This is a genomic window from Bradyrhizobium sp. Pha-3, from assembly GCF_042258615.1.
GTDB lineage: Bacteria > Pseudomonadota > Alphaproteobacteria > Rhizobiales > Xanthobacteraceae > Bradyrhizobium.
Window position 1 is genome coordinate 2631009 of the sequence record NZ_CP170152.1, and the last position, 110186, is coordinate 2741194.

General features: G+C 65.0%; 111 protein-coding genes, 2 pseudogenes and 1 riboswitch (2 of these 114 cut by a window edge). Of the genes and pseudogenes, 59 read left to right on the forward strand and 54 right to left on the reverse strand.

Going from position 1 to position 110186, the window contains the following annotated elements:
- Positions 1-42, reverse strand: partial view of a hypothetical protein gene (locus ACE10Z_RS12260; protein WP_375788146.1) — the start only. It extends 630 nt beyond the left edge of the window; the window shows 42 of its 672 coding nt (coding positions 1-42); the start codon lies at positions 40-42; the stop codon falls past the left edge of the window.
- A gap of 195 nt (positions 43-237) precedes the next feature.
- Between ACE10Z_RS12260 and ACE10Z_RS12265 the strand changes: the two genes are divergently transcribed.
- The 3 genes from ACE10Z_RS12265 to ACE10Z_RS12275 are packed head-to-tail and all read left to right on the forward strand — an operon-like array spanning position 238 to position 5345.
- A complete protein-coding gene (locus ACE10Z_RS12265; RefSeq protein WP_375788147.1) occupies positions 238-2556 on the forward strand; it encodes a caspase family protein in 2319 nt (772 codons plus the stop codon).
- 35 nt (positions 2557-2591) lie between these two features.
- Positions 2592-4136 carry a DUF1800 domain-containing protein gene (locus tag ACE10Z_RS12270; RefSeq protein ID WP_375788148.1) on the forward strand — a complete coding sequence of 515 codons (1545 nt, stop codon included), beginning with the start codon at positions 2592-2594 and terminating at the stop codon, positions 4134-4136.
- Positions 4137-4151: 15 nt separating this feature from the next.
- Entirely contained in the window at positions 4152-5345 is a 1194-nt protein-coding gene (locus ACE10Z_RS12275; RefSeq protein ID WP_375788149.1) for a DUF1501 domain-containing protein, read from the forward strand.
- 406 nt (positions 5346-5751) lie between these two features.
- Here the strand turns inward: ACE10Z_RS12275 and pip are convergent, their stop codons facing one another.
- The 6 genes from pip to pqqA all read right to left on the reverse strand — a co-directional run bounded on the left by pip (position 5752) and on the right by pqqA (position 10196).
- Complete coding sequence (gene pip, locus ACE10Z_RS12280) at positions 5752-6726, reverse strand: prolyl aminopeptidase (RefSeq protein ID WP_375788150.1); 975 nt, start codon at positions 6724-6726, stop codon at positions 5752-5754.
- Entirely contained in the window at positions 6716-7936 is a 1221-nt protein-coding gene (pqqE, locus tag ACE10Z_RS12285) for a pyrroloquinoline quinone biosynthesis protein PqqE (protein ID WP_375788151.1), read from the reverse strand. The genes pip and pqqE overlap by 11 nt, the downstream gene beginning before the upstream one ends.
- Complete coding sequence (gene pqqD, locus ACE10Z_RS12290) at positions 7933-8241, reverse strand: pyrroloquinoline quinone biosynthesis peptide chaperone PqqD (RefSeq protein WP_173638120.1); 309 nt, start codon at positions 8239-8241, stop codon at positions 7933-7935. Before pqqD ends, pqqE begins: the two co-directional genes overlap by 4 nt.
- Positions 8242-8249: 8 nt before the next feature.
- Complete coding sequence (gene pqqC, locus ACE10Z_RS12295) at positions 8250-9005, reverse strand: pyrroloquinoline-quinone synthase PqqC (RefSeq protein WP_375788152.1); 756 nt, start codon at positions 9003-9005, stop codon at positions 8250-8252.
- A 20-nt stretch (positions 9006-9025) separates the two neighbouring features.
- Positions 9026-9955, reverse strand: a complete 930-nt coding sequence (pqqB, locus tag ACE10Z_RS12300; RefSeq protein WP_375788154.1) for a pyrroloquinoline quinone biosynthesis protein PqqB — start codon at positions 9953-9955, stop codon at positions 9026-9028.
- Between the two features lie 160 nt (positions 9956-10115).
- Positions 10116-10196 carry a pyrroloquinoline quinone precursor peptide PqqA gene (gene pqqA / locus ACE10Z_RS12305; RefSeq protein WP_035635412.1) on the reverse strand — a complete coding sequence of 27 codons (81 nt, stop codon included), beginning with the start codon at positions 10194-10196 and terminating at the stop codon, positions 10116-10118.
- Positions 10197-10521: 325 nt separating this feature from the next.
- Between pqqA and ACE10Z_RS12310 the strand changes: the two genes are divergently transcribed.
- From ACE10Z_RS12310 to ACE10Z_RS12345, 8 genes are all read left to right on the forward strand, one after another.
- The gene (locus ACE10Z_RS12310; RefSeq protein ID WP_021080047.1) at positions 10522-10779 is read left to right on the forward strand and encodes a DUF6894 family protein; all 258 of its coding nucleotides are present in this window, start codon (positions 10522-10524) and stop codon (positions 10777-10779) included.
- Positions 10780-10963: 184 nt separating this feature from the next.
- Positions 10964-12238 carry a PQQ-dependent sugar dehydrogenase gene (locus ACE10Z_RS12315; RefSeq protein ID WP_375788155.1) on the forward strand — a complete coding sequence of 425 codons (1275 nt, stop codon included), beginning with the start codon at positions 10964-10966 and terminating at the stop codon, positions 12236-12238.
- Positions 12239-12385: 147 nt separating this feature from the next.
- Entirely contained in the window at positions 12386-12955 is a 570-nt protein-coding gene (locus ACE10Z_RS12320) for a c-type cytochrome (RefSeq protein ID WP_375788156.1), read from the forward strand.
- A 72-nt stretch (positions 12956-13027) separates the two neighbouring features.
- Positions 13028-14419 (forward strand): amidase family protein, encoded by a 1392-nt coding sequence (locus ACE10Z_RS12325; protein WP_375788157.1) that lies wholly within the window; start codon positions 13028-13030, stop codon positions 14417-14419.
- Between the two features lies 1 nt (position 14420).
- The gene (locus ACE10Z_RS12330; protein WP_375788158.1) at positions 14421-14897 is read left to right on the forward strand and encodes a glutathione peroxidase; all 477 of its coding nucleotides are present in this window, start codon (positions 14421-14423) and stop codon (positions 14895-14897) included.
- The gene (locus tag ACE10Z_RS12335) at positions 14894-15154 is read left to right on the forward strand and encodes a DUF3297 family protein (protein WP_092116110.1); all 261 of its coding nucleotides are present in this window, start codon (positions 14894-14896) and stop codon (positions 15152-15154) included. The genes ACE10Z_RS12330 and ACE10Z_RS12335 overlap by 4 nt, the downstream gene beginning before the upstream one ends.
- 142 nt (positions 15155-15296) lie before the next feature.
- Positions 15297-16466: a mandelate racemase/muconate lactonizing enzyme family protein gene (locus ACE10Z_RS12340; RefSeq protein WP_375788159.1), complete on the forward strand. Its 1170-nt coding sequence runs from the start codon at positions 15297-15299 to the stop codon at positions 16464-16466.
- A gap of 165 nt (positions 16467-16631) precedes the next feature.
- On the forward strand, positions 16632-17693 hold the full coding sequence (locus ACE10Z_RS12345; RefSeq protein ID WP_375788160.1) for a hypothetical protein: 1062 nt from the start codon (positions 16632-16634) through the stop codon (positions 17691-17693).
- A gap of 75 nt (positions 17694-17768) precedes the next feature.
- Here ACE10Z_RS12345 and ACE10Z_RS12350 read toward each other — a convergent pair whose 3' ends face one another.
- Together ACE10Z_RS12350 and ACE10Z_RS12355 are read right to left on the reverse strand one after the other, a co-directional pair.
- Positions 17769-19121: a malonyl-CoA decarboxylase gene (locus ACE10Z_RS12350; protein WP_375788161.1), complete on the reverse strand. Its 1353-nt coding sequence runs from the start codon at positions 19119-19121 to the stop codon at positions 17769-17771.
- 158 nt (positions 19122-19279) lie between these two features.
- Positions 19280-20080 carry a helix-turn-helix domain-containing protein gene (locus ACE10Z_RS12355; protein WP_375788162.1) on the reverse strand — a complete coding sequence of 267 codons (801 nt, stop codon included), beginning with the start codon at positions 20078-20080 and terminating at the stop codon, positions 19280-19282.
- Positions 20081-20155: 75 nt separating this feature from the next.
- Between ACE10Z_RS12355 and ACE10Z_RS12360 the strand changes: the two genes are divergently transcribed.
- From ACE10Z_RS12360 to ACE10Z_RS12385, 6 genes are all read left to right on the forward strand, one after another.
- Positions 20156-21346, forward strand: a complete 1191-nt coding sequence (locus ACE10Z_RS12360; RefSeq protein ID WP_375788163.1) for an MFS transporter — start codon at positions 20156-20158, stop codon at positions 21344-21346.
- Positions 21347-21555: 209 nt separating this feature from the next.
- Positions 21556-23109, forward strand: a complete 1554-nt coding sequence (locus ACE10Z_RS12365) for an SUMF1/EgtB/PvdO family nonheme iron enzyme (RefSeq protein WP_375788164.1) — start codon at positions 21556-21558, stop codon at positions 23107-23109.
- 24 nt (positions 23110-23133) lie between these two features.
- Positions 23134-23559 carry a DUF4399 domain-containing protein gene (locus tag ACE10Z_RS12370; RefSeq protein WP_375788165.1) on the forward strand — a complete coding sequence of 142 codons (426 nt, stop codon included), beginning with the start codon at positions 23134-23136 and terminating at the stop codon, positions 23557-23559.
- Positions 23560-23714: 155 nt separating this feature from the next.
- Complete coding sequence (locus ACE10Z_RS12375) at positions 23715-24461, forward strand: transporter substrate-binding domain-containing protein (RefSeq protein WP_375788166.1); 747 nt, start codon at positions 23715-23717, stop codon at positions 24459-24461.
- A 488-nt stretch (positions 24462-24949) separates the two neighbouring features.
- The gene (locus ACE10Z_RS12380) at positions 24950-25768 is read left to right on the forward strand and encodes a formate/nitrite transporter family protein (protein WP_050629990.1); all 819 of its coding nucleotides are present in this window, start codon (positions 24950-24952) and stop codon (positions 25766-25768) included.
- Positions 25769-25826: 58 nt separating this feature from the next.
- A complete protein-coding gene (locus ACE10Z_RS12385) occupies positions 25827-27563 on the forward strand; it encodes a protein kinase (protein WP_375788167.1) in 1737 nt (578 codons plus the stop codon).
- 156 nt (positions 27564-27719) lie between these two features.
- On the opposite strand, the gene ACE10Z_RS12390 is transcribed toward ACE10Z_RS12385, so the two are convergent.
- Together ACE10Z_RS12390 and ACE10Z_RS12395 are read right to left on the reverse strand one after the other, a co-directional pair.
- On the reverse strand, positions 27720-28514 hold the full coding sequence (locus tag ACE10Z_RS12390) for an extracellular solute-binding protein (RefSeq protein WP_375788168.1): 795 nt from the start codon (positions 28512-28514) through the stop codon (positions 27720-27722).
- 272 nt (positions 28515-28786) lie between these two features.
- Positions 28787-30010 (reverse strand): polyhydroxyalkanoate depolymerase, encoded by a 1224-nt coding sequence (locus ACE10Z_RS12395; protein ID WP_375789816.1) that lies wholly within the window; start codon positions 30008-30010, stop codon positions 28787-28789.
- A gap of 174 nt (positions 30011-30184) precedes the next feature.
- On the opposite strand from ACE10Z_RS12395, the gene ACE10Z_RS12400 reads away from it, so the two are divergent.
- Together ACE10Z_RS12400 and ACE10Z_RS12405 are read left to right on the forward strand one after the other, a co-directional pair.
- Positions 30185-30841: a glutathione S-transferase gene (locus tag ACE10Z_RS12400; protein ID WP_375788169.1), complete on the forward strand. Its 657-nt coding sequence runs from the start codon at positions 30185-30187 to the stop codon at positions 30839-30841.
- Positions 30842-31160: 319 nt separating this feature from the next.
- Positions 31161-31595 (forward strand): cupin domain-containing protein, encoded by a 435-nt coding sequence (locus tag ACE10Z_RS12405; protein WP_173638102.1) that lies wholly within the window; start codon positions 31161-31163, stop codon positions 31593-31595.
- Between the two features lie 261 nt (positions 31596-31856).
- Here ACE10Z_RS12405 and ACE10Z_RS12410 read toward each other — a convergent pair whose 3' ends face one another.
- The gene (locus tag ACE10Z_RS12410) at positions 31857-32081 is read right to left on the reverse strand and encodes a hypothetical protein (protein ID WP_029079022.1); all 225 of its coding nucleotides are present in this window, start codon (positions 32079-32081) and stop codon (positions 31857-31859) included.
- A 194-nt stretch (positions 32082-32275) separates the two neighbouring features.
- Between ACE10Z_RS12410 and ACE10Z_RS12415 the strand changes: the two genes are divergently transcribed.
- Complete coding sequence (locus ACE10Z_RS12415) at positions 32276-32647, forward strand: hypothetical protein (protein ID WP_375788170.1); 372 nt, start codon at positions 32276-32278, stop codon at positions 32645-32647.
- A gap of 142 nt (positions 32648-32789) precedes the next feature.
- On the opposite strand, the gene ACE10Z_RS12420 is transcribed toward ACE10Z_RS12415, so the two are convergent.
- Entirely contained in the window at positions 32790-33893 is a 1104-nt protein-coding gene (locus tag ACE10Z_RS12420) for a mandelate racemase/muconate lactonizing enzyme family protein (RefSeq protein WP_375788171.1), read from the reverse strand.
- Between the two features lie 242 nt (positions 33894-34135).
- Complete coding sequence (locus ACE10Z_RS12425) at positions 34136-35377, reverse strand: ABC transporter substrate-binding protein (RefSeq protein ID WP_375789817.1); 1242 nt, start codon at positions 35375-35377, stop codon at positions 34136-34138.
- A gap of 237 nt (positions 35378-35614) precedes the next feature.
- Here ACE10Z_RS12425 and ACE10Z_RS12430 point away from each other — a divergent pair.
- Positions 35615-36436: pseudogene (locus ACE10Z_RS12430) on the forward strand (GyrI-like domain-containing protein); the annotation flags it as partial.
- Positions 36437-36589: 153 nt separating this feature from the next.
- Here the strand turns inward: ACE10Z_RS12430 and ACE10Z_RS12435 are convergent.
- A complete protein-coding gene (locus tag ACE10Z_RS12435; protein WP_375788172.1) occupies positions 36590-36805 on the reverse strand; it encodes a LuxR C-terminal-related transcriptional regulator in 216 nt (71 codons plus the stop codon).
- Positions 36806-37179: 374 nt separating this feature from the next.
- Here ACE10Z_RS12435 and ACE10Z_RS12440 point away from each other — a divergent pair, with 374 nt between their 5' ends.
- Positions 37180-37842: a VIT1/CCC1 transporter family protein gene (locus ACE10Z_RS12440; RefSeq protein ID WP_375788173.1), complete on the forward strand. Its 663-nt coding sequence runs from the start codon at positions 37180-37182 to the stop codon at positions 37840-37842.
- A gap of 71 nt (positions 37843-37913) precedes the next feature.
- The gene (locus ACE10Z_RS12445) at positions 37914-38789 is read left to right on the forward strand and encodes a TorF family putative porin (RefSeq protein WP_375788174.1); all 876 of its coding nucleotides are present in this window, start codon (positions 37914-37916) and stop codon (positions 38787-38789) included.
- Between the two features lie 728 nt (positions 38790-39517).
- Here ACE10Z_RS12445 and ACE10Z_RS12450 read toward each other — a convergent pair.
- Positions 39518-40528, reverse strand: a complete 1011-nt coding sequence (locus ACE10Z_RS12450; RefSeq protein WP_375788175.1) for a polyprenyl synthetase family protein — start codon at positions 40526-40528, stop codon at positions 39518-39520.
- 134 nt (positions 40529-40662) lie between these two features.
- Between ACE10Z_RS12450 and ACE10Z_RS12455 the strand changes: the two genes are divergently transcribed.
- The 8 genes from ACE10Z_RS12455 (at position 40663) to ACE10Z_RS12490 (ending at position 48300) form a co-directional block, all read left to right on the forward strand.
- A complete protein-coding gene (locus tag ACE10Z_RS12455; protein WP_092116072.1) occupies positions 40663-40890 on the forward strand; it encodes a DUF2007 domain-containing protein in 228 nt (75 codons plus the stop codon).
- Positions 40883-41710, forward strand: a complete 828-nt coding sequence (locus ACE10Z_RS12460) for a tRNA1(Val) (adenine(37)-N6)-methyltransferase (RefSeq protein ID WP_375788176.1) — start codon at positions 40883-40885, stop codon at positions 41708-41710. The genes ACE10Z_RS12455 and ACE10Z_RS12460 overlap by 8 nt, the downstream gene beginning before the upstream one ends.
- Positions 41711-41955: 245 nt before the next feature.
- Entirely contained in the window at positions 41956-42879 is a 924-nt protein-coding gene (locus ACE10Z_RS12465; protein WP_375788177.1) for a S49 family peptidase, read from the forward strand.
- A 116-nt stretch (positions 42880-42995) separates the two neighbouring features.
- On the forward strand, positions 42996-43187 hold the full coding sequence (locus tag ACE10Z_RS12470; protein WP_050403245.1) for a hypothetical protein: 192 nt from the start codon (positions 42996-42998) through the stop codon (positions 43185-43187).
- Positions 43188-43306: 119 nt separating this feature from the next.
- Positions 43307-44242, forward strand: a complete 936-nt coding sequence (locus tag ACE10Z_RS12475) for a glycine--tRNA ligase subunit alpha (RefSeq protein ID WP_375788178.1) — start codon at positions 43307-43309, stop codon at positions 44240-44242.
- A complete protein-coding gene (glyS, locus tag ACE10Z_RS12480) occupies positions 44242-46482 on the forward strand; it encodes a glycine--tRNA ligase subunit beta (RefSeq protein ID WP_375788179.1) in 2241 nt (746 codons plus the stop codon). The genes ACE10Z_RS12475 and glyS overlap by 1 nt, the downstream gene beginning before the upstream one ends.
- Before the next feature lie 3 nt (positions 46483-46485).
- Positions 46486-47079 (forward strand): class I SAM-dependent methyltransferase, encoded by a 594-nt coding sequence (locus tag ACE10Z_RS12485; RefSeq protein WP_375788180.1) that lies wholly within the window; start codon positions 46486-46488, stop codon positions 47077-47079.
- A gap of 120 nt (positions 47080-47199) precedes the next feature.
- A complete protein-coding gene (locus ACE10Z_RS12490; RefSeq protein WP_375788181.1) occupies positions 47200-48300 on the forward strand; it encodes a hypothetical protein in 1101 nt (366 codons plus the stop codon).
- 144 nt (positions 48301-48444) lie between these two features.
- Here ACE10Z_RS12490 and ACE10Z_RS12495 read toward each other — a convergent pair whose 3' ends face one another.
- Entirely contained in the window at positions 48445-48804 is a 360-nt protein-coding gene (locus ACE10Z_RS12495; protein ID WP_173638089.1) for a DUF1236 domain-containing protein, read from the reverse strand.
- Positions 48805-49040: 236 nt separating this feature from the next.
- Between ACE10Z_RS12495 and ACE10Z_RS12500 the strand changes: the two genes are divergently transcribed.
- The 7 genes from ACE10Z_RS12500 (at position 49041) to ACE10Z_RS12530 (ending at position 58095) form a co-directional block, all read left to right on the forward strand.
- On the forward strand, positions 49041-49196 hold the full coding sequence (locus ACE10Z_RS12500; protein WP_080891118.1) for a DUF3096 domain-containing protein: 156 nt from the start codon (positions 49041-49043) through the stop codon (positions 49194-49196).
- A gap of 91 nt (positions 49197-49287) precedes the next feature.
- Positions 49288-52203, forward strand: coding sequence for a pyruvate, phosphate dikinase (ppdK, locus tag ACE10Z_RS12505; RefSeq protein ID WP_375788182.1), 2916 nt, complete (start codon positions 49288-49290; stop codon positions 52201-52203).
- 599 nt (positions 52204-52802) lie between these two features.
- Positions 52803-54284, forward strand: coding sequence for a cell wall hydrolase (locus tag ACE10Z_RS12510; protein WP_375788183.1), 1482 nt, complete (start codon positions 52803-52805; stop codon positions 54282-54284).
- Between the two features lie 190 nt (positions 54285-54474).
- Entirely contained in the window at positions 54475-55719 is a 1245-nt protein-coding gene (locus ACE10Z_RS12515) for an MFS transporter (RefSeq protein ID WP_375788184.1), read from the forward strand.
- Positions 55720-55848: 129 nt separating this feature from the next.
- Positions 55849-56835: an MDR family oxidoreductase gene (locus tag ACE10Z_RS12520; RefSeq protein WP_375788185.1), complete on the forward strand. Its 987-nt coding sequence runs from the start codon at positions 55849-55851 to the stop codon at positions 56833-56835.
- A 187-nt stretch (positions 56836-57022) separates the two neighbouring features.
- Positions 57023-57601 (forward strand): hypothetical protein, encoded by a 579-nt coding sequence (locus tag ACE10Z_RS12525; RefSeq protein WP_375788186.1) that lies wholly within the window; start codon positions 57023-57025, stop codon positions 57599-57601.
- A 260-nt stretch (positions 57602-57861) separates the two neighbouring features.
- A complete protein-coding gene (locus ACE10Z_RS12530; protein WP_050403167.1) occupies positions 57862-58095 on the forward strand; it encodes a DUF6894 family protein in 234 nt (77 codons plus the stop codon).
- Between the two features lie 27 nt (positions 58096-58122).
- On the opposite strand, the gene ACE10Z_RS12535 is transcribed toward ACE10Z_RS12530, so the two are convergent.
- The 5 genes from ACE10Z_RS12535 to ACE10Z_RS12555 all read right to left on the reverse strand — a co-directional run bounded on the left by ACE10Z_RS12535 (position 58123) and on the right by ACE10Z_RS12555 (position 63772).
- On the reverse strand, positions 58123-60828 hold the full coding sequence (locus ACE10Z_RS12535; RefSeq protein ID WP_375788187.1) for a DUF2339 domain-containing protein: 2706 nt from the start codon (positions 60826-60828) through the stop codon (positions 58123-58125).
- Positions 60829-61039: 211 nt separating this feature from the next.
- The gene (locus ACE10Z_RS12540) at positions 61040-61546 is read right to left on the reverse strand and encodes a tyrosine phosphatase family protein (RefSeq protein WP_223975315.1); all 507 of its coding nucleotides are present in this window, start codon (positions 61544-61546) and stop codon (positions 61040-61042) included.
- A 113-nt stretch (positions 61547-61659) separates the two neighbouring features.
- Entirely contained in the window at positions 61660-62271 is a 612-nt protein-coding gene (locus ACE10Z_RS12545) for a YfbR-like 5'-deoxynucleotidase (protein ID WP_375788188.1), read from the reverse strand.
- Positions 62268-62894, reverse strand: a complete 627-nt coding sequence (locus ACE10Z_RS12550) for a DNA-3-methyladenine glycosylase I (RefSeq protein ID WP_092116040.1) — start codon at positions 62892-62894, stop codon at positions 62268-62270. The genes ACE10Z_RS12545 and ACE10Z_RS12550 overlap by 4 nt, the downstream gene beginning before the upstream one ends.
- Positions 62891-63772 carry a YgfZ/GcvT domain-containing protein gene (locus ACE10Z_RS12555; protein WP_375788189.1) on the reverse strand — a complete coding sequence of 294 codons (882 nt, stop codon included), beginning with the start codon at positions 63770-63772 and terminating at the stop codon, positions 62891-62893. Before ACE10Z_RS12555 ends, ACE10Z_RS12550 begins: the two co-directional genes overlap by 4 nt.
- A 129-nt stretch (positions 63773-63901) precedes the next feature.
- On the opposite strand from ACE10Z_RS12555, the gene ACE10Z_RS12560 reads away from it, so the two are divergent.
- Positions 63902-65236: a dihydroorotase gene (locus ACE10Z_RS12560; RefSeq protein WP_375788190.1), complete on the forward strand. Its 1335-nt coding sequence runs from the start codon at positions 63902-63904 to the stop codon at positions 65234-65236.
- Positions 65237-65323: 87 nt separating this feature from the next.
- On the opposite strand, the gene ACE10Z_RS12565 is transcribed toward ACE10Z_RS12560, so the two are convergent.
- The 5 genes from ACE10Z_RS12565 to ACE10Z_RS12585 form a co-directional block, all read right to left on the reverse strand.
- A complete protein-coding gene (locus ACE10Z_RS12565) occupies positions 65324-65590 on the reverse strand; it encodes a hypothetical protein (RefSeq protein ID WP_028332620.1) in 267 nt (88 codons plus the stop codon).
- 155 nt (positions 65591-65745) lie between these two features.
- Positions 65746-66402 (reverse strand): HAD family hydrolase, encoded by a 657-nt coding sequence (locus tag ACE10Z_RS12570; protein ID WP_375788191.1) that lies wholly within the window; start codon positions 66400-66402, stop codon positions 65746-65748.
- On the reverse strand, positions 66392-66769 hold the full coding sequence (locus ACE10Z_RS12575) for a TIGR02301 family protein (RefSeq protein ID WP_342727539.1): 378 nt from the start codon (positions 66767-66769) through the stop codon (positions 66392-66394). Before ACE10Z_RS12575 ends, ACE10Z_RS12570 begins: the two co-directional genes overlap by 11 nt.
- Positions 66770-66854: 85 nt before the next feature.
- The gene (locus ACE10Z_RS12580) at positions 66855-67274 is read right to left on the reverse strand and encodes an NUDIX hydrolase (protein WP_375788192.1); all 420 of its coding nucleotides are present in this window, start codon (positions 67272-67274) and stop codon (positions 66855-66857) included.
- A 42-nt stretch (positions 67275-67316) separates the two neighbouring features.
- On the reverse strand, positions 67317-67817 hold the full coding sequence (locus ACE10Z_RS12585) for a hypothetical protein (protein WP_375788193.1): 501 nt from the start codon (positions 67815-67817) through the stop codon (positions 67317-67319).
- 62 nt (positions 67818-67879) lie between these two features.
- Here ACE10Z_RS12585 and ACE10Z_RS12590 point away from each other — a divergent pair, with 62 nt between their 5' ends.
- Positions 67880-68641 (forward strand): SOS response-associated peptidase, encoded by a 762-nt coding sequence (locus ACE10Z_RS12590; RefSeq protein ID WP_375788194.1) that lies wholly within the window; start codon positions 67880-67882, stop codon positions 68639-68641.
- 227 nt (positions 68642-68868) lie between these two features.
- Here ACE10Z_RS12590 and ACE10Z_RS12595 read toward each other — a convergent pair whose 3' ends face one another.
- Genes ACE10Z_RS12595 through ACE10Z_RS12605 form a run of 3 tightly spaced genes read right to left on the reverse strand, consistent with a single transcriptional unit; the run spans position 68869 to position 70188 of the window.
- Positions 68869-69255 (reverse strand): RidA family protein, encoded by a 387-nt coding sequence (locus ACE10Z_RS12595; RefSeq protein ID WP_375788195.1) that lies wholly within the window; start codon positions 69253-69255, stop codon positions 68869-68871.
- 4 nt (positions 69256-69259) lie between these two features.
- A complete protein-coding gene (locus tag ACE10Z_RS12600; RefSeq protein ID WP_375788196.1) occupies positions 69260-69736 on the reverse strand; it encodes a DUF6691 family protein in 477 nt (158 codons plus the stop codon).
- 2 nt (positions 69737-69738) lie between these two features.
- Positions 69739-70188 carry a YeeE/YedE family protein gene (locus ACE10Z_RS12605; RefSeq protein ID WP_375788197.1) on the reverse strand — a complete coding sequence of 150 codons (450 nt, stop codon included), beginning with the start codon at positions 70186-70188 and terminating at the stop codon, positions 69739-69741.
- Between the two features lie 203 nt (positions 70189-70391).
- On the opposite strand from ACE10Z_RS12605, the gene ACE10Z_RS12610 reads away from it, so the two are divergent.
- Positions 70392-70826 (forward strand): hypothetical protein, encoded by a 435-nt coding sequence (locus tag ACE10Z_RS12610; protein ID WP_092116023.1) that lies wholly within the window; start codon positions 70392-70394, stop codon positions 70824-70826.
- Between the two features lie 96 nt (positions 70827-70922).
- Here ACE10Z_RS12610 and ACE10Z_RS12615 read toward each other — a convergent pair whose 3' ends face one another.
- The 3 genes from ACE10Z_RS12615 to ACE10Z_RS12625 are packed head-to-tail and all read right to left on the reverse strand — an operon-like array spanning position 70923 to position 72380.
- Positions 70923-71438, reverse strand: a complete 516-nt coding sequence (locus tag ACE10Z_RS12615; protein WP_375788198.1) for a mismatch-specific DNA-glycosylase — start codon at positions 71436-71438, stop codon at positions 70923-70925.
- A 37-nt stretch (positions 71439-71475) separates the two neighbouring features.
- Positions 71476-71955, reverse strand: coding sequence for an NUDIX domain-containing protein (locus ACE10Z_RS12620; protein WP_375788199.1), 480 nt, complete (start codon positions 71953-71955; stop codon positions 71476-71478).
- Between the two features lie 29 nt (positions 71956-71984).
- On the reverse strand, positions 71985-72380 hold the full coding sequence (locus tag ACE10Z_RS12625) for a hypothetical protein (RefSeq protein WP_375788200.1): 396 nt from the start codon (positions 72378-72380) through the stop codon (positions 71985-71987).
- Between the two features lie 167 nt (positions 72381-72547).
- On the opposite strand from ACE10Z_RS12625, the gene ACE10Z_RS12630 reads away from it, so the two are divergent.
- Together ACE10Z_RS12630 and ACE10Z_RS12635 are read left to right on the forward strand one after the other, a co-directional pair.
- The gene (locus tag ACE10Z_RS12630) at positions 72548-74221 is read left to right on the forward strand and encodes a flavin-containing monooxygenase (RefSeq protein ID WP_375788201.1); all 1674 of its coding nucleotides are present in this window, start codon (positions 72548-72550) and stop codon (positions 74219-74221) included.
- A gap of 129 nt (positions 74222-74350) precedes the next feature.
- Positions 74351-74779, forward strand: coding sequence for a VOC family protein (locus tag ACE10Z_RS12635; RefSeq protein WP_375788202.1), 429 nt, complete (start codon positions 74351-74353; stop codon positions 74777-74779).
- 116 nt (positions 74780-74895) lie between these two features.
- Here the strand turns inward: ACE10Z_RS12635 and ACE10Z_RS12640 are convergent, their stop codons facing one another.
- The 7 genes from ACE10Z_RS12640 to ACE10Z_RS12670 all read right to left on the reverse strand — a co-directional run bounded on the left by ACE10Z_RS12640 (position 74896) and on the right by ACE10Z_RS12670 (position 81395).
- Positions 74896-75675, reverse strand: a complete 780-nt coding sequence (locus ACE10Z_RS12640; protein WP_375788203.1) for a hypothetical protein — start codon at positions 75673-75675, stop codon at positions 74896-74898.
- Between the two features lie 6 nt (positions 75676-75681).
- A complete protein-coding gene (thiC, locus tag ACE10Z_RS12645; RefSeq protein ID WP_375788204.1) occupies positions 75682-77580 on the reverse strand; it encodes a phosphomethylpyrimidine synthase ThiC in 1899 nt (632 codons plus the stop codon).
- A 162-nt stretch (positions 77581-77742) separates the two neighbouring features.
- Positions 77743-78351: a thiamine phosphate synthase gene (locus ACE10Z_RS12650; protein WP_375788205.1), complete on the reverse strand. Its 609-nt coding sequence runs from the start codon at positions 78349-78351 to the stop codon at positions 77743-77745.
- Complete coding sequence (locus ACE10Z_RS12655) at positions 78338-79120, reverse strand: thiazole synthase (protein WP_375788206.1); 783 nt, start codon at positions 79118-79120, stop codon at positions 78338-78340. Before ACE10Z_RS12655 ends, ACE10Z_RS12650 begins: the two co-directional genes overlap by 14 nt.
- Before the next feature lie 188 nt (positions 79121-79308).
- Positions 79309-79506, reverse strand: a complete 198-nt coding sequence (gene thiS, locus ACE10Z_RS12660) for a sulfur carrier protein ThiS (protein WP_375788207.1) — start codon at positions 79504-79506, stop codon at positions 79309-79311.
- A 7-nt stretch (positions 79507-79513) separates the two neighbouring features.
- Positions 79514-80527, reverse strand: coding sequence for an FAD-dependent oxidoreductase (locus tag ACE10Z_RS12665; RefSeq protein WP_375788208.1), 1014 nt, complete (start codon positions 80525-80527; stop codon positions 79514-79516).
- Positions 80515-80658, reverse strand: a riboswitch (TPP riboswitch). (Overlaps the previous gene by 13 nt.)
- A gap of 197 nt (positions 80659-80855) precedes the next feature.
- The gene (locus ACE10Z_RS12670) at positions 80856-81395 is read right to left on the reverse strand and encodes a transglycosylase SLT domain-containing protein (protein ID WP_375788209.1); all 540 of its coding nucleotides are present in this window, start codon (positions 81393-81395) and stop codon (positions 80856-80858) included.
- Between the two features lie 68 nt (positions 81396-81463).
- Between ACE10Z_RS12670 and ACE10Z_RS12675 the strand changes: the two genes are divergently transcribed.
- On the forward strand, positions 81464-81679 hold the full coding sequence (locus tag ACE10Z_RS12675) for a hypothetical protein (RefSeq protein ID WP_375788210.1): 216 nt from the start codon (positions 81464-81466) through the stop codon (positions 81677-81679).
- 91 nt (positions 81680-81770) lie between these two features.
- Positions 81771-81965, forward strand: a complete 195-nt coding sequence (locus ACE10Z_RS12680; RefSeq protein WP_050403193.1) for a hypothetical protein — start codon at positions 81771-81773, stop codon at positions 81963-81965.
- A 45-nt stretch (positions 81966-82010) separates the two neighbouring features.
- Here the strand turns inward: ACE10Z_RS12680 and ACE10Z_RS12685 are convergent, their stop codons facing one another.
- Positions 82011-83369, reverse strand: a complete 1359-nt coding sequence (locus ACE10Z_RS12685; RefSeq protein ID WP_375788211.1) for an ATP-binding protein — start codon at positions 83367-83369, stop codon at positions 82011-82013.
- A 2-nt stretch (positions 83370-83371) separates the two neighbouring features.
- A complete protein-coding gene (locus ACE10Z_RS12690; protein ID WP_021079973.1) occupies positions 83372-84109 on the reverse strand; it encodes a response regulator in 738 nt (245 codons plus the stop codon).
- Between the two features lie 287 nt (positions 84110-84396).
- On the opposite strand from ACE10Z_RS12690, the gene ACE10Z_RS12695 reads away from it, so the two are divergent.
- Both ACE10Z_RS12695 and ACE10Z_RS12700 read left to right on the forward strand, forming a co-directional pair.
- Positions 84397-84774 (forward strand): PRC-barrel domain-containing protein, encoded by a 378-nt coding sequence (locus ACE10Z_RS12695; protein ID WP_375788212.1) that lies wholly within the window; start codon positions 84397-84399, stop codon positions 84772-84774.
- 377 nt (positions 84775-85151) lie between these two features.
- A complete protein-coding gene (locus tag ACE10Z_RS12700) occupies positions 85152-85673 on the forward strand; it encodes a PRC-barrel domain-containing protein (RefSeq protein ID WP_375788213.1) in 522 nt (173 codons plus the stop codon).
- Positions 85674-85764: 91 nt separating this feature from the next.
- Here the strand turns inward: ACE10Z_RS12700 and ACE10Z_RS12705 are convergent, their stop codons facing one another.
- From ACE10Z_RS12705 to ACE10Z_RS12720, 4 genes are all read right to left on the reverse strand, one after another.
- Positions 85765-87162 (reverse strand): glycerophosphodiester phosphodiesterase family protein, encoded by a 1398-nt coding sequence (locus ACE10Z_RS12705; protein WP_375788214.1) that lies wholly within the window; start codon positions 87160-87162, stop codon positions 85765-85767.
- A gap of 191 nt (positions 87163-87353) precedes the next feature.
- Complete coding sequence (locus tag ACE10Z_RS12710; protein WP_375788215.1) at positions 87354-88322, reverse strand: HlyD family secretion protein; 969 nt, start codon at positions 88320-88322, stop codon at positions 87354-87356.
- On the reverse strand, positions 88309-90639 hold the full coding sequence (locus tag ACE10Z_RS12715) for an ABC transporter permease (RefSeq protein WP_375788216.1): 2331 nt from the start codon (positions 90637-90639) through the stop codon (positions 88309-88311). Before ACE10Z_RS12715 ends, ACE10Z_RS12710 begins: the two co-directional genes overlap by 14 nt.
- Positions 90636-91607 (reverse strand): HlyD family secretion protein, encoded by a 972-nt coding sequence (locus ACE10Z_RS12720; RefSeq protein WP_375788217.1) that lies wholly within the window; start codon positions 91605-91607, stop codon positions 90636-90638. The genes ACE10Z_RS12715 and ACE10Z_RS12720 overlap by 4 nt, the downstream gene beginning before the upstream one ends.
- Before the next feature lie 560 nt (positions 91608-92167).
- Between ACE10Z_RS12720 and ACE10Z_RS12725 the strand changes: the two genes are divergently transcribed.
- Together ACE10Z_RS12725 and ACE10Z_RS12730 are read left to right on the forward strand one after the other, a co-directional pair.
- On the forward strand, positions 92168-92542 hold the full coding sequence (locus ACE10Z_RS12725; RefSeq protein ID WP_375788218.1) for a hypothetical protein: 375 nt from the start codon (positions 92168-92170) through the stop codon (positions 92540-92542).
- 87 nt (positions 92543-92629) lie between these two features.
- Positions 92630-92782 (forward strand): hypothetical protein, encoded by a 153-nt coding sequence (locus ACE10Z_RS12730; RefSeq protein WP_375788219.1) that lies wholly within the window; start codon positions 92630-92632, stop codon positions 92780-92782.
- Between the two features lie 137 nt (positions 92783-92919).
- Here the strand turns inward: ACE10Z_RS12730 and ACE10Z_RS12735 are convergent, their stop codons facing one another.
- From ACE10Z_RS12735 to ACE10Z_RS12745, 3 genes are all read right to left on the reverse strand, one after another.
- Entirely contained in the window at positions 92920-94134 is a 1215-nt protein-coding gene (locus ACE10Z_RS12735; RefSeq protein WP_375788220.1) for an ABC transporter substrate-binding protein, read from the reverse strand.
- Between the two features lie 133 nt (positions 94135-94267).
- Positions 94268-95836 carry a DUF4403 family protein gene (locus ACE10Z_RS12740; RefSeq protein WP_375788221.1) on the reverse strand — a complete coding sequence of 523 codons (1569 nt, stop codon included), beginning with the start codon at positions 95834-95836 and terminating at the stop codon, positions 94268-94270.
- 208 nt (positions 95837-96044) lie between these two features.
- Positions 96045-96734, reverse strand: a complete 690-nt coding sequence (locus ACE10Z_RS12745) for a L,D-transpeptidase (protein WP_375788222.1) — start codon at positions 96732-96734, stop codon at positions 96045-96047.
- A gap of 250 nt (positions 96735-96984) precedes the next feature.
- On the opposite strand from ACE10Z_RS12745, the gene ACE10Z_RS12750 reads away from it, so the two are divergent.
- Positions 96985-98205 (forward strand): acyltransferase family protein, encoded by a 1221-nt coding sequence (locus ACE10Z_RS12750; protein WP_375788223.1) that lies wholly within the window; start codon positions 96985-96987, stop codon positions 98203-98205.
- A gap of 24 nt (positions 98206-98229) precedes the next feature.
- On the opposite strand, the gene ACE10Z_RS12755 is transcribed toward ACE10Z_RS12750, so the two are convergent.
- Both ACE10Z_RS12755 and ACE10Z_RS12760 read right to left on the reverse strand, forming a co-directional pair.
- On the reverse strand, positions 98230-99012 hold the full coding sequence (locus tag ACE10Z_RS12755) for a sulfite exporter TauE/SafE family protein (RefSeq protein WP_375788224.1): 783 nt from the start codon (positions 99010-99012) through the stop codon (positions 98230-98232).
- Positions 99013-99123: 111 nt separating this feature from the next.
- Positions 99124-100509: a TAXI family TRAP transporter solute-binding subunit gene (locus ACE10Z_RS12760; RefSeq protein WP_375788225.1), complete on the reverse strand. Its 1386-nt coding sequence runs from the start codon at positions 100507-100509 to the stop codon at positions 99124-99126.
- A gap of 138 nt (positions 100510-100647) precedes the next feature.
- On the opposite strand from ACE10Z_RS12760, the gene ACE10Z_RS12765 reads away from it, so the two are divergent.
- The 3 genes from ACE10Z_RS12765 to ACE10Z_RS12775 all read left to right on the forward strand — a co-directional run bounded on the left by ACE10Z_RS12765 (position 100648) and on the right by ACE10Z_RS12775 (position 103299).
- Positions 100648-101703 (forward strand): glycosyltransferase family 1 protein, encoded by a 1056-nt coding sequence (locus tag ACE10Z_RS12765; protein WP_298371986.1) that lies wholly within the window; start codon positions 100648-100650, stop codon positions 101701-101703.
- A gap of 34 nt (positions 101704-101737) precedes the next feature.
- Positions 101738-102427, forward strand: coding sequence for a methyltransferase domain-containing protein (locus tag ACE10Z_RS12770; protein WP_375788226.1), 690 nt, complete (start codon positions 101738-101740; stop codon positions 102425-102427).
- A gap of 254 nt (positions 102428-102681) precedes the next feature.
- Positions 102682-103299 (forward strand): hypothetical protein, encoded by a 618-nt coding sequence (locus ACE10Z_RS12775; RefSeq protein ID WP_375788227.1) that lies wholly within the window; start codon positions 102682-102684, stop codon positions 103297-103299.
- Between the two features lie 317 nt (positions 103300-103616).
- Here ACE10Z_RS12775 and ACE10Z_RS12780 read toward each other — a convergent pair whose 3' ends face one another.
- Positions 103617-105281 carry an aminotransferase class III-fold pyridoxal phosphate-dependent enzyme gene (locus ACE10Z_RS12780; protein WP_375788228.1) on the reverse strand — a complete coding sequence of 555 codons (1665 nt, stop codon included), beginning with the start codon at positions 105279-105281 and terminating at the stop codon, positions 103617-103619.
- Positions 105282-105315: 34 nt separating this feature from the next.
- On the opposite strand from ACE10Z_RS12780, the gene asd reads away from it, so the two are divergent.
- Complete coding sequence (gene asd / locus ACE10Z_RS12785) at positions 105316-106185, forward strand: archaetidylserine decarboxylase (protein ID WP_375789818.1); 870 nt, start codon at positions 105316-105318, stop codon at positions 106183-106185.
- Positions 106186-106318: 133 nt separating this feature from the next.
- Positions 106319-107116: an NUDIX domain-containing protein gene (locus ACE10Z_RS12790; RefSeq protein WP_375788229.1), complete on the forward strand. Its 798-nt coding sequence runs from the start codon at positions 106319-106321 to the stop codon at positions 107114-107116.
- Here ACE10Z_RS12790 and ACE10Z_RS12795 read toward each other — a convergent pair whose 3' ends face one another.
- Positions 107117-108175: a hypothetical protein gene (locus ACE10Z_RS12795; protein ID WP_375790128.1), complete on the reverse strand. Its 1059-nt coding sequence runs from the start codon at positions 108173-108175 to the stop codon at positions 107117-107119.
- Positions 108176-108328: 153 nt separating this feature from the next.
- Between ACE10Z_RS12795 and ACE10Z_RS12800 the strand changes: the two genes are divergently transcribed.
- A complete protein-coding gene (locus ACE10Z_RS12800; protein ID WP_375790129.1) occupies positions 108329-108538 on the forward strand; it encodes a hypothetical protein in 210 nt (69 codons plus the stop codon).
- A 168-nt stretch (positions 108539-108706) separates the two neighbouring features.
- Here ACE10Z_RS12800 and ACE10Z_RS12805 read toward each other — a convergent pair.
- Positions 108707-108931, reverse strand: a pseudogene (locus tag ACE10Z_RS12805) (transcriptional regulator); the annotation flags it as partial.
- Between the two features lie 100 nt (positions 108932-109031).
- Here ACE10Z_RS12805 and ACE10Z_RS12810 point away from each other — a divergent pair.
- The 3 genes from ACE10Z_RS12810 to ACE10Z_RS12820 all read left to right on the forward strand — a co-directional run.
- Entirely contained in the window at positions 109032-109391 is a 360-nt protein-coding gene (locus ACE10Z_RS12810) for a nickel-binding protein (RefSeq protein WP_375788230.1), read from the forward strand.
- Between the two features lie 79 nt (positions 109392-109470).
- Complete coding sequence (locus tag ACE10Z_RS12815; protein WP_375788231.1) at positions 109471-109878, forward strand: hypothetical protein; 408 nt, start codon at positions 109471-109473, stop codon at positions 109876-109878.
- Positions 109879-109994: 116 nt separating this feature from the next.
- Positions 109995-110186: the beginning of a methyltransferase domain-containing protein gene (locus ACE10Z_RS12820; RefSeq protein WP_375788232.1), read on the forward strand. The gene runs 636 nt beyond the window's last position; 192 of the gene's 828 nt are visible here — the first part of the coding sequence; its start codon is at positions 109995-109997; its stop codon lies beyond the right edge, outside the window.

The following is a 110186-nucleotide window of genomic DNA, read 5'->3' on the forward strand; positions in this document are numbered from 1 at the left end:
ATCCATCGAGGTCAGCAGCATGCCTTGTCCGGCGATTGGCATCGAGTGCTCCTTTTTTGCCTGTTTTATCTGCGTAATATCGCCTGATCACCCGCGCCCGGGAAGCCGATTCCGGGGTGCCCGCGACCGTGCCGACCAAGGATTGCCACAATTGCCGCAATCCTGTTCAGCGCGCATTCACGGAAGTAACCTTTCCATCCGTAACGCCAACTCTCGAGAAGAAAAGGGACGACCACTATGACGCGCATTCTGTGGGCATTGATCGTCGGTCTGGTGTCGCTCTCGTCGCTTCCCGTCCATGCGCAGGATCAGGAGAAACGTCTCGCGCTCGTGGTCGGCAACGGTGCCTATCAGGCCGGCGCGTTGCAGACTGCCGCAAACGATGCCGGATTGATCGCGCAGACATTGCAGGCCGCCGGCTTCGACGTGGTCGGTGCGCGCGATCTCGATAGCGAGACGCTGCGCAAATCGTTCCGCGACTTCATCCAGAAGGTGCAGGACGCAGGGCCCAATGCGGTGGCCTTCGTCTATCTCGCCGGTTATGGCGTGCAGCTGACCGGCGAGAACTACTTCGTGCCTGTGGACGCCAAGATCGCCCGCGACATCGACGTGCCGGTCGAGGCGATCCGCCTCTCCGACTACAGCCATCAGCTCTCGGCACTGCCGATCAAGGCCGGCGTCATCGTGCTCGATGCGGCGCGCAGCAATCCCTTCGCCAAGGACGGCCAGCCGCTGGCCGGCGGCCTTGCGCTGGTCGATCCCGATCCGAAGCTGCTGATCGCCTTCAATTCCGCGCCCGGCACCGTCGCCCCTGACGGTGCGCCGCCTTACGGGCCGTACGCTCAGGCATTGGCGGAAATGATTCGCGCCGGCGGCCTGACCCTGCCCGAGGTGTTCGACCGCGTTCGCCTGCGCGTCAACGAGATGACCAAGGGCGCCGAGATCCCGTGGAATGCCCAGAAGGTCGACGCGCCCTTCATGTTCTTCGAGCGCAAGCCGGATGCGCCGCCGCAGCAGGTCGATGCCGGACTGCGCACCAAGCCGATCCGCGATTTCCCGGCGCACGACGCCTATGCCGCGGCGCTGGAGCGCGACACGCTGCAGGGCTACGAGGATTATCTGCAGGCCTATCCGACCGATCCGCTGGCCGGGCGCGTGCGCGCGATCGTGGCGGCGCGGCGCGAGGCCATCACCTGGCGGCGCACCTACAGCGCCGACACGCCTGATGCGTATTGGTCGTATCTGCACCGTTATCCGCGCGGGCCGCATTCATATGACGCCCGGCGCCGGCTCGCCTATCTGTCGGCCGCGCTGGAGCCGCCGCCGCAATTCGCGGCGATCGACTACGACGTGCCGCCGCCGCCGCCCGACGAGATCGTCTATGTCGATCGCCCGGTGCTGTACTACAGCGATCCGGTGTTCGCCTTCGCGCCGCCTCCGCCGCCGCCGATCTTCTTCCTGCCGCCGCCGCCGCCGGACTTCGTCGTGCTGCCGCCGCCGCCGCCGCCGATCGGCCTGTTCGTGCTGCCGACGCCGTTCTTCGTGGCGATGCCGGCCTATGTCGCCGCACCGGCCTATGTCGTGCCGCCGCAGAACAACATCGTGTTCAACAACATCCACAACACGACTGTCATCAACACGGTGATCAACAATCCCAACCCGACGCCGGCGCAGCTCCATGCGGCCGGGGTGACGGCGGCAATGGGCGGCGCACCGGTCACGGCGGCACCGCAGCTGCCGGCCGCGGCGATGCAACGCGCCAATCTGACGCCGGCCGGCGCCACGCCGGCACAAGGCGCGGCCATGGGAGCGCCGGGCGCTGCGCCGAACGCAGCCGCCGCGCCGAACGCGATGGGTGCGCCGGGTGCGCACACTTTGCCGGGCGCCAAGAATGGACCGCCGCTGCCGCAGTCGGCGACCGCGCCGGCCAACCCGACACAGCAGCATGGCGCTGTGCAGCCGGGCGCCGTCCAACCTAGCGCCGTCCAACCTGGCGCCGCGCAGCCTGGTGCCGCGCAGCCCGGGGCAAAGCCGAACGCGTTGACGCCAGGCAAGCCGGCGACAGCCATGGCGCCTGCCAACGCGCAGCCGGCTCCCCCGGCCAAGCCCGGCGCTGCCCCCGCGACCAACGCGCCGGCCGCGCCCGCGACCGCCGGCAAGCCGGGCGCGCAACCGCTCTCGCATGCCGCGACCGCGCCGACCGCAAACGTGAAGCCCGCAACGGCGCCGTCGCCGGCGAGCCGCACGCCGCCGGCACGGCAGACGCCGGCTGCGCGTTCGGCACCCGCGCATGCCGCGGTGTCGCCGGCACCGGTCTCGCGGCCTGCGCCGGCGCGGGCCGCAGCTCCGCCCCGCGCGGCTCCCCCGCCGCCCCGCGCCGCAGCCGTTGCGCCGCATCCGGCACCGGCTCCGCGTGCCGCGCCGCCGCCGCCGCCACGGCCGGCTGTGCAGGCGCAGCGCGCAGCACCGCCGCCGCCTCGGCCTGCACCGCCGCCAAGGCCCGCAGCAGCACCCCGGGCCGCGCCGGCATGCCCTCCCGGCAAATGCAAACACTGAGGGCATGACATCATGAACCGGGCAGGTCAGCCTTCATGAGCATCACGGCCACACTCGGATCGCGGACGTCAGCGAAATTGATGATCGGTACGATCGCGGGGCTGGTGGCGTTCCACCAGCCGGCGCGGGCGGCCGAACTCGCGGCGCAGGACATCGCGCTGCTCGACCGCCTGACCTGGGGCGTCAGCGCCTCGAGCGCGGCGCATCTGCGCGAGGTCGGCACCGAACGCTGGTTGCAGGAGCAGCTGCATCCGGCCAACACTGCATTGCCGGCCGCCGTCCAAAAGCAGATCGAGGCGATGCCGGACGTGCATCGCTTCCCGTTCGACATTGCCGCCTCGTTCGACCAGCAGGGCAAATCCGCCAACCAGGTCGCCGATCCGGAGCAGAAGAAGGCGGCGCAACAGGTCTATCAGCAGGCCATGAACGACCGCGCCAGGCAGGCCGCGGCCCGCACCATCCTGCACGCGCTTTACGCGCCGGACCAATTGCGCGAACGCCTGACCTGGTTCTGGTTCAACCACTTCAATGTCCACCAGTACAAGGCCAACATCCGCGTGCTGGTCGGCGACTACGAGGATCGCGCGATCCGCGCCAACGCGCTCGGCAAATTCCGCAACCTGCTGTCGGCGACGCTGCATCATCCCGTGATGCTGCGTTATCTCGACAATGCCGACAACGCCGCCGGCCATCTCAACGAGAACTACGCCCGCGAGATCATGGAGCTGCACACCATGGGCGTCGGCTCCGGCTACACCCAGGCCGATGTCGAGGCGCTGGCGCGGATCCTCACCGGCGTCGGCATCGACTTCAGGCCGGAGGACCCGAAGCTGAAGCCCGAGCAGCAATCGCAGCTGGTCCGCGAGGGCGCCTTCGAGTTCAATCCGGCGCGCCACGATTTCGGCGACAAGACGTTCCTTGGCCACCAGATCAAGGGTCGCGGTCTCGCCGAGGTCGACGAGGCCCTCGACATCCTCTGCCGTCATCCCGCGACCGCCGCGCACATCGCAAAGCAGCTTGCGACCTATTTCGTGTCGGACAATCCGCCGGCCGCGCTGGTGCAGCAGATGGCGCAGACCTTCCAGAAGACCGACGGCGATATCGCGGCCGTGATGTCGACGCTGGTTCATGCGCCGGAATTCGCAGCCAGTTTGAAGGGCGGCGCCAAGTTCAAGGACCCGATGCTCTACGTGATGTCGTCGGTGCGGCTCGCCTACGACAGCAAGGTCGTCCTCAATACGCTGCCGATCCAGGGCTGGCTCAATCGCCTCTCCGAGGGCCTGTTCAATCACGAGACGCCCGACGGCTATTCGATGCTGTCGGCGGCCTGGAACGGCCCCGGGCAGATGATGCTGCGGTTCGAGATCGCGCGCGCGATCGGCTCGGGATCGGCCGGGCTGTTCAAGCCGAACGAGCCCAACGCCGTCGACCAGCCGGCGTTTCCGCTGGTCATGAACGGGCTCTATTTCAGCAACATCAGGCAGACGCTGAGCCCGACCACGCTCGCCGCGCTCGACCAGGCCGTCTCGCCGCAGGACTGGAATACGCTGTTTCTGTCGTCGCCCGAGTTCATGCACTGAAAGGGAGGTTCGGCAATGAACCGCCGTGAACTGATCAAGGCCTTCGCCGCTTCCGCTTCGCTCACCCTTGCCGGCCGGGTCTGGGCGGCGCCCGCGACCGACGCGCGGCTGCTCGTGGTGTTCCTGCGCGGCGCCTACGATGCTGCCAATGTGGTGGTGCCCGTCGGCAGCGAGTTCTACTACGCCTCGCGCCCGACGCTTGCGGTCGCGCGGCCCGACGCCGGCAATCCGAATGCGGCGCTGGCGCTCGACGCCGGATGGGGGCTGCATCCAAGCTTGCGCGATTCGATCTATCCGCTGTGGGCCAAGCGCGAGATTGCGTTCGTCCCGTTTGCCGGCACCAGCGATGACCTCTCGCGCAGCCATTTCGAGACCCAGGACACGATCGAGCTCGGGCAGGCGGTCGGCGGCAGCCGCGACTACCGCTCCGGCTTCATGAGCCGGCTCGCGACCGAATTGACACGGGTGAAGCCGATCTCCTTCACCGACCAATTGCCGCTGATCTTCCGCGGCCAGAACCAGATCCCGAACATCGGCATCGCCAGCGTCAGCAAGCCGGGTGTCGACGACCGGCAGGCGCGGTTGATCCGGGAGATGTATGCGAAGGGCGATCTCGCCAATTCGGTGTCGGAAGGCTTTCGGGTCCGCGACGACGTCTACAAATCGGTCTCCGAGGAGATGATGGCGGCCAATCGCGGCGCCGTGTCGCCGCGCGGCTTCGAGCTGTCGGCGCGGCGGATCGGCCGGCTGATGCGCGAGCAGTTCAACCTCGGCTTCGTCGACGTCGGCGGCTGGGACACCCACGTCAACCAGGGTGCGGCGACCGGCTATCTCGCCGACCGTCTCGGCGAACTCGGCAGGGGCCTCGCCGGCTTCTCCGAGGAGATCGGTCCTGCGATGTGGCGCGACACCGTCGTGGTCGTGATCTCCGAATTCGGCCGCACCTTCCGCGAGAACGGCGACCGCGGCACCGATCATGGCCATGGCAGCGTCTACTGGGTGATGGGCGGCGGCATCAACGGCGGACGCATGGCCGGCGAGCAGGTCCAGGTCGCGCAGGCGACGCTGTTCCAGAACCGCGATTTTCCTGTTCTGACCGACTACAAGGCGTTCTTCGCCGGCCTGATCCAGCACGTCTACGGCCTGCAGCAGGCAAGCCTCGAGCGCATCTTCACCGGCATCAAGCCGAAGGACCTGAACCTGGTTTGAAGGGCCACTGCTAAAATATCGAAAACAACCCCATGCAAAGTAGCCGGTTGCCGGTGTTCGACCCGGCAACTTGACACGTCGGGCAACTCAACGGTATTATTCTATTATTCAGAAATCGTGCACGGCGGCCGCATGGCCGGGGCGAACGGGTCCAGGTCGCGCGGGCGACGCTGTCTCTGACCGCGTTCTTCGCCGGTCTGATCCAGCAAGCGGCGGTGCCATCTTCGCCTCGCCCCGCTTGCGGGGAGAGGCCGGAACGCATCGTCAGATGCGTTCCGGGTGAGGGGGAGCTTCCACGAGTTCAATTATTGCTGTCTTTGCGGAGACAGCCCCTCACCCCAACCCTCTCCCCGTAAGAACGGGGCGAGGGAGCGCAATCCCACTGCGGTTGCTTGTGGACTCAATCTCACGTCGCCTTCGCCGCCAGATCCGCGATCGCCTTCATCACCGCGTTGCGGATGCCGGGATCGTAGAGGATGTGGCCGGCGCCATCGATGATGCGGACCTCGCTGCCCGGCCAGCGCGCGGCGAGCGCGTGCGATGTCGCGGGCGGGCACAGCAGGTCGTAGCGGCCCTGCACCAGGATGCCGGGAATGCCGGCGAGCTTGCCGGCTTCGCTCATCAACTGGTTCGGCCGCATGAAGCAATCGTTGGCGAAGTAATGCGCCTCCATGAACGGCGTCGAGGGCAGGGCGCCCGCTGTCTTGAGATCGAGCCGCGTCTGCTTCGGCGTGTGCTCCGACAGCGTGCGTTCTGTGTCGTGCCAGGCGCGTGCGGCCGGCGCATGCACGGCGGCATCGGGATCGAGGATGCGGCGATAATAGGCCGCAAGCGGGGTTGCGCGCTCGTTCTCGGGCAGGAAGTTGAGAAAATCCTCGGAGAGGCCGGGATAGAAGCGCGGCAGGGCACGCAGGAACACGTCTTCGAGCTCTTCGCGGGTGCCGAGAAACGTCGCACGCAGCACCAGCCCGCTGACCCGCTCGGAGTGGGCTTGCGCGTAGGCCAGCGCCAGCGTCGCGCCCCAGGAGCCGCCGACTACCATCCAGCGCGCGAAGCCGAAGCGTTCGCGGATCTTTTCCATGTCGGCGATCAGATGCTGCGTCGTGTTGTTGTCGCGGCTGCCCTTCGGCCGGCTGCGGCCGCAACCGCGCTGGTCGAACAGCACGGCGTGAAAGCGCTCGGGATCGAACAGCCGGCGATGATCGGGCTGGCAGCCGCTGCCCGGGCCGCCATGCAGATAGACCGCAGCGATGCCGCCTTCGCGTCCGACGCTCTCGACATGGAGCTCGTGGCCGTCGCCGACATCGAGCCATTCCGATGTCAGGGGAGCAAACGGATCGGCGCGCCGTGCAGCCTTGCCGGCGTCGGCGTCAGGCGCCATGAGGTTTGTCCTGGTGTTCGTCCGCCTCCAGCGTGCCGCCGGCGAAGTTGCGGTAGAGGAAGCGGTTCTGCGTGCCGGCGGATTCCCGCTCGGCCTGCTTGAAGATCTCTTCATGCCGCGGCGACAGCGCACAGGCCGGATCGGTGTTGCCGGCATCGCCGGTCAGCGCAAAGGCCTGGCAGCGGCAGCCGCCGTAGTCGACCTCGCGGAATTCGCAGCTCTTGCACGGCTCCGGCATCCAGCCGGTGCCGCGATAGCGGTTGAAGGCTTCCGAGTTCTGCCAGATCCAGGCGATCGAATGGTTCGAGCGCACCGACTCGAATTCGAGCCCGGTGATGCTTTCGGCGGCGTGGCACGGCAGCACCTTGCCGGCCGGCGAGATGTTGAAGAACTGGCGGCCCCAGCCGCCCATGCATTTCTTCGGCCGCAGCGCGTAGTAATCCGGCACCACATAGTCGATCGCAAGCGTGCCCTTCAGGCGCATTTGCGCTTCCTCGACGATGCGGCTGGTTTCCTCGATCTGCTCGATCGTCGGCATCAGCGCGGCGCGGTTCTTCAGTGCCCAGCCGTAATACTGCACGTTGGCGACTTCGAGCCGGTCGGCGTCGAGGTCGACCGCCATCTGGATGATGTCGGACAGCTGATGCAGGTTCTGGCGATGCATCACCGCATTCACCGTGAGCGGCATGTCGAGCTCGCGCGTCCATTTCGCGACTTCGAGCTTCTTGCGATGCGCATCCTTCAGGCCGGCAACGCGATCGGCAACCATGGGTTCGTTGCCCTGGAAGCTGATCTGCACATGGCTGAGGCCAGCATCGGCCAGCGCCGACAGCTTGTCCCTGGTCAGCAGCACGGCCGAGGTGATCAGGTTGGAATAGAGCCCGACATCGGTCGCGTGCTGCACCAGCTCGACGATATCCTTGCGCGCGGTGGGCTCGCCGCCGGAGAAATGAACTTGCAGCACGCCGAGCTCGGCAAGCTCGCCCAGCACCTTCTTCCATTCGTCTGACGTGAGCTCGGTCGAGCCGCGGTCGAGCTCGACCGGGTTCGAGCAATACGGACATTGCAACGGACAGCGGTGGGTGATCTCGAGCAGCACCGCGAGCGGGATGCCGTAAGTCTCAGCCGCCGAGCGCGTCTGCTCGAGCACCGCGAGCCCGTCGGTCGGGCCTGCTGTCGTTGTCTTGTTACCGGCGAGCGTGTCGCTCATGCTGTGCTCTCGCGCGCTTCGGTGAGAAAGCCCTTGTCGGCCAGATCCTGCAACATCGCGATCACGTCGGTCGCGATCGCCTCGCGTGGCGCGGCGTATTTTTCGGCGAGCTGGTCCACCATCTGGGCGACGCTGCGCACGCCGTCGCAGAGCTGCAGCACCTCGACCGCGATTTCATCGGGCGCCAGCACGCGCTCCGGCGCCAGGATCACCCAGACCTGCCGCGTTTCGTCGAACTTCAGCCTGGTATGGCGCGGCAGTTTCGGCCGGCTGGTCTCGCTGACGCTGATATTGCGGCTTGCCATTTTACTCTCTAGCTCGTCTTCGGCACGAAGGCGCCGGGCGGGATCTGGCCATCGACATAGGCGTGATAAAGCGCGTCGAGCTGTACCCACAGCACGTTGGTCTTGAAGATCAGCGCGTTGCAGACCGCCTCGCGCTCGGCGGGCGTCCTGGCATGCTGCTTGACGTAGTCGAGCGCGAAGCCGGCGTCGCGCGGCGCCTGGGTCAGGCGGCGGCTGAAATAGCTCATGATGTCGGGGTTGACGAAGTCGTAATGCTTCAGCATCCCCGAGATGCGCTCCTCGTGCAGATTCGGCGCGAACAATTCGGTGAGCGAGGAGGCGATCGCCTCCAGCGGCGTGCGGTCGCGGCAGAAATGCACATAGGCTTCCACGGCAAAGCGCGTCGCCGGCAGAATGCCTTCGGTGGACTCGACATAGGCGGTGTCGAGGCCGAGGCCTTCGGTCAGCTTCAGCCAGCGCTCGATGCCGCCCTCGTTGCCGAGATCGCCGTCATGATCCTCGATGCGATGGCGCCATTCGATCCGTGTGTTGCGGTCGCGGAAGCGCGAGATCACCATCGCGTCCTTCAGCGGGATGGTGCTCTGGTAATAATAGCGGTTCAGCGCCCAGGCCTGCACCTGGCCCTTGTTGAGCTTGCCGCCGTGCAGCAGGCGGTGGAACGGATGCAGGCTGTGATAGCGCGTCGCGCCGATCGTGCGCAGCACGGATTCCATCGCCTCGGCACTGTCGAGCGTAATGCCCTTGCCGATCGAAAGCGCAGTCATTCCAGAGGTAGGCACGGCATTCACAGCACGATCTCCGTTCCGTCGGAGGGAATCTGCCAGCCCGCCTGTTCGGCCGCCTTGCGTTCGGCCGAGGTCCCAAGCAGCGCCGGGTTGGAGTTGTTGATATGCAAAAACACTTTTCGTCCGATGTCGAGCCCGGCGAGGCTTGCGATCGCGCCTTGATCGCCTGACATCGCGATATGTCCCATGCCCTGGCCGGTCTTGTTGCCGAGGCCCGCTGCGATCAGCTCGTCGTCGCGCCACACCGTGCCGTCGAAGAACACCAGCGGCGCGCCCCTGAGCCGGGACTTCAGGTCGTCGGTCACCCGGGCGCAGGCGGCCAGGAAGTAGAAGTATTTGCCGCTGCGCTTGTCCGCAATACGCAGGCCCAGCGTATCGCCGACGCCGTCGGCACCCGCCGGATGCGCCTTGCCCTCGAGATACCAGGCGCCCTTGCCGGGAACCTCGAACGGCAGCACCTCGAGCCCGGACGGCGATCCGTCGGGCAGGGCCGGCTCGAAGGCCTGGTCGACCGCGATCGGCCGGCGGGCGACGTTCTTTTCGCTCAGCACGTTGAAGATGCTGTTCGCGCGCAGGATCGCCAGCACCCGCTCATGGGCGTAGATCGCGAACGGCGAGCCTTCGCGCATCGACAACAGCCCGGCGACGGCATCGATCTCGCTATTGGTGAGGATGACGCCCGCGATCGGGCTGTGGCGCAGGGCGCCGTGCTTCGGATGCAGCTGCGGCGTCGCGATCAGCTGCTGACGCAGATCCGGGGAGGCGTTGACCAGGAACCAGTGCGCGCCATCGCCGCTGACGGCAATCGAGGCCTGCGTGCTCTGCAATTCGGGATGGTCGCTACGCGCCGTCCTGCAGACGGCACATCCGCAGTTCCACTGCGGAACGCCGCCACCCGCCGCGGCACCCAGGACGACGACACGAAGCATGATCCGTCCCCTGGAGACGTTTAACTCGGAGCCAAAAATCCGGCCCAGAAACGTTACGAGGTGGACCCCGGCTTTGGAACGCACCCCCAATGCTCGGGAGCGCGTTACGCCCGGATGTCCACCTGCGCTAAAACGCTAAACGTGTATAGGGCGCTGCCGCTTACTTGCGGGTGGCGCACATATACATGTTGATTTCCATGCCGACCGACACTTCGACGATCTTCGGTGCTTTCCAGGCCATTAGGCTCTCCTTGTTGCAACCGGACGAACTTTCCGCCCTGCAAGTTAAAGTACTGCGGTTCGGAAAGTTCGCCACTTAAATTTTTTGCAAGCTGCCCTGCGGAGGTGCATGCTGCACTGCGGGAAGCAAATCCGACGCACTCACAAATTTGTGCGCGCATTTCTGGTCAAAACCCGGTGGGATCAGACCTTTTTCCTGTTGTTCGCCACACGCTGAATGGTGATCTTGGACTAAGAGACGGGGACCACGCGGTCCTCCAAAGGTCCTGATGACGATTCTGTGCTTCCCGGTGACGGGAGCCGACTAACCGAGCCGAGTTCAGCCGATGCCACGCTATTTCTTCAATACCCGTATCGGCGACGAGCTGATCTCCGACCCCGACGGCGAAATCCTCCGCGACCCGGATCGCGCGTGGGAAATGGCGCGGGCGATGATTCGCGAACTGCTGAAGACCGAGGGGGCCGACGGTGCGCTGCTCAGCGCGGTGATCGAGGTGACCGACGACGAGGGCGAGATCGTGCTGGAGTTTCCTTTCACCGAGGCGATTCTCGATCGCCCGGACCACTCGATGACTAGGCACTGAGCGACACCGACACAGAGGCACACCGACCCGGTCGCGCGGCCACAACCATGCGTTGGCCGATGTCCGCATGTTTCCGATTGCAATTGTCCGGACAAATTCGCAAGACTATGAACGGAAAGCCTGATAGCGCCGGTCGACCTCAATGGCGCAATGAACAAACGGCTTCCACCCAGGGGAGATCATCATGAAAAAACACTCGTTCGCACCGCGCAGCCTGCTGCTCGCGGGGGCCATGCTGGGAGCGTTCACGCTCTCCGCTGCGGCGCAACAGCCGGCGGCCGCGCCCGCCGCAGGTGCTGCACCGGCCGCCCAGCCGCTGCCGCCGGGCTCGCCCATGATCGGGCGTCCGGACAATGAAGCCGCCGCCAAGCTCGCGCCGGTGGCGCCCCCGCCGATTCCGGCCGCGCCGGACAAGCTGCCGCTCGCCAAGCTCAAGGTGCCGGCCGGCTTCAATGTCGAGGTCTATGCCGCCGGCATGGCCAATGCGCGTTCGCTGGCGCTCGGCGACAAGGGCACCGTGTTCGTCGGCAGCCGGCTCGTCGACAAGGTCTATGCGATCGTCAACAAGGACGGCAAACGTTCGGTCAAGGTGATCGCCTCCGGCCTCTACCGTCCGAACGGCGTCGCCTTCAAGGACGGCACGCTCTACATCGCCGAACTGTCGCAGGTCTCCAAGATCGACAAGATCGAGGACAATCTCGACAACCCGCCGAAGCCGACCGTGATCTACGACAAGCTGCCGAAGGACGAGGCGCATGGCTGGAAGTTCATCGCCATCGGTCCCGACAACAAGCTCTATGTCCCGGTCGGCCAGCCCGGCAACAACGTGCTGCACGATGCCGACCACGGCCAGATCCGCCGCATGAATCTCGACGGCTCCGGCGCCGAGGTCTACGCGCTCGGCGTGCGCAATTCGGTCGGCTTCGACTGGAATCCCGAGACCAAGCAGATGTACTTCACCGACAACGGCCGCGACTGGCTGTCGGAGACGGTGCCGGAAGACGAGCTCAACCGCGTCACCAAGGCAGGCGAGGATTTCGGCGCGCCGTTCTGCTACCAGGGCAACATCATCGACCAGGAGCTCGGCTGGGGCAAGAACTGCAAGGACTACACGCCGCCGGTCGGCCTGATGGGTCCGCACACCGCCTCGCTCGGCATGCGCTTCTACACCGGAAGCATGTTCCCGAAGACCTACAAGAACGCGATCTTCGTCGCGCGCCACGGCTCCTGGAACAAGTCGCAGAAGCAGGGCGGTGACGTCGTCGTCGTCAAGCTGAACAAGGACGGCACCGTGAAGTCGGTCGAGCCGTTCATGACCGGCTTCCTCGAGGACAACAAGTATGTCGGCCGTCCGGTCGACGTGATGCTGCTGAAGGATGGCTCGCTGCTCGTCTCCGACGACTGGAATGGCGCGGTCTATCGCATCAGCTACGGCAAGCCGAAGGTCGCCAACCAGTAAGCATCAATCGTCGTCATTGCGAGCGAAGCGAAGCAATCCATACCGCCACTTGCGGCGACGTGGATTGCCTCGTCGCTCCAGCGCAAAATTGCTTCGCAATTTTGTCGCGAGCATCCTCGCAATGACGGAACATGCCCGGAGCGGCCAATGCACAAAACCATCATCGCCACCCTGGCACTTGCCTCGATCGCATTTTCCGCAAACGCCGAGACCATCCAGGAACGCACGGTCGCGTGCTTTGCCTGCCATGGCGAGCATGGCACGTCGGAAACCGAGAACACGCCCTCGCTCGGCGGCCAGCAGGCGCCCTATGCGCTGATCCAGCTGTTCATGTTCCGGGAGAAGCTCAGGGTATTCGACCCGATGAACGAGATGGCGAAGCCGATGACCGACGACGATCTGCGCACCTTCTCGGATTTCATCGCCACCTTGCCGAAGCCTGCGCCGCCGGCGGAGGCCGGCGATCCGGCGCGGATGGCGCGCGGCCAGGCGCTGGTGCAACAGAACCGCTGCAACACCTGCCACAACACCGATTTTTCCGGCAAGGACAACGTCCCCCGCATCGCCAACCAGCGCGAGGATTACCTCGCCAAGACGCTGGCCGAATACAAGGACAACAGCCGCCACGGCTACGACGCCACCATGGCGGATGTGATGCAGACGGTCACCAAGGAGCAGATCGGCGACCTTGCCTATTACATCGCGCATGTCCGCTGAAACATCGGGCGGCGGACGTCTGGTCTTGGCCTTCGTGCGGCGCTAAAACGCGTCCGTCACACGGAGTGTCTCATGCAGGATCTTTGGCGTCTGTCGGCGGCTGAGCTCGCCAGCCTCATCAAATCGAAGAAGGTATCGGCGAAGGAGGCGGCCGAGGCCGGGCTCGCCCGGCTCGACGCCGTCAACCCCAAGATCAACGCGGTGGTCGATCACCGGCCGGACGACGTGCTGGCGCAGGCAGCCAAGATCGATGCGGCAATTGCGCGCGGTGAGGCCGTCGGACCTCTTGCCGGCGTGCCTGTTACGATCAAGGTCAATGTCGACCAGGAGGGCTACGCCACCACCAACGGGCTGAAGGCGCAGCGCGACCTCATCGCCAAGGTCGACAATCCGGTGGTCGCCAATCTGCGCAAGGCCGGCGCGGTGCTGCTCGGCCGCACCAATTGTCCGGCGGTGTCCTATCGCTGGTTCACCACCAATCTCATCCACGGCGACACCAAGAACCCGCGCGATGGCGGCATCACGCCGGGCGGCTCGTCGGGCGGCGCGGGCTCCGCGGTCGCGGCCGGCATCGGTCACATTGCGCACGGCACCGATATCGCGGGCTCGGTCCGCTATCCGGCCTATGCCTGCGGCGTGCACGGCCTGCGGCCGAGCATGGGCCGCATTCCCGCCTTCAACGCGGCCTTGCCGGAGCGCCCGATCGGCCCGCAGATCAGCGCGGTGTCGGGCCCGCTGGCGCGCACCGTCAACGATCTGCGCATTTCGCTCGCGGCGATGTCGGCGCCCGACTATCGCGATCCCTGGTACGCGCCGGTGCCGCTCGAGGGACCGCCGCGCGAGAAGCGCGTTGCGATGTGCCTCAATCCCGATGGCCTCAACCCGGTGCCGGAGGTGGTCGCCGCGGTGGCCGATGCCGGCAGGCGATTGCGAGAGGCAGGCTGGATCGTCGAGGAGATCGCCGACACGCCGTCCTTGCGCGAGGCGGCCGAGATCCAGACCCGGCTCTGGCTCGGCGACGGCTATGAAGCCCAGCTTGCGTTCGCGGAACGCGAGGGCGATCCCGGCGCGCTGGCCTGCCTGCGCGGCGTCCGCGCCAGGGTGCATCCGTTCGACCTGTCGCAGGCGCTGACCCGCCGCGCGACCTTGACGCGCGAATGGTTTGCCTTCCTCGACAAATATCCGGTGCTGCTGATGCCGGTCTCCGGCGAACTGCCGTTCCCCGATCATCTCGACCGCAAGGACGAGGCGTCGTTCGCGCGGGTGTGGCACGCGCAGCTGCCGCAGATCGCGATCCCCTTCATGGGGCTTCCCGGGCTGGTCGTCTCCACAGGCCTCGTGGGGCGGATTCCGGTCGGCGTGCAACTGGTGGCCGGGCGCTATCGCGAGGACCTTTGTCTGGCCGCAGGCGAGGCGGTCGAGGCCGGCGGCACGCCGTCGTCGCCGATCGATCCGGTGATTTGAGATGGCAACGGTCTATGATTTCACCGCAAAGTCGCTCACCGGCGACGAGGTGCCGCTGCAGCGGTTCGAGGGACAGGTGCTGCTGATCGTGAACACCGCGAGCGCCTGCGGGTTCACGCCGCAATACAAGGGCCTGCAGGAGCTGCACGCCGGTCTCTCGTCGCGCGGCTTTGCCGTGCTCGGCTTTCCCTGCAACCAGTTCGGTGCGCAGGAGCCGGGCGATGCGAAGCAGATCGCTTCGTTCTGCGAGACCAACTACGCCGTGACGTTTCCGATGTTCGCCAAGATCGACGTCAATGGCTCAGGTGCGCATCCATTGTACGAGCACCTGAAACGTGAGAAGTCGGGGCTGCTCGGGCCGGCGATCAAATGGAACTTCACCAAGTTCCTGGTCGATCGCGCCGGCAAGGTCGTGGCGCGGCATGCGCCGACCGCCCGGCCCGAAGGATTGAAGAAGGAAATCGAGGCGCTGCTATGAGCGACGACACCAATGACCAATTCCCTGACCGCCTCTCGGTCGATCCGAACAGCCCGTACTACAACGCGGAGATTCTTTCGCGCGACGTCGGCATCCGCTTCAAGGGTGCCGAGAAGACCAATGTCGAGGAGTACTGCATCAGCGAAGGCTGGGTGCGGGTCACCGCCGGCAACGCCAAGGACCGCTACGGCAATCCGCTGACCATCAAGGTGCACGGACCGGTCGAGCCGTATTTCCGGGATAAGGCGAAGTCCTGATCGCGCGCATGGAGGACCGTCATGGCCGGGCTTGTCCCGGCCATCCACGTCTTGGGCGCCACCGAAAGAAAGACGTGGATGCCCGGGACAAGCCCGGGCATGACGGGAAGTTAAGCACTCACGCGTCAAAGGATTGAGCACCATGTCCGTCCGCATCGTCGACGTCCGCGAAATTACAAAGCCGATCTCCTCGCCGATCCGCAACGCCTATATCGACTTCACCAAGATGACCACGAGCCTAGTTGCGGTGGTCACCGATGTGGTGCGCGACGGCAGGCGGGTGGTCGGCTACGGCTTCAATTCCAACGGCCGTTACGGGCAGGGCGGGCTGATCCGCGAGCGCTTTGCGCCGCGTCTGCTCGATGCCGACCCGAAATCGCTGCTCGATACCTCCGGCGCCAACCTCGATCCCGACAAGGTCTGGTCGACGCTGATGTCGAACGAGAAGCCGGGCGGCCATGGCGAGCGTTCGGTTGCGGTCGGCACCATCGACATGGCGGTGTGGGACGCGGTGGCGAAGATCGCGGGCAAGCCGCTGTTCCGGCTGCTTGCCGAGCGTCACGGGCTATCAGCCAATCCGCGCGTGTTCGTCTATGCCGCCGGCGGCTACTACTATCCGGGCAAGGACCTCGGGAGCTTACGCAAGGAGATGCGCGGCTATCTCGACCGCGGCTACAATGTCGTGAAGATGAAGATCGGCGGCGCACCGCTCGCCGAGGACCGCGAGCGCATCGAGGCGGTGCTGAAGGAGATCGGCCGCGATGCGCAGCTTGCGGTCGACGCCAATGGCCGCTTCGATCTGGAGACCGCGATCGCCTACGCCAAGATGCTGCGGGAGTATCCGCTGTTCTGGTACGAGGAGGCCGGCGATCCACTCGATTACGCATTGCAGGCGGCGCTGGCCGAGTTCTATCCGGGCCCGATGGCGACCGGCGAGAACCTGTTCAGCCACCAGGATGCGCGGAACCTGATCCGCTACGGCGGCATGCGGCCGGACCGCGACTGGCTGCAATTCGACTGCGCGCTGTCCTACGGGCTCTGCGAGTACCAGCGCACGCTCGCGGTGCTGAAGACCCACGGCTGGTCGCCGAGCCGCTGCATCCCGCATGGTGGCCACCAGATGTCGCTCAACATCGCGGCCGGCCTCGGCCTCGGCGGCAATGAAAGCTATCCCGACCTGTTCCAGCCCTATGGCGGCTTCCCGGACGGCGTGCGCGTCGAGGGCGGCCACATCGTCATGCCCGACCTTCCCGGCATCGGCTTCGAGGGCAAGTCCGACCTCTATGCGGAAATGAAGGCGCTGGCGGCGTAGCCGGTGCCAATCCGGCCAGCCCGGTCGGCGCGAGTCCGCTTGCAAACAAAAATGAGCGTCGCTCAATATAATATTGAACGTTGCTCACGTTCCAGTATACTCATGCTGGAGAGACGCCCCTTTCCGGGTCATTGGGGGGAGGCGCGGAATCGTGAGGATAGCCGCATGCCGTATTCAGCGAAGAATCTCCGGGACGCCGCCGATGCCGGCGTAATCAGCGCGGCTGATCTGGACCGGCTGCTCGCCTTCCTGGCAAGCCATGAGGGGCAGGGCGCGGCGGGTGACGCCAGCCCGCCGGCGAGGTTCGATGCTGCGCACGTGCTCTGGTACGCCGGCGCGCTGATCGTGATCGGCGCCATGGGCCTGTTCTCGACCCTGGCGTTCACCCAGATGGGCGGACGGGCCCTCACAGCCTGCGCGATCGCCTACGCCACCGCATTCGCCGTGGCCGGTCACCATCTCTGGTACGGCAAGGATCTGCGGGTTCCCGGCGGCTTGCTGATCGCGATCGCGGTCTCGATGGCGCCGCTTGCGGTCTACGGCGTCCAGGATGAACTCGGCTGGTGGGGCAAGTTCGGCAAGCCCGGAACCGTGCAGGACTTCTACGTCTGGGTGAAGGGCAGCTGGATCTTCATGGAGATCGCGACCGTTGTCGCCGGCCTCGTCGCGCTGCGCTATTTCCGCTTCGCCTTCATCGTCGCGATCATCGCGTTCGCGCTGTGGTTCATGTCGATGGATCTGGCGCCATGGTTCAGCGGCACGAATTATGCCGACTTCGAGACGCGGCGCCGGGTGTCGGTGTGGTTCGGATTGGCCGTCCTCGCGGTGGCCTGGATCGTCGACTATCGCAGCCGCAATGGTGACTTTGCGTTCTGGCTGCATCTGTTCGGCCTGATGGCGTTCTGGGGCGGCATTACCGCGTCCGAAGGGTCGACCGAACTCTCGAAAGCGGTCTATTGCCTGCTCAACGTCGGTCTCGTCGCGATTGCGGTGATCCTGGCGCGGCGCGCCTATGCGGTGTTCGGCGCGTTCGGCATCTGCCTCTATCTCGGACATCTCGCCGACGTCGTCTTCAAGGACTCGCTGTGGTTTCCGTTCTCGCTGTCGCTGATCGGAATTGCCGTGATCGCCGCAGGCCTGCTCTACCATCGCAACGAGCGCGCGATCGCCGCCTGGCTCGCCGCGCATCTGCCGGCGGGGCTGCGGCCGCGGTCTGCAATGGCGTGAGGCCCGCGACAAGCCCGGGCCTCATGACGGCTGTGATCGTGCTCTCGCGATAGCGGAGGGGGAGGGAGCGGCGTCCTACGACAGCCGCATGTCGAGCAGCCGCCGGCCTTCGCCCTTCAACAGCTTCTTCACCGCGCTCGAGGCGATCACCTCGCCATTGTTGGCGTAGGCCTCGTGGTTCTTCTCGATGTCGTCGAGGCGGTAGAGGTAGTTGACCATGACGCCGGCGGATTCGCGCAGGCCCTTCGGCGAGAGGTCGCCGAGCCAGTTGATCCGCTCCAGCCGGGCGCCGTTGCCGAGATGGAAGCGCGCGACCGAATCGATCAGCCGTCCCTTCGGCGTGCGCGCCTTCAGGAAATAGTAGGCGGCGAGCGGCTCCAGCACGGCGCGCAGCTGCGTGGCGAGCTCGGCGTTCTCGAACCAGTCGGGCTTGCCGAGGCTTTCCAGCAGTTGGCGGTCCTCATCTGACAGCGGCACGTCATCGGCCTGCTTCACCCATTGCATGAAGCCCGTCACCGGCGACAGCGTCACGAAATTGTCGAGCTTCGGCAGTTCGCGGCGCAGCTCCTCGACCACCTGCTTGATCAGGAAGCTGCCGAACGAGATGCCGCCGAGCCCGCGCTGGGTGTTGGAGATCGAATAGAACACCGCGGTGCGGGCCCGCTCGACGGCGACCGGCTCGCGTTCTTCCGCAAGCAGCGGCGCGATCGCTCCCGGAATGGCTTCGGTCAGCGCGACCTCGACGAAGATCAGCGGCTCGTCGGCCAGCGCCGGGTGGAAGAACGCGTAGCAGCGGCGATCCATCGGATCGATGCGGCGGCGCAGATCGTCCCAATCGCGGATCTCGTGCACGGCCTCATAGCGGATGATCTTCTCCAGAATATTGGCCGGCGACGACCAGTCTATCCTGCGCAGCACGAGAAATCCCCTGTTGAACCAGGACGAGAGCAGATGCACCACGTCGCGATCGAGCGCGGCGAGGTCCTTGTTGCCCTTCATCAATGAAAGCAGATCCGAGCGGATCGACACCAGCTCGCCGGTGCCGCCCGGCGCGCGGTTGAGCCGGCGAATCAATTCCTGGCGGCGCGGCTCGGAGGCGAAATGCAGGTCGCTGGCGTCGTCGCCATTGGCTTTGGCCCGCCAGCTCTCGATCGCCTGCGCCAGCCTGGCGTGATCGGGTCCGAAATCGCGCGCCAGCGTCTGGAAGAACGACAGGCGGCCGGCGGCATCGAGGTGGTGGTAGCGGTCGAGCACCTCGCGCGCCATCGCGGTGCCGGAGGCTTCGCCGCGACCGGACAGCAGCGCCTCGCACAATTCCAGCAGCTCCGACGCATCCTGCTTGTCGTCGGCCGGGCTGGCGCGGCCGAGCAGGACGCGGCCGCGTTCGGAAATCGTCGAGAGCAGATCGGAGAAGAAGGCGTTGGCCATGAGCGGGTCGCATCCAGCGGGTCGTATTCAGTGAAGCCGGACCTTACACGGGATTTAAGGTCGGGAGGACTGCAATCAAGCGCATGGATCGTACGGAAATATGTCGCAAGGCGACAACGGTATAATCCGTCATCGCTGCGGCCGGTGACAAATCGCGTTCACGTTTTCTCCGCGAACGCGGTCGGTGTCTTGCCGGTGACCTGGCGGAACGCATGGGAAAATGCCGGCACGCTGGCATAACCGAGGTCGGAGGCGACCTGCTTGACCGAAACATTCGCGCTGGTCGACAGGCGTTCGATCGCGGCCGCGATGCGGGCGCGCTGGCACCAGCTCTTGAAAGACAGTTGCGTCTCCGCCGAGAACAGCCGCGACAGCGTCCGCGCCGAGGTGCCGACCGTGCGCGCCAGCGCATCGATCTCGTGGTCCTTGGTCGGATCGGCCAGCACGATGTCGGCGGCGCGGCGGCAGCGCGGCTCCTGCGGCAGCGGGATGAAGGTCGCGGAATCCTCGGCCTGGTGCAGTTCCAGCATCACGAGCCTGATCAACAGGTCGGTGCGCTCGCGTCCGCATGTCGCGTCGAACAGCGCAAGGATCGCCTGGTGCACCAGCGGCGACACCCGCACCACGAATTCATGACCGAGGCTGTCGCTGCGCGCCTCGCGCGCGAGCCAGGCCCGGTCGAAATACAGCGTGCGCATCTCGATGTCGGCGAGCACGTCGATCGCGTGGGGGAGTAGCGCTGGGACCCACACCGCGCGGTCGGGCGGCACCAGCCAGCGGCCCTTCGGCGTCGTCACCTGCATGGTGCCGCTCGCGGCATAGACCAGCTGCGCTTCGCGGTGCATGTGCGGGTCGAGCCGGACGCCCTTCCGGTAGCTGCGCGCGACCATGTGCACGCCGTCGCCGGTGACGCGCCGGTCCTTGTGGAGGGCTCTTATTGGCGGCTCAGCGATAGTCATTGGCGACATCCCGTCAGGACAAGCACCTATAACCTATTTTCGAGCAATTGAAGAATCGCGTGAGAGACGTGCCTCATGAGCAGCCCAACCAACAATCCAAGCCGGGTGATCAGCTTCGTCAACGCCGGCCATTTCATCGACCACTATGCGATGCTGATTTTCGCGGCCGCCGTCATCATCATGGGTCCGGCGCTCGGCATGGCCTATTCGGAACTGCTGCCTTATGCGACGCCGGGCTTCATCGCCTTCGGCGCCGGTTCGCTGATCACGGGCTGGCTCGGCGATCGCTGGAGCCGCCGCCACATGATGGTGATCTTCTTCGTCGGCATCGGCCTGTCGATGATCTCGGTCGGCTTCGTGCAGACGCCGCTGCAACTCGGCGCGGCGCTGCTCGCGATCGGCATCTTCGCCTCGATCTACCATCCGGTCGGCACCGCGATGATCGTGTCCTATGCCGAGAAGCTCGGCGCCCAGATGGGGATCAACGGCGTCTGGGGCAATCTCGGCGTCGCTTCCTCGGCACTGGTCACCGGCGTGATCGGCCAGTATCTCGGCTGGCGCTGGGCCTTCATCGTGCCCGGCACGGTCACCGTGCTGGTCGGCATCGCCTTTGCGATGACGGTGGTGCATGAGGACCGCAAGGGCTCCAGGCAGGCCGCAGCGCAGGTGCGGGTCGCCAAGGAAGATATGTGGCGCGTGGTGCTGTCGCTGCTGATCGTGGTGATCGCGATCTCGACCACCTTCAACGCGGTGACGGTGGCGCTGCCGAAGCTGTTCGCCGAACGGCTCGCCGATCTGACCAGGAGCCCGGCGCTGCTCGGCGTGATCGCGGCCGGCGTCTATGTGTTCGGCGCGATGACGCAGTACACGATCGGCAAGCTGCTCGACAAACATTCGCTGAAGACGGTGGCGCTGCCGCTGTCGTTCATGCTGGCGCCGTTCCTCTATCTGGCGGCGAGCCTGTCCAACCTGCCGCTGATCGTGGTCTCGATCGGCATCGTGATGGGCGCGTTCGGCCAGGTCACGGTGAACGATGCCATGGTCGGCAAGTACACCACCGAGGAATGGCGCTCGCGCGCCTATGCGGTGCGCTATTTCGTCGGCTTCACCGCGGCGGGCGCCTCCGTCGGCCTGGTGGCTTGGCTGTATGACCAGGGCGGCTTCTCGACGATGCTGCGCGCCTTCGCGGCGCTGTGCCTGCTGGCGATTGCCGCCGCGATCATCCTGCCGCGCGAGATCCGGACGCCCGCCACGCAGGTGAACTGACGCGGTCATTCCGCCGCGGCATTTCCGTCTGAAATGAGCCCCAAGCACCCATCCGCCGCAAGCGGATGGCGCTTTTTCGCGCACAGCAAAAATGCATCCGTAAACTTTGTCCGGACCCGGCGGTGTGATACGCTCCACGCGGGCCTTCGGGCTCAAGGCGCCGGTTGCGCCGATCACTGCCATTTGTGGTTCGTGGAGCAGCCGAAGCCATGGGCGAAATTCGCGACTTCAGATCCGGCAAGCCGGGCAAGCCACCGCCCGGCGACGCGATGCCGCGCCGCCTTGCCGCGATCGTTGCCGGCGACATCGCCGGCTACAGCCGCCTGATGCAGCTCGATGAAGAGGGCACGCATACCCGCGTCAAGCGGGCCGAGCGCGATCTCATCGAGCCCACCATTGCCGAGCACCATGGCAAGCTCGTCAAGACCACCGGCGACGGCTTCATCGCGATGTTCGACAGTCCGGTCGAGGCCGTCCGCTGCAGCATCGTGATCCAGCAGAACATGATCGGCCGCAACGCGGCGATAGCGAGAGATCGCTGGATCGAGTACCGGATCGGCGTCAATCTCGGCGACGTCATCATCGAGGCCGACGATATCTTTGGCGACGGCGTCAATGTGGCCTCGCGCCTGGAAGGGATTGCAGCGCCCGGTGAAGTCTTCATTTCCGGCGGCATCTACGAGCAGATCAAGCACAAGATGGTCTGCGGATACGAATCGCTCGGCGACAAGAAGGTCAAGAACATCACCGATCCGGTGCGGGTTTATCGCGTGCTGCCGGACGCCGCCGCGTACCAAAGAACGCGCAGGCGTCGTGAATCCATCCTGCTCACGCTGCTCGGATTGGCGATCGCAATCATCGCGGCAGGTGCGCTCTGGTACATGCTCGCGCAACCGCGCGGCAAGTTGGCCGAGGTGGCGCGGGCGCCTTCCGCGCCGACGGCATCGCCTGCCGTTCCGCAGCCGGCGCCAAGCGCGGCTCCAGCTCAGACGCCGGGCCAGGCTTCAAGTCCGAGCCCAGGTGCCGCGCCGGCACAGCAAGCGACGCCGCAAGTCATACCCTCGGCAAATCCCGCGGTGTCCGCGCCGGAGCCCGAAATGATTACGCTCCAGGGCGGCAGCTTCTCGATGGGCAGCAATGACGATCCCTCGGAACGGCCGATCCGCAGGGTGACGGTCAAGCCGTTCGCGATGGGCAAATATCCGGTCACGGTGCGGGAATGGAATGCCTGCGCGGCGGCGAAGGCGTGCAGCTTCACCGCCAGCGGCAAGGACGAAGCTCCGGTCACCAATGTGAGCTGGAGTGACGCGAAACAGTATCTGGCGTGGCTCGCCGAGCGCACCGGGAAGGCCTACCGGCTGCCGAGCGAAGCCGAATGGGAATATGCGGCGCGCGGCGGAACGCAATCGAAATACTGGTGGGGCGACCAGGTGCAATCGGGCAACGCCGGTTGCAAGGATTGCGGGGGCGGTGACGGTGCCGCCGAACAGCCGGTCAAGGTCGGCAGCCTCAAGCCGAATCCGTTCGGTCTTTACGACATGGGCGGTGGGGTCGATCAGTGGGTCGAGGATTGCTGGCACAGGAACTACCAGGGCGCCCCGGCCGACGGTGCGGTGTGGTCCGGCGGCGACTGCGCCTCCCATGTCATTCGTTCCGGCTCCTGGAAGAATGACGCGCGCTACGTCCGTCCGGCCAATCGCGACAATTACGACACCAATGTTCGCTACCCGACCCACGGTTTCCGGGTCGCGCTGTCTCCCTGAGCAATCGCCAGGTTTGGAGGGGTTATGAAAAGTGCAGGCTTGATCGCGCTCGCTGCGGCACTGACATTGCTCGCTGGTCCGGCCGGCGCGCAAAACAAACCGGCGGGGAAAGACACCAAGCTGTATTTCATCTGGCCGCACGACGGAGCCAGGGTCAAAAGCCCGTTCTGGTGCCGCTTTGGGCTGCGCAACATGGGCGTCACGCATGCCGGCGACGACTTCCCGAACAGTGGCCATCATCATCTTCTGGTCGATGTGGATGAGCCGTTGAATCCGAACGAGCCGATCCCGTCGGACAAGTCTCACCAGCACTTCGGCGCGGGCCAGACCGAGACACAGCTCGATCTGGCGCCCGGCAAGCATACCTTGCAGCTGGTGCTGGGCGACGCCAAGCACTATCCATTCAACCCGCCGGTCGTCTCCGAAAAAATCACCATCCGGGTCAAATAGGCCGATACGGATAGCTCCCTTGCGCGAACCGCCGCTTGCGCAAAGCGGCCTCGTGCGGTTTGTTGCGCGCCGCCGGGCGCAAGACCCGGTGTGGAGGGCCTCGGATGTTGTCTCGACTGCTGCGTCTGGCTGGCCTCGTTCTGGGAGTGATTGTCATGGCCACTTCAGCCAATGCCGACGCATTGAAGGATCAGATCGCACCGACCGGAAAGCTCCGGGTCGCGATCGCGATCAGCCCGGCGGGCGGCGCGTTCTGGTCGACCCGGACCGAGAACGGCTATGCCGGCGTTCCCGTCGATCTCGGCAGGGAGATGGCTGCGCAACTCGGCGTTCCCGTCGACTATGTCGTGCACCAGAATTCCGGCCAGATCACCGACGCGGCGTCGAGCAACAGCTGGGACATCACCTTCCTGCCCAAGGATCCCGAGCGCGAGACCAGGATGACGTTCGGGCCGATCTACGAGGTCGCCGACGCCACCTATATCGTCAAGCCGGGGTCAACGATTGCGAATTTCGCCGCGCTGGACCAGGACGGCGTCAAGGTCGCCGCCGTCAACGCCACCACCACGATGCGCGGCGCGATCGCGCATCTCAAGCACGCCAAGGTCACGGGCTATCAGACCTATGACGAGATCTTCAATCTCCTGAAGAGCGGTGAGATCGACGCGTTCGCCTTGTCGCGCGATCAGCTCAATGCGATGGCCAGGAAGATCCCGGGCACCCGCGTGCTGGACGAGACCTTCAAGCAGACCGTCACTGCGGTTGCGGTGCCGCTCAACCATCCGCTGGCCGCGGCGTTCGTCACCAGGTTCATGACCGACGCGATCGCCAACGGCACGCTGCGCAAGGCCTACGACAACAATGGGCTGAAGGGCTCCCCGGTCCGTACCGAGGTGAAGTAGCGGCGTATTGACCCTATCCCCGTCATCCTGAGGAGCGCGCTCTTGCGCGCGTCTCGAAGGATGAACGGCCCGGCTGGTGGCCGTCGACCCTTCGAGACGCCGCTCCGCGGCTCCTCAGGGTGACGGGGAGGGAGAGGCGCGCATCCGGCGTGGGTGACATCTGGGCATGCTGCATAATTCCGCGCCATCGCGCGGGGTGGCTTCTGCGCCACCTGCCTAACTCATTGGATTAACAGGGATTTAAAGCCGCCTGCGGCCGTCTCCGGTTGGCACATCCATTGCTTTTATTGCACCAGTCAATGACGACTGCCGTCCTCCGGATCGCCGAAGCCAATGCTGGCCGAGGTGAGGGGATCAAGGCGCCCCGCCGGGCGCCGCGAGCAATCGTTGCACCCCCTAACTCCCCCGGACGGACGAGCAATTCAACCAACCCGCGTCGCTTCCGGCAGGCAACCGGCGCGGCCGAATTGCGCAAGGGGACTTTACGAATGGCCTATCTCGCACCGTCCGAATTCGTCACCAAGATGGTGGACGCCGGCGAATCCAAGATCTTCATGTCGACGCGCGACACCGTGATCCGCGCCTACATGGCCGGTGCGATCCTCGCGCTGGCGGCCTGGTTTGCCGTGACGATCAACGTCAACACGGGTCAGCCGATCGTCGGCGCATTGCTGTTTCCGGTCGGCTTCGTGATGCTCTATCTGCTCGGCTTCGACCTGCTGACGGGAGTGTTCGTCCTGTCGCCGCTCGCGCTGCTCGACAAGCGCCCCGGCGTCACGCTCGGCGGCGTGCTGCGAAACTGGGGCCTCGTCTTCATCGGCAACTTCGCCGGCGCGCTGACAGTCGCGTTCATGATGGCGTTCGTGACGACCTTCGGCTTCACGCAGGAGCCCGACAAGGTCGGCATGACCATCGGAAACGTCGGTGAGGCACGAACGCTGGGCTACGCGGCGCATGGTGCGGCGGGCATGGCCACACTCTTCATCCGCGGCATGCTCTGCAACTGGATGGTTTCCACCGGCGTCGTCGGCGCCATGATCTCCACGACGGTGCCCGGCAAGGTCATCGCGATGTGGATGCCGATCCTGGTGTTCTTCTACATGGTGTTCGAGCATTCGGTGGTGAACATGTTCCTGTTCCCGTCGGGACTGATGCTCCATGCCAAGTTCTCGATCATGGACTACCTGATCTGGAACGAAATCCCGACCGTGCTCGGCAATCTCGCCGGCGGCCTCGCCTTCACCGGGCTCACGCTCTACACGACGCATGTGAAGACGGCGCCGAAGCGCCAGCGCCTCGCGGCTTGATCCCGGCCGGCTTATGGGGCCTCCTGTCACGGAGGCCCCATTCGCCTTGGGACGGTCGATGCCGCGCGCACTGACAATATCGGTCGGGCAATTCTCTGATCAGGGCCGCAAGGACACCAATCAGGATTTCCACGGCGTCTTGATCCCCGACGAGCCGCTGCTCGGCCTGAAGGGCATCGCCGTGGTGCTTGCCGACGGCATCTCCTCGAGTAGCGTCAGCCGCATCGCCGCCGAGTCCGCGGTCAAGAGCTTCCTGACCGATTACTACTGCACCTCGGAATCCTGGTCGGTGAAGACCTCGGCGCAGCGGGTGCTGGAGGCGACCAATTCCTGGCTGCACGCCCAGACTAGGCGCAGCCAGAACCCCTACGACAAGGACAAGGGTTACGTCTGCACGCTGAGCGCGCTGGTCATCCGGTCGACCACTGCGCATTTGTTCCATGTCGGCGACAGCAGGATCTACCGCGTCGCGGGCAACAGCCTCGAGCAATTGACCAACGACCACCGCGTCGTGCTGTCGTCGCAGCAAAGTTATCTCGGCCGCGCGCTCGGCGTGAACCCGCAGCTCGAGATCGACTACCAGAATCTGCGGCTGGAGCGGGGCGACACTTTCCTGCTGGTGACCGACGGCATCTACGAGCACGTTCCCGCGCGGCAGCTGGCGAAGACGATCCGGGATGGCACTGCCGATCTCGATGCTGCGGCGAAGTCGATCGTCGAGCAGGCCTATGAGAACGGCAGCCCGGACAATCTCACCGCGCAGATCATCCGGATCGACGAATTGCCCGACGGCGACGTCAGCGAGGTGTTCGGCCAGCCCGCCGAACTGCCGCTGCCGCCGCTGCTCGATGCGCGGATGCTGTTCGACGGCTACCGCATCGTCCGCGAGCTGCATGCATCGCACCGCAGCCACATCTATCTTGCGGTCGACGAGGAGAGCGGCACCACGGTCACGATCAAGATCCCCTCGATCGACCTGCGCGACGATGGCGCCTATCTGAAGCGCTTTGTGATGGAGGAGTGGGTCGCCAGGCGGATCGACAGCCCGCATGTGCTGAAGCCGTTTCTGCCGCAGCGCAAGCGCAACTTTCTCTACGTTGCGATGGAGTATGTCGACGGCCAGACCCTGACGCAGTGGATGATCGACAATCCGGCTCCCGCGCTGGAGACGGTACGCGACATCACCGAGCAAATTGCAAAAGGGCTGCGCGCGTTTCACCGCAAGGAGATGCTGCACCAGGACGTCAGGCCCGACAACATCATGGTCGACAGCACCGGGACGGTGAAGATCATCGATTTCGGCTCGACGCGGATCTCGGGTGTCGCCGAGGCGGTACCGGCGGGCGTCGAGGACATTCTGGGCACCCAGCAATACACAGCGCCGGAGTATTTCCTGGGCGAGGGCGGCACGGCGCGCTCCGACCTGTTCTCGCTCGGTGTCGTGACCTATCAGATGCTCACGGGCCGCTTGCCTTACGGCGGGCAGATCGCGCGCGCCCGCACCCGATCCGATTTCAACCGGCTGGTCTATCGTCCGGCCGCGCATGGCGGCCGCGATACCCCGAACTGGGTCGACGGCACGCTGGAACGCGCCGTGCACGTCAATCCGCTGAAGCGCTACGACAGCTTCTCCGAGTTCCTGTTCGACCTGCGCAATCCCAACGCGAGATATTTGACCACGTCATCGACCCCGCTGATCGAGCGCAACCCGGTGCTGTTCTGGAAGTCGACCACGCTGGTGCTGGCGCTCGTCGTGGTTCTGCTGCTGGCCTATGGGGCGCATCGTTTGCGGTAGGGATTCGGCCAGCCGATTCCCGTCATCCTGAGGAGCGCGCAGCGCGTCTCGAAGGATGCACGGCCCAACTGGTGGCCGATTCATCCTTCGAGACGCGCGTTCCGCGCTCCTCAGGATGACGGGCAGAGAGCAGGATGACGGGTTAGAAGACTGACTTCAATGCGTCGCGCCGGTGGCGATCGGATCCAGCCCGCTCTTGACCAGCGCGTCGCGGGCATCTGATGAGGCGAGGAAGCTGATCAGCGCCTTGCCGGCCTCAAGCTCCTTCGAGGCGGTCGCGATGCCGGCGGAGAACACCGTGATCTTCTGCAGCGGCTCCGGCAGCGGACCTATGATGTCGATGCCGGCAACCGGCTTCAACTCCGAGATCTGCTGCAAGCCGATCTCGGCCTCGCCCTTGGCCACGATCTCGCCGACCGGGGTGGCCGGAATCATCCGCGCCTTGTCCTTCATCTGATCGGCGATGCCGAGTTTGCCGAACATCTCGGTCGAGACATAGACGCCGCTGGCGCTGTCCGAATAGACGACCGACTTCGCCGAAAGCAACGCCTGCTTGACGCTGTCGGCCGAACTGATGTCCGGCTTCGGTGCGCCTGATTTCACCGCAATCCCGATCGGCGACTTCACGAGGTCGACGCGGCTGTCGGCCACCACCTTGCCCTGCTTGACGAGGTCACCCAGCGCATAGCCGACCATGATCAGCACGTCGGCCGGTTCGCCGCGCGCCAGCCGCACCGGAATGGCGTTGGTCGTGGTGCCCATCGACGGCCCGAAGGCGGTCACCACCTTGTGCCCGGTCTTGCGCTCGAACTCCGGCACCAGCGCCTTGTAGGCTGCGGTCAGCCCGCCCGAGATCATGACATGGACTTCGGCGGCGGATGCGGCTGATGTGAGGACGAGGGCGCCGATGACGGCGAGCACCAGGGCGCGGAAGGCGGTGGCAGCGCGCATGGAGTTTCTCCCTGGACGATTCTTGGAAAGCGGGTCGTCGTGGCCGGGGAGACTATCGTTCGGGAGGAGGCGTGGCTAGCCGCTGCGTCTTTGCGAGGCGCGCAATGACGCAGATGGAGCAGTGTCCGGAGGCGAGATGTCGTAGCCCGGATGAAGCCAACGGGTCGCGCGAACGCGCGCCCGATGACAGGCTCCGCGTAATCCGGGGCCGGCTTCTCCGCGGAAACACTTCCCCGGATTGCGCTTCGCTTCATCCGGGCTACCGGATCCACTCACGAATTCACATGCACGAAATCGCGCAGCAGCGGGTAGATCTCGTTGTTCCAGCGCTTGCCGGAGAACACGCCGTAATGGCCGACGCCGGCCTGCATGTGGTGCACCTTGCGATAGGTGCGCACGCCGGTGCAGAGGTCCTGGGCGGCGAGCGTCTGGCCGATCGAGCAGATGTCGTCCTTCTCGCCTTCCACCGTCATCAGGCCCATGCGCCGGATCGCCGCCGGGTTCACCGGGCGGCCGCGATGCATCAGCATGCCCTGCGGCAGCAGATGCTCCTGAAACACGTCACGCACCGTCTCGATATAGAATTCCGCCGGCAGATCCATCACGGCGAAATACTCGTCGTAGAAGGTCTTGATCACCTCGGCCTTGGCGGTCTCGCCCTTGGCGAGATGGTCGGCGAGGTCGATGTGCTGCTTGATGTGGCGCTCCAGGTTCATCGATACGAACGCCGTCAGCTGCACGAAGCCGGGATAGACCTGACGCAGCGCGCCCTTGCACTGCATCGGCACGTAGTTGATCAGATTGTCCTCGAACCATTTGATTGGCTTGCTCTTGGCGAATTCGTTCACCTTGGTCGGCAGGATCCGCGTGTCGATCGGCCCGGCCATCAGGGTCAGCGACGCCGGCCGCGCCGGATGATCCTCTTCGGACATCACCGCGGCAGCCGCCAGCGCCGACACCGAGGGCTGGCAGATCGCCACCATATGCGCGCGCGGGCCGAGCTGGCCGAGGAAGTCGATTAGATGGTCGGTGTAGTCCTCGAGCCCGAAGCGGCCCTCCGTGCGCGGGATGTCGCGCGGATTGTGCCAATCGGTGATGTAGACGTCGTGGTCCTGCAGCAGTGTCTTCACGGTGCCGCGCAGCAGCGTGGCAAAATGTCCGGACATCGGCGCCACCAGCAGCAGCCGTGGCTGCTCGGGGCCGTCCACCTTCCTGAAGTGCAGCAGCGAGCCGAACGGCGTCGCATAGGCGACCTCCTCGGTCACCTGGTATTCCCGGTTGCCGGCGGTCACGCTGCCGATGGCGTAGTCGGGACGGGCGTAGGTCAGACTGGAACGCGAGATCAGCTCGAGCGCCGCCGCGAGCCGGCCGTACACCCGGTCGGTGGCGCCCTGCGGCACCAGATTGAGGTATTTCAGCGCCGCTGCAGCCCCGGTCCGCCACGGCGCCGTGAGGTCCATGTGGTTCTGATAGGCCTGGTACATCATTGACATCATACGCATCCGCCCCTGGCCCGGCTGGATATGCAATATCGACGCCAGAGAGGGGGCGGCCTGCCCGGCAAATTGGCACGTGGCTTGCTGCAAAAATGAACGGCTTCGGGGCGCGGCGGCTTGGACCGGCGCGCGGCGTCGGGGGCCAAGGACGCGTTCAGGGCGTGAGGGACCGGCATGGCGAAAGCGACACTCACCATCAGCAGCAAGAATTATTCGTCCTGGTCGCTGCGGGGCTGGCTGCTGGCGAAATTCGCCGGGCTCGAGTTCGAGGAGGTGGTCACCGCGCCCGATGACCCCACGGCGCGGGCCGAGCTGCTGCTGCTGTCGTCGTCGATCCTGGTGCCCTGCCTGCGCCACGAGGGCGCGACCGTCTGGGACACGCTGGCGATCGGCGAGTATCTCAACGAGATCATGCCCCATGCCGGGCTGCTGCCGGAGGACCGGATCCAGCGCGCGCATTGCCGCTCGATCTCGGGCGAAATCCATTCCGGCTTCACCACGTTGCGCTCGTCGCTGCCGGTCAACCTCAAGGGGCATTTTCCCGGCTTCAAGATCTGGTCGCGGGCCCAGGCCGATATCGACCGTGTCTGCACCATCTGGCGCGATTGCCTCGGCCTATCAGGCGGACCGTTCCTGTTCGGCGAACGCCGCACCATGGCGGACGCGATGTATGCCCCTGTCGTGACCCGTTTCATGACCTATGACGTGAAGCTCGACCCCGTCCTTGCGACGTATGCCAGCACCATCATGGCGATGCCCGAGATGCAGGAATGGATCGAGGCCGCGAAGGCCGAGCCTGCCGACGTCGAGGAGCTCGAGGTCGAATATTAGGCAGCGTGCGCCGGGACCTGCCGGCGCGGCGGCTCAAGCTCCAGGCAAGCCTTGCTCAATGGACGTGCCGTCGGCGCCGGGCATCGGCGCCGACGGCGATCGGGTGCAGCCCGCGCCGAACGCAAATTCAGGCCTTGCTCCAAATGCTTCCGGTGCGATGGCGGCGCATGGCGAGGCCGATCGCCGCAGCACAACCGGGCTGGCAAGGATTTCGCATAGCAACAAACGAGCTGTGACCGCGACGATGCGACGCTGCCGAAAATTTGGACGCTGAGCCCGCGCCGCGATCTCGCGAACACGAGAACCGTGGAGGCTTGAAATGAACCAGCACGCCATCGTCAGCAAATTCTCCCACGTCAAACCCGGTGACACCGAGTTCAAGGGCGGAGGTCTGCGCGACTTCTTCCTGTATCGCGATCTCGGCATCGCCGATGCCACCGGCGGGCAGGTGATCTGCCATCTGGTCAAGGCCAATCCCGACCTGCCGCCGGAAGAGGGCACCGGCTGGCACAAGCATCTGTGCGATTTTCAGATCGTCATCATGACCAAGGGCTGGGCGCGCTTCATGTACGAGGACAAGGAGACGCTGGTCGAGGCCGGCGACGTGATCCATCAGCGGCCCGGCATCACCCACTATCTGTTCGATTACTCGAAGGACATGGAATACCTCGAGATCGTCAGCCCCGCCGATTTCAAGACCGTGGATGTGCCGCCTGCGACCGAGACGGTGCCGCCGGTGACGCCGTGGAAATGATCGCCAAGGAGAGGATAAGAGAGGGGGCCGCAAATGTCGTCTGCGGAGGAATTAACCTTTGTCGTCGGCCGCTGGCTGCGGCCGATCGTCATGCTTCTGTATGTGGTGCGCCGCCTCGGACTGATGGCCACATCTAGCCGTGAACAACGGAGTACGTTGCTCGATCAGTGATTCGGACGCGGTTCGTTCCACCCGCGTTCCAAATCTTAAAACGCCTCGCGTGCGCGTCGCGTTTTGAAACAGCGCGCGCCAATGCGCGCGTCAGGCCATGCCCGCCTGCTTCACGCGCGGCATGCGCCAGGCAATGACATTGACCTCCAGCGCGCCGCCTGTCGTGTCGTTACGCCACTGGCCGTCGATAAAGCGGCAGGCGAACGGCAGCTGATACGTTCCGCTGTGATCCTCGCAAAGCACTTCCACGCGTTGTTCCGGCGAAGGTTCACCATTGCCGTCGAATTGCGCCAGCCGTTTTTCGCGCGTAGCCATACGATCTGTCTCCACTGCCCAAGGTCGAGCCAAAAGGGGTCGAACCAAACAAGTTCCGAAGGCCCCCGTCCCACGAGTAGTCCCCGTAATGGGTCAAGCACACCGCTTGAATGCGGTTTCAGTGTGGTATGTCTGCCTGGCTTTCAGCGTCGCGAGCACAAAACTGTGAATGACGCATGTGATTGGGGATGTCGATGATCGCGCGTTTCGTTGTTGCCTTGCTCGTGCCGCTTGTACTCGGCGTCGTCGGAACCGCGCATGCGCAGGACGTTCCCGGCATCGAGATCTGCACCGTCGAGAAGACGATGGAGCGGCGCACCAGCTGCCTGCAGAGCAACGTCGATTTCCTGCAGAAGACGATCAGCAAGCTCACATCGGATCAGCAGCAGAAGCTCGACGCCGCCAACCGGCAGATCGAGAGCCTGAAGGGTTCGGTCGCAAGCTTGCAGAAGCTCGTCACCGATTTGCAGGCGGCGCAGGTCAAGCTGACCGAAGATATGAAGAAGAAAGCCGACGCCCCGCCGGCGAAGGATGCGACGCCTGTTGCGAAGGACGGGACCAAGTAGGAAATCGTCATTGCGAGGAGCGAAGCGACGAAGCAATCCATCTCTCCTCGTGCGCGGATCGATGGATTGCTTCGCGGAGCCTGTCATCGGGCGCGCGTTCGCGCGACCCGTTGGCTCGCAATGACGGGAAGCGCGTCTCGGCTCAGGCCACCCGATACGTCTCCATCACATCGCGATCCGGCTCATAGCCGAGCCCGGGGCCCTGCGGCACGGCGACGTGGCCATTGGCGTCGACGTCGATGCGGTCGCCCCACAGGCAAGCGGGGCGCTTCATGAAGAACACCTCGATCAGGCCTTCGTCGCGGATCGCCATCAGATGCAGCGTGGCGAGGAAGCCCGGCCCGAAATAGGGCGAGTGCGGAATCACCTGGACGCCGAACTCGTCGGCGAGCACGGCCACGCGCAAAAATTCGGTGACGCCGCCGACCTTGATCACCGACGGCTGGGCGTGACTGACCGCGCCCGTCGTCATCATCTGGCGGAATTGATGCACGGTGCAGGCGTTCTCGCCGGCGGCGATATCGAGCCGGCCTTCTCTGCGCACCTCCGCAAGCGTTGCAAAATCCTCCGGCGGCCAGACCGGCTCCTCCAGGAACATCGGCGCGGCCTGCTTGCAGTCGCGGGCGAACTGGATCGCCGCCGGTCCATCCAGCGGACAATTCATGTCGACCATCAGCGGCACGCCGGGGCCGATCGCTTCGCGCGCGGCAGCGACCGCCGGCACCGTGGTCTCGTGCAGCTTGATCGCGGCATAGCCGAGCTTGATCGCCTTCTTGCATTCGGCGGCGATGTGCGCGGGACTGCCGATCCGCATCAGGCTCGCATAGGCCGGAATCGTGCCGCGCTTGGCGCCGCCGATCAGTTGATGCAGCGGCACGCCCTTGACCTTGCCGGCGAGATCCCACAGCGCGATGTCGAGCGCCGAGATCGCAAACATCGTGATCCCGTAGCGGCCGAACAGATGCAGATTGCGCTGGATCTGCTCCATCGCGGCGGGAATGCTGGCCGCATCGGGTACCTCGAGGCCGCGGGCCTGCGGCGCGATCATCTCGGCCACCGCCGCGCAACTCGTCTTCGGGCAGACATAGGCGAAGGCATCGCCCCAGCCGGTCAGGCCTGCATCGGTCGAAACCTCGACCAGCACCATGTCGAGCGCCGAGATCGCGGAGGCGCCCTGGCGGAAGCTCGCGGGGCCTGCGTCATAGGGAATGCGGATATGGTGGGCGCGGACGTCGGTGATTTTCATTGTTGTTGTCCTTCCGATCGCAGGATGCAGCAGGATGTCCCTGGAGCTCATGATGGCCGGACGCGGCAGCCTGGACGGTGTTGCTTCGGCTCGCCTGGGTTCCAGCCATCGCAGGTCTTGGTTGTAAAGCCTTGCTTGTGGCGAGTGTTGCTCGTGACGAGTCTTGCGCGTGAATCGTGTCGAAGACGTGGATGCCCGGCGCGGCGCCGGGCATCACGAACTCCGAACCGTGGAGAAGGCTGCTACGAGCTCTTCTCGCCGCTCATGATGGGGCCGAACCGCTCCCAGCTCTCGCCCTTGAAGCGCATCATCTGCAACTGCTCGATCGGTGCGTAGTCGTCCGGTCCGGTCTTGATCTTAGTGCCGGGCAGATAGATGCCGATCTCGAAGTTGAGGCTCGCCGCCTGCTTCATCAGGTTCTCGCGGGTGAGGTTGTCGCCGCATTGCCGCAGCACCTGCTCGAGCCCCTTGGCGACGCCGTAGCCGAACACGGTCGAGGCGTCGTTCTGGTCACCCTCGGGATACCACTTGGTCATGAAGGCGCGCCACTCGTTCATGGCCTGATCGGTCCTCCACTCGTGATCCGCGGGATCCTTCAGATACTGGGTCGACAGGATGTCCTGGCTCGCCTCATAGCCGGCCGGCTTCATCACGCCGCCGATCGAGACCGAGACGTTGGTCAGGAACTGGACCGGATGCCAATCCAGCTCGGCGGCCTTCTTGATCGCCTGCGCCGCGAATTTCGGCGTCGCGATGTTGACGAAGATGTCGGGGTTGGCGCCCTTGATCTGCACGATCTGCGAATCCACCGTCGGCGACGTGGTCTCGTAGGAGGATTCGACGACGATCAGCTTCTTGGCCGCGTCGCCGAGCCCGTCATGCAGGCCGATCAGATAGTCCTTGCCGAAATCGTCGTTCTGGTAGAGCACGCCGATGGTCTTGCCGGGATATTTCTGCAGAATGTATTTGGCATAGATGCGCGCCTCGACCTGGTAGCTCGGCTGCCAGCCCATGGTCCACGGAAAGTTCTTCGGATCGTTCCACTTGGCGGCGCCGGTGGAGACGAACAGCTGCGGCACCTTCTTGGCGTTCATGTATTTCTGGATCGCGGTGTTGCCCGGCGTGCCCAGCGGATTGAAGATCAACAGCACCTCGTCGCTCTCGACCAGCTTGCGGGCCTGCTCGACCATCTTCGGCGGGCTGTAGCCGTCGTCGTAGGAGACGAAGTTGATCTTGCGGCCGTTGATGCCACCCTCGCTGTTGAGCTTGTTGAAGTAGGCCGCTTCCGTCTTGCCGATCGTGGCGTAGGCGGATGCCGGGCCCGAATAGGGCATGATGTTGCCGACCTTGATCTCGGTGTCGGTCGCGCCCGGATCGTATTTCTTCTGGGCGTTGGCTGCGCTGGCGACGGCGATCGTCAAAAGCCCCGCAAGCGCCGCAGACTTGACGCCGTTGACATAGCTCAGGCGGTGGTGGTGCATCATTGTCCTCCCTGACATGCTGGCCGCGGCTCGTGCAGTCTTGATTTTCGGGCAGCTTGGTGAGCCGTCGGATCGATGCAACTGCGAGTATGCACGATTGCAGCGGTGTTGCCAGCGACGGCTTTGCGGTAAAATTTCGTAGAGCGGAATCACAGTTTCGCCGCCGCGCAGCAAGGACTGTCAAATGCCGCGCGCGGCGGCCGTGCATGATGCCCGAGCTTTGCAGGAAGGCCGTCGTCCATGAATCCAGCCCAGAAGGCGCTCTGGTACATCGAAAGCCACCTGCGCACGTCGCTGACGCTGGATGATATCGCTGTTGTTGCCGGGGTCTCGCGCTTCCATCTGGTGCGCGCGTTCGCGGAGGCGACCGGGTTTTCGGTGATGCGCTATGTGCGGGCCCGGCGATTGAGCGAGGCCGCGCGCGAGCTCGCGGCCGGCGCGCCCGACATTCTCACGCTCGCGCTGGATGCGGACTACGGCTCCCACGAGGCATTCACCCGCGCGTTTCGCGACCATTTCGGCGTCACGCCGGAAACGGTGCGCGCGACGACGTGTCTGACCAAGCTCAAGCTCCAGGAGCCGATCACCATGATCTCGACCGCTCTCGATCACATCGATCCGCCGCGCATTGCGACCGGCAAGGCATTCCTCGTCGCCGGCGTCGGTGAGCGCTACAACCACGCCAATGACAGCACGGCCGGCATCCCGAACCAGTGGCATGGTTTCCACCAGCAATGCGCGCATATTCCTCGCCGGGTCGGTGACGTTGCCTATGGTGTCTGCTGCAACGGCGACGATGCCGGCAATTTCGACTACATCGCAGGTGTCGAGGTTGCCGATTTCTCCGACCTGCCGCGCGAGTTCGCGCGGGTCCGCATCCCGGCGCAGAAATACGTGGTGTTCACCCACGCCGACCATATCTCGACCATCCGCCGCACCGTCAACACGATCTGGAATCGCTGGCTGCCGCAATCCGGCATGAAGGTCGCCGACGCGCCGAACTTCGAGCGCTACGACGAGAAGTTCGACAAGAACAGCGGCAATGGCGGGCTCGAGATCTGGTGCCGGTCGAAGGGTAGGGCGCTTGCTCCGAGCGTGGAACGGTTGCCATCGAGCGACCCCAGCAGCCTTTGGGGGCCTGATGCGGCGGCTGCTGGGGCCATCTACCGGCCCGATGCGCCGAGCAGGTTCGCGAGGGCTCCACTCGGACCAAGGCTATGGCGGCTGTTGCGACGCGGGCCACCGAGCCAATCTCTTGGCCGCATCCATGATCTGAATATGTGAGTGGATTTTCAGCTTCCTGAGCAGGCGAACGCGCTGGACCGATATCTGCGCTTCGGTCCCGCCGATCTGCGCAGCAATCTGGGCATCACGCCGCCCGAGGGCCATGCGCCTCAGGAGCTTCTTTTCGCGCGGGCTCAGCAGCAGCATGGGACGCCTTCACGACACGAACATCGCAATGCCGATAATGACGAGTGGGCTTAGCCCCATCAGAACAATGCAAACGCTCTCAAGTGTGTCACTGCCCATGACGCAACTCCTGCGTTGGAGCTGGAACCTACACCCGGTGGAACTCGGCGAGCTAGTGCACTTTGTGCCTCGGAAACCAACCGAAACAACTCGGACTGTTGCACTGCGGACCTCCGTTCAGCGCGATGGGCCGGTGCATTGATCTATCTCCATCTCCGTTCGAAATGCCGAACCAGCCTTGCTCGCAAGCCTGCGATACGTCCAGGCGGTCGGGAGATGGGGCATGTATCGGCATATTCTCATTTCGGCAGATGGCTCGGAACTGGCGGACTGAGATGTCAGAAGCTTCGGATTCGCTGTTCGGTAGCGTGCTGGATCCGATGGAACGGATCTCCGAAACCCTGTTCGGCCTGATCATGGCTCTCACCTTCATCTGCTCGCTCGGTATCGCAACCGGGACAAGCATCAACCTTCGGACCATGCTGATCGGTGCGCTCGGCTGCAACCTTGCCTGGGGCATCGTTGACGGCGGTCTTTATCTGCTGGGCCGGATCAACAGTCGGGGAGGCAAGCTTCGAATGCTCCACGCGCTGCGGCAGGCGCCGGATTCCGAGACAGCGCGCAGCATCATCGCTGAAGCACTGGCACCGGAATTGGCGGTGTTTTTGCCTGCGCAGCAATTGGAAGCGATACGGCAGAAATTGCAAAGTTTGCCCGAGACGTCCGATAGCCCGAAACTGACGAATCGTGATTGGATCGGGGCACTGGGTCTGTGCTTGCTGAGCTTCCTTTCGACCTTCCCGGTCGTCATCCCGTTTCTATTCCTGAGCGACGCCAGATTGGCGCTGCGCGTCTCCTACGCCGTCGCTATCGTCATGCTGTTTTGCTGCGGTCACGTGTTCGGAATTCAAAGCGGGTTACGGCCCTGGGCCGCTGGCCTTGCGATGGTGGTTGTTGGCGGTGCGCTGGTTGGCATCGCGGTGGCTCTTGGAGGATAGCGACGGTGAGGCGGCCTGGTGTCGCATCGGTTCGGCGGTTACGCGATGCCTCATGCGCCGCGTTGGTCGGGATGTGCCTTGCACCAGTGACCGGCGCTCTGGCACAAGCCAATCCCCCAGGTCCGGGCAGTGCGATCGGCCTTGGCAACCGCGGATGGTCGGCTGCCGATCCCAACCGTGATACCTCGGCAAACGAACTCGAATTCAGCGCCCGCGCGGGCGTTGCATCCGACTACATCTATCGCGGGACCACGCTTTCCGATCATGGGCCCGCGGCAGGTGCGGCCTTCGAAACGAGATTTGGTGCGGTATACGCCGGAACTACGGTGGCCACCGTCAAGCTACCGACCCAGCCGGCCGCCGAGTTGACCTTTGCCGGCGGGGTCCGCCCGAAGATCGCAAACATCGATTTCGATCTTGGCGTCACTTATTTCGCCTATCCCAGTGAACGGCTTCCCGGCGAAACGAATGGCATCAACTATTGGGAAGCGGTTATTCGCGGCGATCGTCGCATCAGCGAAAACGTCCATGTCGCGGCCGGCTACGCCTATTCGCCTGACGTCTCGAACACCGGCGCCTGGAGCCAGTATGCCGCGGCCGGCATCGGCTACGATGTGCCGGGCCGACTGCTGCCGCAGGACCTCGCCGTGTCGTTCACGGCTGCTGCCGGCTATTCCTGGTTCGGCAATCAGGCCGCGCAACTCGGCGGCTTCCCGCTGCCTGCCTATCTCAACTGGCAGGCGGGCGTGACCGTCACACACAAGGCTTTCAATCTCGATCTGCGCTACTACGACACCAATCTGTCGAAGGAGAACTGCTTTGTATTTACAGGCGATCCAAATGCGCGTTCGGGTGGCCACATGAATCCCGTCACCAACCCTGACGGCCTGGTCTCGAATTGGTGCGGCGCTACGTTCGTTGCGAAGGCCTGGTTTGCCTTCAACTAAAGCGTGATGAGATTAGGTTGAGCTGGATCGGCATCGGAGGTTCACCTCTCCCTTGGAGAGGTCGATTTGCGCAGCAAATCGGGTGAGGGGTTACGGTCTATCGAGAGAGCAAGAGCCCTCACCCGGATTGCACCGGACGATGCTTCGCATCGCCGAGAGCAATCCGACCTCTCCCCGACGGGGAGAGGTGAACCGAACCCGCGGCAAGCCGATTCAACCAAAAATCATCCCGCTCTAGCTCTCGGCGGCGGCTCGCATGTCCGTGACCGGGCGAAAGCTGGTATCGTGAGCCTCGGGACGCCGCGGCCTCTTGGCTTATGCGCAGGCGTCTCTGGAATACTGGATCACCCGCATGCACATGCGCGGGTGATGACACCGAGCATGCTGTTTGACAGGTTGAATCGAGAACCATCCTCAGCGTCGTCCTGGCGAAGGCCAGGACCCATTACCCCAAATGGCAATTGTTGTGCGACGCTGGGGCCACGATCTCCTTCGCAATCAAATTCGGTGGCTATGGGTCCTGGCTTTCGCCAGGACGACGACATTTGCGACAGGCGGCGCAACAAACTCGCCGTCGTCCCTGCGAAAGCAGGGACCCATAACCACCGATGCTGATTATCGTGCGACGCAAGAATGACGAATCCCGCCTACAACACCCGCCGCGGCGTATGGGTCCCTGCTTTCGCAGGGACGACACCGTGTATGCGGGCGCGGTTTGCTCCGCGAACTCAGTGCGATCTTGCGAGGCAGAACGCCACGACCTCTTCCAGCGCCGTCTTCATCGGCGAGGACGGAAACAGCGCCAGCGCGTCGACCGCCATTGCGCCGTAGTGCTGGGCGCGGCTGATGGTGTCCTCCAGCGCGCGGTGCTTGGTCATCAGCCCGATCGCGTGATCGAGATCGGCCGATCCGATCTCGCCGCGCTCCAGTGCGCGGATCCAGAACTGGCGCTCGGTGTCGTTGCCGCGGCGGAAGGCGAGCACCACCGGGAGCGTGATCTTGCCCTCGCGGAAATCGTCGCCGACATTCTTGCCGAGCTTGGCCGACTTGCCGCCGTAGTCGAGCACGTCGTCGACGAGCTGGAAGGCAATGCCGAGATTCATGCCGACCGAGCGGCAGGCGGTCTGCTCGGCCTTGGGCCGGTTGGCGATCACGGGACCGACCTCGCAGGCGGCGGCGAACAGCTCCGCCGTCTTGCCGCGGATCACGGCGAGGTATTCGTCCTCGGTGGTCGCGGTGTTCTTGGCGGCGGCAAGCTGCATGACCTCGCCCTCGGCGATGGTGGCGGCGGCCGCGGAGAGAATGTCGAGCGCGCGCAGCGAGCCGACCTCGACCATCATGCGGAACGCCTGGCCGAGCAGGAAGTCGCCGACCAGCACGCTGGCCTCGTTGCCCCACAGCATCCGCGCGGACAATTTGCCGCGGCGCAGTTCGCTCTCATCGACCACGTCGTCGTGCAGCAGGGTCGCGGTGTGCATGAACTCGACCGCGGCGGCGAGCTTGATATGGCCGTCGCCGGAATAGTCGGCGAGCTGGGCCATCGCCAGGGTCAGCATCGGGCGCAGCCGCTTGCCGCCGGAGGAGATCAGATGATTGGCGACCTCGGGGATCATGGTGACCTCGGAGCCGGTCCGCGAAAGGATGGTCGCGTTGACGCGCTCCATGTCGGCGGCGACAAGTCCCACCAGCCCGTCGATCGAAGCATTGGACGGGCTTTCGAAGGGTACAATAACCGCCACGCTGGTCTCCAATTTTGCCGAATTCGCACTAGCTCAGCTATAACAATAGAAACTGCGAAGGTATGCGGCAAGGCCACGAAGTTGTTGACATGTGACGCATTGGCCGCACAGCCGGGCGGAGAGGAGAGTGGATTTTGCGGGAATTGGTACGGACCAATGACGTGGTGCTGGTCTCCGCCGTCGGCGCGCTGCTCGACAGCGCTAACATCCATCATCTGGTGCTGGACCAGAACATGAGCATCATCGAGGGCTCGCTCGGCGTGCTGCCGCGGCGGATCCTGGTGCACGAGGACGACAACCACGAGGCCCGCCAGCTCCTGACCGATGCCGGCCTGGGCCACGAATTGCGGGCCGATGACTAGAGCGTTTTCAAGCGAAGTGGGCCCCGGTTCGCGTGAAGAAAACGCGTCAAAAAACGAGTCTGCGGGCGCCGAGATCACCGAAGATGGCTTCCTCGGTGGGCAATTGCGGCTGCGGCAGCCGCGCAGCGGCCACCGCGCCGGCCATGACGCGATCCTGCTGGCCGCGGCGACGCCGGCGCGATCAGGCGACCGGGTCGTCGATCTCGGCTCCGGCGTCGGCGCCGCCGGGCTGGCGGTGGCGCGGCGGGTCAGCGGGATCGATCTGGTTCTGGTCGAAATCGACCCTGCATTGGCCGAGCTTGCCCGGAATAATGCCAGCGCCAACGCGATCATGGCCGAGGTGATCGTGCTCGACGTCGAGGCCGGCGCCTCCGCCTTCGATGACGCCGGACTCGCGCCCGACAGCGCCGACGTCGTGCTGATGAACCCGCCGTTCAACGATTCCACCAGGCACCGCGCCTCGCCGGACGGCGTGCGGCAGCGCGCCCATGTCGCGACCGCGACCACGCTGGCTGGCTGGGTGCACGTGGCGCGGCGGATACTCAAGTCGAACGGGCAGCTTGCGATGATCTGGCGGGCCGACGGGATTGCCGAGGTGCTGGCCGCGCTGGACCGCGGCTTTGGCAGCCTCGAGATCCTGCCGGTTCATGGCGACGCGGCCTCGCCGGCGATTCGAATCCTGGTGCGGGCCACCAAAGGCGGCCGGGCGCCGGCGCGGCTGCTTGCCGCGCTGTTGCTCAAGGAAGAGTCAGGTGTGCCCAATAAATGGGTGCAGGAGGTTTTGGCTGGAAGGGGAGAATTGCCGCTGGCGCGGCGCTAACGGGCAGGCGCGCTGCCCGCGTCGTAGTGGCACTAAATCACTGCGAGGCCGTTTCCGACTGGCGATCCGGCCTGGACGTGAAGTGGATCGCCGTGAGGAGCGTACCGATCAGCAAAATCAGCAGGTAGATCTTCATGGGTCCCTCTCCGCCCGCGCGTTGCAACCCCAAAGACAAAATGCAAAACGCGTTCCACGAAATCCAATGACACTGGCGTGATAAAAAGTGGTTAATTCGAGGTAACGGCATGAGTGAACAAATTAGTGATCGCGCTGGACGTTCTGGGGCACGTTCGGGATGGCTCGAGCGCGCGCAGGGAATGCTTCCGGCGCGGTTCAGGCGCGGCATGGCTGTCGTGCCGGTGGTGCGGTTGTCGGGCGTGATCGGCGCGGTGACGCCGCTGCGGCCCGGCATGTCGCTCGCCGGCGTCGCCAAGATGCTGGAGCGCGCCTTTGGCACGCGGAATGCCAAGGCGGTGGCGCTGGTGATCAATTCGCCGGGCGGCTCGCCGGTGCAGTCCCGGCAGATCTATCTGCGCATCCGGCAGCTGGCCGCCGAGAAGAAGCTGCCGGTGCTGGTGTTCGTCGAAGACGTCGCGGCCTCCGGCGGCTACATGATCGCCTGCGCCGGCGACGAGATCTATTGCGACCCGTCCTCGATCCTGGGTTCGATCGGCGTGGTCGGCGGCAGCTTCGGCCTCGAGGGGTTGATCAAGAAGATCGGGGTCGAGCGGCGGCTCTATACGGCCGGCAGCCACAAGGCGATGCTCGATCCGTTCCTTCCCGAGAACCCCGACGACGTCGCCCGGCTGAAGTCGATCCAGCGCGAGATCCACGCGATCTTCATTGCGCTGGTGAAACAGAGTCGCGGCAGCCGCCTGAAGGGGCCCGACGAGGAGCTGTTCACCGGCGAATACTGGGCGGGCGAGACCGCGATCGGGCTCGGGCTTGCCGATGGCATCGGCGACCTGCGCGCGACGCTGCGGGCCCGCTATGGCGAGAAGGTGCTGACCCCGGTGATCGCGCCCGCGAGCGGCATGCTGTCCGGCCTGCTCGGCCGGCGGGCGCCGGGGGCGGGGTCGATGGCAGCGCTGGACGGGCTGGCACGCTTGCCGGACGACCTGATCTCCGCGGTCGAAACAAGGGCGATTTGGGCCAGATTCGGGCTGTGAACACGGGGATTTGAGCGCGCCATTTAGCCCCAAAAGCACGATTGCGGCGCAGGCCGGGTTGCGCGAGAATACCTTCCATTGGGGGCCTGACAGACGTGAACGACAAGGATCGACCGATGCCGCCGCTGATTGCATTCGCAGGCGTCCTGGGTGGCCTGGCCGTGGTCCGCTGGGCATACAAGACGGCCGTCCGGATCAACCAGGAACTGGAAGAGGCGCGATTGTCCCGCGTGGCCGAGACCACGCGTGCGAGCGAAATCAAGACCCTGCGCCGCGACCCCGTGACCGGGGCCTATCGCCCGGGCTAGTTTGCTCTGAAAACCGCAAGATGGCGGTGCCGGATTTTCCGGCATCGCCTTGATTCAATTGGCCGCCGCCGATACGGTCCCGCGCGCTTCAAAACCCCCTCGCGAGACCTGTAGAGACGATGGACGCCCTGCCTGACCACATGCGCCCGGAACGTTCGTTCCAGGGCTTCATCCTGGCTCTCCAGCGATTCTGGGCCGAGCAGGGTTGCGTCATCCTGCAGCCCTACGACATGGAAATGGGCGCCGGCACCTTCCATCCCGCGACCACGCTGCGCGCGCTGGGGCCAAAGCCCTGGAACGCGGCCTATGTGCAGCCCTCGCGGCGGCCCAAGGACGGCCGCTACGGCGAAAATCCCAACCGGATGCAGCACTACTACCAGTTCCAGGTGATCATGAAGCCGTCGCCGCCGAACCTTCAGGAATTGTACCTGAAGTCGCTGGCCGCGATCGGCATCGACGCCGCCGTCCATGACATCCGCTTCGTCGAGGACGATTGGGAGAGCCCGACCTTGGGCGCCTGGGGCTTGGGGTGGGAATGCTGGTGCGACGGCATGGAAGTCAGCCAGTTCACCTACTTCCAGCAGGTCGCCGGGGTCGAATGCGCGCCGGTCGCGGGCGAGCTCACCTACGGGCTCGAGCGGCTCGCGATGTATGTGCAGGGCGTCGACCGCGTCTACGACCTCAACTTCAACGGCCGCGAGGGCGCCGAGAAGGTCACCTATGGCGACGTCTTCCTGCAAGCCGAGCAGGAATATTCGCGGCACAATTTCGAGTACGCCGACACCGCGATGCTGTTCGAGCAGTTCAGGATGGCGGAAGAGGCCTGCCGCAAATATCTCGCCGCCGGCTGGCGCGAGGGAAGCAATTCGAAGGAACATCTGATGGCCTTGCCGGCCTACGACCAGTGCATCAAGGCGAGCCACGTGTTCAACCTGCTCGACGCCCGCGGGGTCATCTCGGTAACGGAGCGGCAGAGCTATATCGGCCGCGTGCGCGATCTGGCGAAGGCCTGCGGCGAGGCCTGGATCCACACTGAAACGGGCAGGGCGGTCTGATGCCCGATCTCCTCCTCGAACTGTTCTCCGAAGAAATTCCCGCGCGCATGCAGGCCAAGGCGGCGGACGATCTGCGCCGCATGGTAACCGACAAGCTCGTCGCCGAGGGCCTCGTCTATGAGGGCGCCAAGGCGTTCGCGACCCCGCGCCGCCTTGCACTGACCGTGCACGGCATTCCCGCCCGCCAGCCCGATCTGAAGGACGAGCGCCGCGGCCCGCGCGTCGGCGGGCCTGAGCCTGCGATCCAGGGCTTCCTGAAGGCCACTGGTCTCACCTCGATCAGCGAGGCCAAGATCCAGACCGACCCGAAGAAGGGCGATTTCTACATCGCGCTGATCGAGAAGCCCGGCCGCGCCGCGATCGACGTGATCGCGGAGATGATCCCGGTGATCATCCGCACCTTCCCCTGGCCGAAATCGATGCGCTGGGGCGCGCGCTCGGCGAAATCAGGCTCGCTGACCTGGGTGCGGCCGCTGCACGCCATCACCGCGACCTTCGGTCTGGAGACCGAGGAGCCTGACATCGTCAAGTTCTCGGTCGACGGCATCGAGGCCGGGCAGACCACCTACGGCCATCGCTTCATGGCACCTGGTGCGATCAGCGTGCGCCGCTTCGAGGACTACGAGGCCAAGCTGAAGGCCGCCAAGGTCATCCTCGATCCGCAGGCGCGCAAGGACATCATCCTCGAGGACGCCAAGGAGCTGGCGTTCGCGCAGGGCCTCGAGCTGGTCGAGGACCAGGTGCTGCTCGATGAGGTCTCCGGCCTCGTCGAATGGCCGGTCGTGATGATGGGATCGTTCGAGAAGGAATTTTTGTCGATCCCGGATGAGGTGATCCGCGCCACCATCCGCAACAACCAGAAGTGCTTCGTGGTCAAGGATTCCAAGACGGGGAAGCTGACCAACAAGTTCGTGCTGACTGCCAACATCGAGGCGCCCGACGGCGGCAAGACCATCGTCGCCGGCAACGAGCGCGTGATCCGCCCGCGGCTGTCGGACGCGAAGTTCTTCTACGAGACCGATCTCAAGACCAAGCTGGAAGACCGGCTGCCGAAGTTCGAGCAGATAGTGTTCCATGAGAAGCTCGGGACGCAGGCAGAGCGGATCAAGCGGATCGAACGGCTCGCCGCCGAGATCGCACCGCTGGTCGGCGCCGACGTCGAGAAGACCAAGCGCGCCGCGCGGCTCGCGAAGGCGGATTTGTTGACGGAGGTCGTCGGCGAATTCCCCGAACTGCAGGGCCTGATGGGCAAGTACTACGCGCTGGCGCAGGGCGAGGATGCGTCCGTGGCGGCTGCAAGCGAGGAGCACTGGAAGCCGCAGGGGCCGACCGACCGCGTCCCGACTGATCCGGTCAGCGTTGCGGTGGCGCTGGCGGACAAGATCGATACACTAGTTGGTTTCTGGGCGATCGGCGAGAAGCCCACGGGATCGAAAGACCCTTACGCGCTGCGTCGTGCCGCGCTCGGCGTTGTTCGGCTGATAGTAGAGAATGAACTTCGCCTCTCGCTTCTTGTCGCTCTGAAGGAGGCCGGCCGCGCCGCAGCACGGACTTTTGCGTCGGTAACGTTTGAGAATTTGAGGCCTCTGCTCAAAGATGTCGCGAAGCAGACTGCGAACGCTGAAATCGCCATCGCCGTTCTCGAAGGCTTTCGCAAGGACCCGGCGCGTGATTCTCAGACAGACGCAATCGCGGATTCGATCGTTGATGCGATTGTCGATCTGCTCGCCTTCTTCGCCGACCGCCTGAAGGTTCAGCTCCGCGACCAGGGCGCGCGTCACGATCTCGTCGATGCCGTGTTCTCGCTCGGCGGCCAGGACGATCTCTTGCTCGTGGTTCGCCGCGTCGAGGCGCTCGGCAAATTCCTCGACAGCGACGACGGCAAGAACCTGCTTGCCGGCACCAAACGCGCCAGCAACATCCTCGCCATCGAGGAGAAGAAGGACAAGCGCACCTTCGACGGTGCGCCTGATGCTGCGCTCTACAAGCTCGACGAAGAGAAGATTCTTGCGAAGGCGATCGACCAGGTGAAGGCCGAGGCCTCCGCGGCCGTCGCCAAGGAAGACTTCGCCGGAGCGATGAGCGCGATGGCCAAGCTGCGTCCGGCGGTCGATGCGTTCTTCGACAAGGTCAAGGTCAACGACGACGACCCGAAGGTGCGCGAAAACCGCCTGAAGCTGCTCAACGAGATCCGCGCCGCGACGCGCGCGGTGGCGGACTTCTCCCGGATCGAGGGCTGACCGATGGACCGCGCAACGCTCGCCGCCTACGACAAGGAGGCGGCGGCGTTTGCGCTGGACTGGCACGAGCAGCCGGCACCTCGCGACCTGCAGGAGATCGTCGGGCAATTCTTCATCAAGGGCGGCGCGACCGCCGATATCGGCTGCGGCAGCGGCCGCGAGGTGGCGTGGCTCAATGCCAACGGCTTCCCGGCCGAAGGCTTTGATGCCTCCGAGGGCCTGCTCGCGGAAGCTCATGCCCGCTACCCGGCGCTGCGCTTTACCCACGCCGAATTGCCCGCGCTATCCGGCATCGCCGCCGACAGCTTCGACAATGTGCTGTGCGAGACCGTGATCATGCATCTCGATCACGCGCTGATCGCGCCGTCGGTGCGCCGCATGTTCGAACTCGTGAAGCCCGGCGGTATTTTCTATCTGAGCTGGCGCGTCACCGCACGTGACGATGCGCGCGATGCGCATGGCCGGCTCTACGCGGCGTTCGATACCGCGCTGGTGCGGGCTGAGCTGGCGGCGGCCGAATTGCTGCTCGACGCGGAAGTCGTGAGCACGTCGTCCGGCAAGGTCATTCACCGTGTCGTGGCGCGGAAGCGCGCCTGATCCGGCCCTCGGAAATATTTCGACACAATTCGCAATTTATTAACCATCCCCTGCGAGGGTCCTGGCGAGTCAACGATTTCTTAAGAAATCGCCCCTCGCGCCAATGCAGGGACCTCCCCGATGACCTCGATCGGCACCACGCCCAATCCCTACGCCCAATATGGTTCGGCCTATGCGCGGGCCGCCGCGACGCCCTCGCTGGCGGCGACGTTGTCGGGCGACGGCACGGCCGGCGACCTGTCGGCGCCCTCGACATCCAGCGCTGCAACCAACCTCACGCTGTCGGACGCTGCCCGCGCGCAGCTCGCCAAGGCGCCGCTGCCGGATTTCGCGACCGTCACCAACGATGCGCGCGTCACGCTCGACAGGCTCTACACGGCCGCGGGCGTGAAGAAGCCGATCGTCGACGGCAAGACCACGATCGATCTCTCGACGCTTGATCGCCGCTCGCTGTTTGCGATCTCGACCAACAATGGCGGCAAGTTCACGCCGGACGAGCAGGCGGTCGCCGCCACCGAACTGAAGCAGCGCTTCGACAAGGCCTTGGCGCCGTCGCTTGCGACCACCCGCCTGACCGGCGACTACAGCGTCAGCTACAAGGCGGCGCTCGACTATCTCGACGGCGCCAGCGACGAGGAGAAGGCAACCGCGACCTGGGCCAGCCAGCGCGCCGCGGTGCTGAAGGGGGTTCAGGCGACGCAGCAGGATCCGAACAAGGCGCCGACAGGAATTACCGGAGACCCGGTCGCGGCCGCGCTGGCGGGAAGCACGCCTCCCACAACGGGGAACACGCGCGACTTCGGCAGCGTGGCGAGCGACGTGCGCGCCTTCCTCGATCGGCAGAAGAGCGAGGCGGCGAGCAAGGGCAAGGAACTGGTGTACGACTCTCGCCGCAAGACCGGACAGCTCGCGGACCTGTCCTCGCTCGACAACCGCTCGCTGTCGGCGATCTCGCTGAACCAGGACAAGAAGTTTTCAGGCGAGGAGATCTTCGCGGCCAAGCAGGAACTCAACACGCGGACGCGTCTTGCGGTGCTCGATGCGCTGAAGCAGAGCCAGTCGGCCGGCGATCCGCGCCAATTCAGCCTCGGCATCCTCAAGCAATATTCCTCGATGAGCGCGGAGGAACGCCAGGCGGCCAACTGGACGCAGGATTTCCAGGACGCCGCGATCAAAAACTACAAGTCGACCTCGACGCTGCTCTCGATCCTGAAATCGTAGATCGCGCGATATTTTCAACGACAAAACAGAAGAGCCCCGCCCGGTGGGGAGGCCGGGCGGGGCTTTCTGGTCCGGTCGAACTTCGCGCACATCCGCTTGCGCGGCGCCCGGACTGTTCGTTCAGGCGATCGTGCTAACGCTGAGCTACTCCACCACCTGAACGATCCGCCGCGAACGCGGCTCGACCAGAACGGTCTCGCCATTCACGACGGTGTAGCGATAGGGCGTCGCGCCGAACCGCTGCGGCACGTCGTAATACGTGACGCCGGCATCCGGCAGTACGGTGCCGACCACGACGCGATCCGGAACGGCGTAGTTCGGCACGCGCTCGCGTACGATGTATTCGCGGAACGCCGGGCGCTGCTCGACCGCAATGCCCTCGTCATCCTCGACTGCAACCGGCGGGCCACCGCGGACAACGCCGACGGTCTGGGCCTGTGCGGCAACAGCCGGCACCGTGATCGCAGCAGCAACCGCTGCAACGGCAAGTATTCTGTTTCGCATGGCTCGCTCCATTCTTTTGATGCGCGCGCCGACCTTCGCCGATGCGCACGCCGAGCCAATGCATCTGGTGTGGTGATGTTCCGGAAAAACCGCCGCCACATACGCGGCATTTTGGAGCAATTTTCGTGAGTTGCGGGAACTCTCAGGCCGTGACGGACGTCTTGATGTGCAACCCCCCGCAGCGGATAAACTGCCGCTCGATTCGCTCCTCCAAAAACCGCCGGAGAAACACTTCAATGGTCATCACCGCTGGGCATTTGCCGCACATTGTCGCTCTGATCGCAGGCGTTCTGATCCTGATCATGCCGCGGCTGCTCAACTACATCGTCGCGATCTACCTGATCTTCGTCGGGCTCGTCGGGATGGGCCTGCTGCGCTGGCTGCACCTGTAGCGGGAAAGCGGGGTTTCGCGGCTTGCGCGGAACCCCCCAAAATGGTGTAAGGCGCGCATCTTCGACCCCTCTTTTCGGATTGTTGTCTGACATGGCCAAAGCCGTCGCGAAGTCCAAGAAAACTGCCGAGAAAACCGCAGCGAAATCAAAGTCCTCGGCTCCGGCCCGGAAAGCCGCTCCAGCCCGCAAGGCGCTGAAGAAGAGCGTCCCGAAGGCGGTGCCGAAACCGGCCGCCAAATCGACTGCGAAGCCGGCTGCAAAGCCCGCCAGCAAGGCGCCGGTAAAGGCCGTCACCGCTGCGAAAAAGGCGGCTCCGCCCGCGATCAAGGCCGGCAAGTGGGTCTATACGTTCGGCGACGGCAAGGCCGAGGGCCAGGCGACCTTGCGCGATCTGCTCGGCGGCAAGGGCGCCAACCTCGCGGAAATGGCCAATCTCGGCCTTCCGGTGCCTCCCGGCTTCACCATTCCGACCTCGGTCTGCACCTATTTCTACGACCACGACAAGACCTATCCGAAGGAACTGAAGGCACAGGTTGAGAAGGCGCTCGACTATGTCGGCAAGCTGACCGGCAAGACCTTCGGCGACGCCAAGAACCCGCTGCTGGTCTCGGTCCGCTCGGGCGCGCGCGCCTCGATGCCGGGCATGATGGACACCGTGCTCAATCTCGGCCTCAACGACCGCACGGTCGAAGCGCTCGCCGAGCTCTCCGGCGACCGCCGCTTTGCCTATGACAGCTATCGCCGCTTCATCACGATGTATTCGGACGTGGTGCTCGGCTTCGAGCATCATCACTTCGAGGACATCCTCGACACCTTCAAGGACGGCCAGGGTTACTCGCTCGACACCGACCTCACCGGCGACGACTGGGTCGAGCTGGTCGGCAAGTACAAGGAGGCGGTCGCCAGGGAGACCGGCCACGAATTCCCGCAGGATCCGCACGACCAGCTGTGGGGCGCCATTGGTGCCGTGTTCTCATCCTGGATGAACGCGCGCGCGGTGACCTACCGCAAGCTGCATGACATCCCGGAATCCTGGGGCACTGCGGTCAACGTGCAGGCGATGGTGTTCGGCAACATGGGCGAGACGTCGGCGACCGGCGTCGCCTTCACCCGCAACCCCTCGACCGGCGAGAGCAAGCTGTACGGCGAGTTCCTGATCAACGCGCAGGGCGAGGACGTCGTCGCCGGCATCCGCACGCCGCAGGACATCACCGAAGAGGCGCGCCAGGAATCCGGCTCCGACAAGCTGTCGATGGAAGCCGCGATGCCGCACGCCTTCAAGGAGCTGACGCGGATCTACACGCTGCTCGAGAAGCACTACCGCGACATGCAGGACATGGAGTTCACGGTCGAGCAGGGCAAGCTGTGGATGCTGCAGACCCGCGGCGGCAAGCGAACCGCCAAGGCGGCGCTGCGCATCGCGGTCGAACTCGCCAATGAAGGCCTGATCTCGCGCAAGGACGCGGTGACGCGGATCGATCCGGCTTCGCTGGACCAGCTGCTGCACCCGACCATCGATCCCGCCGCCAAGCGCGACGTGATCGCGACCGGCCTGCCGGCGTCGCCCGGTGCTGCCTCCGGCGAGATCGTGTTCTCGTCGGACGAAGCGGCCAAGCTGCAGGCCGACGGGCGCAAGGTGATCCTGGTCCGCATCGAGACCAGCCCGGAAGACATCCACGGCATGCACGCCGCGGAAGGCATCCTGACCACCCGCGGCGGCATGACGTCGCATGCGGCGGTGGTCGCGCGCGGCATGGGCAAGCCCTGCGTCTCCGGCTGCGGCACCATTCGTGTCGACTACGGCCGCGGCACGATGAGCGTCGGCTCGCGCACCTACAAGACCGGCGACGTCATCACCATCGACGGCTCGGTCGGGCAGGTGCTGGCCGGCCGCATGCCGATGATCGAGCCGGAGCTGTCCGGCGAGTTCGGCACGCTGATGGGCTGGGCCGACGAGGTCCGCAAGCTCGGCGTCCGCGTCAACGGCGACACGCCCGATGACGCGCGCACCGCGGTGAAGTTCGGTGCCGAAGGCATCGGCCTCTGCCGCACCGAGCACATGTTCTTCGAGGAGACCCGTATCCGCACCGTGCGCGAGATGATCCTCTCCGAGGACGAGCAGTCGCGCCGCGCCGCGCTGTCGAAGCTGTTGCCGATGCAGCGCGCCGACTTTGTCGAGCTGTTCGAGATCATGAAGGGCCTGCCCGTTACGATCCGCTTGCTCGATCCGCCGCTGCACGAGTTCCTGCCGCACACCCAGGCCGAGATCGAGGAAGTGGCGCGCGCCATGAACACCGATCCGCGCAAGCTCGCCGACCGCGCCCGCGAACTGTCCGAGTTCAACCCGATGCTCGGCTTCCGCGGCTGCCGTCTCGCGATCGCCTATCCTGAAATCGCCGAGATGCAGGCGCGCGCGATCTTCGAGGCGGCGGTCGAAGCCGGCAAGCGCACCGGCAAGCCGGTCGGTCTCGAGGTGATGGTGCCGCTGATCGCGACCAAGGCCGAGTTCGATCTGGTCAAGGCGCGGATCGATGCCATGGCCAAGGCGGTGATGAAGGAAACCGGCGTCAAGCTGACCTACCAGGTCGGCACCATGATCGAGTTGCCGCGCGCCTGCCTGATGGCGGGCCAGGTGGCGGAGACCGCGGAGTTCTTCTCCTTCGGCACCAACGACCTGACGCAGACCACCTACGGCATCAGCCGCGACGACGCCGCGAGCTTCCTCGGCACCTATGTCGCCAAGGGCATTCTCGAGATCGACCCGTTCATCTCGGTCGATCGCGACGGCGTCGGCGAGTTGGTCAGGATCGGTGTCACGCGCGGCCGCAAGACGCGGCCGAACCTCAAGGTCGGCATCTGCGGCGAGCATGGCGGCGATCCCGCCTCGGTCGCGTTCTGCCACGAGGTCGGGCTCGACTACGTCTCCTGCTCGCCCTATCGCGTGCCGATCGCGCGTCTCGCCGCAGCCCAGGCCGCGCTCGGCAAGGAGATCGCCAGCCAGGCGTGAGCGATCAAGTCATTAGAGAGTGCAATGGCCGGGACCAAGTCCCGGCCATTCTCGTTTCTTGAGCACCGACAGAAGACTTCGTCATTGCGAGCCAACGGGTCGCGCGAACGCGCGCCCGATGACAGGCTCCGTGAAACAATCCATCTCACCAGGAAGAGCCGTCCACTCACCACTCTCCGCTGTCATCGCCCGGCTTGTGCGCAATTGCGCACATGGACCGGGCGATCCAGTACGCCGCGGCCTCTCGGCTCAAGCACTGTTGCCTCTGGAATACTGGATCACCCGCTTTCGCGGGTGATGACAGCGAGGGGCATATGCAGACCGATGGATTGCTTCGTCGCTGTCGCTTCTCGCAATGACGATGGGGTGGCAACACTTTGTTCACCATCTCCGTTCACCCGTCGTTTACGACTTTCATGCGCCGCGCATTTACCAAGCCGCGTGATGCAGCGTGCGCCGCCTGTGCGATCGCTTGAGTGTAGCGCGCGTGCAACGCCGATTAACTCCGCGGCAACCTAAACAAGTTAGCAACGAGAAAGGTCGAATTGCGCGGATGTACCGCGTTCGATTGCACTCAGTAAGCGTTGCGTGAGCGTACGATGTTTGTGTCGCGTAACCAGCCGAAGGGCGCACGTCTTGCGCTCTTCGGTCTCGGTCTTAGCATCTTCGCACTGATGCCGACCGAGCTCGGATATCAGGATATTGCGTCGCTTTTGGCCCGGCAGCCCGGCGTCGCCGAGCGCTGGCAGAAGCGCGTCTTCGCCTCCGCGGTCGGCTCCATCCAGGTCGCGACCTACAGCTTCGGCCGTCCGATCGGAACTTCTGCGCCGCAGGATCCGCAAATCCTGCTCGCAAGGCTGGACAGTCCGGGCGTCGACATCACCGGCACGGTGACGCACAATCCGATCACAGCAACGCCGCCGCGCTACCAGGCATCCGATTTTCCCAAGGTCGATCGCACCCTGAAGGGCGATCGTCTCGTCGTCGGTCGGCCGGACCAGGTCGATCCTGCACAGCCCGCGAACCCGGCTCCGGCGAACGAGGATCCCGCGACATCGAATGCGTCGGTCAAGGGCATGAAGACCGCGACCGCGCCGGCCGACAACGCGCCGCTCGATCCCGAATTGCAGGAGGCGCTGCGTGCGCCGCCACTGCCGCAATATACCAAGCCGTCGCCGCAGCAATACGACGTGTCGATGTCGCTCGAGGCCAGCCCGCTCGATGACCTGAAGCCTGTGCCCGCCAAGCCTGCCGCCGCGCCGCCTGTCGATGCAACGCACGCGCGCGACCCGTTTGCATTCAAGACCGCCAGCCTGTTCTTCGGCTCGTCGCTCGGCACGCCCGAGAATCTCGAACGCTGGCAGCCCGGCGAGGCGCCGGTCGTCGTGGCGCCCGCAGCGCAGCCCGATCCCGACATGAAGGTGATGGCGTCACTGCCGGTCGATGCCGACGGCCCGGTCAAGGCCGGCGAGATGGGCGAGAGCGTCGCGCCGAAAGGCGAGGTCAATGCCGATGATCAGCACACCAAGACGCCGGCGGAACGGCTCGGCCTGTTCGACGAGAAATCGCGCGCCAAGTCGGAGAAGTGCCTCGCCGAGGCGGTCTATTTCGAAGCGCGCGGCGAAGCGGTGCGCGGCCAGATCGCAGTCGCCCAGGTGGTGCTGAACCGCGCCTTCTCCGGCAGATATCCGGAGACGGTGTGCGGCGTGGTCTACCAGAACAAGAATCGCCACTACGCCTGTCAGTTCACCTTCGCCTGCGACAACATCCCCGACGTCGTCCGCGAGCCCGACATGTGGGACCGTGCGAAGAAGATCTCGAAGGCGATCCTCGACGGCAAATTGTGGCTGCCGGAAGTCGATCGCTCGACCCACTACCACGCCTATTGGGTGCGGCCGTCCTGGGTCAGCGAAATGAAGAAGACGTACAAGTTCGGCGTCCACACCTTCTATCGCCCGCGCGCCTGGGGCGACGGCAGCGACGCGCCGAGTTGGGGCAATCCGGCCGAGACCGCCAAGATCTCGGCGCAACTCGCCGAAGCCGCCCAGAGCTCGGCCGAGCAGGCCAGCGCCAAGCGATAACGCCTCCAGCCTTTCCGTTCCGGGTCCGCCATGCCTCGGAATGACGCTCATCATCCTCCCGGATTCTGCAGAGCTGCCTTGCGAGCGAATATTTTTCTCCGCCGCCTCTTGGGCTTTTCATGCAAATGCATTAACTCCCGGTAATGTTTCGCGGGGCGGTTCCCCCGCAGCGTTTGCGGGGGAAGACAAGATGGCCGTTACCACCGGGGATCTTCGACCGACGTCCGGCACCTGGCGCACGCCGCTCGTCATCGTCGTCTGCGGCTGTGCGATCGCGCTGCTGAGTTTCGGCCCGCGCTCCAGCCTCGGCTTCTTCGTGCAGCCGATGGGCCGCGAATTCGCCTGGGGCCGCGACGTGTTCGGCCTTGCCATCGCGCTGCAGAACCTGTTGTGGGGTCTCGGCCAGCCGATCGCAGGCGCCATTGCCGACCGCTTCGGCCTGCTGCGCGTCATGATCGTCGGCGCCTTGCTGTACGCCGCCGGCCTGCTGCTGATGCGCTACTCGACCACCTCATTGTCGCTCGACATCAGCGCCGGCGTGCTGATCGGCTTCGGCCTGTCGGGCTCGTCGTTCAATCTGGTGCTGGCGGCGTTCAGCAAGCTGTTGCCGCCCGAGAAGCGCGGCTTCGCGCTGGGCGCCGGCACCGCGGCCGGCTCGTTCGGCCAGTTCCTGTTTGCGCCGTTTGGCGTTGCGATGATCGACAATTTCGGCTGGCAGACCGCGCTTGTCGTGTTCAGCGCGCTGATGCTGTTGATCGTGCCGCTCTCGCTCGCGCTTGCGACGCCGCCCGCCGAGACCGGCAATGTGCCGGCCGCCGACCAGCAGTCGTTCAAGACCGCGCTCGCCGAAGCTTTCGGCCATCGCTCCTACGTGCTGCTGGTGCTCGGTTTCTTCACTTGCGGCTTCCAGCTTGCCTTCATCACCATCCATCTGCCGGCCTATCTCGCAGACCGCGGCATTCCGGCGACCACCGGCGGTTGGGTGGTTGCGGCGATCGGCCTGTTCAACATCGTGGGCTCGCTCAGCGTCGGCTGGCTGCAGAACTTCTTCCCGAAGCGGTACCTCCTCTCGGTGATCTACCTTTCGCGCGCGCTGGCGACCGTCGCCTTCATCTCGTTCCCGGTGACGCCGTTCTCGGCGATTGCATTCGGCGCGGTCTCGGGGCTGCTATGGCTGTCGAGCGTGCCCCCGACCTCGGCGCTGGTCGCGCTGATGTTCGGCACCCGCTGGTTCTCCACCCTCTATGGCTTCGCCTTCGTCAGCCATCAGGTGGGCGGCTTCCTCGGGGTTTGGCTCGGCGGCATCGTGTTCGAGCAGTATGGTTCCTACGCGCCGATCTGGTGGCTGTCGGTGCTGTTCGGCGTGCTGTCGGCGCTGATCAACCTGCCGATCGTCGAAAAGCCGGTCGTGCGCCCGGTTGCGCAGCCTGCCTGATGCTCTCTTGTCTGAGCATGATCTCCGCGCAAACGCGTTCCGCGTTTGTCGCGAGGGAAAACCGGTTTCCACTTTTCCGGATCATGCTCTAAACACTCCCCGAAACCAGAATTACGGGGAGTGCTCATCGTGGCAACGTTCAAGGCAATCAGGATCGACAAGGCGGACAAGGGTACCACCGCCGCACTGACCCAATTCGACGACGCGGAATTGATGGACGGCGACGTCACCGTCCGCGTCGAATGGTCGACGCTGAACTACAAGGACGGCCTGGCGCTGACCGGCAAGGCGCCCGTGGTGCGCCGCTTCCCGATGATCGCCGGCATCGATTTCGCCGGTACCGTCGAACAATCCAGCCATCCCGACTGGAAGCCAGGCGACAAGGTCGTCTGCAACGGCTGGGGCATGGGCGAAACCCATCTCGGCGCCTATGCGGAAAAGGCCCGCGTCAAGGGCGACTGGCTGGTGCGGCTGCCGGACGGCATTTCGGCCCGTGACGCGATGGCGGTCGGCACCGCCGGCTATACCGCAATGCTCTCGGTGCTGGCGCTGGAGAAGCACGGTCTCACGCCGAAGAGTGGCCCGGTGGTGGTCACCGGCGCCGCCGGCGGCGTCGGCTCGGTCGCGATCGCCGTGCTCTCGAAGCTCGGCTATCACGTCATCGCCTCGACCGGGCGGATGCCGGAGGCCGACTATCTCAAGGGGCTCGGTGCCACCGAGGTGATCGATCGCGCCGAGCTGTCGGGTGCCCCCAAGGCGCTTGCGAAGGAGCGCTGGACCGGCGGCGTCGACAGCGTCGGGTCGACCACGCTCGCCAATCTGCTTTCGATGACAAAGTACGGCGGCGCCATCGCGGCCTGCGGCCTGGCGGCCGGGATGGACCTGCCGTCGTCGGTCGCGCCCTTCATTTTGCGCGGTGTGTGCCTTCTCGGCATCGATTCCGTGATGTGCCCGATCGAGCTTCGCAGGACCGCCTGGCGGCGCCTTGCCAGCGATCTGGATAAGGCAAAACTGGCTGATATCACTCATGAAATCGCCTTGGACGAAGTCATGGGTTATGGTGCGAAAATCCTCGCTGGCCAGGTCCGCGGCCGTATCGTGGTAAAAATAGTCTGAGGACGTTCAGACTTTACCAACCAAGCTGCTCCAATGTTGCCACGGTTGGTATGGTAAGCAGCGGGTAAAGAGACTTGCAGCATGATCCCGGGGGGCCGGGTGTCCTCGCGCAGACGTCGTGAAGCGTCGGTCGCGGGGATCATGCTCAACAAGGAGCGGGTGCCCGCGCTCGTAAGTGGAGTAGCTCATGCTTGCGCGTTTGGTGTTGGGGGCCGTCACGGCCGGAGCGATGGTCGTGCCGGCGTTCGCAGGCATGATGAACGCCGATGAGGCCCGCAAATTCGTCGCCGGCAAGGTGTTCGCGTTCACCTGTTTCGACGGCACCCGCGGCGCTGGCCGTATCCTCGACGATCTGGGTGCGGCAGGCTCGATCCAGTTCTCTGGCTCCGGACCCATCCGCCGCGTGCGCCTGCCCGGCAATACGCTGCAAATCCGCGGTCAGAGCGTGTGCGCCTCGCTGAAGGGCATTCCGTTCGAACCTTGCTTCAATCTCGACAAGCAGGACGACCGCACGTTCCGCGGCTCGGTCTCAGGCATGGGCTTCGCCTACTGCGATTTCCATCACCAGGGCGGCCAGCAGATGCTGATGGCACGCGCGGTGGCGCGTCCGCGTTCGCTGCACCCGCGCACCCGATCCGCGGATGCCTCGCCGCCCGAAGTGTCGCGCGTCGAGACGCCGCAGGTCGAAAGGGCGAAGCTCGAGCCGGTCAAGGCCGAGCCCGCCAAGGTCGAGAGCGCGCCGGAATTGCGCCGTTCCACCGACTAGAGCCGATCCGTTCGGATTGAATCGGAACGGGGCTCTAGATTCTTGTTTTGACGCGTTTTCTTCACGCGAACCGGTATCCATCCCGCATCAAGTGCGGGACAGGCTTCGCTCGAAAACGCTCTGACGTCTCATCTGCTCGCTAGCGGGAATAACGCCAAGCCGTAGTCATACGGATGGCGGTCGCCACGCGTTGATAGCTACTCAATACCTTAGCGTTCGCCGACAGGCGGGATGACGAGGGCACCGATTTGAGTAGTCATATGGCGCAGTATTTTTTCCGTATCAGTGATGGCGATTACGCTGGTGCGTCCGACCACGCGACGGAATTCGAGAGCCGTGACGTGGCCTGGGCCGAGATGACCAAGGTCTGCGGTAATTTCCTTGGCAGCATTTCGCGCAACATGAAGCAAGACAGCGAATGGCACATGGAGCTGCTCGACGAGAGTCGGAAGCCCGTGTTCAGGATTCGGCTGGTTGCCGAATCCGTCGACTGAGGCGCTCGCCGTTCAGGACAACAAGCTTCAAGCCTCAGCCTGCGAGACAGGCGGAGCGGCCCGCCTGCGGAACAGGATCCGCTGATACAGCCAGCCGATCGCGACCAGCACAATGCCAAGGCACATGAACGACAGCGCCCGGTAGACTCCGGTGAGCGTCGACATGTCGACCAGGAACGCCTTCAGGATCGTAAGCCCGATCACCGCAGCGGAGGCGAGCCGCGCCCGCTGCGAGTTGACGACGATGCCGATGCCGAGCAGCGCGACGCCGAACATCAGCCAGGCGATCGAATAGGTGTATTGCTCCGCGCCCGTGGTCTCGCCGCGCGTCAGCACCGGTCCATGATAGAGCCTGCGGATTTCGAACGTGACGTAAGCGAGCGCCAGCACCAGCGCGCCGGCGGCGATCGTGTTGGCGTATGCAGCGGGACGATGCCCCGCCACCGCGTAGGACAACAGCAGCGCCAGCACGGCGGGAAATGCATAGCCGAGCAGCAGCAGATTGATGAAGCTGCCGCCGACGTCCTGCCACCACAGCATCGGGTTCTCCAGCCCCAGCAGCCCGAACAGGCTGGCAAGCCCGGCGAACGCGGTCAGCAGCACCGCGCCGACATTGTGGACGATGCTGCCGCTGCGCAGCCGCAGCCGCTCCAGCCCGATCGCCATCGCAAGCGTCACGCCGACCTGCAACCCGACCTCGGTCAGCCCGGCGCTGTCGCGATAGACGTCGCCGCTATTGACCGCATGACGGATCTCCATGAAGGCGAGCAGCACCGTGAACAGGATCGCGGCCGATTCGACCATGCGCAGCGGGACGTCGTCGCCGTTGCGGCGCAGGAAATGGCTTCCCGCCCAGAATGACAGCGCTGGAACGCCATAGCCCCACAGCAGCCAGTTGAAGATCGGCGTGGTGCCGACGGCGTCGCCCGCGATCCGCGGCTCATAACCGATCCGCAGCACCACGATGCCGGCCAGGATCGCGGCGAGCCAGCGCAGGAACGGGATCGGCCGCTGCACCGACAGCCACGCCGTGCCCATCGACACCAGCGCCAGCGCGATGGTGAGCCAGCCCTTGTCGAGTGCGAAGGTCAGCGCCAGCGCCAGCGAGGCGAGGGCGCCGGTGGCCGACAGTGCGATCGAGGGCGACAGCTCCGGCCGCTCGCCGCGCCGGTTCAGTGCTTCGGTCGCGGCCGCGTAGGCGGCTGCGAGCAGCACGGCGAGGATCGCGAGCGGGATCGAGCGATCGAGATGCGCGATGCGCGCATAGAGTGCGACCAGCAGCGCGACCGGCGTGAACACGGCCGCCGCGGCCCAGGTCACCGTGATCTTCGTGGTGGCAAAACGGAATTGCGCGAGGAAGCCGGCGATGCCGAAGGCGGCCGCGAACAGCGCGGCGGTGACGAGATGCAGCGAGACCGAGCCGTCGGTCGCGGACGGGCCGATGCCCGGGATCGCACCGCCCGGCAGCACCAGCATGTCGACGTTGCGGCGGACGGCCCACTCGCCGAACACGATGAAGACGAATGCGGACGCGGCGGCGATCGCGCCGGCAGCGGCGGGCGCACGCCAGGCCACGGCGAGGCTGGCCGCGGTCAGCAGCGCAAAGCCGATCATCGCGCTGTCGGCGTGCGCGCTGTTGAGCACGATCAGCATCGCGCCGAACAGATAGGCCGCGAGCGAGCCGGAGGAGATCGGCTCGATCTCCTCGCCATCGCCGTCGGGGCCGAACATGAAGCCGCAGACCACGAGCAGCGCCGCCAGCACGAAGCCCGCGATGACGTGGAAGACATGCGGCGCGATCATCTCCGGCCCGCATTGCAGGCACGGGAAGGTCCACAGCAGCGCGAAGGCGATCGTCGTGACGGCAAGCCAGCGCCACAGCCGGATCCGCGCGAGGCCGAACGCCGCCGCCGTGACGATGGCAAGATAGATGTAGAGCGACCAGAAGTCGGGCTTGTCGGACGAGACCAGGATCGGCGTGACGAAGGCGCCGACGATGCCGAGCCCTGCCAGCGCAGGTCCGTGCAGCAGCGCGGCCGCGAGCGTGCCGAGCGCGACCATGCCGAGCAGGATGAAGGCGGTTGCCGGTGCGAGGAAATCATACAGCGCGTAGGCGGCGTAGACCGTGGCGAACGCCACCGCGGTGCCGGCGGCGGTGAGGATCGCCGGAATGTTGGCGACCGGCAGTGCCGCGATGCTGGAGATGCTCTCCTTGCGCCGCGTCCACTCGCCGGCGCCGAGCAGGGCGAGCGCAAATAGTCCGCCGAGCAACGTGCGCACGCCAGGGCCGAGCAGCCCGGCCTCGATCGAATAGCGCACCATGAAGAAGCCGCCGAGCGCGAGCGTCAGGCCGCCGATCCACACCACCCAGCGCGTGCCGAGCGTCTCCTCGAAGCCGGGCGCCGGGGGCGGCGGGGCGGGTGGTTCTGGCAGCGACGGCGGGGCGGCGATTGCCGCGTCCGCGGCTGCCTCTGCACGCGCAGCCGGCTGGCTCGCAGCCGCTTCGGGCAGCGGCGGCGGCGCGATGGGAGGCGCTGCCGGCAGCGTCTGCTCGAACGCCTCGAGAGGCGCCAGCGGTGGCGGCACGGCCGTCCGCGCGGCGGCTGTACCCGCAGTCTCGATCGCATCCAGCCGGCGCTGCAGCACCGCAATCTGGCCCAGCGCCTTGCGCGCAAAAATGATCGCAACAATCGCGATGACGAGCGTGAGGAAGTCGAACGGCGAATCGAACATCGGGCCTCCGGCGGGACGCGCCGGACCATCGGCCAGCCGGCCGCCCGTCGCAACCTAAAGCATGATCCGGAAAAGTGTGTGCGGTTTTCCGAAAAGACCATGCTCAAATCAAAGAACTAGAGCGGGATGACGATTCGAAGAAAAGTCGTCCCGCTCTAGTAGTGCAGGTGAGGGGAATGGAAGTTCAAGCGATCGGCCTCGGCAGGCTGCGCTAGTCCAGGTCGATGTGGAAGGGCCGGCCTTCGACGCTCATGCTGCCGGGGCCCATCGCATCGAGCGCGCGCAGCATCCGGCCCTCGCGCCCCAGCGCCTTGTCGGCGAGGCTGACGATCAGCCGGTTGGGCGCCGCGATCGGTGAGGCCTCGCGGATCAGCCGGGCGATGGACATTTCGTCGCGGTGCGGATTGAGCGCGCAGACGGTGGCAAAGGCGCTCGCGGTCGAGCGGCTGATGCCGGCGTAGCAATGAACCACCATCGGTGCGCGGCGATCCCAGCCGCGCACGAAGGTCAGCACGCGCTCGATATGCGTCTCGTTCGGCGCAACGAATCCGTCCATCTGTTCGACGATGTCGTCCATTGACACCTTTAGATGGTTGGCCGGAAGCACGGAGGGCGGCCGCTGCACCTGGTCGACATTGGCCATCACGGTCAGCACATGGCTGGCGCCGGTGGCACGAACCGTGTCGGAGAGCGCGGCAAGCGAGCAGACGTGAAGCATGGTGGTCCTTGGCTATCGGTGCGCCCGACTATAACGGCTGCTCATGGGTGGGCAAAGGTGGGCGGCGCCATGCCTGCTCTTCGTTTTGCGGCGCACGCTTCGCGGTGCCGCGCCTATGATGTGTGTAATGCCTTGAAGCGTTCGAGGAACTGCTTTTCAGCCCTGGCAGCGGTCCATGGCGTCAGATAGTCGCGCTCGGTGGCCTCGGGCAATTCCGGATCGCGGCCGAACAGCCGGCTGGCTTCGGCTTGCGAAAACCCCGCCAGATGCGTCGCCTCAAGATAGGCGGCACCGCGATCCGCGGCCTTGATCTGCTGGGTGATCTCGTCCGCCAGCACCGCGGGCAGGCCGAAGCGGATATGGATCGCCGATAGCAGCCGCTTCTCCACCGCCTTGTATTCGCCTGACAGCACCGCCTTGAACGGCGAGATCATGTCGCCGATGACGTATTCGGGTGCATCGTGCAGCAATGCAGCGAGACGATGGCTGATATCGATGCGCGGCGTCTGCTGACGCATCACGGCCTCGACCAGTAGCGTGTGCTGGGCCACCGAGAAGATGTGCGCGCCGCTGGTCTGGCCATTCCAGCGCGCGACCCGCGCCAATCCGTGCGCGATGTCGACGATCTCGATATCGAGCGGCGACGGATCGAGCAGGTCGAGCCGGCGCCCAGACAACATCCGCTGCCAGGCGCGGGTGGTCTCCGTCGATCGACGCGCAGTCATTTCTTCTTGAGCCGCGGTGTGCGGAGCTTGCCGCTGCAGGCCTCGTGGCAGAAGCAGGTCACGAGATGATCGTTGACCATGCCGGTCGCCTGCATGAAGGCGTAGACGATGGTGGGGCCGACGAATTTGAAGCCGCGGGCGCCGAGCTCCTTGGAGACCTTGATCGAGACCGGCGTCGAGGCCGGCACGCTCGCGGTGGTCTTGAACTGATTGACCTTCGGCTTGCCGTCGACGAAGTCCCACAGGAATTTCGAGAAGCCGGGGCCCTTCTCCATGATCTCGAGATACGACTTGGCGCTCGCCACCGTGCCTTCGATCTTGGCGCGGTTGCGGACGATGCCGGCGTCGTTCATCAGCGCATGCACCTTCTTGTCGGTGTAGCGCGCGATCTTCTCGGGCTGGAAATCGTCGAAGGCTTTGCGGAAATTCTCGCGCTTGCGCAGGATCGTGATCCAGGACAGACCGGCCTGGAAGCCGTCGAGGATCAGCTTTTCATAGAGCGCGCGGTCGTCATATTCCGGCACGCCCCATTCATTGTCGTGATAGGCGACGTAGAACGCGTCCTCGCCCGGCCACGGGCAGCGCGTCTTGCCGTCGGGATGCAGCTGCGCGGTACGGCTCATGCGACGGTCTGCTTGGGGGTGATGCGGACAGCGTCCGGCTCGGCGAGATGAAGCGCGAGCCCGCCCGCGGTCAGCGGCAGGCCGGCATCGAGCGCATCGGCGACGCGATCGATGCGCACCAGCGCGAGGCCTTTCTCGCCGGCGGTCGAACCCATGGTGCCGACCTGCTTGTCGCCGGCCTGGATTGTCGCACCGGTTTCGGGGGAGGGGCCGTCGAGAATGATCTTCACCGTGCGGGTGCGCGCCGTGCCGCGGTGCTGCATGCGCGACACCACCTCCTGGCCGACATAGCAGCCCTTGTCGAAATCGACGCCGTTGAGGCGGTCCATATTGGTCTCGTGCGGGAAGGCGTCGCCATACATGAAGTCGAGCCCGCCGCGCGGCACGCCGGTCGCGATCCGATGCGCCTCATAGGCGCTGCTATCGACGAGATCGGCGCCGATCAACTCGGAGAGTTTCTGCTTCAGATCCTCCGGGATCAGAATGCGCCAGCCGAGCGCTACGTTGCGCGGATCGGCGAAAGCGAGATCGGGGATCGCCGCCGGCTCACCATCCCAGGCTGCCAGCACGCCGAGGCTGTCGGAGAGGTTCTCGACCACGACCTTGGCGCGCAGCTTGTAGAAGCCGAGCTTGTCGGCAAGCCCCTTGGCGAGCGCACGGGGCGCATCGATCAGGAAGCCGCCGCCGTGGCCTGTGGGTATCTCGGTGATCAGGAAATCGACGATGATCTTGCCCTGCGGCGTCAGCAGCGCGCCAAACCGGGCCTGCCCCGGGGCCAACTGCTCGACATCGGTCGTGATGAGGCCGTTGAGGAAGTTGCGGGCGTCCTCGCCAGAGACCTTGATCACGCCCCGATCTGGAAGAAACGCTGCTTTCATTCGCAAAATTGGCTCTTTTTCCAAGTTCCTTGGGAAACGCGCGGCGCGCGGATATCCCCTGCCAAGCTAAGGCGCTAGAGTGCGCCGAACAAGGCCCGCGCGACAGCCGAAAGCGGGCGCCGAGGACCGATGAATCAGCATTTCGACACCATTCTAAAATCCGGCACCGTGGTCAATCAGGACGGCGAGGGCGTACGCGATATTGGTATCACAGGCGGCCGCATCGCCGCGATCGGCTCGCTCGGCCAGGCCTCAGCCGGTGAGGTGATCGACTGCAAGGGCCTGCACATCCTGCCGGGCGTGATGGACACCCAGGTGCATTTTCGCGAGCCCGGACTGACGCAGAAGGAAGATCTCGAGACCGGCTCGCGCAGCGCTGTGATGGGCGGCGTCACCGCGGTGTTCGAGATGCCGAACACCAACCCGCTGACGGTCACCGAAGAGGCGTTCACCGACAAGATCAAGCGCGGCCACCATCGCATGCATTGCGATTTCGCATTCTTCATCGGCGGCACCCGCGAGAACGTGCAGGACCTGCCGGAGCTCGAGCGCGCGCCGGGCTGCGCCGGCGTCAAGGTGTTCATCGGCTCCTCGACCGGCGCGCTTTTGGTCGAGGACGACGAGAGCCTGCGGCGAATCTTCCAGGTGATCCGGCGCCGCGCCGCGTTCCATGCCGAGGACGAGTACCGCCTCAACGAGCGCAAGCCGCTGCGGATCGAAGGCGATCCGCGCTCGCATCCGGTGTGGCGCGACGAGACCGCGGCGCTGATGGCGACCGAGCGGCTGGTCAATCTCGCGCGCGAGACCGGCAAGCGCATCCACGTGCTGCACATCTCGACCAAGGAAGAGATTCTGTACCTCCGCGACCACAAGGATGTCGCGTCCTGCGAGGCGACGCCGCACCACCTCACCATGGCCGCGCCGGAGTGCTATGAGCGGCTCGGCACGCTGGCCCAGATGAACCCGCCGGTGCGCTCGGCCGACCACCGCACCGGCATCTGGTACGGCATCGAGCAAGGCATCATCGACGTGCTCGGCTCCGACCACGCGCCGCATACGCTGGAGGAGAAGGCCAAGACCTATCCGGCCTCGCCATCGGGCATGACCGGCGTGCAGACGCTGGTGCCCTTGATGCTCGATCACGTCAACGCCGGGCGGCTGTCGCTACAGCGGTTTGTCGATCTGACCAGTGCTGGCCCGGCGCGGCTGTTCAACATCGCCTGCAAGGGCCGCATCGCGGCGGGTTATGACGCCGACTTCACCGTGGTCGATCTGAAGCGCAGCGAGACCATCACCAACACATGGATCGCCTCGCGCGCAGCCTGGACACCCTATGACGGCGTACGGGTGCAGGGCTGGCCGGTCGGCACCTTCGTGCGCGGCAAGCGGGTGATGTGGCAGGGAGAAGTGACGACGCCGTCGACGGGCGAGCCGGTCCGGTTCCTCGAGACGCTGAAGGCCTAGCTAGCGCATCAAATGCGCTAGATTCTTGCTTGACGCGTCTTCTTTACGCGAACCGGTGCCCACTTCGCTCGAAAACGCTTTGCGGGATTACTGCCGGGCCAATGCCAGCGAGAACTCGCCGTTGCGCACCCGCGCGGCGAGACCCTCGGCGAATTTCGCCACCGCGTCCTCGCCATAGGTGCCGACGAGCTCGGCGAGCGCCGCAAACAGGCTCGCCTGCGCGAGGCAGTCGCCATCGACGCCGTCGTGACGCGCTTCTGCCCAGGCCTCGTTCAGATAGCCTAGCGCGGCCTGCTTCTGTTCGTGATCGGGACGCGGGTCTTGGTGATGGGGAAAGGACGCTGGATGGCGCATGAAACTCTGCAAAATGGCTGCGCGCGGTCCGAGGAGCGAACCACTGCGACGCGCGAGATTTATCACGCATGCGGGTACCGCCTAGCCCACATCTTTCGAAAAGGTTAACGCCCGCCACGGCATTTAAAGGGGAATTCCGGATAGCGCCGCCGCCGTCAGCCAAATGAACTGTGGATATGGTCCAGCACGGCGCGCGGCGAGGCGCACAGATGGCTGGCGCCGGCCGCGACCAGCTCCTCCGGCGTGCCGTAGCCATAGGTGACGCCGATCGCGCGGATGCCGTTGCTGACAGCGCCGATCACGTCGTGGCTGCGGTCGCCGATCATCACGGCCCCAGCCGGATCGGCCCCGGTCTGCTCCAGCGCATAGGCCAGCAGGTCGACCTTGTTGACCCGGGTTCCGTCGAGCTCCGAGCCGAACACGTGGTCGAAATATCCGCTCAGGCCGAAATGCACGACGATCCGCGTCGCGAACACGTGCGGCTTCGAGGTCGCCACGAATATGCGCCCCGGCGCCTTCCGTAGTTCCGCCAGCACGTCCGCGATATCGGGATAGACGCTGTTCTCGAACAGCCCGATATCGCCGAACCGCTCGCGGTAGAGCTCGACGGCGCGGTCGGCGAGCTCCTCGCCGCCGAGCAGCATCGCAAAGCTCGCTCTGAGCGGCGGCCCGATGCACCAGGTCAGTTCGTCCTGCGATGGAACCGGTCGGCCGAGCTTGCCCAGCGCATACTGGATCGAGCCGGTGATGCCGGGCTTCGGGTCGGTCAGGGTGCCGTCGAGGTCGAAGAAGATCGCGCGTTCAGTTGGCATAGCGGGCCGTCAGGTCGCGGGAGATCTTCGAGCCTTCCTCGATATAGCGGCGGATCGCGACGGATGCCGCGGGGGTGCAGGTCCGGTAGGTCTGCTGGAAGCCGTTGTAGCCGCGGTTGAAGCCCGCGATCATGCGAGCGCGGCGGTCGCCGGAGGGAGTCTCGGCGTCGATCAGCGCCTGCATCTCGTTGCGCCATTTGGCGCCCTCGTTGGAGCCGCAGATGCCGCGCAGGTAGTGCAGGGCGCCGAGGATCTCGGCCAGCCGCTGCAGGTCGCCGTCGAACGGCGCAGCCGCGTCCTGCGCCCGGGCGGGCGTCGCGAGGCATGCCGACATCAGGATCACAACGGCGAGAAAGGCTCTGATCATCAGGGGTTCCGGAATCGCCGTGGTATGCCCCCTCAATGCGCCGGAGGCAAGGCGGCAAGGCCCCAATACCGCTCCCAAACAGGCCTCAGACCAGCCGCCGGGCGGCCGCAATGACCTCGTGCAGCCCGCCGGTGACCCTGAGATCGCCGATCTCCTCCGGCGCCAGCCATTTGAAATCGTCGTGCTCGTCGTTCAGCACAGGCTCGCGGGAGGCCCAGCGCGCCGCAAACGTCATGATCAGATAATGCCCGGTGCCGGGCCCGGTCGGCAGCACCTCGCGCCAGCCGGCCAGGCCCAAGATCTCGACCCGCAGGGCGGTCTCCTCGTCGATCTCCCGGTGCAGGGCGGTGTGCAGCGTTTCGCCGAATTCGACCCGGCCGCCGGGCAGCGAATAGAAGCCCTTGCCCGGCGAGCGGGCGCGGCGCACCAGCAGCACCTTGCCGTCGCGGAAAATCACGCCGGAGACGGCGAGCTGCGGGCGGATCGGAGGTTCGGGAGGGTTCAAGGCAATCAACAATCAGGTTCGAGCATCATCATGCCCGATAAATCAGGCGCCCGCCATGATGCTGTCGACATCGGCCTCTGCGGCGCCGTTGATGACACCGGCGGTCTGCATCACCAGCGGCTTGACCCAGACGATCGCCTGCTCGGCGAGCGCGACCCTGCTCTTGTCCTGGTGCAGCTGCCGCATCGCGGCGCCGACCTCGGTCAGGATCTTGGTCATGCTGTCGGTGAGCTGGTCGAATTCGGCCCGGATCCCGGCATCCGCCATCTGATAGGATTCGATCGCGAGGTCGCGCGCCCGAAAATTGGACGCGGTGAAATGCTCGGCATAGGACAGTGGCTGCCATTCCAGGAAATCGCTGGCGCATTCCGGCAGGTCCGGCACCATCTCCAGCAGCATGATGGCTTCGTTGAAGTGATTGAGGTAGTCGGTTGCAAGCCCGGTGCGGGGATTGATGTTGGCGGCGCGCAACAACGCCGCCCGCGCCTCGTCGGGGTACGTCGGTCGCGGGGAAGAGCCCGCTATGGCGGCCGTTGAGGTCATTGGTCGCAGTCTTTAACGGTCCAAGTTAAGGCGGAATAAACGGATACCATCCTGGACAGGATATGTGCGGACGCTTTGTCATTACCTCGCCGCCGGCGGCCTTGCGAGAGATGTTCGGCTACATCGAGCAGCCGAATTTTCCGCCGCGGTATAATGTTGCGCCGACCCAGCCGATCCCGGTGGTGCTGCTGCAGAATGGCGGCCGGCATTTTCAACTGATGCGCTGGGGCCTGATCCCGTCCTGGGTCAAGGATCCCCGCACGTTCTCGCTGCTCATCAACGCCCGCTCCGAGACGGTGCGGGAGAAGCCGGCCTTCAAGAACGCGATCAAACGGCGCCGCGCGCTGATCCCGGCCGACGGCTATTACGAATGGCAGGATGCCGGCGGCCGCAAGCGGCCGTTCTTCATCCATCGCCGCGACGGACACCCGGTCGCCTTCGCCGCGCTCGCCGAGACCTGGATGGGACCGAACGGCGAGGAGCAGGACACCGTCGCGATCGTCACTGCGCCCGCGAGCCCCGACCTCGCGCAACTACATCACCGCGTGCCCGTCACGATCAGGCCCGAGCAATTCGCGCGCTGGCTCGACTGCCTGCCCAACGATGTCGACGACGTGATGCCGATGCTGAAGGGGCCCGATGTCGGCGAGTTCGCCTGGCACCAGGTGACGATGCGCGTGAATGCCGTCGCCAACGACGACGCGCAATTGCTGCTGCCGATGACCGCGGAAGAGATCGCCGCGGAGGACGCTCCGGCGGCGAAGAAGACAGCAGCGCGCAAGGCGCCGGTGCGCGAGGACGACGGGCAGGGGTCGTTGTTTTAGCTCATGTCTGCACGGCTGCGCAGCTGGCGCCAGGATTGAAGTGCGGCTCTCTCCACATCGTCGTCCCTGCGAAAGCAGGGACCCATACTCCGCGGCGGGCGTTGTGAATGGGACTTGTCGTTCCAGCGTCGCACAACAATACGTTTCGGTGGTTATGGGTCCCTGCTTTCGCAGGGACGACACTGAGTTTGTTGCAAGGCCTGTGAAAGCGAGCGCTCAGGAGGGGATCACCCCTTCACCGACGCCACGCCCTCGATCTCGATCAGCATCTTCGGATTGGGCAGCGCCACCACGACGCAGGTGGTGCGTGCGGGATACGGCGCAGGGCCGAACGCGCCGGCATACAGAACGTTCATCGTCGCGACGTCGCTGGCGCGGGTCAGCAGCACGTTGACCTTGACGAGATCGCGCATCGTGGCGCCGGCCTCGGTCAGCACGCGCCGGAAATTGGTGGCGACATTGGCGAACTGCGCCTCGAAGCTGTCGGGCAGCTCGCGGTTGGCATCGAAGCCGGGAATGCCTGAGATGAACAGGAGGTCGCCGACGCGAGCGCCGAACGAGAGCGGCGGCGCCGTGACGCCGTGCGGAGGAGGGAAGTGCTTGATCGCTGTCATGGAGTCACCCGTCTGCGCGAGATGGAAGTGGTGGATTTTCGATGCGCGGCGCCAGCGTGCGCCGGCGCAGAAGATTCTTGCCGAACAGATTCTGGCCGATCATGCCTGCCAGCATCGCGACGACGAACACCACGATCGGCAGCGAAAGCCCGGCAAGATTGACCAGCGCAGGCCCGGGGCAGATGCCGGCGAGGCCCCAGCCGACGCCGAACAGGATTGCACCGCCGACCAGCGGCGCATCGATGTCGTTGCGATCGGGCCACAGGAAGCGCGCCGAGAACGCAGGCGCGGTGCGCTGCCGCGCGATCGCAAAGCCGGATGCTGCGACCACAACCGCACCCGCCATCACGAATGCGAGCGTCGCATCCCAGGCGCCGAACAGATCGAGGAAGCCGAGCACCTTCTGCGGGTCGGTCATGCCCGAGATCAGAAGGCCCGCGCCGAAGATCAGGCCGCAGACGAAGCTTGCGAGAAGTGCCATCGCTAGCCTCCGATCCCGTGCCTGACGATCGCAACCGTTATGATCGCCGCCGTCATGAAGATGAACGTGGCCACGATCGAGCGGCCGGACAGCCGCGCGAAGCCGCAGACGCCATGGCCCGAGGTGCAGCCATTGCCCATCCTTGTGCCGAACCCGACCAGAAGGCCCGCGATCGCGATCACCGCAAGGCTCGCATTCATCGCCGGCCGCGGCAGCGGCGCGCCGATCAATGCCGCAATCAGAGGCGCCGCGATCAGCCCCGCGATGAACGCGATGCGCCAGGAGCGGTCGGGAGTGCGGTCGGCAGTGCGGTCGGCGGTATCGGGCTGGAGCAGGCCGCCGACGATGCCGGTGACGCCGGCGATCCGCCCGGTCAGCAGCATCAGCAGCGCCGCGGCGAGGCCGATCAGTGCGCCGCCGGCGAGGCCGGAAAGTGGGGTGAAATCGTGCATCGATGCGGGTCCCTGTTGCGCAAACTCCTCAGCGATGGCGCAAAGCGCTGGGCGCGGGCGCCAATGGTCGCGCGACTACACGCCCGATGATAGACTCCGCAATAACAGGAACAAGCGCAATCCCGCGTGTCTTGCCGGCATTTCGACGTGCCGCCGCTCGGTTGGATTGCCGCGATTCGCTTCACTTCGTCCGGAGAACCCCCATGAGATTGTCATCCGCCGCCCGCGCCGTGCTGTTCGCGCTGGCGCTGCTCACCGGATCGTCCGCTGCACTGGCCGACGAGGGCGCGGTGACGCTCGTCATCTTCAAGGGCGGCTGGTTCTTCGGTGGCTCCGCGGGCAAGGGCGTCCTGACCTTCCACGGCCAGACCTACGGGCTCACCGCCGGCGGGCTGGACTATGGCCTCGTGTTCGGCGGCTCCCAGACCACGTTGCAGGGGCGGGTGCGCAACATCCGCCGCGCCCAGGATATCGCCGGCGTCTATGCCGCGGCGGGCATGGGCGTTGCGCTCGGCGCCGGTGTGCGCGGCATTCTCTTGACCAACCAGAACGGCGCGGTGCTCGAACTGAGCGGCAAGCAGATCGGGCTGATGGCCAATGTCGACCTCAGCGGGCTTGCGATCACGTTGAAGGAATAAGGGGCGTCGCGGTTCGTAGGTGGGTTAGCCGGAGGCGTAACCCACCGACTCGCATCCGCGATTTGAAGATGGTGGGTTACGCTGCGCTAACCCACACTACGAACCTGCGATCCACCGCGCCAGCTCACGCCACGGCTGCAACGTCCAGTGCCCGGACGCCGCACCCGACGGCGACGGCAGCACGAACACGTCAGGAAATCCATTCACGGCCGGCTGCCGGCCGAGCGCAAGCGCGCTGGTCGGCTTGTCGTAAAACAGGCTCGCCGCCTTCCTGCTGGTGAAAGCGATGGTCTTCGGCCGAACCATCTCGATCTTTGTCCTGAAGCCCGCGACATCGAACGAGTCCCGCGCGATCTCATGATCCATCCCGGCACCGGTCTTGGAGAGATCGGTGAATCCGATGCCGAGTTCGAGCAGTGCCGTGAACTCATCCGGCCGATAGCGCCGCGGCGTGATACCGGCCTCATGCAGCGCGCGCCAGAAGCGATTGCCGGGATGCGCGTAGTAATGCCCGACCGCGGCCGAGCGCGTGCTGGCCGCGGTGCCGACGAACACCAGGCGCAGATTGGCGTGGAGCTGGTCGGGGAGGCGGTGGGTATTGCTATCGGGCATCGCACAAGGACGGAGCAGAGCAGCGGGGCGATCCTGCCTACACGAAATCGTCTTTCGGCAGGCCGAACTTATCGACCAGTCTGTTCAGGACGGGCAGCTGTCCCTTGGTAATCTTCCTGAACGCCTCCTTCAATGCAAACCAGCCCGCGCGATCCGCCTCGGGGAATTCAGCGAGGCGGCCAGATCGTGGCGGCCACTCGATCGCGAACGTGTTGCTCTTGAACGCAGCGAGGTCGAACTCGCCCTCGAACGCCCATGCGCTGACATGCTTGCCGCTCGGTTGCTTGAACACGCCGAGCTCGATGAAGGTGCCGGCTGGCCGCTGTCCCGTCTCCTCCTCGAATTCGCGTTTCGCGGCGCTCAGGGGATTTTCGCCCTCTTCATAGAGACCTTTCGGGATCGACCATGCGCCATCGTCCTTCTTCGCCCAGAACGGGCCGCCCGGATGCACCAGCAGCACTTCCGTGATGCCGCGTCTGCGGCGAAACATCAGCAAACCGGCGCTGCGCTGGGGCATGGTCGATTCCGAAGGTGTACGGCTGCGCGCTAACGCACCGGCTCCTTGACCTCGTCTTCAGTCGTGACCGCTTGCGCCGGCGGCGTCGAACGCACCATCAGAAACGTTCCCGAGTACGCCGTGCCGCGAATGCTCCAGCGTCCGTCGATCTCGGTGGCGTCGGCATTGACCGCGCCTTCATAGTGGACCGTGTCATAGCCGTAGCCCGGCGGCTCGTAGCGTTTGACGAACGACACAACGCTGCCGGCGCGGTGGCCCGCGAGCGAGGCGTTGTGGGTGCTGAGCGGGCAGCTCGGCATCACGCAGGGTTCGGTCACACTGCCGCCGAGCGCGCCGCCGGCGTCGATCAGCGTCGCCAGGAACGTGACCATGCCGCCTGGCTGAACATAGCTGCCGTCCCAGACGCCGGTGAGATTGTCGGTCATGCTGCTCGTCCGGATCGCGTGCGTCGAATTGCAGTGATCGATGTGGTGCAGGCAGCGCCTCAACGCAAGTCCGCGAGAGCGGAAGGCACGTCGCGCCCGGTTGCCTGATCAGTCAAAAGGGTCTGTAATCCAGCCCAACAGATCAAGAAGAATTTTGGGAGCTGACAATGACGGGAGAGGCGAAAACCCATTTCGAGGTGATCGTGGTCGGCGCCGGCGTCGCCGGCATCTACCAGATCAAGCGGCTCGCCGATCTCGGCGTTGAGGCCACCGTGCTCGAAGCCGCGGCCGATCTCGGCGGCACCTGGTACTGGAACCGTTATCCGGGCTGTCGTTTCGATTCGGAGAGCTACACCTACGGCTTCTCATTCTCGCGCGAGCTGCTCGACGAGTGGCACTGGAAGGAGCGCTTCTCCGGCCAGCCCGAGAATCTGCGCTACCTCAACTACGTCGCCGACAAGTTCGACCTGCGCAAGCACATGCAGTTTGGCTGCAAGGTCGAGGCGATGCAGTTCGACGAGACGCGCGATCTCTGGCAGCTCAGGATCAGCGACGGCCGCGAGCTGACCTGCCGTTTCGTTGTGCTCGGGATCGGCCTGCTCTCGGCGCCGACCATGCCGCGCGTGCCGGGCACCTCCGACTTCAAGGGACTTTCTTTCCACACTTACTATTGGCCGCACGAGCCGGTCGATCTCGCGGGCAAGAAGGTCGCCGTGATCGGCACCGGCGCGACCGGCATTCAGGTGATCGGCGAGATCGCCGACAAGGTCGGCGAGCTCACGGTGTTCCAGCGCCGGCCGAACTGGAGCGCGCCGCTCAACAATAGCGAGATCTCGGAAGCGGAGATGGCCGACATCCGCGCGCGCTACGATGAGATATTCGCCGCCTGCGCGTTGACGCCCGGCAGCTTCGTGCACGGGCCCGACAAGCGCGGCTTCTACGAGGTGAGCCGCGAGGAGCGGCTTAAGCTGTGGGACAGGCTCTACGACGAGCCCGGCTTCGGCATCTGGCTCGCGAATTTCCGCGAGATTTTTATGGATGAAGCCGCCAATGCCGAGCTCTCCGAGTACATCGCCGATCGCATCCGCCGCCGCGTGAGGGATCCGAAGGTCGCCGAAAAACTGATCCCGCGCGATCACGGCTTCGGCGTGCAGCGGCTGCCGCTGGAGACCAGGTATTTCGAGGCCTACAATCGCGAAAACGTGCATCTCGTCGACCTCAGCGAGACGCCGCTGGTGCGCGTCACCGAGACCGGGCTGCGCACCACGGCGCGCGACTACGACTTCGACATCATCGTCTACGCCACCGGCTTCGACGCCATCACCGGCGCATACGACCTGATCGACATCACCGGTATCGGTGGCGCGAAGCTATCAGACAAATGGAAGCATGCGCCGTCGACCTTCCTCGGCATGATGGTGCACGGCTTCCCGAATTTGCTGATGCCGACCGGTCCGCAAAGCGCCTCCGCGTCGACGAATTTCCCGCGCGGCATCGAGAACGGCGTCAACTGGTGCACCAATCTCCTGCAATACATGTGGGACCGCGGCCTGACCCGCGCCGATGCGACGGAAGAGGCACAGCAGCGCTGGACCAGGCATGTCGCGAAAATGTACGAGATCATGCTGATGCGCAAAGCCAAGGGCTGGTTCACCGGCTACAACTCCAACGTCGCCGGCCACGAGGAGGGAACGGTCCGCTACTTCGTCTACAACGGCGGCACGCCGAAGTTTCTGGGGATCATCAACGGCGTGGCGGCGGAGGGGTATCGGGAGATTGAGTTTGGGGCGGGGGCGCACGGCGGCGCGCAGGTGGCAAATGTTGGCGCGTCGGTGCCGTAGACGGTGGGTTAGCGCAGCGTAACCCACCATCTTCTCGCCGCCCAGTCGGTGGGGTACGCCTTCGGCTAAGCCACCCTACATAAAACATTGTCCTAAACAGACAACGCGATCCACATCGAAGGCGGCCAAATGATCGACCACGTCTACATCTCCGTCACCAACATCGAGAAGTCACTGGTCTTCTACTCTGAAGCCTTGAAGCCGCTCGGCTGGAAGGTCTTCGGCAACTACGACTCCGCTTCTGGCCCCGAGGGCGTCCCCGATCTTTACGGCATTGTTGACGATATGTACGGCAGTGGAAAGGCGGTCGGATCGAGCATCTGGCTTCGGCAACGCAAACCCGGCGAGACCGGGCTGTATCTCGGGATTGTCTGCGACACCAATGAGCTCGTCGACGCCGCCTACACAGCTGCAATCAAGGCTGGCGGCATCGACGAGGGCAAACCAGCAGATCGCACCTACTTCGCCCCTGGCTACTACGCCGCCAACGTCGCCGACTTCGACGGCAATCGTCTTGAGTTCGTGCATAAGGCGTGGAGTCCCAAGCGGAGCATGTAGCAGCAGGTTGGAGCGTCAGCGTAGGCATTTGGTTATCGCTGGTAGCCCGCATGAGCCTAGCGATATGCGGGACGGCGCAACCCCGGATGTCGCTCCGCTCATCCGGGCTACGCCTGCTACGGTGCTTGTGCCATTTGGGCGTGAAGACTGGTTGGTGTCGTTCTTGAGATGGTAAGGCAGTCGCTCCCATGCTGACTTTCGGCGGCCTTCAGGACGCCGGCTGCAACGAGTGCGGCATGGTCAGATGGACAGAATTCGGAAGATTTTTCGTCGAGCTGTTCGAGACTGCGAGGAAAGGCAAGAACGCACTTGTCGGGACTTCGCAGCCCAGCCAGCCGCGCGATCGACTTGAGCACGAGCTTATAGGCGCGCTGGGCAGTCAACTCGAAGCCCTGATGATGCCAATGCGCGGGGTCGCTCGCGTCGAGCCGCTTGGTTGAAATGATGCCGGCGTGATACGAGGTCGTCTCGTCGCCGAAGCTGGTTGCGAACACATAACGCCAAGGTTCGCTCTTCAGGTCGTAAGGCAGGAAGAGATACTTGAAAGAGGCTGGCGTTGCGCCGGTTGCTGTCGCTCGAATGAAGCGGTCACCGACCTTTCCAACATCGAACTGTGATGGCGTTGCACGCAGGGAAGAGTCCAACGGGATATCCAGAACTTGCGTGGTCACCGGGGCAGCCAGTACGCGTTGCAGCGCGCAAACCAACGGCTGTACGAAGTCAGTACTCTTGAGGTCGGGATGAATGTAGAGAACGACCTCGGCTGGGGCCACGAGGTGTCCGTTTGGCGGCTGGAGCTTCTCTTGGGCTGAACTGATCAAGGTGCCAGAAAGCATGAGGGCGCCGGCAAGCAGTAGCCGGCGCCCTCCCTTATAAAACAGCGCAACCCCTTGCATGGCCCCTCACAACACCCGATTGCTCTCCTTCACCTTGTCCGCATCGAGATACAGGTTCTCGCCCATCTCCTTGAACTTGGCGCTCATCGTCGCCATGCCGTCCTCGATGGTGCCTGAGATCGACGCGCCGACGCCGGTCGGGTCGTTGAGCGTCGCGGCGTAGTCGCGGACGTCCTGGGTGATCTTCATCGAGCAGAATTTCGGGCCGCACATCGAGCAGAAATGCGCGACCTTGTGGGCTTCCTTCGGTAGGGTCTCGTCGTGGAAGTTCTTCGCGGTCTCGGGGTCGAGGCCGAGGTTGAACTGGTCCTGCCAGCGGAAGTCGAAGCGGGCGCGCGACAGCGCATCGTCGCGCAGCTGCGCCGCGGGGTGGCCCTTGGCCAGGTCAGACGCGTGGGCCGCGATCTTGTAGGTGATGACGCCGACCTTGACGTCGTTGCGATCGGGCAGGCCGAGATGTTCCTTCGGCGTGACGTAGCAGAGCATCGCGCAGCCGAACCAGCCGATCATCGCAGCACCGATGCCCGAGGTGATGTGGTCATAGCCCGGTGCGATGTCGGTGGTCAGCGGCCCGAGGGTATAGAACGGCGCCTCGCCGCATTCCTTGAGCTGCTTGTCCATGTTGATCTTGATCTTGTGCATCGGCACGTGGCCGGGGCCCTCGATCATGACCTGGCAGCCCTTGTCCCACGCGATTTTTGTCAGTTCGCCGAGCGTCTCCAGTTCGGCAAACTGCGCACGGTCGTTCGCGTCGGCGATCGAGCCGGGGCGCAGGCCGTCGCCGAGCGAGAACGAGACGTCATACTTGCGCATGAGGTCGCAGATCTCGTCGAAATGGGTGTAGAGGAAGCTCTCCTTATGATGCGCGAGGCACCACTTCGCCATGATCGAGCCGCCGCGCGACACGATGCCGGTGACGCGGTTCGCCGTGAGGTGGATGTAGGACAGCCGCACGCCGGCATGGATCGTGAAATAGTCGACGCCCTGTTCGCACTGCTCGATCAGGGTGTCCTTGTAGAGCTCCCAGGTCAGCTTGACGGGATCGCCTTCGCACTTCTCCAGCGCCTGGTAGATCGGCACGGTGCCGATCGGCACCGGCGAGTTGCGCAGGATCCATTCGCGGGTGGTGTGGATGTTGCGCCCCGTCGAGAGGTCCATCACGGTGTCGGCGCCCCAGCGGATCGCCCACACCATCTTGTCGACCTCTTCCTCGACCGACGAGGTCACCGCCGAGTTGCCGATATTGGCGTTGATTTTTGTGAGGAAGTTGCGGCCGATGATCATCGGCTCGAGCTCGGCATGGTTGATGTTCGAGGGGATGATGGCGCGGCCGCGCGCGATCTCGCTGCGGACGAATTCCGGCGTGATGAACGCGGGCACCGCGGCACCGAAGCTCTCGCCGTCGGCGAGTGCCGCTTCGGCGCGCTCGAGCTGCTGCTTGCGGCCGAGATTTTCGCGCTCGGCGACGTAGATCATCTCCTTGGTGATGATGCCGGCGCGGGCGAATTCGAGTTGCGTGATCTTGTGGCCGTCGAGGCCGCGCAGCGGCTTGTGGTGCGCGGTGAACGCCTTGGCGGCGTGGGATGCGCCGACATTGCCGTTGTCTTCCGGCTTGATGGTGCGGCCCTGATATTCTTCGACGCCGCCGCGCTCCTTGACCCAGGCGAGGCGATTGCGCGGCAGGCCGCTGTTGACGTCGATCGTCACGGCCGGATCGGTGTAGGGGCCCGAGGTGTCATAGACCGGCAGGTTCGGCTCGCCGGCGCCCTCAGAGAGGATGATCTCGCGCAGCGGCACGCGGATGTCGGGCGCGGCTTCTGGCGTCGCGAAGATCTTGCGCGAGGAGGGCAGCGAACCGGTGGTGACGGCGGGAAGCGTGGTGTCGGGGTTGGAGCGGATGTTCATGGGATCCTCCGTTTTAATCTCTTGCGAAAGGGTTGTTCTCGTCACCCTGAGGTGCGCGCGTCAGCGCGCCTCGAAGGGTCGACGAGCCGGGCCGTCGCCCTTCGAGGGCCGCCGAAGAGGCGGCCACCTCAGGGTGACGGTGAACGAGTGTCGGTATTCTCATCACGCGGCCTCCGCGCTGAGGCCGAGCCATTGCCGCACCCGCGCGTCGGGGTCGGCGTTCTGGGTGACGTCACTGACGACGGCGATCGAATCTGCGCCGGCGGCGAAGATCTCGGCGGCGTGCTCGAACTTGATGCCGCCGATCGCGACAAGGGGGATCGCGCCGATCCGCTTCTTCCACTCGGTGATCTTCGGGATGCCCTGCGGCGCGAACCGCATCGACTTCAGCGTGGTGAAGAAGATCGGACCGAGCGCGACGTAATCGGGCTTGGCGGCGAGTGCGGTGGCGAGTTCGGCGTCGTCATGGGTGGAGACGCCGAGCGTGAGTTTTGCCTTGCGAATTTCAGAGAGGTCCGCGTCGGCAAGGTCTTCCTGGCCGAGATGCAGATGCTCGGCGCCGGCGACGATCGCCGCGCGCCAGTAATCGTTGACCACGAGCTTGGTCGGCGTGCCCTTGGTCACCGCCAGCGCGTCGGTGACGATCTGCAGCGCCTCGGCATCGTCGAGCTCTTTGGCGCGCAGCTGGATGGTGCCGACGCCGAGTTTGGTCAGTCGTTCGACCCACTTGATGCTGTCGACGACGGGATAGAACGGATCAGGATACGGCATGCCAGAACGGGGTCCCAACGACAGGGGTGGAGGGGGAGGCGAAGTCGCGGGCTTCCATCAGCCCGGCTTCATAGGCGGTGCGGCCGGCCTCGACGCCGAGGCGGAAGGCATTGGCCATCGCAACGGGATCGGCGGCTTTCGCCACCGCTGTGTTGAGCAGCACGGCGTCGTAACCGAGTTCGAGCGCTTCGGCGGCGTGCGACGGCGCACCCAAGCCCGCGTCGACCACCAGCGTGATGTCGGGCAGGCGGTCGCGCAAAAGCTTCAGCGCGTCGCGGTTGGTGATGCCTTTTGCACTTCCTATCGGCGCGGCCCACGGCATCACCACCTTGCAGCCGGCCTCGACCAGCCGCGAGGCGACCGAGAAATCCTCGGTGCAATAGGGGAACACTTCAAAACCGTCCTTGACCAGGATGGTGGCGGCTTCGACCAGGCCGACCACGTCGGGCTGCAGCGTGTCGTTGTCGGCGATCACCTCGAGCTTGATCCAGGGCGTGCCGAACAGTTCGCGCGCCAGCTTTGCGGTGGTCACCGCCTCGCGCACGCTGCGGCAGCCCGCGGTGTTCGGCAGCACGGTGACGCCGAGCTCGCGGATCAGCGCCCAGAACGCATCGCCGGTCTTGCCGCCCGCGGCTTCTCGGCGGAGCGATACGGTAACGATGCTGGCGCCGGAGGCGCGGATCGCGCCTTGCATGATCGCAGGCGAGGCATACAGCGCCGTGCCGATCAGCAGGCGCGAGGGGAAGGATTTGCCGTAGAAGGTGACCATGTGTCTCCTCACACTATGCCGTCGTCCCGGCGAAAGCCGGGACCCATAACCACGACCGGGTGTTGTTGCGACGAGCGTCTCCAAGTGTGCCCAAGGAAGGGCCGCGGCGTATGGGTCCCGGCTCCGTGCGCAAGCGCGCACTCGGCCGGGACGACGTGGGGAGAGAGCCTGCATGAAACGGCATCCCATCACCCTCCCTGTCGCGGCGTGATGATCTCGATCTCGTCGCCGGCCTTGAGATGGGTCTCGGCCCAGCGGCTCTTCGGCACCACGTCGTAGTTCAGGGCGATTGCGAAATGGGTGCCCTCGTAGTCGAGCTCGGCCAAGAGCGCATCGACGCTGGAAGCCGCGATCTCCCGTTGCTCGCCGTTTATGATCACACGCATTGGACGATCACGCGCATTGCATCACCTCATTGTCGATTTCGCCGCGCGAAAGATAGGCGAGCGTCAGCTCGGCCAGCGCCGGCGCCAGCAGGAAGCCGTGACGGTAGAGTCCATTCACCGTGATGCGTTCCGGCTCGATCCTGATTTTCGGCAGATTGTCCGGAAAGGCCGGGCGCAGGCCAGCGCCGAATTCGACGATGCGTGCTTCGCCGAACGCCGGATGCACCACGTAGGCGGCCCCTAACAGCTCGAGCGCCGAGCGCACGCTGACGCCGTTGTCCTCGGCCTCGATCGAGGTCGCGCCCAGCATGAAGCGGCCGTCGCCGCGCGGGATCACGTAAAGCGGCCAGCGCGGATGGATCAGCCGCACCGGGCGCAACAATTCGACCTCGGCGGTTTCGATGACGATCATCTCGCCCTTGACGCCGCGCAGGCTCGGCTCGCGGTCGCGCGCGGTAAGACCGCGGCAGTCGATCACGAGGCCGTCGAGATCATCGGCCTCGGCGTCGTTGCCGAACTTGATATCGCCGCCGGCCTTCGCGATCGCGGCATGCAGCCGCGGCAGCACGCGGCGCGGCTCGACATGGCCCTCGTCGGGATAGAACAGGCCGTCGCGGAAGCGGCCCTCGAGCGACGGCTCGAGCGCGCGGACGCCGTCGGCGTCGAGCCGGCGATAACCTGACGTGAGGCGGGCGAAGCGCTCGTAATCGGCGCGGTCGCGCGGATGCGCCACCACCAGCGAGCCGTTGAAGGCCGTTTCCGGGAGATGCTGCCGCCACAGGTCGAGCGAGCGAATGCCGAGCCGCGAGATCACAGGCTCGGAGGCCTCCGCCTCGCACCAGGGCGCCAGCATTCCGCCGGCGAAGTGGCTTGTGGATTGCGTCATCGCAGCGTCACTGCGCTCATGCAGGGTGACGGCACGTCCGGCCTCTGCGAGCAACAGCGCATGCCAGGCGCCGGTTATGCCTGCGCCGATGATGGAGACGGGGGAATCCCCCCGCGGTCTTGACGTCTGGTACATCCCTGTCCCTTCGCCGGCATGACCCGGATCAGGTTCAAAGGGTCACCGCGGTCCCGAACCAATCGCCGTGATGGCGAAGTCCAAGCTTGCGGTATCTCAGCTCCTCCTTCGGAGCACCCCTCGGAACGCCCCTAATGTAGGCGGATGGGCGGACGTGTCAACTTGTATGCCAGGAGCGGCACCGCGGCACGCGCAAAGCGCTCGTGCCCCGGACGCAGCGCAGCGCGACAGCGGTGCGCTGCAGAGCCGGGCCCATTCTTTCGAAACGCAGGTCCCGGCTCTGCGGAACAACGCTTGCGCGTGTACCGCGTCCGGGACACGCAAGCACCTATTTGGCAGCCTGTTCCGGCTTCGGCTCGGCGGTATCGGCCGACATTTGGTCCGGCATCCGGTCCTGCTTGGCGAGTTCCTTCGGTGGCGCACTTGCGCCGCCATGCATCGCCTCCTTGAGGTGACCGCCGCGCTGCCGCTTTGCGACGTAGTAATACCCGCCCGCGAAATAACGCACGGCTCGGTCGAAATCGCCATTGGCGGCGCGATAGGCGCCGGCGAGGTATTTGACGCCGTATTTGAGGTTGGTCGCGGCGTCGCGCAGACCTTCGGCGGTACCGGTGTAGCCGACCCCGCGGGCGGTCGCGAGCTTGATCTGCATCATCCCGATGGCGCCGCCGCGTCCGATCAGCTGCGGATGGTACTTGCTCTCACGCACGATGACGCGATGCACCAGCTCTTCCGGCACGAGGTTCGCCTGGGCCTCGGCCGCCACCATCGCCTCATATTGCGCCCGCGATTGTGCACGCGCACCGGCGCAGGGCGCCAGCACCGCGATGACGGCGGCAAGGTAGCTAAGGCTCTGAAGGGTCTTCATCTCGGGTCGCCCGGGTGATCAAACGCGCGTCGGTTCTGCGGTCTCATTGGTACGGCGAGCGGGCAGGAATGTGGCAGAACCTTCGCATCGGCGAAACGTTCTGCATCCGTGATTGTCCGGGTGCGGGTGAAGCGGCCAACGCGATTGCGAAGACGGATGCTTCAAATTGTTTGCTTCAATTGCTTCAGCCGAAAATTGTCTGCGATCTTCTTGGCCGCCGATTTTCTCGGCCACTTTTTGCTGCACACTATCCACAGCGGATTGTCGTGCAAACGACTCGATGAAGGTTTACACTCGTCAGTGACAGCGAGCGTGTTGAGTCAGCACGTCTGTCCATTCAAAAGCACGCAAGAAACAACATTCGGGAGATGCGCCATGGTCCGACAGGACACCGGCTACATGCCTCGCGAAAATCCGTGCGCGCAATGCGGCAAGCCGATTGCCCGCCCCGATTGGGTGGAGCACAGTGAGGGGCGCACGTCGTTCCTGTGGAATTGCCGCGCCTGCAATTACCGCTTCGAGGCGATTGCGATCTACGACACAGCGCAGCTCACGCCACTCGCCGCCTGATGCTTTAGTTATCGGTCAGCTTCGTCGCCGATCAGATCAGCCTGATCAGGCCGCCGATTTCCGCGGCGATTGCAGCTGCTGCTGCCGCGCCGGCAGTTCGATCCGGACCACGAGCCCGTGCGGCTTGCAATCGTGCAGCGACAGCGTGCCGCCATGCGCGAGCACGATGGCGTTGGCGATCGACAGGCCAAGGCCAAAGCCTTCAGCCTCGTCCATGTTGCGCGCATGGTCGCCGCGCACGAACGGCTCCAGCACGCTTGCCTTGTGCGCGTCCGAAATGCCGGGGCCGTCATCCTCGATGTCGATGACGAGGCGATCCGGCTCGACGTCGAGGCGAACGGCGACTTCGCCGCCGAAGCGCACGGCATTATCAACCAGATTGGTGATGCTGCGATGCAGGTCGGCCGGCCGCGCGGTCGCCATCGCGTGCTGCGGCCCTTCGTAGCTGACCTTGTGTCCCATGTCGGCGAACTGGTCGGTGACGAGGTGCAGCGTGCTCGCGATGTCGACCAGCGTCATCTCCTCGAGCTTGCGGTCGTTGCGCAGGAACGACAGCACCGATTCCAGCATCGAGCGCATCTGGTCGAGGTCGCGCAGCATGCGGTGGCGATGGGTCTCGTCCTCGATGAATTCGGCGCGCAGCCGCATCCGCGTGATCGGCGTGCGCAGGTCGTGGCTGATCGCGGCCAGCATCTTGGTGCGGTCGTCGATCAATGCCGTGATCCGCTCGCGCATCCGGTTCAGCGCCTTGGCCAGCGAGCGGATCTCCTCGGGGCCGCGCTCGGGCAGCGGCGCAGCGGCGCCGTTCAGGCTGAAGGTCTCCGCGGCCTTGACGAAGGATGACAGCGGCGCCGTCAGCGCCCACGCCGCCCACAGGCCGAGCAGGGTGACGCTGATGACGGCGAACAGCACCGTCATCATCCACGGCCCGCCCCAGAACGGCCGCATGTGCTGGTCCGGCATCAGGTTCGCGGCGAACATGGCGCCGTCGGGCAGGCGGATCGCGACGCGGCGGATCTCGTTGTCACGCGGTGTGCCGCCTGCCTCGCGCGGCAGCTGGAAGACGCGATAGCCGGCGCCGAGCCGGCGCAGCGCGTGCAGGCTCGGCGTGTCGGTCTCGGTGAGGGCCCTGGTATCGGACGTGAAGTCACCGATCGCCAGCTGCGGGAAGGCTCTGATGACGTCGGCCTGGAGCCGCGGCCGCTCCGATGCCGGCGCGTGCCCGAGCAGTTGCGCGGCGGCGGCGAGCTGGGTGTGCCAGCGGTCGGACGGCTCCGGCCGATCCGGGCGATGGATCAGGAAGGTGGCGGTGATGATCAGGTGCAGCGCGACGATCGAGACGACGACCAGCGCCGCCATCTGGGCGCCGATCCCCCGCAGACTCAGCACGCGCAGCAGCTTCATGGTCAGTTGCTCGTGGCGGCAACCGCCTCCACCCTCGGAGTGAACACATAGCCGCCGGAACGCACCGTCTTGATCATGGTGGCTTCCTGCGGATCAGGCTCGATCTTGCGTCTGATGCGGCTGACCAGCACGTCGATCGAACGCTCGAACGAGCCGGCGCTGCGGCCCTGCGTCAGATCGAGCAGGCTGTCGCGCGACAGCACGCGGCCGGGCCGTTCGCAGAAGGTGCGCAGCAGGTCGAACTCGGCGCTGGTCATGGCGACGCGCGCGCCTTCGGGGTTGCGCAGCTCGCGCAGGCGGATGTCGATGCGCCAGCCGAGGAAGGTCAGCGTGGTCGCACCCTCGATCGCGCTGGCGTTGCGCGCGGCAGCCTGCCGGCGCAGCACCGCGTTGATGCGCGCCAGCAGCTCGCGCGGGTTGAACGGCTTGGCCAAATAATCGTCGGCGCCCATCTCGAGGCCGAGGATGCGGTCGACGTCCTCGCCGCGCGCGGTCAGCATGATGATCGGCGTCTGCGACTCCGCGCGCACCTTGCGGCACAGGCTGAGACCGTCCTCGCCGGGCAGCATGACGTCGAGCACCAGGAGATCCACGCGGTGGTCGGTCATGGCCTTGGCCATCTCGCGGCCGTCGGAGGCGGTCGTGACATGGCAGGAATTGGTGCGGAGATATTTTGCGATGAGAGACCGCGTTTCGCGGTCGTCCTCGACGACGAGGATATTGGGCGCAGCCTGGGTCATACCGACTCTTTTGTCCGTGATTCGGGGGTTGCGGCTCAGGAATTTTGTTTCAGTATATTTCTGCAATCTTGCCCGGCATAACGAGTTAACAGGTCGGCGCTGTGGAGAAAAGTTATCGTTCTGTCATCAAGCCTAATCCGTTGAAATGCGGGCGGAAGTCTCCGATGCCGCACGTCGGTGCCGCGGCGCCATGGCCGGTCCGAAAAGGGAAGGGCGGCTGTCATATCCAGTGCCGGAACCCGTTACGCGGGCGCCGCGTTGTTTCTCTTTCAGGCCAGGAGGGTGAGATGGCTGTCGAGGTCAGGGCAAGGCCGCATCAGCTCATTGCAAGCGATCGCGTCGAGGGCACGGCGGTGCGCCGGGCCAATGGCGACATGATCGGCCATATCGAGCGGCTGATGATCGACAAGATCTCGGGCAAGGTGTCGTACGCGGTGCTGAGCTTCGGTGGTTTCCTCGGTATCGGAACCAATCTGCTTCCGCTGCCGTGGGGCCGGCTGCACTACAATACGAAGTTCGAGGCCTACGAGCTCGACATCGAGGATGACGAATTGAAGCGCGCGCCGTCGTTCCGTGCCGACAAGGATTTCGATTGGGGCGACCGCTCGCAGGAAGTCGAGCTGCATCGCTTCTACGGCGTGCCGCCCTATTGGGGCGGCTTCTGAGCGCGGCACGTCGCGCTCGATCAGCTTGCGTGGTGTGCTGCGACCGGCGCGTGCGAATGAGCGCGGTTCGCCGGGACGACTTAGTGAGCCAAACATCGTCACATCAGGGACTGCGCGTCCGGCGCAGTCGTGAGGCTCAACCGCGGCTTACTTGAGAGATCACGGTCGCTCTCGTCAAGGACGGCAACGTTCCATGCGTCGGAACGTGCGCAACCCTCGGGCTTGCCGCATCGCTTCCACAGCGTTCAGAGCATGGCGTTCCCCAGCATGGCGTTCCCAAGCATCGGGGCGGCTTTTGAGCGCAGGCTCATTAGGAACGGCCGCGCATATCACGGGTTCTCCCCGCATCGATTTTGCGAACTGAGGAGAGCGCAACAATGTTGGTCAAATCCATCATCGCCGGCGTGGCCGGCTCCGCCTTGCTTGCAACCGTCGCGATTGCGCAGACACCCACCGACAAGGGCGACAAGATGGCTCCTGCGGCGTCGACATCAACGTCGACCACATCTGCCACCTCGTATCAAGGTAACTGGCGCGCGTCGAAGGTCGTCGGCCTCAGCGTGTACAACGACAAGAGCGAGAGCGTCGGCTCGATCAATGATCTCCTGATGGACAAGGACGGAGCCATCAAGGCGGTCGTGATCGGCGTCGGCGGCTTCCTTGGCGTCGGCGAGCATCTGGTCGCCGTGCCGCTCGACAAGGTGAAGTTCGTCAGCGAGCCGGTTGCCTACACCGGCGCCTCGAACACCGGCAGCACGATCAAGTCGACGACCACCACGGGCGCGGCGCCCGCGGCGGCGGCGTCGAAGCCGAATCCCTGGTATCCGGATCATGCGGTGTTCAGCGCGACCAAGGATGAGCTGAAGGCGATGCCCGAGTTCAAATACGCGACCGAGTAACGCGCATTACGTTGACTGAAAGACGAATGCGCCCGGCGATGCCGGGCGCATTTTGTCGTAAGCGGCATGAAATCCGCGTCTGTTGCCGATCTCACCAGCCGAGTTCGCGCAGATAGGCCGCGCGGGCGGCGACGCCGGTGTGGGTGAAGTCCGTAAAGACCCCGTCCACGCCGAGGCGGAAGAACTTCAGATATTCCAGGCCCGGATCGCTGCGATAGTCGGCAGCCAGGTATTTCTTCTCGTTCCGAAACGTGAAGACATGCACGAACAGGCCGAGCTTGTGCGCGTCGGCAATGACGCTGGTGGCCTCCTGCGTTGAAGCCTCCGCCGTCGATCCCTTGTAGGGCGTGCCGTCGGCGTTGTTGTCCTTCCAGGGTGAGATCTTGTAGGGGACGATGTAAGCCTTCCACGGGCCGATGCCGTCGGCATAGGTCTTGATCTCCGCGAGGCCCGCAGGCGTCAGCATCGCATCGAAGGTGCGGCTGTCACCCGCGACCGTCCAGTCGTACGGACGGGAATTGGCGATGTTGTTGAGCAGCACCTTGCCGGTCTTGAAGTCGACGCCGTTTCCATCGATCAGCTGGACCTGCCGCGTTTCCAGTCCATGGCCGCGCATGTATTTCAGACTGCCGGGCTCGAAGCTCTGAACGATGATCGGCGCGTCCTTCGCGTTGAGGCCGTTCTCCCTGATGATCTTGATCAGGGCATCCTCGAGCGGGTGGCTGCCGGGCGCGCCGCAGCCATTGGCGATCGCCTGGGCATTGTTCCAGGTCGGATTCTTGGTTTCTGGATAGACCGCGATCGGACGCCCCGTCGCCTTGCTCTTGGCTTTGGCGATATCGATGATGTCCTGGAAGCTGATGATCGGAAATTTGCCGTTGAACAGCTTCGGCCTTTCGTTGGCCGCATCATAGGTGGTGCCGGCGATCCAGCTCTTCAGCTCGTCCATGGTGAAATCGGTGATCGACCAATCATTGGTGTGGTCGTCGCCGTCGACGATCAGCGCCTTCAGCACCGATTTGGGATCGGCCGGATCGATGAGGTCGGTGGGATATTCGGCCGGCCCGCTGGTCGGCGTTTGCGCCCATTTCACCTTGACGGCAACGCCCGGCGCGGTGCGCTTGCGTTTCGCGACTTCCGCATTGGTCTTCGCCACTTCGGCGACGTTGGTGTTGTCGCCAAGCCATGGATTGTGGCGTGCCACCAGCACGCAATCCTTGGTCAAATGCAGGTCCTCTTCGAGCGCGTCGGTGCCGAGGTCGGCGGCCAGCTCATACGATGCCTCGGTCTCCTCGGGCACCAGGCCCGGCACGCCGCGATGCCCGATCACGAGCGGCTGCTTGCCGTCGACGGTCAGGAACGGCTTGGCGCCGGCCGGCGCCGAGGCGGTTTGCGCTGACGCCATCGGCGGCAGCAGGACCGCCAAAGCCGCCGCGCCGAGCAGCATCGCGCCAACATGCATCTTCCGTCGCGAACGAATCTGCCTCACGGCCAAATCTCCATCTTTTGCGTGGCATCGGGGCGATGCCGTAAGGGCCGGGCCGCACAGGGCCGCCGCTGTTGTCTTCTTGTCTCAATCTTCTGACAGTCCGATGACTGTTGGCCAAGGCGAGCAGAGAAGCTTCCGGGACGCGCCGGAGGGCGCAGCTCATCGCGGTTCGCGGCCGGGCGTTGTGCCGGTCAACGCTCGATCCGGACGCTCATCCCGGGCTCGAGACCGTCCGCGGCGCCCGCGGGGTCGAGACGCAGACGCAGCGTGTTGCGGTCGTGATCGCCGATCACGCGCTCGGCCTGCCAGGTGGCGAACACCCCAAGCGGCCGCAACTCGGTGACGGCAGCCTTGGTGGCGACGCCGGCGCTGCGAATCACGTTCACGGTGTTTCCGACTGCAAGACCGTTGAGGTGATCCTCGCGCACATTGAACGAGAGCCATTGCTTGCCGGCCGCCGCGACCGCCATGATCGGCTGACCCGCGCGAACATTCTCGCCCAATTCCGCAGCGATCACGCTGACCACGCCGTCGACCGGTGCGCGCAGCACCATCTTGTCGAGACGGCGCTCGAGCACTGCGACGGCGGCCGCGGCCGCCTGCACCTGCGCGTCGGCGATGGCGCGCTCCTCCCTGGTCGGCCCCGCCACGGCGGCATCGTAGTTCGCCTGGGCCGCGGCCACGCCGGCGCGCGCTGCGGCAACGTCGTTCTCGGCCTGGTCGAGCGCCTGCTGGGTTTCAAAGCTTTGGCTCGCCAGCGTGGTGATCCGCTTGAGCTGGGTCTCCACATAGTCGAGCCGTGAATTGGCCTTGGAGATCGCAGCCTTGAGCGAGTCGATCTGCTCGCGGCGGACGCCGGCATAGACGTTGTTGCGGCTCGCCACCGCGGCAGCATGCGCGGCCCGCGCCTGGTCCGCCTGTGCGGTCAACTCGACCGCGGAAAGTTTGGCGAGGACGTCGCCCGCGTGCACCTTGGCGCCTTTCTCGACCGCGATCGACACCAGCTGGCCGTTCACTTCCGGCTCGATCCTGACCTCGGTCGACCGGACCACGCCGACGATTGCGGGCGCCGGCGTCGCGCGGCTCTCGGCGTAGATCAGCGCACCCGCGACGAGCACAAGCGGGATCGCGACAATGGCGACGCGCCTAGCGTTGGGCATGTTGCTGTCCTCTCCTGAACACCAGCGCGGAGATCACGGCGAGCACGAAATAGCCCAGCGCCAGGCACCACAGTCCGAGCCAGTCATGCGAGACTTCCCAGATGCTCGCGCCGAGCTGGTTGATCCGCACGAGGCCGTCGATCGCCGAGTCCGCCGGAAACAGCCGGCCGAGCGCTGTGGCCGCAGGGGGGATGGCTTCGCGCGGCCATGCGAAGCCGGCGGTGAAGAATTGCGGCAGGCTGGTCGCCAGCAGCAGGATGGTGGCGTTTTCCGGCCGTGTGAACCAGGCGCCGATCGCCTGTCCCATGAAACTCGTGGCCAGAATGAAGACCGTCGCGAGCGCGAACAGCTCCGGCAAATGCCCCAGCGCGGAAAAACCATATACGCGCGGCAGCACGATCAGGTAGAGCGCGAGCGCCGGCAGATAGATGGTCAGATGGGCAATGCCGCGCCCGAACACGCCGGCGACTGCGCCGCGGGAGCCCGCCAGCGCCGTGCCGGTCAGCATCGCCGCGCCGATCAGGAGCGTCTGCTGCAGGATCAATATGAAGGCCGCCGGGACGATGTAGCTCGCGTAGCCGCCGACCGGATTGAAGATCGGTTGCAGCAATACGTTGCCCGGGCTGAGGCTCGCCAGCCTTGCCTTGGCAAGACTCCCCTCGGAACGGGCACCCCGCGAAGCCAGCTCCGATGTCAGCGTGCCGATCGCGGTGGCGACGCTGCTTGCGGTCGATCTGAAGACGAACAGATAGGTGGCGTCAGCGTAGACCGGGATATGAGCCGTCAGGCCCTTGAGCACGTCGCGCTCGGTGCCGGGCGGAATCTGGATCGCGGCCAGCGCGTCGCCGCGATCGATCGCGGTGCGCGCCTCCGCAAGCGTGCGGGCGCGGACCGTCACGCTCAACGTTCCGCTGGCATCGAGCGTCTCGACGATCTGGCGAGAGAGTTCGCTCAGATCGTCGTCGACGATTGCGACGGGTAGCTTGCGCAGGATCTGGTTGAGATAGGGTTGCGGATAATAGATGCCGTAGATCACGGGAGCCAGGAACAGCAAGGTGAAGGCGCTGCGCGTTCCGAGCACGCGCCGCCACTCCGCCATGAAGGCGCCGCCGACGCCTGGCGCTGTCGGACCGCCCGCCGGCTGTTCGGCGGGTCGCGCCGTCTCGAACCAGCCCCTGCGCGTGAGGCTCGCCATGCGCAGCCATGTGAGGCCGGCGAACAGCAATGTGAGGCCGGCGAGCGCCGCAAAGGGAGCGGCGGATTCCGAGGGCGGCAACCCGCGCGCCGCCTGTCCCATCAGGACCGCCATGTACCAGCGCAGCGGCAGGATCGCACTCCAGACCTGCGCGAATGTGTTCATGCCGATGGTCGGAAAGCCGACACCCGCAAAGCCGAAGGCAGGGGAGGCGATCAGACCGGCGAGTCCCAGCCCCGTTGCGAGATCGCCGACCAGAAGCTGCAACAGCGCGCCAAGCGACAGATAGGCGATGATCAGAAGTGAGCCGGCCGCGATCATCAGCAGTACGTCGCCCTTGAAGGGGATTCGCAGCACACCCTCCAGCGCAAGCGTCACTGCCAGCATGATCGCGACGAAGATGCAGAACAGCGGCGCCAGCTTGCCGGCCAGCGCGGCGACCGGATCGCCGCCGGCGCTTGCGAGCCACGCCCGCGCGTCGCGGCGGCGGAATTCGGAGCCGACCGAATAGCCCGCAGCGAGGGTGATCACCACGTGGATGATGGTCGGCAGCAGCGCGCGCAGCAGGAACTGCGCGTAGTTCTTCTGCGGATTGACCAGTGCGATGGTCTCCGCGCTCAGCGTGCCGATCGCAGCCGGCGCCGCGGCGGCGCGCCTGGCGGGCGCGGCGGCGTTCGTCGCGGCGGTCAGTCCATCGCTGAGCCCTGACGACGCGATGCCGGCGGCCGTCAGGAATTGCTGGTTGTAGAAGCCGACCACCTGCGGGCGGCGATCGGCCCTCAGGTCGCGCTCGAAATTCGGCGGGATGAAGATCGCCGAAATCGCCTTGCCGGACCGGATGTCATGTACGGCGGTCAACAGCGACCCGGAGTCGTCGACGATTCTCAGGTTCGGCGACGCCGCCACGAGCTGCGTCAGCGCGCGGGAGGCATCCGACTTGTCGGCGTCAACGATCGTGACGCCGAGGCCGCGGATCACCGGTTGGCTGAACACGGTCGTGAGCACCACGAAGGCGAACAGCGGCACGCCGAAGATCAGCAGCAAGGCCACGCGGTCGCGCAACAGCCACTGGCACTCGCGCTGTGCGACCCGCCAGAACCCGGGCTTTGAGGCCAGCCTCATTGCCGCGACCGCCAGTCGAGATAGGCGCTCATGCCGGGCCGCAGCTCGGGCACCGGCTGCACCGGATAGGCGCGGATCGAGAATGTCCGCAAGTCGAAATCGCCGGTGGTGCGGGTCGCGCGCCAGCTCGCATATTCGCCCTTGCTGGCGATGAGCTTGACCTCGACCGTGACATGGCGGTCGTCGAGCGCCGGGATACGGACGTCGAACTTGTCGCCGACCTTCAGGCCCTTCACCAGGTCCTCGCGCAGATCGAAATGGATCCAGAGATCGCCGAGATTGATCAACGTCACCAACGGCACGCCCGGCGAGACGAACTCGCCCGGCTCGACGTTGCGCTGATAGACCTGCGCTGCGACCGGCGCATAGACCGCGAGCTGATCGATGACCGACTGGACGCTCTGAATGTCCGCTTCGGCCTTCTCGACGTTGGCTTTCGCGATCGCGCGCTCTTCCTTGGTGTAGCCGTTGACCGCCTGCTCGTAAGCCGATTTCGCCTGATCGAGCCCGCGCTCGGCTTCGTGCAGCGCATCGGTGGTCTGGTCGAGGCGGGCCTGTGGCGCGTTGCCTTGCTCGGTCAGTGTCTTGGCGCGATCAAAGGTCTTCTGCGCCAGCACCTGCGCGGCCTCCGCGCGCTCCATTTCCGCCTTCCGCGCGGCAATGGTTTCCACCCGCGTTCCGACCATGACATTGGCGAGCTGCGCATCCGCAACGGCCTTGGCGGCGCGCATCTGGTCCTGCTTTGCCAGCGTTTCCGGATTGTCGATGCTCACCAGGACGGCGCCCGCCGCCACGTTCTGACCACGCTCGACCGGGATCTCCTTGACCCGTCCGTCGACGCGCGCGGCGATATCGAGCCGCGTTGCATCGACTTCGCCCTGCACGAGCAGCGGCTCGGGCCGCAGCAGGTAATAGACCGACAGCGCAACGATGATCGCGGCAACGACGCCGACAATGATGGCCGGCATGCGCGTCGCAGCGTGCGCGCTGTCCTCGCGCGCTGCCTGTGGTGGCTCCGACGTGCTTCGGCTCTCGTTACCAGAAGGTGACACGTCCATAGCTGACCCCACATTGGCTCATGACCAGGATAGTCATTCACTATGGCGTGGATGTTAAATCCTGCCAACCTCGGCAGCCTGTCCGATCCGGCTCGAATTTGACCGGAGCAACCGCGTCCGGTGCCGCCGAAAACATTTCGCCTCAATGTTTCTCATCGACGGGCGATTGCATGCACAATTCCGGCAGCGGGAATTGGCGCGTCGGACGTCTCGGAGCCCGGGGCCCGAGTGCCTGGCGCTGTTGCGATCACCAGCGCGCCGGCCGCCGCAACCTGGGCACCGGCCGCGCGGCCCGAGCAGGCCGCCATTGCGGGCGGCGCATAGCGTCGCCGCTCACACGGACATTTGAAGCCCCGCGCCCGAATAAATCGCATCCGATTAAATCGGGATACTTGAAGGCCGGTCGCGCCATGCCTTTATCAGGCGCGAGCGAATTAATCGTATGCGATGTAAATCGCGGGAGCGTTACCATGACTACCAGGATTTCCCACTTCGCCAGGACGTTCAGAACCACGGCGTTCAGAACCATCGTGCTGGCGGCAGCGCTGTCGGCCATCACGGCGACGGCAGCCTCGGCGCAGGCCGCGATCTCCGAGCCGGCAGCCTACCAGGCGCTGTATCCGTACCGGGACGTGCTCAACAACGGTGCGCCGACGCCGGCCGCAAGGCTGGTGCTGCTGCCGCCCGCGGTGCTGCAAGCGCTGCAGGCGCAGGAGAGTGGCATCGGCGTCGTTCACATGCCGGGCCGCAGTGCGCATCGTGCCGGGCGCAGAGGCCCAGCAAAGAGGAGTGCGTCGATCGACCCCCATCCTGAAACCGGATCAGACCGACTCTCGTGTCTGTGATTGAATGAAAACTATCATTCTATTGATCGCCGGCGCGGCTCGACTACGTCGAAATAGAATTGCTTCCCCTTACGACGGAGACGTTCCATGACCAAGCAGATCGACGACCTCTCAAGGTACTATCGCTATGAGCTCGTGCACGGCGACCATGCCGATTTCATCGCCTATCAACGCAATCTGGGCGACGGCGTCTGGCAGACGTATTCGACCTGGATGATCCCGCGCGCGGATGGCGAGTAGCGCCGGCTGACGCGGGCGATTACCGGGACCTGCCGCGGAAAGAAACGCGGAAAGAAAAATGCGCCCGGTGCCGGCCGGGCGCATTTCTTGTTGACAGTCATCACGCGCACATCCGGGCAACCCGGCCCGCGTGCTCGTCAGTTCGACTTCACCAGCGGGCAGCCGCCCTTGTCGAGCGGACGGAAGGCTTCGTCGCCGGGCACGGTGGCGATCAGCTTGTAGAGATCCCACTCGCCCTTGGATTCCTCGGGCTTCTTGGTTTCGAACAGGTACATGTCGTGCACCATGCGGCCGTCGATGCGGATATGGCCGTTCTTGGCGAAGAAGTCGTTGACCGGGGTCTTGCGCATCTGCTCCATCACCTTCGGCGCCTCGTCGGTGCCGATCGCCTCGATCGCCTTCAGGTAATGCATGGTCGCCGAGTAGAGGCCGGCCTGGATCATGGTCGGCATGTGGCCGACCTTCTCGTTGAAGCGCTTCGAGAAGGCACGGGTCTCGTCGTTCATGTCCCAGTAGAACGCGTCGGTGACGATCAGGCCCTGCGTCGCCTTCAGGCCCAGTGCATGGGTGTCGGTGATTTCCATCAGCAGAGCGATCATCTTTTGCCCGCCCTGGGCGAGACCGAACTCGGCGGCCTGCTTCAGTGCGGTGGTGGTGTCGCCCCCGGCATTCGCCAGCGCCACGACCTTGGCCTTGGAGGCCTGCGCCTGCAGCAGGAAGGACGAGAAGTCCGGCGAGTTCAGCGGAGCTCGCACCTCGCCGAGCACCTTGCCGCCGCTCTCCTTGACGACGTTGGCGGCGTCACGTTGCAGCGCCATGCCGAAGGCGTAGTCGGCGGTGACGAAGAACCAGGTGTCCTCGCCGCGTTTGACCATCGCCTTGCCGGCGACGTTCGACAGCGCGTAGGTGTCGTAGGTCCAGTGCACGGTGTTGGGCGAGCAGGCGGTCCCGGTGATATCGGAGGAGCCGCCGCCGGAATTGATGTTGATCTTGTTCTTCTCGCGCGTCAGCGCCGAGATCGGCAGGGCGACCGATGAGGTCGGCACGTCGAGGATCGCATCGACCTTGTCGTTGTCGTACCAATTGCGCGCGATGTTGACGCCGACGTCGGGCTTGTTCTGGTGATCGGCCACCACGACCTGGATCGGCTTGCCCTTCACCTTGCCGCCGTAATCTGCGACCGCCATCTCGACCGCGGCGACCGAGCCCTTGCCGGTGGCGTCCGCATAGAGGCTCGACATGTCGGTGAGCACGCCGAGCTTGACGACGTCGTCGGAGATCTGGGCGTTCGCCGCGGTGCCGGAGACCGCAAGCGCGAGGCCGGCCGCTGCTGCGGCCAAGAGCGATTTCATCGTGTTTCTCTCCCTGATTTTTCGTTCGAGGTTGCTTCCACGAGGCACCTTCTATCCGGTGCGGCAACCTGTCGCAAAGACGACTTTTTGGGCATGCGCGGCGCCCGGCGGATGGAACGCCGGAATCTGCGCCCTACAGCGCCGGTAGCGCGGTGACGGCGGCCGTGATGGTGCCGTTGGTCTCCACGATCACCCGCAGCGTCTTCGAATCGAACGCGATGCCGGCAAGGCGGATGCTGTTGACGTCGGCGTCGACGCGGATGCCTTCCTCGTTCTTCTGCAGATCGGCGATGGCGGCGGTGATCTTCCGCTGCGCGTTGGTTGCGAATGGCTTGAGGTCGACGACCAGCCGGTCGGCGAGCGCCTGCTGCAAATGCGGGATCGCCGCGCGCGCGGCAGCGCCGAGCAGGCCGAACGCGGCCTCGGACTCGACCGCCAGCTCGACGTCGGCGAGCCGCAACGTCTGCGCCGCCTGGTCGAGCCGTGGCCGGCCCCAGATGTGCACGGTCGCCTCGGCGCCGAGGCCGAAGAAGCTCTTCTTCTCCTTGGCGTGCACCAGAAGCGAGATCAAGAGCCGGTCGCCGGAGGCGGCGATGCTCGCGCTCTTGACGGTCACGTCGACCGGGCCGGAGCCGTCCTCGGGGAAAGTCTTGCCCTTCAACTGTGCCTCGACCAGCTGCGTCAGCGTGGTGAAGGACATGTCGACCGGCAGGCCGACCGCGACCTGGCTCGGCATCGGCGGCACGATCGAGAGCTTGTCGGGGAACGGGCAGTTCGGCGTGGTCTGCGTCTCCGTGATCCGCGTCTCGGCCTCGATCCCCATGGTCAGGATCAGCGAGGACGCATCGACCTTCGGCTGCGCGGCGATCGCGCGGGTCGGCCGCAGCTCGAGCCACATTGGCGGCATCGACGCCGTGCCGCCAGTGCCCTGCAGCGGGATCGAGCGGCAGGCCTTGGTCCATTGCGTGCGGGCGGCGTTCTGGAACACCGGGTCGTTGTGCAATCGGGCCTCGACCACGGAAATCTGGTCGGCGACCGCCTTGTCGATCACGGGCTTGACCTGGGCCGGCACGCTGATGCGGACGCCGGCCGCCGACAGGCTGGTGTCGCCGAGATTGACCTGCGCCTGCAGGTTCGGCTCGATCCGCCAGGACGCGCCCAGCTTCGGCCGCGCGGTCAGCGTGACGCTGCCCTTGATGTCGGCATTGGCGTTGACGTTCTTGATGTTCACGGCGCCGATCTGCTTGGCGACGTTGCCGCCGAGCAGGCTGCCGAGCGCGTCGTTGACCGCGCCGGTCGCCTTCGCCGACAGCGAGCCGGTGACCTTGAGCGTGCCGTTGATCGGGGTCGTCAGCGTCAGCACGTCCTGCGCGCCGGTGGCTGCGATTGGCCCGCGCGAGGCGGTCCAGCCGATGTCGGCATTCTGCAGGATTTGTTGGACCGGGTTGTCGGCCTTGCCGCCGAAGGTCTTTGGCGCGCCGCGTTCGGCGGCATCGCGGATCGCCGCCAGCGCGACCGAGACCTGCGCCACGACTGTCGAGGAGCGCGGCGCCTGCGGCAGCGGCGGCAACTGCACGAGCGGCGGTGTCTGCACCGTGACGCTCGGCGCGAGCCAATCCATGGCCTTGAGACTGATCGCGAACGAGACCAGCACCACCGTGAGCCCGAGCGCGATCGTTCTTGGATGCATCGGTAGACGCATCATTCCCCCGGATGAAATCAACTTGACGGGTTGTACAGGCCCGCCGACGAGGGCGCCAGTGTGGCGGGATCAAGCTGCTTCGGGGGCGGATGCGGGCCGGTCGCCCGAGATCACCTGGAAGTTAACGATCTGACGTTAACGATTATGAACACGACGACGGCCCCGGCATGATGCCGGAGCCGTCGTCAATGTCTGAATGTGTCGGGCCTTAGCGGACGGCCGAGCCGAGGTCGGCGCGGCGGTCGGTCATCGGCAGCACGATCACCTTGGTGCCGACGCTGACCCGCGAATAGAGGTCGGTGACGTCCTCATTGGTGAGCCGCAGGCAGCCGGACGAGACGTGGGTGCCGATCGTCTCCGGCGCGTTGGTGCCGTGGATGCGGTACACGGTGCCGCCGAGATACATGGCGCGGGCGCCGAGCGGGTTGCCCGGGCCGCCGGCCATCTGGCGCGGCAGATAGGGCTGGCGGGCGATCATTTCCGGCGGGGGGGTCCAATCCGGCCACTCAGCCTTCTTGGTGATGGTCTGGGTGCCCGACCAGGTGAAGCCGTCGCGGCCGACGCCGATGCCGTAGCGCATGGCCTGGCCGCCTCCCAGCACGAGATAGAGATAGGTGTGCGGCGTATCGATGATGATGGTGCCGGGCGCTTCGCGTGTCGGATAGGCGACCACCTGGCGGCGCAGGCGGGCGGGCAGCTCGACCGAACGGCCTTCGTCCCGCGCCTGCGGCATCGACTGCACGGGCGGCTGCATGGCCTCAGTCGGCGGCGTCAGGATGAAGGGGAACATCGGCAGCGGAGCGGCCGCGGCGGAGTTCGAGAAAGCGACGGTGCCGATCGCCAGCGCACCGAAGGCGGCGGCAGCGAGACGTGCGTTCAGCTTGATGGAATTGAACATTGTCGACCCCTGTTGTTTGCGCCCTGCGCGCCGGTTCCGGCGCGTCGTTGGGTCAAACCAGTACAGGTGAGGCGTTTCAGGACGTTTGCACGAAACCGCCAAAATGGTTTCGTGCCGTTAGGGAATTGTTTCGTCGGTGTTTCGTCGCACGGTTAAGGGCGCGTTGCCGGGTAGGTTGTACCGCATCAGGACATCTATCCTGGCACGAGGCTTGCTGTCCGAAGGCGTGGTTTGGAATGGAGTGGAAATCATGCCAGCGCCTTCGATCGGCAGCATGCTGGATCAGCAGAAAGGCTTTGGTCCCGGGTTCGATTTTCTCCGCGTTGCGCTCGCGATCTCGGTCGTCGCAGGCCATACGTCCTATGTCGCCACCGGTCGCGGCGATGCCGATCCGACGTGGGTCCTCTGGTTTCCGCAATTTGCCATCCTCGTGATGTTCTTCGCATTGAGCGGATTTCTGATCGCCGCAAGCGGGCTGCGGCTCAGCCTGAAGGAGTTCCTGATCAATCGCGGAATGCGCATCATTCCGGCGCTTGCGGTCGAGATCGTGCTGTCGGCGTTGATCCTCGGGCCGATCTTCACCACGCTGCCGCTCTGGGACTATTTCACCAGCGCCGGCACCTACAAATATTTCACGAATGTCGTCGGCCTGGTGAACTACACCCTGCCGGGCGTGTTCAGCGGCAATCCCGCGCCGGAGGTCAACAGTTCGCTGTGGACCGTGCCGTTCGAATATGGCTGCTACGCGGTGATGGCAGTCATCATGACCTTGGGGCTGCTGCGCAGGCCGGCGTTGATCGTGCTCGGCGCTGTCGTCCTGGTCGGTATCGGCTTTGCCGTGCAGATCACGGGGCATGCCGCAACGCCGTCGCAACTGCCTCCCGGCGTCGCGGGCGCGCTGTACGACAAGATCTTCAGCACGGCGCTGTTCCTCGGGCGCGGCGCGAAACTGCCGGTTGCCTGCCTGCTCGGGATCGCGATCTACCTTTACCGCGACCGCATTCCCTATGACGGGCGCATTCTCGCCGTCTGCTGCGCGCTCTGCCTCGGGGCCGCGTTGCTCGGACCGGCCGCCTGGATCACCCAGCCTGTCCTCAATGCCGTCATTGCTCCGGCGCTGGTCTACATCACCGTTTTCCTCGGTGTCTCGAAGCTGCCGCGGCTGCCGCTGTTTTCAAGGGGCGACTATTCCTACGGGATCTATCTGTGCGGTTTTCCGATGCAGCAGGTGGTGAAGGTGTGGCTGCCGAACGCCTTGCTGATTGTCCAGTTCGCCGTCGCGCTGGTGCTGATCACGGCGTTCGCGGCGTTCTCCTGGCACTGGATCGAGAAGCCGGTCCTGAAGCTGCGCCGCCATTTCTCGTTCGTGGCGCGCAAGCGGCTCGAACCGGACGATATGGCCCGAACGCTCGAGGGGATCGGGCCACTCGCCGTCAGCGTGAGCGGCAGCCGGAGCGCGCGATCTTCCTGACGGGCAGCAACGACGTCGCCCCGCTCAGAGCTGGACGTATCCGGCCAGTCCGTCCCACAGCAGCTTGGCCGCGGTGATGACGAGAATGGCGTAGCAGGCGCGGTACAGCGCACGCTGGTCGAGGCGTTCGTGCAGCCGCCAGCCGGCCCAGACGCCGACCGGCACGGCCGGCACGCAAAGCGCCATCAGCATCCACAGGCTTCGCGACGGCGTGGCGAGCACCAGCCACGGGCCGGCCTTCAGCAAATTGCCGACCGTGAAGAACAGGCTGGTGGTGCCGGCGTAGAGCGCCTTCGGCATGCCGAGCGGCAGCAAGTACATCGCAAGGGGTGGTCCGCCCGAATGGGCAACCATCGTTGTGACGCCGGAAGAGAGACCGGCGAGCGTCGCCTTGATCGTCGAGCGCGGCCGCGGCTTGATCTCGCCGCCGCCGACAAACCACAACGCGGCGAACGCCAGCGTCACCATGCCCATCACGATCTCGACGGCATGCCGGTCGAGATCGCGCAGCGCGAAATAGCCGAGAACGATGCCGACCACGAGCGCCGGCAGCAGCATCGCGAGGTCGACGCGCGACCAGGTGCTCGGGCGCCAGAAACGCAACGCCGTAAGGTCCATGACGATAAACAATGGCGCAAGCAGCGCGCCGGCCGCAATCGGGTCCATCGCGAGCGAGAGCAGCGGAATGCCGACGATAGCAAAGCCGCCGCCGAATGCGCCCTTCATGAAGGAGATCAGGAAGACGCCGGCCAGCGCGACCGCGAGCACGAACGGCGAGGGCAGGTCTGCGATGAGGGATGCGATCATGGTGTCGTGCCGAGCGTTGTGGTCGTACTCAACATGGCCACGCGCGCATGCACGCGCAATCCGAACATTGCTCTCGGTGCACATTGCTCTCGGTGCAATCGGCTTGCGCGCCTAGCCGGCGCGCATCCTCGGCAGGCCCGACCGGTCGCCGTTGATCACCGCGCGGCGGTCGGAGACCGCGTGATGGAATTGCTCGAGCGTCAGCCCGATCACCGTGAGATCGCCTTCCTCGATTGCGCCGTCGTCGTAGCAATCGAGCGCCTCGCGCAGCAGCGCATCGGCGTCGCCCTGCATTGCCGCGAGTTCTTCCGGCGTCTCGGCGCCGCGCACCCGCGAGATCAGCGTCAGCAGACCGTCGCGATGGGTGATGTAGCGCTCGCGCTCGTCGCGCTTCACGTAGTGGCGCAGCCAGGCGCCCGCCGTGCCGAGGCCGGAGACCAGCAGGATTCCGCCCCAGATGTAGTCGGAGTATTTTTCGAGGAAAGTGCGCTCGGTGCCGTCGATATAGGCGGCCGCGCCCTGATGCGCCGGCAGTGCCGCATCCTTGTCGGTATCCGGCTTCTCCATCTTGGCCGCCGCCGGCAGGTCGCGCGCGAGCTGAAGCCGCTGCGTGAACAATTGCCGGTCGAGCGTGCCGACGGTCGCTTCGTGCAGCGCGTGCTGCGCGATGATGAGGTGATTGACGCCGACGGTCTCGACCTTGTCTTCGGGCCGGGCCGGCGACGAGGAAAAGATGCTGCCGGCGATCTCCTCGGACTCATAGAGCGGATGCTTCTGCGCGATCGCCTCCGAGACATCGATGGGGAGGAATTTCGGCTCGCCGCGCGCCGCCGCTGTCGCCGCGATGGCGTCCGCCGTGATCTTGCTGTCGAGCGGCCCGACGGTCATGTAGGCATCGAGCGAGGGATCGCGTGCGAGATCGGCGACCTTGTTGACGGCGAACTGGCTGATCGCGACCTTGTCGGGGTTGATGCCGGACTCGGTCAGGATCACGCGCAACAGCGTGACGTTGGCCTGGGTGCTGCCGACGACACCGACCTTGTGACCGGCGAGATCGTCGATGCTCTTGATCTTCGCAGACCGCGGCTTGCCTCTCCCGCCCGACGGTGCCCACAGCACAACGACATTCTTGCGCAGGATCGCAACCGACTCGGCGCTCGCCGGCAGACTGAGATCGCCGCGCACGACCGCGAGGTCGACCTTGTTCGCGGTGAACAGCGCGATGCTTTCGGCGGCGCCCTGTGTCGTGACCGGCTTCAGCCGCACCGAACTGCCGTCACGCGCAAAGGCCTGCGCGAAGCCCTGGATGAGCTTGACGTCGTCACTGCCGGTCGGGCCGACTGCGATCTTCAGCGTCACCGGCCGCAGCGCGTAGAACAGCAGGCCGGCGGCGACGGCAAACACGAAGATGCCGGCCGCCAGGATCAGGAGCGAGGAGTTTCGCCGTTTGAGCCTGCGACGCGTGGTGCCGGGATGTTCACTCTGCTGCTCTGACATCTGGCTGTCATGTTACACGAAAAACCGGCAGTCTGCCGTGAAAAACAACCTAACATTTCGATGACGTCATACGTTTGAAACATCCATGTCAGAACGTCGTGCGAGCAGAATCAAGATTAACGATTTGGGTCTCCTGCGATGCGCATACTCGTTGCGACCGATGCCTGGCATCCGCAAGTCAACGGCGTGGTTCGGACGCTGACGTCGCTTGCGCGTAGCGCCGCGACCCTCGGCGCCGAGATCGAATTCCTCACCCCCGACGGCTTCCGTTCGGTCGGCGTGCCGACCTATCCGGGCCTGCGCATGGCGCTGCCGAACCGCCGCGAGATCGCGCGCCGGATCGAGGAGGCCGCGCCCGAGGCGATCCACATCGCGACCGAAGGACCGATCGGCTGGGCAGTGCGCGGCTATTGCCAGCGCAACAAGCTCGCCTTCACCACATCCTATACAACGCGCTTCCCGGAATATGTTTCAGTGCGCACTGGAATTCCCGACAGCGTCGGCTATGCCGTGCTGCGCCACTTCCACGCCGCAGGGTCGATGACCATGGTCGCGACTGACTCGCTGCGCACAGAGCTTGCCGAGCGCGGCTTCCGCAAGCTCGGCTTCTGGACCCGCGGCGTCGACACCAGGATCTTCAATCCTGACCAGCCGGCGCTGCTCGATCTGCCGCGGCCGATCTTCATGACCATGGGCCGCGTCGCGGTGGAGAAGAATCTCGACGCCTTCCTGTCGCTGGACCTGCCGGGCTCGAAGGTCGTGGTCGGCGACGGCCCGCAACGGGCGGCGTTGGAACAGAAATATCCCGACGCGATTTTCCTCGGCGAGAAGAAGGGCCAGGATTTGACCTCGCACCTCGCCGCCGCCGACGTCTTCGTGTTCCCGAGCCTGACCGACACCTTCGGCGTCGTGCAGCTCGAGGCGCTGGCCTGCGGCACGCCGGTCGCGGCGTTCCCGGTCACCGGCCCAAAGGACGTCATCGCGGATCATCCGATCGGCGCGATCGACAACGATCTGCGCAGCGCCTGCCTGCGCGCGCTGAACATGTCGCGCGCCGACTGCCGCAATTTTGCGTTGGAGCGTTCCTGGGAAAACAGTGCGCGTCAGTTCATCGGCAATCTGGCCACGTTGCAGCCGAGCCGCGCACCGCGGCCCGCCCGCCGCGTCGCCGGCCGCAGTGCGGTTCCGAATTAACAGCTCAAACGAACGAAAGACGAGAGACTTATCTATGGCTGAAATCATCAAGCTGGGCGCCGACCGTTCCATGGACTTCGACCGCGAAACGGTCGAGCAGGCCTATGACCGCTGGGCGCCGATCTACGACCTCGTGTTCGGCGGCGTGTTCAGCAAGGGCCGGCAGGCTGCCATCCAGGCCACCAACAAGATCGGCGGCCGTGTGCTCGAGGTCGGCGTCGGCACCGGCATCTCGCTGCCGCTCTATAGCCAGAATGTGCGTATCTTCGGCACCGACATCTCCGAGGCGATGCTGGAGAAGGCGAAGAAGCGGGTTGTCGAGCAGGGCCTGAAGAATGTCGAGGGCCTCGCGGTGATGGACGCCGAGAAGCTCGAATTCCCCGACAATTCGTTCGACGTCGTGATGGCGCAGTACGTGCTGTCGGCGGTGCCGAACCCGGAAGCCGCGCTCGACGAATTCGCCCGCGTGGTGCGCCCGGGCGGCGAGCTGATCATCCTGACCCGCGTCAGCGCCGATGCCGGCGTCCGCCGCTTCATCGAGCAGAAGCTGCAGCCGGTGGTGCGCCCGCTCGGGTTCCGGACCGCCGAATTCGCCTGGTCGCGCTACACCAAGTGGCTGGCCGGCGCGCGTGGCATGGAGCTCGCGGAGCGCCGCCTGATCCCGCCGCTCGGCCACTTCTCGCTGGTCCGCTTCCGCAAGGCGGACGTCGCCAAGGCGGCTTAAACAGGCAGCCTGAGGCGGTTGGCCAGGCGGCTCAGCCCGCCGGTCCTCCCGGGTGAGGTGGCGCACAGCGCGCCCCTAGCCTGGAGGCTACGATCTCCTCTGCCTCATCCCCGCAAACCTCGCCGGGATGAGGCGAGACCCTTCTCCGGTTGCGTCAAGGCGTCGCTCCGCATTGTCATATGTCATTATGATGATGTCACACGCGATACATCGAATCCCTGTAAATCCTGTCCCGAAAGATGTTGGGGGAACCAATGATCAAGAATTTTCTGCAAGAGCTGCGTACCCAGCGCTGGGATGACCATCGCTTCTACCATCACAGCCGGATCAACCAGAGCCTGCACTTCGTCAGCGCGCTGAGCTTCCTGTTCGCCTATGTGATGCTGTTCTTCGATCCGGTCGTGTCGGCGCTGGTCGGCTGGCTGGTCTCGATGACCTCGCGCCAGGCCGGTCACTTCTTCTTCGAGCCGAAGGGGTATGACCATGTCAACCAGGCGACCCACGAGCACAAGGAAGACATCAAGGTCGGCTACAACCTGCAGCGCAAGGTCGTGCTGATGGCGATCTGGGCGCTGTCGCCGATGGTGCTGTACTTCGATCCGACGCTGTTCGGCCTGTTCAAGCCCTGGGTCACGATGGGCGACTTCACCCGTCAGGTCGCCAAGGTGTGGCTCGTGGTCGGCATCGGTGGCCTCCTGTTCCGCACCATCCACCTGTTCTTCATCCGCGACATCGAGACCGGCCTCGTCTGGATGACCAAGATCGTCACCGACCCCTTCCATGATCTGAAGCTCTATCACAAGGCGCCGCTGTTCCTGATGAAGGGCGAACTGATCGATCCGGGTCTCGAGAAGCACGTCAGGCACGCCTGATCGTTGCTCCCAACGTCTTTGAACTGCGTCATGCCCGGGCTCGTCCCGGGCATCTACGTCTTGGGACACCTGTGAAGAGACTTGGCCGAGCTGTACGCCACGACGGGACTGCGCTCCCTCTCCCGCTTGCGGGGGAGGGTTGGGGTGGGGGTGTCACCGCTTGCGATGGTCGTTTTGGGGAGAGAACCCTCACCCGGATCGCATCGTTCGATGCGATCCGACCTAAGAGCGAGCTGCGCTCGTCTAGACTCCCGCAAGCGGGAGAGGTGAAAGAAGGACAGCAGCGGGGTGAGGCAGCGAGAGGGCGGTACCGGGATTTAGCGCCCGAACCTCACGGCGACCATCTCTTTCAGGATCTGCCGCTTGATGTTCTTGTTGGTGAGGCCTTCCTTGTGCCACCACCAGCCGTCGCGCTTCATCTTCTCGGCTGCCGCGACGAAGCGGTCGGCGACCTCGACGAAGTCGGCGTCGGTGTAGTTCAGGCTGAAGATCAGGCGGCCGGTGCCGACCCAGCTCAGCGCCAGTCCTTCGGCCCGCAGATAGTATTGCAGCATCCAGTTGTAGCGGGACGGCTCGGTGTAATAGACCGTCCAGATCGACGAGATGTTGCCGACGCGAACCGGCAGGTCCTGCGACGCAAGGCGGTCGTTGAGCGCCTTGGCGCGGCCGTTCCAGGTCTCGTCGAGCCCATTGTAGATCGAACGGAAGTTCGGGCTGGCGAGCCGGCTCAAGAACTCGTCCATCGCCGTCATCACATAGGGGTGCGAGTTGAAGGTGCCGCGCGCGAAGCAGATGTCAGCCGGCCGATCGTCGCGGAAACGGCGCATCAAATCCTTGCGGCCGCACACCACGCCGACCGGAAGCCCGCCCGCAAGGCTCTTGCCGTAGGTCGCCATGTCGGCCTTGACGCCGAAATATTCCTGGGCGCCGCCGGCGGCGAGGCGGAAGCCGACGAACACCTCGTCGAAGATCAGCACGATGCCGCGCTCGGTGCAGACCTCGCGCAGCTTCTTCAGCCATTCGGTGTAGGCGGCGCGGTCGTACCTCGAGGAGCGCGACGAATCGACCAGCGCGGAATCGCCGGGCGCGTTGCCGTTCGGGTGCAGCGCCTGCAGCGGATTGACCAGCACGCAGGCGATGTCCTTGCGGGTGCGCAGCAGATGCAGCGTCTTCTCCGACATGTCGGCGAGCGTGAAGGTCTCGTGCGGCGACACCGGGTTGCCGACGCCGGGCTGCACCTCGCCCCACCAGCCGTGATAGGCGCCGGCGAAACGGACCAGATGCGTCCGCTTGGTGTGGTAGCGCGCGAGCCGCACCGCCTGCATCACGGCCTCGGTGCCGGACATGTGGAACGAGACCTCGTCGAGGCCGGAGATCTCGCAGAGGCGCTTGACGTTGTCGGCAATGATCGGGTGGTAGGGGCCGAGCACGGGACCGAGCGCGTGCGCCCGCTTCTCACCCTCGGCGATGCACTCCTTGTAGAAGTCGTTGCCGAAGATGTTGACGCCGTAGGAGCCGGTCAGGTCGTAGGACACATTGCCGTCGACGTCGGTGACGGTGACGCCGCTGGACGCCTCGACGAAGGCCGAGGTGCCGAGATGCTCGCGCACCAGGCGGCTGTACTGGAACGGCACGCGGTAGGTTTCGGTGAACTGCAGGTCGGAGATCCGCTCCGTCACCTCGGCGGTCAGCGCGCGGCCCTTGGGGTAGCGATCCGCGTAGAGGCCGGCGAGGCGGAAGAAGCCGTCCTGCCGCTGCATCGCGACGTCCTTCGGTGCTCCGTCGGAGCGGAAGAACTCGTCGATGTCGAATTCGTAGTGCGGCACCATGCGCGCCACCATCTTGGACATCTTGGAATGTCCGGTCAGCGAGCGGTGCTTGGCCCGCGACAGCGCGAGGCGGGCCTGAATTTTGGGGAAAGCTGCGGCGGCGCCGGCAAGCGCGGCGGCGGACAGCGAGAGAATCGGAAGGGATGTTTCCATGACAGAAGCGCTAGCCTCGGCACCTAACAAATTCATGACAGTCAAGGGCCTGATCTCGGCATTCACCCAGCAGGAAGACCTCAATTTCCTGCTAACCAACCGGATTCCGCGGGCGGCGATCACCCGCTTCATGGGCTGGTTCTCCAAGGTCGAGAACCCCCTGGTGCGCGACGCCTCGATCGCCTGCTGGAAGCTGTTCTCCGACCTCGATCTGTCCGAGGCGAAGAAGACCGAGTTCAAGAGTTTGCACGATTGCTTTACCCGCGAGCTCAAGCCCGGCCTGCGCCCGGCGGCGGCCGATCCCGCCATCATCGCGAGCCCGTCGGATGCGATCATCGGCGCGCATGGGCGGATCGAGGATGGGCAGTTGTTCCAGGTCAAGGGCGCGCCCTATTCGCTGCTCGATCTGGTCGGTGATCCCGCGCTGGTGGAGCAGCACCGCAACGGCCGCTTCGTCACGCTGCGGCTGACCTCGAGCATGTATCACCGCTTTCACGCGCCCTATGATCTTGCGATCGACAAGGTCACGTTCATTCACGGCGACGTCTGGAACGTCAATCCGATCGCGCTGAAGCGGGTCGAGCGGCTGTTCTGCAAGAACGAGCGCGCGGTGCTGCGCGCGAAGCTGCCGACCGGCGAGGCGCTGACGCTGGTTCCGGTCGCCGCGATCCTCGTCGCCAGCCTCCGCCTGCATTTCCTCGACATCACGCTGAACGCGCAGTCGCGCGGCCCGGTGGATTTCCCCTGTGACGCGCATGTCAAGAAGGGCGATGAGCTCGGCTGGTTCGAGCATGGCTCGACCATCATCGTGCTCGCGCCCGGCAATTTCGAATTCTGCGACAATGTCGCGGAGGGAACACGTATCAAATGCGGCGAACCGTTGTTGAAAAAGCCCTCGAACTGATCTCGCTGTTTCCAGCGCGTCATTCTTTGAGCATGTCTGCCTGGAAAACCGGTTTCCACTTTTCCGGATCATGCTTTAAGATGCGCGGGATCGTCGCGCGACGATCCTAAATCGTAAACCTGATGGACACGAGATGGCGCGGACGCCTGTTCTGGCGGCGGGAGGCATTGTGCTGCGGCGGGACGCGCCGCAGCGCTTTGCCGTCGTGCGCCTGCGCAAGCGCAACGAATGGGTGTTGCCGAAGGGCAAGCTCGACGATGGCGAGACGCCGCGCGACGCCGCCGAACGCGAGGTGCTGGAGGAAACCGGCCACGATGTCGAGGTGCACGAATTCCTCGGCACGCTGGTCTATGATTCAGGCGGCCGCTCGAAGGTGGTGCATTACTGGCGCATGGATGCCGGCGGCAAGCCGGTGCGCGCGTTGATGAGCGACATCAGGGAAGTCGACTGGCTGCCGCTCGATGCAGCGCTCGAACGCCTGTCGCGCAGCTATGAACGGGCGTTCCTGGAAAATGTCGGCCCGATCGCGTTGCAGGCCGCGGCGACCGCCGAGCGCGAGCGGCGCGCGCAGTTGCGGATTGCGGCCGCGGAGCGACGGCGCAGCCGCGCGGCGATGGTGCCGCCGGTTATCGAGGAGCGCGAGGTCGCCCGCGCGCTTGACGTCGCTGATGTGCCCGCGCCGACGGAGATACCAGCCATCGAAGAGGCGGCGCTGGCGCGGAGCGAACCCGATACGCTCGCCACGGTGCCGGAACACCCCGTTGCAGACGCCGGCGAAGTGGTCGAGACGGCGCCTGCCGCTGAGGTGGTTGCATCCGAAGCGCCGCCGTCATCCGCGCGCCAGATCGAGCCGGTTGCGACGGCCGTTCAGCCCACGCCGCGCAAGAACCTGATCGATCGTGTGCGCGACTGGCTGCGCCGCGCGGCTTGATCACCGGCCGATGCTTTGACGTCGTACGGCTGGTTGCCAGCCGTCGATGTCATGCTGCAAGGCCATGCAGTCGGCGCGGAGCTTGGGCGAACCCAATTCACCAGCCACGAGCTGTGCCGCATGAACCTCGGCCATGGCGCCGCGAATGTCGCCACGCTCGAGCTGGAGGCGGGAGATCTGAAGTCTGAGTCGCACGATCTGGACCCGCCCGTCGATGCTCGACCACAGCTGACGGGCGAGATGGAGATGCCGCATGGCTGCTTCGTGATCCTGCCGGGACAGAGCGAGGATCGCCTGCGCTTCGTTGGTGAGTGCGCGGATCGAGGGCATCGGCCAGCGATCCGCACTTCCCGAAAGTTCGCAGATCAATGCCTTCGCCTGGCCGCTCCGATGCGTGTGTGCTGCAACCAGCGCCAGGTGTGCGAGCAGGATTCCCCGGCGCTGCAATGTCCACCAGGACTTGCCGATCAAGCTCCGTTCGAGGCTCGCATGGGCGGCTTCCGCTTCGCCTCTTGCGAGCAGCAACATCGCGCGGCCCGGCTCCGGGCACCAGCCCATCGTATACGCCCTGTCATAGGCTTCGAGCGCTGCGTCGTCATTGCCGATCGCTGCAAGAATATCGCCCAGCACCCGGTTGGCATCGCCCATCGACCATGGCGCATCGCTCGTCAGGCGCGCGAGCGCATCCTGGATGCGAGCCAGCGCTTCGTCGAGCGAGCCCCTGATGCCGAGTACCTCGGAACGATGCAGCTGGCATGAACCTGTCAGTTCCATGCCGCTGCTCGAGCAGAAGTTCTGGTAGTTCCGCGTCCACTGGTCGGCCCGCGCCCAATCTCCGAACATCCGGGCTGCCCAGAGAATGTTGCAATAGAGGCTGCCGCCCATGATCGGATCCAGATTGGTGCTGGATAGTGCGACCGCGGCGGCATGATCCTGATCGGCCAATCCGCCGTGCGTGTCGCCGAGGCATAACCGATAGAAGCCGCGATAGGCCAGGCTCAGCGCTTCGATGTTGAGCGCGTCCTTGAATCTGACGGCAGTGTAGGCCGCGTCGGCCAACGCGAGGGCCTGTTCAGGCTCGCCATCGAAGGCAGCCAGTTTGGACTTCATCCATAACAGCAGCGCCGTCGTCGGAGGATCGTCGAGCCTCGAGGCCCAATCTTCCGCGCGCGCCAGCCAGCCCTTTCCGATCGCGGCCTGACCGCTCTCGAAATGCAGGCCCGAGAGCGCGATGGCGTCGACCGCCGCTCCGGCGGCGTCGCCGGCCTCGCTGTGCGCGGCGACCGCGCGAACCAGAATCGGAATGGCGGCCGCGGTCCTGCCGAGGCATTGCAGGGCAAGCGCCCAATCGTGAAAATCTTCGGCGCTGAGCTGGCCGTCTCCGTCGGCGCTCTGAAAGAGCGTTGCGGCCTGCAGCCATAGATGTCCGACCGCAGCACGTCGGGCGAGGCCGATTGCTCCGATTGCACCGCGTGTTCCGTCTTGATTGCGATCGGCACGTTCCGGTTGCGTGATCCCGGAATCAACGAAGAACCGATATCCTTTGCCCGGCAGATTCCGGATCGCGCCGTCCATGCCGCCCTGGCGCAGCGCGGCGCGCAACGAACTCACCGCCCGCTGCAGCGAGTTGTCGGTGACCGTGACATCCGGCCAGACGGCTTCGAGCAACTCGTCCTTGGAGACGACCCGATCGCGGTGATGGACAAGGTAGACCAGCAGATCGAACACACGCGGCTGCAAAGCGACTTCCTGCCGCGCGCACAGCAGCACGCGTCCAGCTTCATCAAGCTCGAACAGTCCAAATGAGAATGCCATGTGTATGAGTTCGGGAGCGCCGGAAAAGGTTCAGGCAAAGATCAGACAATGATCAGCCCGCGGTAAGGACAGTTGGCGTTGACCGCGCCTATAGCTGACCATGGCCGCGATTGCCGCAGCCTGCTGTTCAACCGTCGCAACCGAGGAGATTTCGATGGAACTCTATGTCATTCGCCGTCCGAGCGCCTGGGCAAACATGGCCGAGCTGGAACTCGCCGGCGCAACCTCCGCCCGGATCGGCGACGAGCAGATGCCGGACCGCGTCCGCTGGATCCGCAGCTACGTGGTGCATGAGGCAGATGGTCGCATTGGCACTTTCTGCATCTATGAGGCGCGTGACGGTGACTCGATCCGCGATCATGCGCGCTGCGTCGGCATGCCGGGCGAGGAATTCTACAAGGTCGCGACCACGGTGGTGGTGCGTGGTGATCCGATCCAACCGCCCATTGCAGCCGAATGACGCCTGCGAGGCGTCGCATGGCGCATCCCGGCCAAACTATTGCTCGGGGCGCCATCACACTTCGATCAAGGAAACGATTATGCCGATTTCATTCATGGAGTCCCTTTACAATCCGGTGCGAAGGCATTTTTCCATTCTGCTTTTGCGCATCCGCCGGATCGTCAATCAGTCGGTCGCGGGGATGCTTGCACGCCGCGAGCGGCAGGCAAATTGCCTGATGTCGCGCGATCTCGGCGGCGGGCGATCGAAGGGCGCCGGCTACCGCGGCTCTCGGCCGATCATTCGCAGCGCGCTGCTCGGGCTGATGATCGCGGGTTTGTCCTCACCTGTGTTCACCCGAGCGGAGGAGCCTGTGGTTCGGGAGCATCGTGCAGCTCAAGCGCAGCAGGCCGTCTGGCCTCAGCTCAGGCATGGCTGCAGGCATCGTTCGGATTGGAGCATTGTCGCCGCATCTCGCATCCCGGTCCTGCTCGACCGTCGCAGCTAGCTCGTAGCACATTGAAGTCATTGCACGTCACGACGCCAATTAGCGCAACCGCGGACCTGCGGCGAAGCCAGCGGCCTCGCCGTGAGCCGCACCACATTTTTCCCAAGGAGATACACATGAACGTTCAAACCGAAATGCCTGCCGTCGATCTCGCCGCCGTCAAGGCGCGCCAGCAAGCCACCTGGAGGTCGGGAGATTATGCGATCGTCGGCACCACGCTTCAGATCGTCGGCGAAACGCTCTGCGAGGCGGTCGACCTGCGGAGCAATCAAATGGTGCTCGACGTCGCCGCCGGCAACGGCAATGCG

Bases quoted from the DNA above. Each gene is read 5' to 3' on its own strand.
- ACE10Z_RS12390 (WP_375788168.1), bottom strand. From the start codon at position 28,514: ATGCGCGCTGCCACCGCCTTCCGCGCCCTGGTGCTCGCCGTCATCGGC.
- ACE10Z_RS12605 (WP_375788197.1), bottom strand. From the start codon at position 70,188: ATGCACGATTTCACCCCACTTTCCGGCCTCGCCGGCGGCGCACTGATC.
- ACE10Z_RS12565 (WP_028332620.1), bottom strand. From the start codon at position 65,590: ATGCGCCATCCAGCGTCCTTTCCCCATCACCAAGACCCGCGTCCCGAT.
- ACE10Z_RS12750 (WP_375788223.1), top strand. From the start codon at position 96,985: ATGCCAGCGCCTTCGATCGGCAGCATGCTGGATCAGCAGAAAGGCTTT.
- pqqB (WP_375788154.1), bottom strand. From the start codon at position 9,955: ATGCTTCGTGTCGTCGTCCTGGGTGCCGCGGCGGGTGGCGGCGTTCCG.
- ACE10Z_RS12615 (WP_375788198.1), bottom strand. From the start codon at position 71,438: ATGCCCGATAGCAATACCCACCGCCTCCCCGACCAGCTCCACGCCAAT.
- ACE10Z_RS12360 (WP_375788163.1), top strand. From the start codon at position 20,156: ATGAGCAGCCCAACCAACAATCCAAGCCGGGTGATCAGCTTCGTCAAC.
- ACE10Z_RS12275 (WP_375788149.1), top strand. From the start codon at position 4,152: ATGAACCGCCGTGAACTGATCAAGGCCTTCGCCGCTTCCGCTTCGCTC.
- ACE10Z_RS12610 (WP_092116023.1), top strand. From the start codon at position 70,392: ATGAGATTGTCATCCGCCGCCCGCGCCGTGCTGTTCGCGCTGGCGCTG.
- ACE10Z_RS12495 (WP_173638089.1), bottom strand. From the start codon at position 48,804: ATGCGAAACAGAATACTTGCCGTTGCAGCGGTTGCTGCTGCGATCACG.
- ACE10Z_RS12440 (WP_375788173.1), top strand. From the start codon at position 37,180: ATGTCAGAAGCTTCGGATTCGCTGTTCGGTAGCGTGCTGGATCCGATG.
- ACE10Z_RS12535 (WP_375788187.1), bottom strand. From the start codon at position 60,828: ATGTTCGATTCGCCGTTCGACTTCCTCACGCTCGTCATCGCGATTGTT.
- ACE10Z_RS12370 (WP_375788165.1), top strand. From the start codon at position 23,134: ATGAAAAGTGCAGGCTTGATCGCGCTCGCTGCGGCACTGACATTGCTC.
- ACE10Z_RS12630 (WP_375788201.1), top strand. From the start codon at position 72,548: ATGACGGGAGAGGCGAAAACCCATTTCGAGGTGATCGTGGTCGGCGCC.
- ACE10Z_RS12595 (WP_375788195.1), bottom strand. From the start codon at position 69,255: ATGACAGCGATCAAGCACTTCCCTCCTCCGCACGGCGTCACGGCGCCG.
- ACE10Z_RS12415 (WP_375788170.1), top strand. From the start codon at position 32,276: ATGATCGCGCGTTTCGTTGTTGCCTTGCTCGTGCCGCTTGTACTCGGC.
- thiS (WP_375788207.1), bottom strand. From the start codon at position 79,506: ATGCGTGTGATCATAAACGGCGAGCAACGGGAGATCGCGGCTTCCAGC.
- ACE10Z_RS12545 (WP_375788188.1), bottom strand. From the start codon at position 62,271: ATGACTGCGCGTCGATCGACGGAGACCACCCGCGCCTGGCAGCGGATG.
- ACE10Z_RS12540 (WP_223975315.1), bottom strand. From the start codon at position 61,546: ATGCTTCACGTCTGCTCGCTTGCCGCGCTCTCCGACACGGTTCGTGCC.
- ACE10Z_RS12770 (WP_375788226.1), top strand. From the start codon at position 101,738: ATGGCTGAAATCATCAAGCTGGGCGCCGACCGTTCCATGGACTTCGAC.
- ACE10Z_RS12510 (WP_375788183.1), top strand. From the start codon at position 52,803: ATGTTTGTGTCGCGTAACCAGCCGAAGGGCGCACGTCTTGCGCTCTTC.
- ACE10Z_RS12720 (WP_375788217.1), bottom strand. From the start codon at position 91,607: ATGCCGGCCATCATTGTCGGCGTCGTTGCCGCGATCATCGTTGCGCTG.
- ACE10Z_RS12665 (WP_375788208.1), bottom strand. From the start codon at position 80,527: ATGTACCAGACGTCAAGACCGCGGGGGGATTCCCCCGTCTCCATCATC.
- ACE10Z_RS12740 (WP_375788221.1), bottom strand. From the start codon at position 95,836: ATGCGTCTACCGATGCATCCAAGAACGATCGCGCTCGGGCTCACGGTG.
- ACE10Z_RS12730 (WP_375788219.1), top strand. From the start codon at position 92,630: ATGACCAAGCAGATCGACGACCTCTCAAGGTACTATCGCTATGAGCTC.
- ACE10Z_RS12620 (WP_375788199.1), bottom strand. From the start codon at position 71,955: ATGCCCCAGCGCAGCGCCGGTTTGCTGATGTTTCGCCGCAGACGCGGC.
- ACE10Z_RS12650 (WP_375788205.1), bottom strand. From the start codon at position 78,351: ATGCCGTATCCTGATCCGTTCTATCCCGTCGTCGACAGCATCAAGTGG.
- ACE10Z_RS12790 (WP_375788229.1), top strand. From the start codon at position 106,319: ATGGCGCGGACGCCTGTTCTGGCGGCGGGAGGCATTGTGCTGCGGCGG.
- ACE10Z_RS12690 (WP_021079973.1), bottom strand. From the start codon at position 84,109: ATGACCCAGGCTGCGCCCAATATCCTCGTCGTCGAGGACGACCGCGAA.
- ACE10Z_RS12675 (WP_375788210.1), top strand. From the start codon at position 81,464: ATGTGGCAGAACCTTCGCATCGGCGAAACGTTCTGCATCCGTGATTGT.
- ACE10Z_RS12710 (WP_375788215.1), bottom strand. From the start codon at position 88,322: ATGCCCAACGCTAGGCGCGTCGCCATTGTCGCGATCCCGCTTGTGCTC.
- ACE10Z_RS12470 (WP_050403245.1), top strand. From the start codon at position 42,996: ATGCCGCCGCTGATTGCATTCGCAGGCGTCCTGGGTGGCCTGGCCGTG.
- thiC (WP_375788204.1), bottom strand. From the start codon at position 77,580: ATGAACATCCGCTCCAACCCCGACACCACGCTTCCCGCCGTCACCACC.
- ACE10Z_RS12330 (WP_375788158.1), top strand. From the start codon at position 14,421: ATGGCAACGGTCTATGATTTCACCGCAAAGTCGCTCACCGGCGACGAG.
- ACE10Z_RS12755 (WP_375788224.1), bottom strand. From the start codon at position 99,012: ATGATCGCATCCCTCATCGCAGACCTGCCCTCGCCGTTCGTGCTCGCG.
- ACE10Z_RS12715 (WP_375788216.1), bottom strand. From the start codon at position 90,639: ATGAGGCTGGCCTCAAAGCCCGGGTTCTGGCGGGTCGCACAGCGCGAG.
- ACE10Z_RS12655 (WP_375788206.1), bottom strand. From the start codon at position 79,120: ATGGTCACCTTCTACGGCAAATCCTTCCCCTCGCGCCTGCTGATCGGC.
- ACE10Z_RS12680 (WP_050403193.1), top strand. From the start codon at position 81,771: ATGGTCCGACAGGACACCGGCTACATGCCTCGCGAAAATCCGTGCGCG.
- ACE10Z_RS12760 (WP_375788225.1), bottom strand. From the start codon at position 100,509: ATGTCAGAGCAGCAGAGTGAACATCCCGGCACCACGCGTCGCAGGCTC.
- ACE10Z_RS12600 (WP_375788196.1), bottom strand. From the start codon at position 69,736: ATGGCACTTCTCGCAAGCTTCGTCTGCGGCCTGATCTTCGGCGCGGGC.
- ACE10Z_RS12625 (WP_375788200.1), bottom strand. From the start codon at position 72,380: ATGACCGACAATCTCACCGGCGTCTGGGACGGCAGCTATGTTCAGCCA.
- ACE10Z_RS12700 (WP_375788213.1), top strand. From the start codon at position 85,152: ATGTTGGTCAAATCCATCATCGCCGGCGTGGCCGGCTCCGCCTTGCTT.
- ACE10Z_RS12465 (WP_375788177.1), top strand. From the start codon at position 41,956: ATGAGTGAACAAATTAGTGATCGCGCTGGACGTTCTGGGGCACGTTCG.
- ACE10Z_RS12475 (WP_375788178.1), top strand. From the start codon at position 43,307: ATGGACGCCCTGCCTGACCACATGCGCCCGGAACGTTCGTTCCAGGGC.
- ACE10Z_RS12365 (WP_375788164.1), top strand. From the start codon at position 21,556: ATGGGCGAAATTCGCGACTTCAGATCCGGCAAGCCGGGCAAGCCACCG.
- ACE10Z_RS12380 (WP_050629990.1), top strand. From the start codon at position 24,950: ATGGCCTATCTCGCACCGTCCGAATTCGTCACCAAGATGGTGGACGCC.
- asd (WP_375789818.1), top strand. From the start codon at position 105,316: ATGACAGTCAAGGGCCTGATCTCGGCATTCACCCAGCAGGAAGACCTC.
- ACE10Z_RS12775 (WP_375788227.1), top strand. From the start codon at position 102,682: ATGATCAAGAATTTTCTGCAAGAGCTGCGTACCCAGCGCTGGGATGAC.
- ACE10Z_RS12425 (WP_375789817.1), bottom strand. From the start codon at position 35,377: ATGATGCACCACCACCGCCTGAGCTATGTCAACGGCGTCAAGTCTGCG.
- ACE10Z_RS12420 (WP_375788171.1), bottom strand. From the start codon at position 33,893: ATGAAAATCACCGACGTCCGCGCCCACCATATCCGCATTCCCTATGAC.
- ACE10Z_RS12400 (WP_375788169.1), top strand. From the start codon at position 30,185: ATGGCGAAAGCGACACTCACCATCAGCAGCAAGAATTATTCGTCCTGG.
- ACE10Z_RS12585 (WP_375788193.1), bottom strand. From the start codon at position 67,817: ATGACCTCAACGGCCGCCATAGCGGGCTCTTCCCCGCGACCGACGTAC.
- ACE10Z_RS12410 (WP_029079022.1), bottom strand. From the start codon at position 32,081: ATGGCTACGCGCGAAAAACGGCTGGCGCAATTCGACGGCAATGGTGAA.
- ACE10Z_RS12570 (WP_375788191.1), bottom strand. From the start codon at position 66,402: ATGCCAACTGAACGCGCGATCTTCTTCGACCTCGACGGCACCCTGACC.
- ACE10Z_RS12695 (WP_375788212.1), top strand. From the start codon at position 84,397: ATGGCTGTCGAGGTCAGGGCAAGGCCGCATCAGCTCATTGCAAGCGAT.
- ACE10Z_RS12515 (WP_375788184.1), top strand. From the start codon at position 54,475: ATGGCCGTTACCACCGGGGATCTTCGACCGACGTCCGGCACCTGGCGC.
- ACE10Z_RS12635 (WP_375788202.1), top strand. From the start codon at position 74,351: ATGATCGACCACGTCTACATCTCCGTCACCAACATCGAGAAGTCACTG.
- ACE10Z_RS12310 (WP_021080047.1), top strand. From the start codon at position 10,522: ATGCCACGCTATTTCTTCAATACCCGTATCGGCGACGAGCTGATCTCC.
- pip (WP_375788150.1), bottom strand. From the start codon at position 6,726: ATGGCGCCTGACGCCGACGCCGGCAAGGCTGCACGGCGCGCCGATCCG.
- ACE10Z_RS12355 (WP_375788162.1), bottom strand. From the start codon at position 20,080: ATGACTATCGCTGAGCCGCCAATAAGAGCCCTCCACAAGGACCGGCGC.
- ACE10Z_RS12485 (WP_375788180.1), top strand. From the start codon at position 46,486: ATGGACCGCGCAACGCTCGCCGCCTACGACAAGGAGGCGGCGGCGTTT.
- ACE10Z_RS12405 (WP_173638102.1), top strand. From the start codon at position 31,161: ATGAACCAGCACGCCATCGTCAGCAAATTCTCCCACGTCAAACCCGGT.
- ACE10Z_RS12735 (WP_375788220.1), bottom strand. From the start codon at position 94,134: ATGAAATCGCTCTTGGCCGCAGCAGCGGCCGGCCTCGCGCTTGCGGTC.
- ACE10Z_RS12490 (WP_375788181.1), top strand. From the start codon at position 47,200: ATGACCTCGATCGGCACCACGCCCAATCCCTACGCCCAATATGGTTCG.
- ACE10Z_RS12445 (WP_375788174.1), top strand. From the start codon at position 37,914: ATGTGCCTTGCACCAGTGACCGGCGCTCTGGCACAAGCCAATCCCCCA.
- ACE10Z_RS12350 (WP_375788161.1), bottom strand. From the start codon at position 19,121: ATGGCCAACGCCTTCTTCTCCGATCTGCTCTCGACGATTTCCGAACGC.
- ACE10Z_RS12590 (WP_375788194.1), top strand. From the start codon at position 67,880: ATGTGCGGACGCTTTGTCATTACCTCGCCGCCGGCGGCCTTGCGAGAG.
- ACE10Z_RS12435 (WP_375788172.1), bottom strand. From the start codon at position 36,805: ATGCTGCTGCTGAGCCCGCGCGAAAAGAAGCTCCTGAGGCGCATGGCC.
- ACE10Z_RS12460 (WP_375788176.1), top strand. From the start codon at position 40,883: ATGACTAGAGCGTTTTCAAGCGAAGTGGGCCCCGGTTCGCGTGAAGAA.
- ACE10Z_RS12555 (WP_375788189.1), bottom strand. From the start codon at position 63,772: ATGAAAGCAGCGTTTCTTCCAGATCGGGGCGTGATCAAGGTCTCTGGC.
- ACE10Z_RS12725 (WP_375788218.1), top strand. From the start codon at position 92,168: ATGACTACCAGGATTTCCCACTTCGCCAGGACGTTCAGAACCACGGCG.
- pqqC (WP_375788152.1), bottom strand. From the start codon at position 9,005: ATGACTGCGCTTTCGATCGGCAAGGGCATTACGCTCGACAGTGCCGAG.
- ACE10Z_RS12575 (WP_342727539.1), bottom strand. From the start codon at position 66,769: ATGATCAGAGCCTTTCTCGCCGTTGTGATCCTGATGTCGGCATGCCTC.
- ACE10Z_RS12345 (WP_375788160.1), top strand. From the start codon at position 16,632: ATGCCGTATTCAGCGAAGAATCTCCGGGACGCCGCCGATGCCGGCGTA.
- ACE10Z_RS12800 (WP_375790129.1), top strand. From the start codon at position 108,329: ATGCAGGCCCGAGAGCGCGATGGCGTCGACCGCCGCTCCGGCGGCGTC.
- glyS (WP_375788179.1), top strand. From the start codon at position 44,242: ATGCCCGATCTCCTCCTCGAACTGTTCTCCGAAGAAATTCCCGCGCGC.
- ACE10Z_RS12385 (WP_375788167.1), top strand. From the start codon at position 25,827: ATGCCGCGCGCACTGACAATATCGGTCGGGCAATTCTCTGATCAGGGC.
- ACE10Z_RS12395 (WP_375789816.1), bottom strand. From the start codon at position 30,010: ATGATGTCAATGATGTACCAGGCCTATCAGAACCACATGGACCTCACG.
- ACE10Z_RS12560 (WP_375788190.1), top strand. From the start codon at position 63,902: ATGAATCAGCATTTCGACACCATTCTAAAATCCGGCACCGTGGTCAAT.
- ACE10Z_RS12315 (WP_375788155.1), top strand. From the start codon at position 10,964: ATGAAAAAACACTCGTTCGCACCGCGCAGCCTGCTGCTCGCGGGGGCC.
- ACE10Z_RS12745 (WP_375788222.1), bottom strand. From the start codon at position 96,734: ATGTTCAATTCCATCAAGCTGAACGCACGTCTCGCTGCCGCCGCCTTC.
- ACE10Z_RS12670 (WP_375788209.1), bottom strand. From the start codon at position 81,395: ATGAAGACCCTTCAGAGCCTTAGCTACCTTGCCGCCGTCATCGCGGTG.
- ACE10Z_RS12780 (WP_375788228.1), bottom strand. From the start codon at position 105,281: ATGGAAACATCCCTTCCGATTCTCTCGCTGTCCGCCGCCGCGCTTGCC.
- ACE10Z_RS12325 (WP_375788157.1), top strand. From the start codon at position 13,028: ATGCAGGATCTTTGGCGTCTGTCGGCGGCTGAGCTCGCCAGCCTCATC.
- ACE10Z_RS12270 (WP_375788148.1), top strand. From the start codon at position 2,592: ATGAGCATCACGGCCACACTCGGATCGCGGACGTCAGCGAAATTGATG.
- ACE10Z_RS12340 (WP_375788159.1), top strand. From the start codon at position 15,297: ATGTCCGTCCGCATCGTCGACGTCCGCGAAATTACAAAGCCGATCTCC.
- ACE10Z_RS12375 (WP_375788166.1), top strand. From the start codon at position 23,715: ATGGCCACTTCAGCCAATGCCGACGCATTGAAGGATCAGATCGCACCG.
- ACE10Z_RS12530 (WP_050403167.1), top strand. From the start codon at position 57,862: ATGGCGCAGTATTTTTTCCGTATCAGTGATGGCGATTACGCTGGTGCG.
- ACE10Z_RS12810 (WP_375788230.1), top strand. From the start codon at position 109,032: ATGGCCGCGATTGCCGCAGCCTGCTGTTCAACCGTCGCAACCGAGGAG.
- ppdK (WP_375788182.1), top strand. From the start codon at position 49,288: ATGGCCAAAGCCGTCGCGAAGTCCAAGAAAACTGCCGAGAAAACCGCA.
- ACE10Z_RS12815 (WP_375788231.1), top strand. From the start codon at position 109,471: ATGCCGATTTCATTCATGGAGTCCCTTTACAATCCGGTGCGAAGGCAT.
- ACE10Z_RS12640 (WP_375788203.1), bottom strand. From the start codon at position 75,675: ATGCAAGGGGTTGCGCTGTTTTATAAGGGAGGGCGCCGGCTACTGCTT.
- pqqE (WP_375788151.1), bottom strand. From the start codon at position 7,936: ATGAGCGACACGCTCGCCGGTAACAAGACAACGACAGCAGGCCCGACC.
- ACE10Z_RS12685 (WP_375788211.1), bottom strand. From the start codon at position 83,369: ATGAAGCTGCTGCGCGTGCTGAGTCTGCGGGGGATCGGCGCCCAGATG.
- ACE10Z_RS12525 (WP_375788186.1), top strand. From the start codon at position 57,023: ATGCTTGCGCGTTTGGTGTTGGGGGCCGTCACGGCCGGAGCGATGGTC.
- ACE10Z_RS12320 (WP_375788156.1), top strand. From the start codon at position 12,386: ATGCACAAAACCATCATCGCCACCCTGGCACTTGCCTCGATCGCATTT.
- ACE10Z_RS12335 (WP_092116110.1), top strand. From the start codon at position 14,894: ATGAGCGACGACACCAATGACCAATTCCCTGACCGCCTCTCGGTCGAT.
- ACE10Z_RS12265 (WP_375788147.1), top strand. From the start codon at position 238: ATGACGCGCATTCTGTGGGCATTGATCGTCGGTCTGGTGTCGCTCTCG.
- ACE10Z_RS12765 (WP_298371986.1), top strand. From the start codon at position 100,648: ATGCGCATACTCGTTGCGACCGATGCCTGGCATCCGCAAGTCAACGGC.
- ACE10Z_RS12550 (WP_092116040.1), bottom strand. From the start codon at position 62,894: ATGAGCCGTACCGCGCAGCTGCATCCCGACGGCAAGACGCGCTGCCCG.
- ACE10Z_RS12500 (WP_080891118.1), top strand. From the start codon at position 49,041: ATGGTCATCACCGCTGGGCATTTGCCGCACATTGTCGCTCTGATCGCA.
- pqqA (WP_035635412.1), bottom strand. From the start codon at position 10,196: ATGGCCTGGAAAGCACCGAAGATCGTCGAAGTGTCGGTCGGCATGGAA.
- pqqD (WP_173638120.1), bottom strand. From the start codon at position 8,241: ATGGCAAGCCGCAATATCAGCGTCAGCGAGACCAGCCGGCCGAAACTG.